Here is a 115,343-nt window from a genome sequence, read left to right on the forward strand (position 1 = left end):
CCCGCGCCCTGGGCCCCGCGCTCCCGGCCCCGGCGCCCCGTCCCCGCGCACCCCGCAGCCGGGCCGGCGTCGGCAGAACTCCGTGTGAGCCTCCTCCGCCCTTGCGGTACCCTGACCGCATGCGTGCCGTACGCCTTCTGCTTAGCCGGCCGCGCTGATCAGTCCCGGCCCTCGTCCGACACCGACGTGATCGACAGGGCCGGAATCGGCGCGGCGTCCCCTCCTGTGCGAGGGGATTTTTCATTTGTGCTCGGCAGGGACGACCGATGGAGCTTTGAGGACGATGACCGAGACGACGACCGCCGCCGAGAGCGCGGCCCCCCATCGCTACACGGCAGCGCTGGCCGCCGACATCGAGACGCGCTGGCAGGACTTCTGGGAGAAGCAGGGCACGTACGAGGCGCCCAACCCCGGGACCGGCGATCTGGCGGGTGACCCCGCGATGACCGCCCGGCCCAAGAAATTCATCATGGACATGTTCCCGTACCCCTCGGGTGCGGGCCTGCACGTCGGCCACCCGCTCGGGTACATCGCCACCGACGTCTCCGCCCGCTTCCAGCGGATGACTGGGCACAACGTCCTGCACACCCTCGGCTTCGACGCCTTCGGCCTGCCCGCCGAGCAGTACGCGGTGCAGACCGGCACCCACCCGCGCACCTCGACCGAGGGCAACATCGTCCAGATGAAGGCGCAGCTGCGCCGCCTGGGCCTGGGCCACGACCAGCGCCGTTCGTTCGCGACGATCGACCCGGACTACTACAGGTGGACCCAGTGGATCTTCGTGCAGATCTTCAACTCCTGGTACGACACCGACGCGGCGAAGGCACGTCCGATCGAGGAGCTGGTCGCGCAGTTCGCGTCGGGTGAGCGCGAGACACCGGAGGGCTTCGGGCGCTGGGAGGACCTGAACAGCGTGCAGCGCGCCGAGGTGCTGGGGGAGTACCGGCTGGCGTACGCCTCTGACGCGCCGGTCAACTGGTGCCCCGGTCTGGGCACCGTGCTGGCCAACGAGGAGGTCACGGCGGAGGGCCGTTCCGAGCGCGGCAACTACCCCGTCTTCAAGGCCGAGCTGCGCCAGTGGAACATGCGCATCACCGCCTACGCCGACCGGCTGCTGTCGGATCTGGACGGTCTGGACTGGCCCGAGGCGATCAAGCTGCAGCAGCGCAACTGGATCGGACGGAGCGAGGGCGCCCGCATCGACTTCCCGCTGGGCGACGGGAACATCGAGGTCTTCACCACCCGCCAGGACACCCTGTTCGGCGCGACGTACATGGTGCTGGCCCCGGAGCACCCGATGGTCGACGACGTCGTTCCGGTCCAGTGGCCGGAGGGCACCCACGAGGTGTGGACGGGCGGTCACGCCGACCCCGCCACGGCGGTCGCCGAGTACCGAGCGCAGGCAGCGGCGAAGTCGGACGTCGAGCGGCAGGCCGAGGCCAAGGACAAGACGGGTGTCTTCACCGGCGCGTACGCCACGAACCCCGTGACCGGCGAGCAGGTGCCCGTCTTCATCGCCGACTACGTGCTGATGGGCTACGGCACCGGCGCCATCATGGCCGTCCCCGCCCACGACCACCGCGACTTCGCCTTCGCCCGCGCCTTCGAGCTGCCCGTGCGGTGCGTCGTGGAGCCGTCGGACGGACGGGGCACGGACACGGCGCAGTGGGACGACGCCTTCGTCTCCTACGACGCGAAGATCGTCAACTCCGCGGCCGGGACCGTCTCCCTGGACGGACTGGACGTGACCGCGGCCAAGGCGAGGATCACCGAGTGGCTGAGGGAGCGGGGGTCCGGCGCCGGCACCGTCAACTACCGGCTGCGCGACTGGCTGTTCAGCCGTCAGCGCTACTGGGGTGAACCGTTCCCGATCGTCTACGACGAGGAAGGCGTCGCGCACGCGCTGCCCGAGTCGATGCTGCCGCTGCAACTGCCCGAGGTGGACGACTACTCGCCGCGCACCTTCGATTCCGACGACGCGGACACCGTCCCGGAGACTCCCCTGTCGCGGAACGAGGAGTGGGTGAACGTCACCCTGGACCTGGGCGACGGCAAGGGCCCCCGGCGCTTCCGCAGGGAGACCAACACCATGCCCAACTGGGCGGGTTCGTGCTGGTACGAGCTGCGCTACCTGGACCCGCACAACAGCCGTGCCCTGGTCGACCCGGAGGTCGAGCGCTACTGGATGGGGCCGCGTGAGGGCATCCCGCACGGCGGTGTCGACCTGTACGTCGGCGGCGCCGAACACGCCGTCCTGCACCTGCTGTACGCGCGTTTCTGGTCCAAGGTGCTCTTCGACCTGGGGCACGTCTCCTCTGCCGAGCCGTTCCACAAGCTGTACAACCAGGGCATGATCCAGGCGTACGTCTACCGTGACAGCCGCGGCATCGCCGTGCCGGCCGAAGAGGTCGAGGAGGTCGACGGTGCGTACTTCCACCAGGGCGAGCGCGTCAGCCGGCTGCTGGGCAAGATGGGCAAGTCCCTGAAGAACGCCGTCACTCCGGACGAGATCTGCGCGGAGTACGGCGCGGACACGCTGCGACTGTACGAGATGGCGATGGGGCCGCTGGACGTCTCCCGCCCCTGGGACACCCGTGCGGTCGTCGGCCAGTACAGGCTGCTGCAGCGGCTGTGGCGCAACGTCGTGGACGAGGCGACAGGCGAGGTCACCGTCGTCGACGCGGCTCCGGACGAGGACACGCTGCGCACCCTGCACAAGGCCGTGGACGGGGTCGGCCAGGACATGGCCGCGCTGCGCTTCAACACCGCCATCGCGAAGCTCACCGAGCTGAACAACCACGTCACCAAGCTGCGCGAGGTGCCGCGTTCGGTCGCCGAGACCATGCTGCTGCTGATCGCCCCGCTGGCGCCGCACGTCGCCGAGGAGCTGTGGCGGAAGCTGGGGCACGAAGAGACCGTCGTGTACCAGGACTTCCCGGTCGCCGACCCGGCGTACCTGGTGGATGAGACGGTGACCTGCGTGGTGCAGGTGAAGGGCAAGGTCAAGGCGCGGCTGGAGGTCTCGCCGTCGATCTCGGAGGCCGACCTGGAGGCGCAGGCGCTGGCCGAACCGGCGATCGTCGGGGCGCTGGGCGGCGCGGGCATCCGGAAGGTGATCGTCAGGGCGCCGAAGCTGGTCAACGTCGTTCCTGCTTAGGCTGAGTCCGGGGCGTCCGGGGCGTCCGGGGCGTCCGGGCCGCCCTTGACGTCCGGGGCGGGGTGCGCGGCGGCGGCCCGGGCCCGTCCCCTACGGGGTCCCTGTGGGGGACGGTCCGGGTTCCCGAGGAACGCGGCCCCGGCCCTGTCCGTTTAGGCTGGAGGGAGAAACAAGCGGCCCGGGGTGGACGGACGAGGGAGCGTGCTCGTGGAATTCGTCATCGGCGTACTGGCACTGCTCTTCGTGCTGTTCGTGACGTTCGGTGTCATCGCCGCGGTGCGCGTCACGCGGGCGGTCCAGCGCGGAGTCGAACGGACGGGCAGCCAGGTGCGGCGCACCGTCGAGGACACCGCCCTGCGGGCGAAGAGCGCACAGCCCGGCCCGGTGGGGGAGCTGGCCCGCAAACGGCTGGAGCTGCGCGCGTCCATCGACGGCACGCGCCGCGCTCTGGAGTCGGACGTGACACAGGACCCGTCCCTGCAGGAAGCGGTCGGGCTGCTCGACCGCCTGCACGAGCACGCGCGGCATCTCGACGGCGAACTGCGCCTGCTGATGGAGCGGGAGCCCGACAAGGCCCGCACCGCAGCCCGTCTGCCCGAGGTGCGTGAGCGTGTCGCACGTATCAAGCAGTCGGCGGATTCGCTCCGCTTCGCCGCGCAGGACCGTGCCAGCCGGCACGACGCGGACGGGCTCGACGCGCTGCGCGAACAGATCGAGATCGAATCGGGTGCGCTGCGCCACTGGCAGAGCCCGGAAGAGCTGGACCCGCCCCGTGAGGAACAGGCGGGCCTGGAACAGGCCCGTGCGGAACAGCCACGCGTCGAGCCTCCCCGTGCGGAACAGGCCCACGCCGAGCCTCCCCGTGCCGAACATCCCCGTGCCGAACATCCCCGTGGCGAACATCCCCGTCTGGACAAGGGCCGTCCGCAGAGCGCTCCCTGAGACGGCGGTAGCCTCCCTTCATGTCCCGCACCACGTCCCGTCATGTCGCGATCGTCACGGATTCCACCGCCTACCTCCCGCAGGGGGCGCTGGTACGGCACAGCATCGACGTGGTGCCGCTGACCGTGGTGCTCGGTGACCGGGCGTTCGAGGAGGGCACCGAGATCTCGGCGCCCTCGCTCGCCGAGGCCCTGCGCGAGCGCCGGGCCGTGACCACCTCACGGCCGAGCCCGGCGGTCTTCGCGGAGACCTACCGCGCGGCTGCCGAGGCCGGCGCGGAGGGCATCGTCTCGCTGCATCTGTCCGGTGAGATCTCGGGTACGTGCGACGCGGCGCAGCTCGCCGCTCGTGACGCTCCCGTGCCGGTGCGGGTGGTGGACACCGGTCTCGTCGCCATGGCCCTGGGGTTCTGCGCCCTGGAGGCGGCCGGGACGGCGGCGGGCGGCGCCTCACTCGACGAGGTCGTGGCAGCCGCGGAGAAGCGTGCCGAGGGAATCTCCGCCCACTTCTACGTCGACACGCTCGACTATCTGCGCCGGGGCGGGCGCATCGGCGCCGCGCAGGCGCTGTTCGGCTCGGCTCTCGCGGTCAAGCCGCTGCTGGAGCTCGTGGACGGCCGTATCGCGATGCTGGAGAAGGTACGGACGGCGTCCAGGGCGATCGCACGGCTGGAGGAGATCGTGGTGGAGCGGGCAGGCAGTGCGTGCGTCGACATCGCGGTGCACCACCTCGCGGCGCAGGAACGTGCGGACCAGCTCGCGCAGCGGCTCCGGGAGCGGGTGCCGGAGCTGGGTGAGCTGCATGTGAGCGAGGTCGGTGCGGTCATCGGCGCCCACACGGGGCCGGGGCTGCTCGGCGCCGTGGTGTCACTGAGGTGAGTGAGCCGGTCATCCACAACCGGCGGGTTCTCCCCGGGAATTGACCAAGATCAACTGATGTGCGCGGTGCTGGCTACCTTCGGTCGGCATGAGCACTCGTTCCCGTCTTCGCCGGCGTCCCCGTCCTACGGGCCCGCCTCGCGGGCCCCGGTCCCGTGCGTGTCCCGCTCCTCCCGGCCGCGGTCGTCTCCCGTGCCGCCGCCGTACTGTCCGCCCCGCACGTCCCGGGGCGGCCGGGTCCGCTTCCGGCCCCGGTTCCGGCTCCCCCGAGGCGGCGGGGACGACGGAGGGGCCGGGGCAGCGTGCCGCGGCGCTGCTCGGGGATGCCGCTCGGTCCTCGCCCGGCGAAGTCCGCCCGTCGGCGGACGAGTCGGGGCCCGCGCCGCCACCGGCGACGACGACGCCGGTGGCGGCACCGGCGCCCGTACGGCGCGGACCGCCGGTGCCTCCCGGTGGGAGTGCCGAGCCGCTGCCCGTACGGCGCGGACCTCGGTCGGTGCCGTGCGAGTCCGGGAGCGCGGCGGCGCAGCAGGATTCCGGGGCGGCCGGACCGGAAGCGGCGCGCGAGGTGCTGCCACGCGCCGAAGCGCTGGCCAGCGCGCGCAGCGCCGTACGGCACAGCCGTGCCCGGCGTGCGGCGCGGACACCGGAGAACGACGACACCGTTCCCCTGACCGCCGGGCTGCCCCCGGTCGCCGCCCGCCCGCGCGGGGCACGGACGGACGCGCCGGCCACTCGCCCCGGGGACGACGGCAGCGGTGGCGGACAGGCACGCGAGCGCCCTCCCGCACCCGGACCGCCGGGCGAGCGCCGGGGGTTCGTGCGCCCAGTTCGTGACCTGCGGGAACGGCTCCCGCTGTGGCTGCGGTTGCGGTGCGGTGTGGAGCCGCGGACGCTGCTCGCGCTGGCGGTCGTCCTCCTGGCCGCCGTCGCTTTCGCCGTGCACCACTTCTGGACGGGGCGCCCGGAAGCCGTACGGGCACCGGAGCCGCGGAGCGCACCGGCCCTCCCGGAGGCGGACGGAGCGGGGGAGGGAGACGCGGCGGACGGCCGGAGGACGGGCGGCGCGACGGGCGGGGCGGGCAAGCGGCTGGTCGTGGACGTCTCGGGGAAGGTCCGCAAGCCCGGCATCTACCGGCTGCCGAGCGGCGCGCGGGTCGCCGACGCACTCGAGTCGGCGGGCGGAGTGCGTCCCGGCACGGACGTCAGCGGCCTCAACCGGGCACGGCGTCTCATCGACGGTGAGCAGATCGTCGCGGGCGGCGCACCGGCAGCGGGCGGTGCGGGAAAGGGGGCCGCCGCCGGTCCGGCGCCCGGCGCCGGTGCGGGACCGGCGGGAGGCACCGTCAGCCTGAACTCCGCCACGGCCCAACAGTTGGAGACGCTGCCGGGAGTGGGCCCCGTCCTGGCCCAGCGCATCGTGGACCACCGGCAGAAGAGCGGCGGGTTCAGCTCCGTCGACCAGCTCCAGGACGTCAGCGGTATCGGGGAACGCCGCTTCGCCGACATCAAGCCGAAGGTGACACCGTGAGCCCGGGGCGGAACGCCGCGAGCGGACGTTCCGCCGTGCACGTCGCCGCTCCCGGTGCGTTCGGCGCCGCGAATCCCCGGCAGGAGCAGCCCGCCGACCTGCGGCTGGTCCCGCCCGCTCTCGCCGCCTGGGGAGCGGCGGCGCTGGCGTTGGGCCTGCCGGGGGCGGTGGCGGCGGCGGGCGTCGCGGCGTGCACCGCGGCGGCCGGGGTGCTGTTCGCGGTGGCACGCCGTGGAGCGCGGCGCGGGCGGGGCGGGCCTGCGTCCTTCTTGCCCGTCACCGCTGCGCTGTCGCTGCTGTGCGCGGCAGCGGGCGGAGGCGTCGCCGCCCTGCACGCCGCGGATCTGCGCCGTGGGCCGCTGCCCCGCCTCGCAGCCCAACACGCTTCGGTGACGGCCGACTTGACCGTCACCGGTGACCCCCGCCGGATGCGGCCCCGTGTGCACGGTGCCCGGCAGGCAGCGGACGCCCTGCTCTTCCGGGCCGAGGCAACCCACGTCACCGCACGGGGCTCCCCGCCGGGCGAGGTCCGGGCGGGGGAACCACCCGCCCGACACGCCGTGCGCACGCCGGTGCTCGTCATCGTCCACGGGCCGGAGGGACGCGGCGCGCGGGAATGGCTGCGTCTGCTGCCCTCGACCGGTCTGCGCGCCGACGCCAGGCTGATGACCCCCACCCGTACCGGTCACGGACAGGACATCGCCGCCGTCGTGCGCGTACAGGGCGACGGCCCGCCCCCGGTCATCCGCTCGCCGTCGGCAGCGCAGCGCACGGCGGGCAGCCTGCGCGCCGGGCTGCGCGAGGCGACCGGCGGACTCGGCGGGGACGCCCGGGGGCTGCTGCCAGGGCTGGTGGTGGGCGACACCTCCCGCATGCCGCCGGGCCTCGAAGCGGCGTTCCGCAGCACGGACATGACGCATCTGCTCGCGGTCAGCGGCGCCAACCTGACGATCATGCTGGCGGTGCTCATCGGGCCGCCCGGCACCGCCCACCTCGCGGAGCGCCGGGGCCTGGCCCCGCGCCTGGGCATCCCGTTGCGCGGCACGGCGGTGCTCGGAGCCCTGCTCACGCTGGCCTTCGTCATCGTCTGCCGTCCTGAGCCGAGCGTCATACGGGCGGCGGCCTGCGGACTGATCACGCTCCTCGCCCTCGTGACCGGCCGGCGGCGCTCCCTCCTGCCCGCCCTGGCGGCCGCTGTCCTGCTGCTCGTCCTCATCGACCCCTGGCTCGCGCTCGACTTCGGCTTCCTGCTGTCCGTGCTCGCCACGGGAGCGCTGCTCACCATCGCGCCCCGCTGGAGTGCGGCGCTGCGGGGCAGGGGGATGCACGGACACCTCGCCGAAGCTCTCGCGGCGGCGGCCGCGGCCCAGGCCGTGTGCGCTCCCGTGGTGGTGGTGCTCGCCGCGCACGTCAGCCTGGTGGCCGTCCCCTGCAACCTGCTGGCGGAGTTCGCCGTGGCTCCCGCCACCGTGCTGGGGTTCGCTGCCCTGGCGACGGCACCGTTCGCGATGCCGCTCGCCAAGGCCGTTGCCTGGCTGGCCGGTTGGCCCGCCGAGGGCATCGCCGCGCTGGCGCGCGGGGGAGCGGCGCTGCCCGGCGCGGAGATCGAGTGGCCCGGAAGCTGGAGCGGAGCGTTCCTGCTCGCCTTCGTCATCGCCGTCGCCGTGCTCCTCGGCACCCGGCTCCGGCTGCTCCGGCGCCCGTGGCTGTGCGCGGTGTGCGTGGCGCTGTTGCTGCTGGCGGTGATCCGTCCGGTGCCGCTGGTCCGGCCGCTGACCGGATGGCCGCCTCCCGGCTGGCGTCTGGTGGTGTGCGACGTGGGGCAGGGCGACGCGCTCGCGCTCGCCACGGGGAGGGACGGCTCCGCCGTGGTCGTGGACGCGGGGCCGGACCCGGCCGCCGTCGACGACTGTCTGCGCACTCTGGGGGTCACCTCCGTTCCCCTCGTCCTGCTGACCCACTTCCACGCCGACCATGTCGCCGGGCTGCCGGGGGTGTTGAAGGGACGCGGTGTCGGGGCGATCCAGGCCACGCCGCACCAACATCCGAGGGGGCAGGCGGCGTTCGTGCGCCGTACCGCGAGGGAGGCAGGTGTTCCCGTGACCGGAGCCGCTGCCGGGGAGAGGGGAAGCGTGGGCGGTCTGTCCTGGGAGGCCCTGTGGCCGCCCGCCGAGTCCGCCGAGCCTGCTGGTGCGGCTGGTGCGGCTGGTGCGGCTGGGGCAGCCGGGCGGGGCGAGGACGCCAACGACGCGAGCGTCACCCTGTTCGTCCGCGTGGCCGGCATGACCCTGCTGCTGCCGGGCGATCTCGAACCCGACGCTCAGCGGGGGTTGTTGACGAACCATCCGGCGCTGCCCTCCGTCGATGTGCTCAAGGTCGCGCATCACGGGTCGGCGTACCAGTACGCGCCCCTGCTGGAACGGCTGCGCCCGCGCGTCGCCCTGATCTCCGCGGGAGCCGACAATCCGTACGGGCACCCCGCGCCCCGTACTCTCGGAGCGCTCCGCGCGGCCGGTGCTCTTGTCCGGCGCACCGACCTCCATGGAGCACTGGCGGTGACCGGCACGGGGAGAGAAGGCTCCGCCACGGCAGGGGGCGGGCCGGCAGTGGCCACGGAGCGTGAGCCCGCCGACCGGCAGCCGGCGCAGCGATCGGTGCCGTCACGGGCGGTGCGGGAGCCCCGGCGCCCGAAGTACTCGAGAGTGCCTTCGCCGGCCGCCGGTGAGGACGGCATCGCCGAGGCGGGCGGAGCCGTGGTGCCGTGTCGGGCCGGCGAGAAGAGGGGAGGTGAGGGCCGGTCGGGGTGCCGGTTCCGACAGTTCCTCCCCGTCAGGCTCACCCCGCCTCTCTCCGCGTCACTCCCCCCGCGTCACGCCCCCAGCATCACCCCTCGTTCCCCCGTCTCAGTCCCACTCCAGCCAGCCCTCGTACTCGTCCGCGAGCTCGTCCAGCAGCCGCCGGTCGTAGCGTCCCTGCGGGGCTTCCAGGACGACGAGCCACTGGGCGTCCTCGGCGTCGTCCTCTCCCGCCAGCGCCTCACGCACCAGTTGCGGCTCCTCGTGCGGCCCCTCGAAGCGGCTCTTAAGCTCCTCGGCGACCTCCTCGGCCGCGTCGCGGTCGGGCAGTACCAGGATGTGTCGTACGTCCGTCACACAGGCATTCTGCGCCAGGCGGATGTGTCGGTGGGCCATGGGATGCTGTTCGGCGATGGCTGGTACGCGCAAGAAGACGACGGACGATCCGCTGGCCCCTTTCACGCTCGCCGTGGGCCAGGAAGAGCTGCTGCTCGACCGCGCGGTGCGGGATGTGGTGGCGGCGGCGCGAGCGGCCGACCCGGACACCGACGTGCGCGAACTGGCCGCCGCCGACCTCCAGCCGGGCACGCTGGACGAGTTGACCAGCCCGTCCCTCTTCGCCGAACGCAAGGTCGTCGCGGTGCGGAACGCGCAGGACCTCTCGGCAGAGACCGTCAAGGACGTGAAGGCGTATCTGGGTTCCCCCGCCGAGGAGATCACGCTGGTGCTGCTGCACGCGGGCGGCGCCAAGGGCAAGGGCCTGCTGGACGCGGCCCGCAAGGCGGGCGCCCGTGAGATCGCGTGCGCGAAGCTGACCAGGCCGGCGGACCGACTCGCCTTTGTGCGGGGCGAGTTCCGCGGCCTCGGCCGCTCCGCGACCCCGGAGGCGGCCCAGGCCCTCGTCGACTCCGTCGGCAGCGACCTGCGTGAGCTGTCCTCCGCCTGCTCGCAACTTGCCGCCGATGTCGAGGGGACGATCGACGACGCCGTCGTCGCGCGCTACTACACGGGCCGCGCCGAGGCCTCCAGCTTCGCCGTGGCCGACCGCGCGGTCGAGGGCCGGGCGGCGGATGCCCTGGAGACGCTGCGCTGGGCCATGGGGACGGGAGTCGCGCCGGTCCTGGTCACCAGCGCCCTCGCGCAGGGCGTACGAGGCATCGGCAAGCTCGCCTCGGCGCCCCGCGGCATGCGCCCCGGTGACCTCGCACGTGAACTGGGCATGCCGCCCTGGAAGATCGACCGGGTGCGGCAGCAGATGCGCGGATGGTCCGCCGAGGGTGTCTCCACGGCTCTGCGTGCGGTGGCAGCCGCGGACGAGGCAGTCAAGGGCGGCGGTGACGATCCGGAGTACGCGCTGGAACAGGCCGTGATCGCGGTGGCGAAGGCGGCACGCTCCCGCTGAGCCGGCCGCCGCCCTGCGAGCGCCCCGCGCCGCACCCCGGGACCTGTGCGCCGGTCTGCGGCCCCGCGCCGCACCCCGGGCCTGTGGGCCGGTCTGCCCCGCCCGCCGGGGCGCCCGCGAGGGCCCGGGTACGGGCGTCCGGCAGGTCCCGCTCGTGCGTCCACGCACACGAGTCCAGCGCACGCCCCTGACCGCAGGTCCCCACACCTGCGCCCCTGAGTCTGTGGCCCTGCGCCTGTGGCCCCTGCCCTGCACCCTGCGCGTACGCACAGACGTCTCCGCGCGTACGTCCCCCGCGTGTGCCTCCCGCGCGCACGTCCCCCGCGCGCACGTCCCCCGCGCATGCGAAAACCCCGCAGTGCCCGGGAAGAGCAGTGCGGGGCTCCGGCTTTCAGCGACCGCGGAGCGGTCGGACGCGCCGCACCCGCGTGGCGAACGCAGGCCGCGTGCGGCGCGGAATCACGTGTGAGACATCACGCTGTGGAGCAGCCGGCACGGAACGGAGTGAGAGGGCCCGTCGGACCCGCACCGGCGAGGGAGGGCGTCAGCCCTTGAGGGTGCTGAACCGCTGCGCGAGCGCGGACTTCTTGTTCGCCGCGTTGTTCTTGTGCAGCACACCCTTGCTGACGGCCTTGTCGAGCTTGCGGCTGGCGACGCGCTGGGCCTCGGCGGCCTTGTCGCTGTCACCGGCGGCGATGGCCTCGTGAGTACGGCGGATCGCCGTCTTGAGCTCGGACTTGACCGCCTTGTTGCGCTGACGCGCCTTCTCGTTGGTCTTGATCCGCTTGATCTGGGACTTGATGTTCGCCACGAAGAAGAGCCTTTACGGGTTCGGTGATGGTGTCTTCATGCCGTCGTGAGCTTCTGCCGAGCGCACGAGGCACAGTGGGCCAGGCTATCAGCAGGCCCTGTGGCCTCCCAATCGGCCCGCACCCCCCGCGCATGGGACGATGGGGCGACGAACCGCATGAGTGTTTCCCGCCGAGACCCGACAGACCCGACAGGACCCTGCGTGCCCGCGACCCCTTCGAACGTGCCGGAGCCGAGCCGTACCGACCCGGCGCTGATCCGCAACTTCTGCATCATCGCGCACATCGACCACGGCAAGTCGACGCTCGCCGACCGGATGCTCCAGCTCACCGGCATCGTCGAGGACCGGCAGATGCGTGCCCAGTACCTCGACCGCATGGACATCGAGCGGGAGCGCGGCATCACGATCAAGTCCCAGGCCGTGCGCATGCCCTGGGCGCCCACGGGCGCCCAGGAGGCCCCGCACATCCTGAACATGATCGACACCCCGGGGCACGTGGACTTCACCTATGAGGTCTCGCGCTCCCTGGCCGCCTGCGAGGGGTGCGTCCTGCTGGTGGACGCGGCACAGGGCATCGAGGCGCAGACCCTCGCCAACCTCTACCTGGCGATGGAGCACGACCTCACGATCATCCCGGTGCTCAACAAGATCGACCTGCCGGCGGCGCAGCCCGAGAAGTTCGCCGCGGAGCTGGCCCATCTCATCGGCTGCGAGCCCGAGGACGTGCTGAAGGTCTCCGCGAAGACCGGCGAGGGCGTCGAGGAGTTGCTGGACGAGGTCGTCAAGCAGGTTCCGGGGCCCGTCGGCGACGCGCAGGCGCCGGCCCGAGCGATGATCTTCGACTCGGTCTACGACGCGTACCGGGGTGTCGTCACCTACATCAAGGTCGTCGACGGCAGCCTCAGCAGGCGTGAGCGCATCAGGATGATGTCGACGGGCGCGACCCACGAGCTGCTGGAGATCGGCACCAACTCACCGGAGATGACCGCTTCGGACGGTCTCGGCGTCGGCGAGGTCGGTTATCTGATCACCGGTGTGAAGGATGTGCGCCAGTCCCGGGTCGGCGACACCGTCACCCGCTTCAGCAAGGGCGCCGAGCAGGCGCTGGCCGGTTACAAGGACCCGAAGCCCATGGTCTTCTCCGGTCTGTATCCCCTGGACGGCTCCGACTACCCCGAGCTGCGTGACGCCCTGGACAAGCTGCAGCTCAACGACGCGGCGCTGACCTACGAGCCGGAGAACTCCGTCGCGCTCGGCTTCGGCTTCCGCGTGGGCTTCCTCGGGCTGCTGCACCTGGAGGTCGTACGGGCCCGTCTGGAGCGAGAGTTCGGCCTCGAGTTGATCGCCACCGCTCCGAACGTCGTCTACCGCGTCGAGATGGAGGACGGGAACGAGCACGTCGTCACCAATCCGAGCGAGTTCCCGACCGGGAAGATCGACAAGGTGCACGAGCCGGTCGTACGGGCGACGCTGATCGCCCCCAGCGAGTTCATCGGCGCGATCATGGAGCTGTGCCAGTCGCGGCGCGGTGGTCTGCAGGGCATGGACTACCTCTCGGAGGACCGCGTCGAGCTGCGCTACACGCTTCCTCTCGCGGAGATCGTCTTCGACTTCTTCGACGCGCTGAAGTCCCGCACCCGCGGCTATGCCTCCCTGGACTACGAGCCCACGGGTGAGCAGAGCGCCGATCTGGTGAAGGTCGACATCCTGCTCCAGGGCGACCAGGTGGACGCCTTCTCCGCGATCGTGCACAAGGAGAAGGCGTACGCCTACGGCTCCCGCATGGCCAACAAGCTCCGTGAGCTCATCCCGCGCCAGCAGTTCGAGGTGCCCATCCAGGCGGCCGTCGGCGCCCGGATCATCGCACGTGAGACCGTGCGGGCCATCCGCAAGGACGTCCTCGCGAAGTGCTACGGCGGTGACATCTCCCGCAAGCGGAAGCTGCTGGAGAAGCAGAAGGAGGGCAAGAAGCGGATGAAGGTCGTCGGCAGGGTCGAGGTGCCGCAGGAGGCGTTCATCGCGGCACTGTCCACCGACGGCGGCGGTACCGGCGAGGGCGCCAAGACCAAGAAGTGACGAGGAAGCAGGGCGCCGGGGCGAAGAACCCGCTCCCGGCGCGCTCCTCCGGCAGGCAGCGGAGCAGCCGGTGAGGGCATGATGAGGGGCAGGCGAGCATCAGGGGCGGGCCGTGTGCGCGGTCTGCCCCTGATGGTTTCCGAGGAGCCTGTGACGATCGAGCGGTGGTCGGGGCATTGCGGACGGAGACCCCCTTACGTAAGGCCGCCACGGCATCTAGGCTGGCGCTGCCCCCCTAGTTACTCGTGAGTCAACAAGCACTCACCACGTAAGTCACCAAGCAAAGTGCTGGCCAGCGGAGGATGTCGTGAGCGACACACAACCCCTGATCGAGAACCGGCCGCCCTCCGTGGCGACGCTCTTCCTGGAACGGGTCGAGGCCACCCCCGACGCGGAGGCCTATCGCTATCCGGTCCCCTCCGCCGCGGGCGAAGGGCCCGACGAGTGGCGCGGCTACACCTGGGGCGAGGCGGCGCAGCGTGTCTTCGGGATCGCCGCCGGACTGATGTCGCTCGGCGTGGCCCCCGAGGAGCGGGTGGCCATCGCCTCCAACACCCGCGTCGACTGGATCCTGGCCGACCTCGGCATCCTGTGCGCCGGCGCCGCGACGACCACCGTCTACCCGAGCACGAATGTCGGGGAGACCGCCTTCATCCTCGCCGACTCCGAGAGCCGGGTACTGATCGCCGAGGATCTGGAACAGCTGGAGAAGGTGCGGGAGAACCGCGCCGAGCTGCCCCGCCTCAAGCACGTCGTGCTCATCGACACCGGCGACACGGCCGAAGGGGGAACGCCCTCCGGTACCGGCCCCGACGCGGGGGACCCCGAGGGCTGGGTCCTCAGCCTCGCCGAGCTGACCCGGCGGGGCGCCGAGTACCTGGAATCCCACCCCGACTGCATCAAGGACATGGTGCGGGGACTGCGCTCCGACCAGCTGGCCACGCTCATCTACACGTCCGGGACCACCGGCAAGCCCAAGGGTGTCCGCCTTCCGCACGACTGCTGGTCCTACATGGCCAAGGCCATCGCCCAGTCAGGACTGGTCACCCGTGAGGACGTGCAGTATCTGTGGCTGCCGCTGGCCCACGTCTTCGGCAAGGTACTCACGGCGGCGCAGATCGAGGTCGGTCATGTGACCGCCGTCGACGGCCGCATCGACAAGATCATCGAGAATCTGCCGGTCGTGCAGCCGACGTACATGGCCGCCGTGCCGCGGATATTCGAGAAGGTCTACAACGGTGTGGCGGCCAAGGCCAAGGCGGGCGGCGGGGCCAAGTACAAGATCTTCCAGTGGGCGGCCGGTGTCGCCCGCGAGTACGCCAAGGTCACCCAGGAGAACTTCCGCCGCACCGGCAACGCCACCGCGCCGGCCGGTCTCAAGGCCAAGCACGCGGTGGCAGACCGGCTCGTCTACGCCAAGCTCCGCGAGGCATTCGGCGGCCGGCTGCGCGCCTGCGTCTCCGGGTCCGCCGCGCTCGCCCCCGACATCGGCTACTTCTTCTCCGGCGCGGGCATCCACATCCTGGAGGGCTACGGGCTGACGGAGTCCTCCGCCGCCAGCTTCGTCAACCCCGGCGAGGCGTACCGCACGGGCACTGTCGGCAAGCCGCTGGCCGGCACCGAGGTGCGCATCGCCGAGGACGGCGAGATCCTGCTGCGCGGCCCGGGCATCATGCAGGGCTACCACGGGCTGCCCGACAAGACGGCCGAAGTCCTGGAGGAGGACGGCTGGTTCCACACCGGCGACATCGGCGAACTGTCGGAGGACGGCTACTTGCGGATCACCGACCGCAAGAAGGACCTGATCAAGACCTCCGGCGGCAAGTACATCGCGCCCGCCGAGGTCGAGGGACAGTTCAAGGCGCTGTGTCCCTACGTCTCCAACATCCTGGTGCACGGCGCCGACCGCAACTTCTGCACCGCCCTCATCGCCCTGGACGAGCTGAGCCTCACCGCGTGGGCGCAGGAGCAGGAGTCGCTCAAGGACAAGCCGTACAAGGAGGTCATCACCAGCGACGAGGTGCGCCGGATGGTCGAGGAGTACGTGACGGAGCTGAACGGCACGCTCCAGCGCTGGCAGACGATCAAGAAGTTCCGTGTGCTGCCGCGCGACCTGGACATCGAGCACGGCGAGCTGACGCCGAGCCTCAAGCTCAAGCGGCCCGTCGTGGAGCGCGAGTTCGGGCACCTGATCGAGGAGATGTACGCGGGCTCGCGCGAGGCGTGAACCCGCAGGGTGTGCCGGGTGAGCCGGGCGGCCGCTGAGGACCGGGCCGCCCGGCGCACCTGTTCAGCTTCGGCGCCGCCCGGGGCAGCACACCCCGTTCCGCAGTTCGCGCAGCGGTTCGGTCAGCTGGGCGATGTGCCGGGCGAGTTCGCGGACGTCCGGGCCCGGAAAGGGGGCTGAGAGCCTCTACGGGCTCCGTCCACACGGTCTGGCCGCAGCACGCAGAAGGACGCTCGTCAACCGGGCGAGGGGCGACGGCTCCCGTGCGTATCCGGAACCGCCCGGCGGCGCAGTCCCCGTGGTGCGGGGCACGGTCCGCACCGGGCAGCGGGTCCGGCCCCGGGTATCGCATCCCGAAGCCCGTCCAGTGTTCGGGACACTTCACCATTCATCGTTTGCGCCTCTTCGGTTTCGTCACTCGACGCATATGAATCCAGCCAGTCTGTCACCCTTGCGATAACCGTGCGGGGTTTGGCGGGAGAACTGTCGGGACGCGGCGCTGTGGGGACGATGCCGATGCGGTGGGGGGAAACGGACGGGACGGAGACAGGGGTGCGGCAGGACGGCCCTGCGGCTCCCGCCCCGGAAGGCGGACTCGTCACCGGCCCCCCACCCGGTTCCGCACGCGGTCCCGTCCCCGATGCCGCCCCCGGTCCCGATGCCGTCCCGGTACGAGCATGCCTGCCCGGTGACGCCCAGGCTCCCGCGGCGGCGCGCAGGCTCGTCCGCGACGCCCTGTGCGACTGGGGAACGCCCCTCGCCACGGTGGACGACGCGGTGCTGCTCTCCAGCGAACTGGTGACCAACGCGGTCGTACACGCCGGTACGGCCGTCCAGTTCGGCTGCCGGCGTGAAGGCGGCACCTTGGTGGTGGAAGTCGCCGACCACCACCCCACGCGCGCCGTGGAGACCCATGGCGGTGGAGAGGGCGCCGGCCCCGGGGCGTACGAGCGGGACGTCCCCGGCGGTCATCAGGGGCACGGCCTGCGCCTGGTCGCGGCGCTGGCGGAGGAGTGGGGGGTCAGCTACCGGCGGGACGGCAAGACGGTCTGGTTCCGGCTGCCCTGGGAGCCCGGCCGGCTGCCCGGGGGCCCGTCCGGCCACCCGGACCCGGAGGCGGCGGAGGCGCCGGAGACTGCGGAGGCGGCGGAGACGGCACAGGGGGCGGAGAGGACGGAGCACGGGAGCGTACGCGCGCAGGTCCCCCCGCCGGCCGGGCGGCAGGGGGACCTGAACCTGACGGGACGGCTCGCTCCCGGCGCACAGCGCGTCGTGACCGGTGTGCGGGGCGGACCCGACTGGATCAACCACGGAGTCCTCTCCTTCCTCGCCGAGGCGTCCGATCTGCTCGCCGGCCAGACCGACGAGGACCAAGTCGCCTCTCTCGCCGGACAGCTCCTCGTACCCCGCTTCGCCGACTGGTGCGCCGTGTGGCTCACCGACACCGACACGGGCGCTCCGCCGCGGCTGGCCCGTGTGTGGCACTCCCACGAGGACCGCATGGACGCACTCCGCGCCGAGCTGCTGAAGTCGCCTCCCTCGCTGTCCAGGCGCAGGCACAGCGGCAACGCCGTGCCCCGTGCCTGGCCCGGGCAGCCGTCGGCGTACGGCCCGGGAGGTGCAGCGGCGGGCTGCCGGCTGGTCGTCGGTGGACGCACGGTGGGCACACTGATCGTCGGACGGGCGGGGCTGCTGCGGATACCCGACGAAGTCCTCCGCGTCGTCGAGGACTTCGCCCGAAGGGTCGCGGTCGCCGTGCTCTCCGCGCGCCGCTACACCCGCCAGGCGACCATCAGCAGGGTGCTCCAGCGGGGGCTGCTGCCGTCCGGCGAGGTCGTCATCCCGGGAGTGGAGACCTCCGTCGTCTACGAGCCGGCGGGCGAAGGCTCCTGGGCCGGGGGCGACTTCTACGACTTCTACGAAGTGGGTGACGGGCGCTGGCGGTTCGCACTGGGAGACGTGTGCGGCAACGGTCCGGAGGCCGCCGTCGTCACCGGCCTGGCCCGCCCCGTGCTGCGGCTGCTGGCACGCGAGGGCTACGGCGTCCCCGAGGTGATGAACCGGCTCAACCGCGAGGTGGGCGAGCAGAATCGCTTCCTCTCCCTGGTCTACGGCGAGTTGACGCCCCGCGCGGCCGCCGAGGGCGCCGGCACGGAGTGCACGATGGTCTGCGCCGGTCATCCGCTCCCGCTGGTACGCGGGGTGTCGGGGGAGGTACGGGCGGCGGCGGAGCCGCAACTGCTGCTCGGCGTCGTCGAGGAGGTGGAGTACGAGAGCCAGAGCGTCGTCGTGGAGCCCGGTGAGACCCTGCTCTGCGTCACCGACGGCGTGACGGAACGGCGCCGCGGACCGCGCCAGTTCGACGACGACGAGGGCCTCGCGGCCGTGCTGGCGCAGTGCGGAGGGCTGGACGCCGCCGGCACCGCGGAACACCTGCGGCGTGCCGTGCACGCTTTCGGGGACGGTGCGCCCGTGGACGACCTGGCGATGCTGGTGCTGCGGGCGCGCGGGGCAGCCTGACGGGCGGACGGGCGGATGGCCTGACGCACTGACGCTCTGATGCACTGACGGCCTCACGCACTGACCACCCGGCAGGCGGGCGGCTTGACGGGGCGGGCGACCTGACGGGGTGGACGGCTCCGCGGGCACGCGCCCGGCGCCGTCGCCCGCCCTTCCGTCCCACGCCCGCCCCCGTGTGTCCGCCCCGCGACCTCCGGTCAGTCGACGAGATCGCGTACGACCGCGTCGGCCAGCAGCCGCCCGCGCAGCGTGAGCACGGCTCGCCCCCGCTCGTACGGTCCGGGCTCCAGCAGCCCTTCGTGCAGCGCCCGGCGGGCCGCCGACGCCCCCGCGGGGGCGAGCAGTTCGAGCGGGCAGCCCGCCGCGAGCCGCAGTTCGAGCATGATCCGCTCGATCCGCCGGTCCTCGGTGCCGAGCAGTTCGCGGCCGGCGCCGGGGGAGCGCCCTTCGGCCAGCGCCTGCGCGTACGCGGCCGGGTGCTTCACGTTCCACCAGCGGACACCGCCGACATGGCTGTGTGCGCCGGGCCCGGCACCCCACCAGTCCGCGCCGGTCCAGTACAGCTCGTTGTGCCGGCAGCGGGCGGCGGGGTTGCCCGCGGTGGCCCAGTTGGAGACCTCGTACCAGTCCATGCCGGCGGCGCGGAGCGTCTCCTCCGCGAGCAGATAGCGGTCGGCGTGCACGTCGTCGTCCGTCATCGGGACCTCGCCGCGGCGGATGCGGTGCGCGAGCCGGGTGCCCTCCTCGACGATCAGGGCGTAGGCGGAGACGTGGTCCGGGTGCGCGGACAGCGCGGCGTCCAGGGTGGCGCGCCAGTCGTCCTCGCTCTCGCCTGGCGTGCCGTAGATCAGGTCGAGATTGACGTGGGCGAAGCCGGCGGCGCGTGCTTCGGCCACGCATGCCTCGGGCCGTCCGGGCGTATGGGCGCGGTCCAGGACGTTCAGCACGTGCTGCCGCGCGCTCTGCATGCCGAACGAGATCCGGTCGAAGCCCGCTTCGCGCAACTGCGCGAGGGAGCGGGGGGAGACGGACTCCGGGTTCGCCTCCGTGGTCACCTCGGCGTCCGGTTCCAGCCCGAACTCGTCACGGACGGCGCCCAGCGCCCGGGCGAGGTCCCCGGGCGGCAGCAGTGTCGGAGTGCCTCCGCCGACGAACACGGTCGAGACCCGGCGGGGGTCGTCGCCCAGGACCTTGCGCGCGAGCCGGATCTCGTCGGCGAGCGTGGCCGCGTAGTTCTCCCGCGAGGCCAGGACGCCGCCGGAACCGCGCAGCTCGGAGGCGGTGTAGGTGTTGAAGTCGCAGTAGCCGCAGCGGGTCGCGCAGTACGGCACGTGCAGATAGAAGCCGAGCGGACGGGACTCGCGGCCGGTGAGGGCGGACGCCGGGAGGGCGCCGCTCTCGGGTACGGGCTCGCCGTCGGGCAGTGCGGAGGGCATGCCCTCCATTGTCCGCGACGGTGCTGTGCGGTCCGCGACGGCGGCCTGAACCCGGCCTGCTCTCCCCGGCCGGAGACCGGCGGAGCACGCGGCCGCCGGTGCGCCCCGCGCGCGCGTCGCGTGGCGCATCTCACAGCAGTTGGTCAGGAGAACCCGATGTTCAGGAGAACCCGACGGTCACGTGGTCGATGAGCTGTTCCACCCTCCCCAGCAGCGCCGGTTCGAGGTCGCGGTAGTCGCGTACGCGGCCGAGAATGCGCTGCCAGGCCGCACCCGTGTTGTCGGGCCAGCCCAGCGCCCGGCAGACGCCTCTCTTCCAGTCCTGCCCGTGCGGCACCCGGGGCCAGGCGTCGATGCCGACGGAGGAGGGCTTCACCGCCTCCCAGATGTCGATGTAGGGATGACCGACCACCAGCACGTCCTCGCCGGTCACCTCCGCCGCGATACGGGACTCCTTCGAGCCGGGGACCAGATGGTCGACCAGCACACCCAGCCGTGCCTCCGGAACCGGGCCGAAGTCCCTCACGAGGGCCGGGAGATCGTCGATGCCCTCCAGGTACTCGACCACGACCCCCTCGATGCGCAGGTCGTCGCCCCAGACCTTCTCCACCAGCTCAGCGTCGTGCCGCCCCTCGACATAGATCCGTCCCGCGCGGGCCACGCGGGCGCGTGAGCCGGGGACGGCGAGCGAACCGGAGGCGGTGCGCCGCTGGGCCGCCGCACCGGCCGCGGGAGGGGAGCCGGCGGCGGCGCCCGGCAGCGGACGTACCAGCGTGACGGTCTTCCCCTCCAGCAGGAAGCCGCGCGGCTCCATCGGGAAGACCCGGTACTTGCCGAACCTGTCCTCGAGCGTGACGGTCGGGCCCCCGGCGGTCTTCTCCGTACGGATGACCGCACCGCAGAACCCGGTGGTGATCTCCTCCACCACCAGTTCGGGATCGGCCGGCACCTCGGGCACGGACCGCTGTGGCTTCTTCCACGGCGGCGTCAGGTCGGAGTCGTAGGAGCGGCTGTGCATGACCGCATTCTTCACGATCCCGCGAAGCGGCGCGCGAGGACGTCCCGTTGGGCGCGTACGAACCGTGCGTCCACGGCGGCGCCGTGCCCGGGCACGTACACGGCGTCCTCGCCGCCCAGCGACAGCAGCCGGTCCAGCGCGGCGGGCCAGCGCGAGGGGCAGGCGTCGGGGCCGGCCTGCGGCTGACCGGACTCCTCCACCAGGTCTCCGCAGAAGACCACGTCCGGGCCGCCGTCCGCACCTCGTACGAGTGCCGCGAGGTCGTGCGCGCTGTGGGCGGGGCCCAGGTTCACCAGCAGCACCCGCCGCCCGCCGGCCGTCAGCGTGAGCGAGTCCGCGACCGTGTGCCGGGGGGACGCGGATGCGGAGGCCGACGCGGTGGCCGACTCGTCGGCCACCCCGGGCGGCAGGCCGTGGAGCACGGCGTCCCGGCGCAACTCCTCCCGGGCGCCGGTGAGATCCATGCCCGCCGGTCCGTACACCTCCCCCGCCGTGACGGCGGCGGTGAAGGCGGCCGTGCCCAGTACGTGGTCGAAGTGCGGGTGGGTGAGCACCACTTGCGTCACCGCGAGGCCCGACAGACGGCGGATCTCCGCGCCGATCCAGGCGCCCTCGCCGAGGCTGGAGCCCGTGTCGACGACCAGCGCACCCCTCGTGCCCAGTACGGCGCCGGCCGTCGCGTCCCAGTGCGGCAGCCTGTGCCGCACCACGCCGGGGGAGAGGTGTTCCCAGGCCCCGGGGCGGCCACCGTCCGCCGTGTGCGCGCTGCCGGCCTCGTGCCTGTCCGTCTCTTCCCTGTGACCGGCCATGCCGCGACGGTACCGGTCCGCCCACGGGGCTGCCGCGTACCGAGAGTCGGGCAGCCCTTGCCCCCGTTGCGGCAACCGGCCGTACACTGGCCCAGGGGTTCTGGCACTCCGTGGAAGAGAGTGCCAGGGACACCGGAGAAGCCGGGCCAGAGGTCCCGGTGGCCCCGGGGCGCAAGCCGGGCAGAACCGGACGGGAGGTGTGCACGTTGCTCAGTGAACGCAGACTCGAAGTGCTGCGCGCCATCGTCCAGGACTACGTCGGCACGGAGGAGCCCGTGGGCTCCAAGGCGCTCACCGAGCGGCACCATCTCCAGGTCTCCCCGGCGACCGTGCGCAACGACATGGCGGTGCTGGAGGACGAGGGGTACATCGCCCAGCCGCACACCAGCGCCGGACGCATCCCCACGGACAAGGGCTACCGCCTCTTCGTGGACAAACTGGCCGGCGTCAAGCCGCTGTCGTCCCCCGAGCGCCGCGCCATCCAGAACTTCCTGGAGGGCGCCGTCGACCTCGACGACGTGGTCGGGCGCACCGTGCGGCTGCTGGCGCAGCTGACGCGGCAGGCCGCCGTCGTGCAGTACCCGTCGCTGACCCGGTCGACGGTGCGGCACGTGGAGCTGCTGTCGCTGGCTCCGGCGCGGCTGATGCTGGTGCTGATCACGGACACCGGCCGGGTCGAGCAGCGGCTGATCGACTGCCCCGAGCCGATCGGGGAGGCTTCCCTGGCGGATCTGCGGGCCCGGCTGAACAGCCGGGTGGTGGGGCAGCGCTTCACCGAGGTCCCGTCCCTCGTGCAGGACCTGCCGGACGCGTTCGACGCGGACGACCGCGGCACAGTCTCCACGGTGCTGGCGACGCTGCTGGAGACGCTGGTCGAGGAGACGGAGGAGCGGCTGATCATCGGCGGCACCTCCAACCTCACCCGCTTCGGGCAGGACTTCCCGCTGAGCATCCGGCCCGTGCTGGAGGCCCTGGAGGAGCAGGTCGTGCTGCTGAAGCTGCTCGGGGAAGCCAAGGACCCGGGCATGACGGTACGAATCGGGCATGAGAACGCCCATGAGGGGCTGAGTTCCACCTCGGTCGTGTCGGTCGGCTACGGTTCGGGCGACGAAGCAGTTGCCAAACTCGGCGTGGTCGGACCGACCCGCATGGACTACCCCGGAACGATGGGAGCGGTACGCGCAGTGGCACGGTACGTCGGACAGATCCTCGCGGAGTCGTAAGTGGCGACGGACTACTACGCGGTCCTCGGCGTGCAGCGCGACGCCTCGCAGGACGACATCAAGAAGGCCTTCCGCAGACTGGCGCGCGAGCTGCACCCGGACGTCAATCCGGACCCCAAGACCCAGGAGCGGTTCAAGGAGATCAACACCGCCTACGAGATCCTCTCGGACCCGCAGAAGAAGCAGGTCTACGATCTCGGCGGCGACCCGACGGGCGGCGCGGGCGGCGGAGGCGGCGGCTTCGGCGGAGCGGGCTTCGGCAACTTCTCCGACATCATGGACGCCTTCTTCGGCACCGCTTCGCAGCGCGGACCGAGGTCCCGTACGCGTCGCGGCCAGGACGCCATGATCCGGCTCGACATCGACCTGGACGAGTCCGCCTTCGGCACCACCAAGGACATCCAGGTCGACACGGCGGTGGTGTGCAACACCTGCAGCGGTGAGGGAGCGGCGCCCGGTACCTCACCGCAGACGTGCGACATGTGCCGCGGCCGGGGAGAGGTCTCGCAGGTGACGCGGTCCTTCCTGGGCCAGGTCATGACGTCACGCCCGTGCCCGCAGTGCCAGGGCTTCGGCACGGTCGTGCCCACGCCCTGCCCGGAGTGCGCCGGCGACGGGCGCGTCCGCTCGCGCCGCAGCCTGACGGTGAAAATCCCCGCCGGTGTCGACAACGGCACCCGCATCCAGCTCGCGGGCGAGGGCGAGGTCGGCCCGGGCGGTGGCCCGGCGGGCGACCTGTACGTCGAGATCCACGAGAGCGCCCACCACGTCTTCCAGCGCCGTGGCGACGATCTGCACTGCACGGTGACCATCCCGATGACGGCGGCGGCCCTGGGCACGCAGGTGCCGCTGGAGACGCTGGACGGCATGGAGGAGGTCGACATCAGACCGGGCACGCAGTCCGGGCAGTCGATCCCGCTGCACGACCGCGGCGTCACGCATCTGCGTGGCGGCGGCCGCGGTCAGCTGATCGTCCATGTCGAGGTGATGACACCGAGCGCTCTGGAGCCGGAGCAGGAGGAGTTGCTGCGGCGGCTGGCGGAAATGCGCGGTGAGGAGAGGCCGACGGGTCAGTTCCAGCCCGGACAGCAGGGGCTGTTCTCCCGGCTGAAGGACGCCTTCAACGGCCGCTGAGGGAACCGGTTCCGGGCTGGGCACCTCCGATGACCGGAATCATGACGAGGAGTGTCCGCGCCCCGCGGACCTGCCCGCCTCCGGGTGGGACGGGCTCCACGGGGCGTGTCACCGCGTGACAGGATGAGTTCATGTCCGCCGCGTTGACCACTCTCTCCGAGCTCACGGAGTACCCGATAGTGCAGGCACCCATGGCGGGTGGCGTCTCCTGCCCGGAGCTGGCCGGTGTCGTCAGCGAGGCGGGAGGTCTGGGTTTCCTCGCGGCCGGCTACAAGACCCCCGAAGCGATGTACGAGGACATCAAGCAGCTGAGGGGCCTGACCAAACGCGCCTTCGGCGTCAACCTGTTCATGCCGCAGCCCGAGAACGCCGACTCGGGTGCACTGGCGCGCTACCGCGCGCAGCTCGCGGGCGAGGCGACCTGGTACGAGACGCAGCTGGGCGAGACGGACCACGCCACCGACGACGCGTACGAGGCGAAGCTCGCCATACTCTTCGACGACCCGGTGCCCGTCGTCTCCTTCACCTTCGGCTGCCCCACGCGCTTCGTCCTGGACCGGTTCAGGAAGCGCCGTACGTACACCGTCGTCACCGTCACCTCGGCCGCCGAGGCGCAGGTCGCGGAGTGGTCCGGCGCGGACGCCGTGTGTGTGCAGGGCATCGAGGCGGGCGGCCATCAGAGCACGCACCGCGACGACCCGCAGGCGGACGGCACCGGCGGCGGCCTGGGTCTGCTCTCCCTGGTGACCCAGGTCAAGGAGGTCGTCGGGCTGCCCGTGATCGCCGCGGGCGGTGTGATGCGCGGCAAGCAGATCGCGGCGCTCCTCGCCGCCGGGGCGAGCGCGGCGCAGATGGGTACCGCGTTCCTGGTGTGCCCCGAGTCGGGGGCGAACCTCGCACACAAGCAGGCCATGACCAACCCCCTCTTCAACCGCACCGAGTTGACCCGTGCCTTCTCCGGCCGTCCCGCCCGCGCCCTGGTCAACCGCTTCCTGCGGGAGCACGGACGGTACGCGCCCGCCGCCTACCCCCATGTCCACCACCTCACGGCGGAGCTGCGCAAAGCGGCGGCCAAGGCGCACGACCCGCAGGGCATGGCGCTCTACGCGGGGCAGGGCCACCGCCTCGCACGTGACCTTCCCGCCGCCTCGCTGATGGAGGTGCTGGTGACGGAGCTGGCAATGGCCCACGAGAGCATGGTCAAACGCGGAGTCAGCGGCGGCGGCGCATGACGGCTCCGGTCTTCCTCGCCGGACGCGGCCAGCTGGAGGAGTCCGCCCGGCACCCCGGGGGGACCGTGGTCCTCGAGGGCCCCGAGGGGCGGCACGCGGTGTCCGTACGGCGGCTTCGCCCCGGCGAGCACGTCGTGCTCACCGACGGCGAGGGCACCGGAGCGGCCGGCGTCGTGGAGTCGGTCTCGGGCAAGGACCGGCTGGAGGTGACCGTCACCTCCCTGCGCACCGAGGCGGAGCCGCAGCCGGGCATCACCGTCGTGCAGGCGCTGCCGAAGGGCGACCGCGGCGAACTGGCCGTGGAGACCATGACCGAGACCGGCGCCGACGTGATCGTGCCGTGGGCCGCTTCCCGCTGTGTGACGCAGTGGAAGGGTGAGCGCGGGCAGAAGTCCCTCGCCAGATGGCGTTCCACGGCACGTGAGGCGGGCAAGCAGGCGCGGCGCATGCGTTTCCCGGAGGTCGCTCCGCTCGCCACGACCGCGGAGGTGGCCCAGATCCTGAGGGGCGCTGCGCTGGGCGTCGTCCTGCACGAGGAGGCGAGTGTCCCGCTCGCCGTGGCCGAACTGCCCGCCGACGGCCGCATCGTGCTGGTCGTGGGCCCCGAGGGCGGGGTGAGCCCGCAGGAGTTGGCGGCCTTCACGGAGGCGGGTGCCCGTACGTGCAGGCTGGGGCCGAGCGTGCTGCGTACGTCGACGGCGGGTACTGCGGCGACGGCGCTGCTGCTGGGCCGTACCGGCCGCTGGTCCTGACAGGGGCACGGACAGGCGCACGGACAGAGGCAGAGGCAGAGGCCGGGGCGGGGGCAGGGCCCCCGCCGTCGGGGGCTGTCCGGTCAGTGCGGCTGTTCCTGCCAACGGTCGATGTGCAGGACTTTCTCCAGGGGCTTCCGCCTGGCCGCGCGGAAGGTGGTGCCGACCGTGTGGGCGGTGGGGATCAGCGCGCCCTGGTAGACCTGTTCCGGCAGTCCGAGCACCTCGGCGGCCTCGCGCTCGTGAGCCAGGTGGAGCGTCGTCCAGGCAGTGCCCAGCCCGCGCGTACGGGCGGCGAGCATGTAGCTCCAGGCCGCGGGAAGCAGCGAGCCCCACAGCCCTGCCTGGTTGCCCGGGGGCAGGGTGGAGTGCGGGAGCTGGAGGCAGGGGATGACCAGCACGGGAACCCTGCCCATGTTCTCGCCGAGATACCGCACGCTGTCGTGGACGCGCTGCTGCACCCGCGAGTGCTCCGGGTCCTGCGCGAAGAGCTTGCCCGCGGCCGACGAGGACTCCAGATACGCCGTGCACGCCCGGTTGTAGATCTCGCCGATGGCCGCTCGCCGGTCCGGGTCGGTGACGACCACGAACTGCCAGCGCTGCGCGTTGGAACCGCTCGGCGCCTGGAGCGCGATCTCCAGGCACTCCCGCACCGTCTCCAGGGCCACGGGCCGGTCCAGGTCGAGCCGCCGCCGTACGGACCGGGTGGTGCTCAGCACGTCCACGGCGGACATGTCTTCGGCGGAGGAGCTGGGGTGGAATTCCACGAGGTGCACTCTCTCTGTCTCTGTGGGGGGTGGGGGCGGGAGAGGGGGCCCGCCTGTGTGTGCACCTTCCCCGGCCCGGCGCCGTCAGTCGGGCGAAGTGGTGGGCAGGGTCGGCGGGGAGCGGGGAGCACCCGGTGTGCGCTGGCCCGTGCGCGCGCCCGGTGGCGGTCCGCACGGGTGAGGCGGCGGCGAGCACAGGTAGCATCCCTGCATGGCTGGAGAACCGCAGGCGGACTGCCTGTTCTGCAAGATCGTCGCGGGTGACGTCCCCGCGACCGTCGTCCGGGAGTCCGAGACGAGCGTGGCGTTCCGCGACATCAACCCCCAGGCGCCCACGCACGTCCTGGTCATCCCCAAGGCGCACTATCCCGACGCCGCCGCGCTCGCAGAGGCCGAGCCGCAGCTCGCCGCCGAAGTGCTGGTCCAGGCGCAGCGGGTCGCCGAGGAGGAGAACATCGTCCCTTCGGAGACCGGACCGGGCACCGGCTACCGCATCGTCTTCAACACCGGGGCGGGCGCGGGCCAGACGGTCTTCCACGCGCACGCCCACGTGCTGGGCGGCCGCGGCCTCAACTGGCCGCCCGGCTGAGTCCCCGCGTACCCGATGTCCGTACGTGAACTGGTCGTGCTGGGCACCGCCAGCCAGGTGCCGACGCGGCACCGCAACCACAACGGGTACGTGCTGCTCTGGGACGGCCACGGCATCCTCTTCGACCCCGGCGAGGGCACCCAGCGTCAGATGCTGCGTGCCGGGGTCTCCGCACACGACCTGACGCGGATCTGCGTGACGCACTTCCACGGCGATCACTCGCTCGGACTCGCCGGAGTCATCCAGCGCATCAACCTGGACCGCGTGCCGCATCCCGTCACCGCGCACTATCCCGCGGGCGGACAGCGCTACTTCGACCGGCTCCGGTATGCCACGGCCTACCGGGAGACGGTGCGGCTGCGGGAGCAACCCGTGCGTGCGCCCGGTGAGTTGCCCGCGCCCGAGCCCGTCGGCGGCGCCTACGGTCACGCCCCGCCGTTCACGCTCTCCGCGCAGCGGCTGTCCCATCCCGTCGAGACGTACGGCTACCGCCTGACCGAGTCCGACTCGCGCCGCATGCTGCCGGAACAGCTCGCAGCCCGGGGCGTGCGCGGTCCCGACATCGCCCGTCTCCAGCGCGAGGGCGAACTGCGCGGCGTACGCCTGGAGGAGGTCAGCGAGCCCCGGCGCGGGCAGTGTTTCGCCTTCGTCATGGACACCAGGATGTGCGAGGGGGTGGACGTCCTCGCGCGGGACTGCGACCTGCTGGTCATCGAGGCGACGTTCCTGGACGAGGACGCCGCACTCGCCGAGGAGTACGGCCATCTCACGGCCGGTCAGGCGGCTGCGGTGGCGGCGCGTGCGGGAGTGCGCAGCCTGGTCCTCACCCACTTCTCGCAGCGCTGCACCGACGCGTCACTCTTCGCACGGCAGGCCCGGCAGGCGGGTTTCCAGGGGGAGTTGACTGTCGCGGAGGACCTGGCGCGCGTGCCGGTCCCCGGACGGCGGGCCTGAGGCCGGACAGGACCTACGCAGGCGGCCCCGCCGCGTCAAGTGGCTTGCGGAGCTTCGACAACAACGCGGCCGCTCCCACGGTTAGTACGTACCTTTACGCACGGGGATCTCAACCGGTCCGTACTTTCCCAGAACTGGAGCGACCCATGACCCGGAAGCGGAAACTCAGCCTGAAGAGCAAGGTCGTCGCGGGTGTCGGAGCCGCTGCCCTGACAGCCGGAATCGTCGCGACGACGGTGGGCACGAGCCAGGCGTCCGAGTCCTGCGCCGGTCTCGACAAGGCTCTGCAGAACAACCAGAACTTCATCGCCGACCAGCGGGCGAACCCCGACGCCCAGTCTGAGGCCCGCATCGCCAACCGGCAGGCCGTCGTCGACCTGATCCAGCAGCGAAGGGCGGCAGCCGGCTGCGTCGACGGCCAGTAGGTCCACGGCCGCTGTGAATCCCCGCTGAGCCTCGGCCGCCCAGGTGGCGCGCCGAGTGAGAACGGCCGGTACCACCTGCCCGGGTACCGGCCGTTCCGCACGGGCGTTGCACCCCCGGCTACGGCTACGGCGACGGCGACGGCGACGGCGGCGTCCGCGAGCGGGCCGGCCCGGGCGTCTTCCGCCGCGGACGCCGCCGTGCCCCGCCCGCGCTCCGGGCCGTACGTCACACCGCCGCGCCGTCCTCCATGAGCTCCAGGAAGCGGCGCATACCGACGTTGCCGCCGGAGATGATCACACCCACGCGCCGGGGAACCGGATCGACGCGGCCCGCCAGCAACGCCGCCAGCCCGGTCGCGCCGCTCGGCTCGACCACGATCTTCAGCCGCTCGAACGCGAGCCGCATCGCCGCACGGATCTCCTCGTCGCTGACCAACTCCACGCCCGCCAGCAGCCGCTGGTTCACCGAGAACGTCGTCTCGCCCGGTGTCACCGCGCCCTGGCCGTCCGCGATGGTGCGCGGCACGGCGTCCAGCGTGACGCGGTGGCCCGCGGCCAGCGAACGCCGCGTGTCGTCCCCTGCCTCCGGCTCCACGCCGACGACGCGGATCCCGGGATGCAGCGCCGTCGCCGCCGTCGAGGAGCCGGCCGCGAGGCCGCCTCCGCCCACGGGAACGAGCAGCGTGTCCAACTGCCCCGTCTCCTCCAGCAGTTCCAGGGCGGCGGTGCCCTGGCCGGCCATGATGTGCGGATGCTCGTAGGGGGGCACGATCGCCAGCCCCCGCTCCTCAGCCACCTTCTCGCCGATGGCGACGCGGTCCTCGCTCCAGCGGTCGTAGGTGATGATCTCCGCTCCGTAGTCGGCGGTGGCGTCCAGCTTGGAGCGCGGACTGTCCTCGGGCATCACGATGACCGCCCTGGTGGCCAGCTCACGGGCCGCCAGCGCGACGGCCTGCGCGTGGTTGCCGGAGGAGTAGGCCGCGACGCCGCGGGCGCGGCGCCCGGGTGAGAGCTGCACGATCGCGTTGTAGGCGCCGCGGAACTTGAAGGCTCCCACCCGCTGGAAGTTCTCACACTTCAGATAGGTCTCCGCACCCACCAGCCGGTCCAGCGTCCGGGAGCGGAGCACCGGAGTCCGGTGCGCCACCCCCTTCAGACGTCCGGCGGCCTCACGGATGTCCTCCAGCGTGACGGGGCCGTGGTCCGGGCGGCTGCTGCTCATGGGCGCTGTGCTCCTCTTCCGGGTCGGGAGGGGACCGTACGGGCCCCCGGGTGTCCGCGGCCCCATCCTCACCCCGCCCGCCCCGCCACCGAAACGCCTTTACCCGCGGCCGGCCCGCTCCCGCACATGCGACGGGGACCCCGCCGGACGGCGACACCCGTCCGCCTGGTCGACGGCTGACCTTCCGAGCGGCACAGTTGAGGCTCAGGAGACGAGCCGGCGTCACGACGAGGTGGCGGCGGACGGACATCGGAGGACCTGGATGGCACAGCAGGTGCGTGGCGTCATCGCGCCGGGCAAGGACGAACCGGTCCGCGTGGAGACCGTGGTGGTCCCCGACCCCGGCCCCGGCGAGGCGGTGGTGAAGGTGCAGGCGTGCGGCGTCTGCCACACGGATCTCCACTACAAGCAGGGCGGAATCAACGACGAGTTCCCCTTCCTCCTCGGCCATGAGGCCGCCGGGGTGGTCGAGTCCGTCGGCCCCGGCACCTCCGGGGTGGCGCCCGGGGACTTCGTGGTCCTCAACTGGCGTGCGGTGTGCGGCCAGTGCCGCGCCTGCAGCCGCGGGCGTCCCTGGTACTGCTTCGACACGCACAACGCGCGGCAGCAGATGACCCTCGCCGAGGACGGCCGCGCGCTCTCCCCGGCGCTGGGCATCGGTGCCTTCGCCGAGAAGACCCTGGTTGCCGCCGGCCAGTGCACCAAGGTCGACCCGGGTGTCTCACCCGCGGTGGCGGGGCTGCTGGGGTGCGGTGTGATGGCCGGCATCGGCGCCGCCGTCAACACCGGGGCGGTCACGCGCGGTGACTCCGTCGCGGTCATCGGCTGCGGCGGGGTCGGGGACGCCGCCGTGGCCGGCGCCCGCCTCGCCGGAGCCTCCCGCGTCATCGCCGTCGACATCGACGCCCGGAAGCTGACGACGGCCCGGTCCATGGGCGCGACGCACACGGTCGACTCCACCGGTACCGATCCCGTCGAAGCCATCAGGGAGCTGACGGGCGGCTTCGGCGCGGACGTCGTCATCGACGCGGTGGGCCGCCCGGAGACCTACGAACAGGCCTTCTACGCACGGGACCTGGCCGGCACCGTCGTCCTGGTCGGCGTCCCCACCCCCGAGATGCGCCTGGACCTGCCGCTGCTGGACGTCTTCGGGCGCGGCGGATCACTGAAGTCGTCCTGGTACGGGGACTGTCTGCCCTCACGCGACTTCCCGATGCTGATCGACCTCCACCAGCAGGGGCGGCTGGATCTGGAGAAGTTCGTGACGGAACGGATCGCCCTGGACGAGGTGGAGGAGGCGTTCGCACGCATGGAAGGCGGGGACGTGCTGCGTTCCGTGGTGGAGCTGTGAACCGCCGGGCGGGCCGGGCCGGTTGACCGGAGTACGCCGCGCCCGGCCCGCCCGGCGACGTGTTCCGCTCCGCGCCCGCGCGCTACGGCTCGATCAGCCCCGCCCTGATGGCGTACCGGGTCAACTCCAGCCGGTCGCGCAGTCCGAGCTTCTGCAGCAGATTCGCCCGGTGCCGTTCGACCGTCTTGACGCTGATGAACAGCAGGTCGGCGATCTCCCTGGAGGTGTGGCCCTCGGCGACGAGCTTGAGGATCTCCTCCTCGCGGTCGGTGACGGCCCGGTCGGGAAGCCCGTCCCCGTCCCGCACCCGGTCGAGGTAGTTGCGGATCAGCGCGGTCACCGCTCCGGGGTAGAGGAACGGCTCGTCCCGCATCGCGGCGCGGCAGGCCTCGACCAGGTCGCGGTCGGCGACGGACTTGAGGACGTACCCGGCCGCACCGGCCTTGAGCGCCTCGAAGAAGTACTGCTCGTTGTCGTACATGGTCAGGATCAGGATGCGCATTCCCGGCTGCTGCCGGGCGAGTTCGCGGGCCGCCTGCAGTCCCGTCAGCCGGGGCATCGCGATGTCGAGGATGGCCAGGTCCGGGGCCTGGGAGCCGGCCATCTCCAGTGCCTCGGCGCCGTCCCCGGCCTCGGCGACGACAGTCAGGTCGGGCTCCCCGTCCAGGATGAGCCGCACGCCGCGGCGTACGAGCGCGTGATCGTCCGCGAGCAGGATGCGGGTCCGTCCCTCTGCGTCCGGCATGGTCACCCGCCCACGTTCCTCGAGGGCTGGAGGGGCGCCCCGGTGTGCCCGTCCTTCCCCTCGGAGGTGTCCGGTACGGGCACATCGAGGCGCACTTCGGTCCCCACACCTCCGGGGCCGGGACCGAGGGAGAGTTCCGCGCCGACGAGCAGGGCCCGTTCGCGCATGCCCCGGATGCCGGCGCCCTCGGGTGCGCCCCGCAGGCCGCGGCCGTCGTCGCGCACGCGCAGCTCCATCCCGGTGGGGCTGCGGCGCAGACTCAGTTCGACGTGCCGGGCGCCGGCGTGGCGGACGGTGTTGGTCAGGCCCTCCTGGGCGACGCGGTAGAGCACCAGTTCCCTTTCCTCGTCCAGTGCGGGCAGTTCCTTCTCCAGCTGCCGGCGTGCCGTCAGCCGGCTGTGGGCGGGAATCTCGGTCGTCAGCGACTTCAGGGCGCTGACCAGGCCGAGCTCCTCCAGTACTCCCGGGCGGAGCCTGCGGGCGATGCGGCGGATCTCGTCCAGGCTGCCACGGGTGATCTCCTGTACCTGGAGCAGCTCCTCCTGCACGGACGGGGAGGCGTGGTCCGCGACGCGCTTCATCTCCAGCAGCACGGCGGTCAGGGTCTGGCCGATCTCGTCGTGCAGCTCCTGGGCGATTCGGCGGCGTTCGGCCTCCTGCGCGGACAGAGCACGGGCACTGGTCGCGGCCCGCTCAGCCTCCAGCCGGTCGAGCATCGTGTTGAACGTCCTGATCAGGTCGGCTATCTCACCGTGCCCGGCCACCGCGGGGCGCCGGCCGGGCCGCAGCAGGTCGGTGGTGGTCATGGCCCGTGTCAGGCGCTGCAGCGGGGTGAGGCTGAGCCTGAGCAGGGCAGCGTTGGCCACCAGCATCACGGCCAGACCGATGCTCAGGACGAGCGCCTCGGTCAGCAGTACGGGCGTGGAGACCGTCACCGGGCCCAGCAGCAGCAGCGCGGTGGCGAAGATGAGGACCGCCGCGTTCAGCAGGAAGATCCGCCAGAACAGGGACACGGTGCAACGCCCTCCTCAGCGCCGACGCACAGCCGGGCGTACGGTCCGGCCCGCGGTGCCCCGTGCCTCCTCCGCCGGGTCACCGGGTCAACCGGCGGCGCTCCCGTCCCGCGCCGACCACGTGCCGTACTGCCAGCTTGCCGGTGCGCGGTGCGCACCGTCCATCGGGAACGGCACCCATTTCCGGAGGTGTCCCGGTGGTGTCTGCACGTCCCGCGCCTCCCGAAATGGGTGTCAGACCCGATGGTTCGCGAGGGGCCGCCAGAGGATCATGGAAGCCGGGTCGGTGGAGGCCAGGCTGATGGAAGCCGGGCCCACAAGCATCGCCCCCTCCGAACGGCTGTCGCGTGCAGAGGCGTCGCCCGGCCCGGAGCCGCCCGTACACCTGAACAGGAGTCGCGTCGATGCCCGTCACCTCACGGTCGCACCCGGGTGTCCGCTCGGGCGTCCGCGTCCCGGGCGCCACGGAGCGGTTCCGCCGGGTCACCTCAGCGCCCGCCCGTGTGTCACCGGTGCCGGCTCTCGGCGCCCCCGGCGTGCACGCCTTATTCGTGGCCCGCACCTCAAACGCCTGGTCCGTCGAGGTCACGCCGGGAGGCGTCAGCACCCCGGCGGGCCTTCGCGCCCGGCGGTTCCGCTTCGCACCTGTATGACCCGTTGTCCAGAAGAGAGCGAGGAGGTGCGGATGACACCGGATCACCGCGCAGCGCACGCATACCCGCACGCATACCCGCGTCCAGACCCGCAGGGACAGCTCAGAGGTACGGACCCCGGCCCGGCAAGGAGGGCGGAAGAGTGGCCCATCCGGAGGACGACCCGGCGCCCGGCCGGGAGAAGCGGACCGGGCACGGCGACCCGCGGCCGGAGACGGCCACCGGGCCCGCACTGCCCGCCTCGTTCCGGCACCTTGCCCGTGACAGTGCCCCGCCGTCCGGCACGTCCGCTCGCCGCTCCAGTCATCGCGTACCGGCCTGGCTGTTCGTGGGCGCCGCGACCGGGACACTGGCCGCGGGGATCTTCACCGGGCAGGGACTGCTCGTCGCCCTGGGCCTGGTACTCGCCGGTGTCGCCGGCCACCTGTTCACTCCGGAGTTCGCACAGAAGTGGGAGCAGGGGCCGCCACGACGGTGAGGCCGTGGCGGGGCGCGGCTGTGCCCCGGCGGCCGCGGACGCCGGGACGCGCCGGGAGGCGCAGCGGTGACCCTGCAGGAGCTGTATCTGATGCTGCTCGTCGGAGGGCTGGTACTGCTCGCCGGCGTCGCGGCCGCCCGGACCGCCAACCGCCTCGGCCTGCCCAGTCTGCTGCTCTTCCTCGCCGTCGGCGTCATCATCGGCGAGGACGCGATCGGGCTGGAGTTCGACGACGCCCAGCTCGCCCAGGCCCTCGGTACGGCTGCCCTGGCCGTCATCCTCGTCGAGGGCGGACTGACCACCCGATGGGACGACGTCAAACGTCTGCTCGCCCCCGCCGGAGTGCTCGCCACCGTCGGCGTGGCCGTCTCGGTGGCAGTCACCGCCGCCGGTGCCCATCTGCTGTTCGGGCTGGAGTGGCATCTGGCGCTGCTCCTCGGAGCGATCATCTCCTCCACCGACGCGGCCGCCACGTTCGCCGTGCTGCGCAGACTGCCGCTGCCGCAGAAGGTCACCGGGCTGCTGGAGGCCGAATCCGGCTTCAACGACGCCCCCACGATCATCCTCGTGCTGGTCTTCAGCACCTCCGCCGAAGGGCTGCCCGGCCCGGTCTCCATCGCCGGCAGCGTCCTCTACCAACTGGCGGTCGGCGCCGCCGTCGGAGTGGTCGTCGGCCGTGCGGGCGCTGCCGCCCTGCGGCACATCGCCCTGCCCGCCACCGGCCTGTACCCGCTGACCACGGTCGGCTTCGGCATCGTCGCGTTCGCCGCCGCCGGCGCCGCGAACGCGAGCGGCATCATCGCCGCCTACCTCTCCGCGCTCGTGCTCGGCAACTCCAAGCTGCCGCACGGTGCGGCGACCCGCTCCTTCGCCGAGGGCGCGGGCTGGCTCGCCCAGATCGGGCTTTTCGTCATGCTCGGGCTGCTGGTCAACCCCAGTGAACTGCCCTCAGCCGCCTTCACCGCCCTCGGTGTGGGGCTGGTGCTGCTGCTGGCCGCGCGGCCCGTCTCGGTGCTGCTGTGCCTGCTGCCGTTCCGGATGCCGCTGCGTGAGCAGGCCTTCATCTCCTGGGCCGGGCTGCGCGGCGCGGTGCCCATCGTCCTGGCGACGTTCCCGATCGTCTCCGGCGTGGAGGGGGCCCGGAGCCTGCTGAACATCGTGTTCGTCCTGGTGGTGATCTTCACGCTCGTACAGGGCCCAGCACTGCCACTCGCCGCCCGGCTGCTCGGGCTGATCCGGCCGGCGGCGCTGCGTGAGGTGCAGGTGGAGTCCGCTCCGCTGGACGTGCTCGACGCCGACCTGCTCACCGCCTCCGTCCCCCGCGGCTCCCGGCTCAAGGGCGTCGCCGTCTTCGAACTCCGCCTGCCGCCGCCCGCCGTCGTGACGCTCGTCGTGCGTGAGGGCTCCAGCTTCGTTCCCCGCCAGGACACGGTGCTGCACGAAGGCGACGAACTGCTCCTGATCACCACGCCCTCCACACGGGACACGACCGAACGGCGGCTGCGCGCGGTCAGCAGGCGCGGACGGCTCGCCCGCTGGCTGGGTGAGGGGGGTTACGCGGAGCCGGCCGAGGAGCGCTCCCCCTCCCGGCGTTGACCTGCGTCTCCTGTCTCCCGCCGGCGCTCCGGGGGCGCCGGAGACGTACGGCGGGGGCCTGAATGCCGGACCTGGCCGTGGCATCACTTTGCCCACCCATTACCCTGGTGCGGTGATTGCCCATCGCAAGGACCGCCGCCGACGCCGGTCCTGCTGCTGACGTGACGGGGGGCCCGGGGTGAGTTCACGCATCCACAGGGGACCGCCCTCGGCGTTCCAAGCGCCCTCCCGCACTCCGCACCTCCGTGGCCGTACGCGCGGACGTCACCGTCCCAGGCAGCGCGGCCGTCACAGACGACACCGGCAACCCGGGCGGCCGGGGCGGTCGGACGACCCGATGTGCGCCTCCCGCCGCCCCCTCACCGAAGCTGACTCTCGCCTCGCCGCCGAAGCCGCCGCGCTCGCCGGCATCCGAGAAGGCGTGGTCGCCGATGCCGAACCGATCACCGGAGGACGGACGCCGTGCACAGCACCACCACCATGCTCATCGAACTGGGGGCGATCATCCTCGCCCTCGGAGTCCTCGGACGTCTCGCGGGCCGGGTGGGCTTCTCGCCCATTCCCCTCTACCTGCTCGCGGGACTGGCCTTCGGGCAGGGTGGCCTCCTCCCGCTGAACGCCAGCGAGGAGTTCGTCGCCACCGGCGCGGAGATCGGCGTCATCCTGCTGCTGCTTCTGCTCGGCCTGGAGTACAGCGCCTCGGAACTGGTGACCAACCTCAAGACCCAATACCCCTCCGGGCTCGTCGACTTCGTTCTCAACGCGCTGCCCGGCGCGGGCGCCGCGCTCATCCTCGGCTGGGGCCCCGTCGCCGCCGTCGTCCTCGCCGGCGTCACCTGGATCTCGTCATCGGGGGTCATCGCCAAGGTCGTGGGCGACCTCGGACGTCTCGGCAACCGGGAGACACCCGTCGTCCTCGGCGTGCTGGTGATCGAGGACCTGGCCATGGCGGTCTATCTGCCGATCCTCACGGCCCTGCTCGCGGGTGTGAGCCTGGCAGGCGGAACGGTGACACTGCTGATCTCCCTGGGAACCGTGGGAGCGGTGCTCTACGTCGCGCTGCGGCACGGCCGTCTGATCAGCCGCGTCGTCTCCTCCGACAACGCCGAGATGCTGCTGCTGGTCGTGCTCGGACTCACGCTCCTCGTCGCCGGCATAGCGCAGAAGCTCCAGGTCTCCGCAGCCGTCGGTGCCTTCCTCGTCGGTATCGCCCTTTCGGACGAGGTCGCCGAGGGCGCCCACAACCTGCTCACCCCACTGCGCGACCTGTTCGCGGCCGTCTTCTTCGTCTTCTTCGGCCTGCACACCCAGCCCGCCGAGATCCCGCCGGTGCTCGTGCCCGCGCTGATCCTCGCCGTCATCACCACGCTCACGAAGGTCGCGACCGGCTGGTACGCCGCGCGCCGTGCGGGCATCAGGGCCGCCGGCCGCTGGCGGGCCGGGGGGACGCTCGTCGCCCGCGGCGAGTTCTCCATCGTCATCGCGGGTCTCGCCGCGGGGGCCGATCCGCGCATCGGGCCGCTGGCCACCGCGTACGTCCTCATCCTCGTCATCGTCGGACCGCTCACCGCGCGCTGGGCCGAACCGGTCGCACGCCGCCTCGGCCTCTCCTCCGGTTCGCGCGAACGGACGGCCGCGGCGGGCGCGCCGGGTGCGGCGGGAACCTCCGCGGGGGGCGGCGAACCGCGCGGTGCGGGGGAGAAGGGCGGCAGGGCCGCCTCCGGCGTGGAGGAGGGCGCGGACGCCGCCTCCGGCACGGACGAGGTCTCCGGCCGGGAGGACACCGCTACGGAAGAGACCGCCGGCAGAGAAGAGACCGCCGGCGGCACGGAGGAGGCCGGCGAGTCCGCGGACTCCGCGGCGACGGACGGCGACGACACGGCCGAAGGAGCGGGCACCGCGCGAACGTACCGGTGACGCCGCCCTCCGGCCGCCGCAGTACCCCGCCGCCCTCACCGCCACCGGTGAGGGCGGTTTCATGTGCCGGGGCCGCGGGCCCCGCTGCACGGGCACTTGACCACCGACAGGCCTACTTCATAGCGTCCATGGCATCCCCGTACATGGACTTCGTCCATGTACGGGAACAGTCGCTGCGCGAGAGAGCACAACACCCCGACAGGAGCCGCCGGATGAACGCCGACCTGACCATCGCCGAGGTACGGCTCACACCGGTCCTCGTCTCCGACCCGCCGCTGCTCAACACCCAGGGTGTGCACCAGCCCTACACCGCACGGCTCATCGTCGAGATCGTCACGGCAGGGGGCGTCACCGGCCTCGGCGAGACCTACGGCGACGGCAAGTACCTGGAGCTGGCCGCCCCCATGGCCTCCGCGCTGCGCGGACGTCCGGTCAGCGACCTGAACGGACTGTTCACCCTCGCGGACACCGTCCAGGTCGACTCCGCCCGCGTCGAGGACTCCGTCGACGTCGGCGGCCTGCGCGGTGTGCAGACCGCCGACAAGCTCCGGCTCTCGGTCGTTTCCGCCTTCGAGGTCGCCTGCCTCGACGCCCTCGGCAAGGTGCAGGGCCTGCCCGTGCACGCGCTGCTCGGCCACAAGGTGCGCGACCGCGTCGAGTACAGCGCCTACCTCTTCTACCGCTGGGCCGAACACCCCGGCGGCGCCGGCGAAGGCGACGACTGGGACGAGGCGACCGACCCCGCCGGCATCGTGGCGCAGGCACGGCGCTTCGCCGGCGACTACGGCTTCCGCTCCTTCAAGCTCAAGGGCGGCGTGTACGAACCCGACCGGGAGATCGCCGCCGTACGGGCCCTCGCGGAGGCGTTCCCCGGCGCACCCCTGCGGCTCGACCCCAACGGTGCCTGGTCCGTACCCACTTCGCTCCGGGTCGCGGAGGAGTTGGGGGAGGTCCTGGAATACCTGGAGGACCCCACCAGCGGCACCCCCGGCATGGCCCACGTCGCCCGGGAGGCCGGAGTGCCCCTGGCCACCAACATGTGCGTGACGACCTTCCCGGAGATTCCCGAAGCCTTCACCACCGGCGCCGTCCAGATCGTGCTGAGCGACCACCACTACTGGGGCGGCCTGCGCCGCACCCGCGAACTGGCCGCCGTGTGCCGCACGTTCGGTGTGGGCGTCTCCATGCACTCCAACACCCACCTGGGCATCAGCCTCGCCGCCATGACCCATGTCGCGGCGACCGTCCCGAACCTGGAGCACGCCTGCGACAGCCACTACCCCTGGCAGGGCGAGGACGTCCTCACCCGCAGGCTTGCCTTCCACGAGGGCTGCGTCGAGGTGAGCGACGCCCCGGGCCTCGGCGTCGAACTCGACAGCGAGCGGCTCGCCGCCCTGCACGAGCGCTGGCTGGAGGACGACGGCACCATGCGCGACCGCGACGACGCCGCGGCCATGCGCAAGGCCGACCCCGGCTGGACCACCCCCGCCGTGCCGCGCTGGTGACGTTCCGGCCCCGCCGCACCGGCCCCGCCGCACCGTCCACGACACCGGCCACGACACCGCCCCGCCGGTGCGCGGAGTTGGCCGGATGCCGTTGTCACGCGGTACACCGGACACACCAGTCGGAACGGCACGGTGTCGAAGGAGTCACGGGTGAGCACGGGCGAGGGGAGTACACGGGAGGGGCCACACGGTCCGGGCGCCACCGGCGCCCACACGGACCGCGCCCGCGGCACGCCGCCCGGGCGCCCCTTCGACCCGCTCGCCGCGCTCCGCGCCCCCGGCGACCCGGCCTGCGACGTCTACCTGGCCGGCACCGTCTTCCTCGACATCATCTTCACCGGCCTCGACTCCGCGCCCGTGCGGGGCACCGAGTCCTGGGCGCGCGGCATGGGCTCCAGCCCCGGCGGGGCGGCCAACATGGCCACCGCCCTGGCCCGGCTGGGTCTGCGCACCTCGCTCGCCGCCGCGTTCGGCGACGACATGTACGGCGACTACTGCCGCGAAGCCCTGGAGAAGGGCGAGGGCATCGACCTCACCCTCTCGCGCACCGTCCCCGGCTGGCATTCGCCGGTGACCGTCTCCATGGCGTACGAGGGCGAACGCACCATGATCTCCCACGGCCACGAGGCGCCGGCCCGTGAGTCCGCCAGCGCCTGGGACCCGGAGGCCCCGGAGTGCCCGCCGCCCTCCCGCGCGTGCGTGACCTCCCTCGTCCCCGGCGAACCCCAGGAGTGGATCGCCACCGCGGCGGGCAGGGGCAGCCGCGTCTTCGCCGACGTCGGCTGGGACGGGACCGGGCGCTGGGACCTGGCGGCCCTGCCCGGCCTGGAGCACTGCGAGGCGTTCCTGCCCAACGCGGAGGAGGCGATGCGCTACACACGCACCGACTGCCCCCGCGCCGCGGCCCACGCGCTCGGCGACCGGGTTCCCGTCGCGGTCGTCACGCTCGGGGCGGAGGGCTCCTACGCCGTCGACTCCCGTACCGGTGAGACCGCGCACGTCCCCGCCGTACCCGTCGAGGCCCTGGACACGACCGGCGCGGGCGACGTCTTCGTCGCCGGCTACGTCGTCGGCGCCCTCGCGGGGTGGCGGCTCGGGGACCGGCTGGCGTTCGCGGGGCTGACGGCCGCGCTGTCGGTGCAGGAGTTCGGGGGCTCGCTCTCGGCCCCCGGCTGGTCCGAGATCGCGGACTGGTGGCGCACGGCGCGGCCGGGGTACGCCGCGGCGGGCGACGTCTCCGGTACCGGGCCCGTCCCGGGGCGCGGCTCCGGCTCCGGCTCCGGATGCGCCTCGGTACCCGGCTCCGCCTTCGCCTTCCTGGACCCGGTACTCGCGGGCTGCGGCCGCCCCTGGCCGCTGCGCCGTGCGCTTCCCACGATCGGCTTCGGCCGCGAGCGGCCCACCGTGTAGGCGCGAGGTCGCGGAAGGGGTGACCGGTCGCGGTACGGGTACGGGGGCGGGCCCGCGCACAGCGGTAAAGCGCTCTGCCATGTCAGCGGGGCGTCGTATTCTTGGAATCCCAGCGCCAGCCGACAAAGAGAGGGATGAGGAAGGCCCACCGGGTCACCCATGACGCAGACAACGACGAATCAGGCGGGGTCCCCGCAGGCGACTGCCCGCTTCACCGTTCCGGCCAAGCACCCGATGGTGACCGTGCTGGGTTCCGGTGACTCCCTGCTGCGCGTGATCGAGCAGGCGTTCCCCGCCGCCGACATCCACGTGCGCGGCAACGAGATCAGCGCCTCCGGCGAGCCCGCCGAGGTGGATCTGATCCAGCGGCTCTTCGACGAGATGATGCTGGTCCTGCGCACCGGACAGCCAATGACGGAGGACGCGGTCGAGCGTTCGATCTCCATGCTCCGCGACCAGCAGAACGGCCGCGGCTCGGCGAGTGAGACCCCCGCCGAGGTGCTCACCCAGAACATCCTCTCCAACCGCGGCCGCACGATCCGCCCCAAGACGCTCAACCAGAAGCGCTACGTCGACGCGATCGACAAGCACACCGTCGTCTTCGGCATCGGCCCGGCGGGCACCGGGAAGACCTATCTGGCGATGGCCAAGGCCGTGCAGGCCCTGCAGGCCAAGCAGGTCAACCGGATCATCCTCACCAGGCCCGCCGTCGAGGCGGGGGAGCGGCTGGGCTTCCTGCCCGGCACGCTCTACGAGAAGATCGACCCGTATCTGCGTCCGCTCTACGACGCCCTGCACGACATGCTCGACCCGGACTCCATCCCCCGCCTGATGGCCGCCGGGACGATCGAGGTCGCGCCGCTGGCGTACATGAGGGGCCGGGCGCAGCCGGTCTTCAGCAACGTGCTGACCCCTGACGGTTGGCGGCCCATCGGTGATCTTCAGGTCGGTGACCTCGTCATCGGATCGAATGGCGAGCCGACACCGGTGCTCGGCGTCTATCGGCAAGGTGAGAGGGACATCTATCGCGTCACTGCCCAGGACGGGGCCTGGACGCTGTGCTGCGGTGAGCACCTCTGGACGGTCCGCACCGCTTCCGACCGCCGTCGCGACCGGCCCTGGAAGGTTCTCGAGACCAAGGAGATGATCGGCAGGCTCCGTGCCGCGCATGCCCGCCGGTACGAACTGCCGCTGCTCACCGCCCCGGCGGCCTTCCCCGAGCGTCGAGTGCCGATGGACCCCTACGCCATGGGGCTGCTGCTCGGCGACGGATGCCTCACCGGCTCCACCTCACCGTCGTTCTCCACTGCCGACCCCGAGCTCGCCCGGGCCCTGGAAGCAGCGCTGCCGGCTGTCGCGGTGCGCCACAAGAGCGGGCCGGACTACGTTCTGAACGGGATCAAGAAGCCCGGGGACACCGTCACTCTGGAAAACCCGGTCACGCATGTGATGCGGGAGTTGGACCTGCAGGGCAGCCGTTCGAACACGAAGCTCGTGCCGGACGTCTACCTGTACAACTCCGCTGAGGTCCGGCTCGCTCTGCTCCAGGGGCTGCTCGACTCCGACGGCGGCCCGGTCGGCCAGTCCGACCGCACCTGCCGTGTTCAGTACACGACCACGTCGATGCTGCTTCGTGACGATGTCGTCTCTCTCGTCCAGTCGCTCGGCGGAGTGGCTCACACCCGGCGCAGGGCTGCCGACGACGCTCACATCGTGGACATCCGGCTCCCGGAGGGCATCGAACCCTTCCGCCTCGCCCGCAAGCGGGAGCAGTACCATGCCGCAGGCGGCGGGGGACGTCCGATGCGCTTCATCGACAGCATCGAGCCTGCGGGCCGCGAGGAAACGGTGTGCATCCAGGTGGCGGCGGAGGACTCGCTCTACGTCACCCAGGATTATCTGCTGACGCACAACACCCTCAATGACGCCTTCATCATTCTCGACGAGGCGCAGAACACCAATCCCGAGCAGATGAAGATGTTCCTCACCCGGCTCGGTTTCGAATCCAAGATAGTCATCACCGGTGACGTCACCCAGGTCGACCTCCCGGGCGGCACCAGGAGCGGGCTGCGGCAGGTGCGGGAGATCCTGGACGGTGTCGAGGACGTGCACTTCTCCGTGCTCGACAGCTCCGACGTGGTGCGGCACAAGCTCGTGGGCCGCATCGTCGACGCCTACGCGCGCTACGACACACAGACGGAGTCCGGCGGGGAGCACGGCGCCGGACCCGGCAGACCCGGTGACCGCCACGGCCACGGAAAGCGCTGAGAACCCCACCACCATGACGATCGACGTCAACAACGAATCAGGGCGCGCGGCCGATGAGCAGTCGCTCCTCGACATCGCCCGCTACGCCCTCGCCCGTATGCGTATCCACCCGCTCTCCGAGCTCTCGGTGATCCTCATCGACGCAGGGGCCATGGAGCAGCTCCATCTGCAGTGGATGGATCTGTCCGGCCCCACCGACGTGATGTCCTTCCCGATGGACGAGCTGCGCCCGCCCGTACGGGACGAGGAGGAGCCGCCGCAGGGGCTGCTCGGCGACATCGTGCTCTGTCCCGAGGTCGCCGAGCGGCAGGGCGCCGAGGCTCCCACACAGCATTCGACGGACGAGGAGTTGCAGTTGCTCACCGTGCACGGCGTGCTGCACCTGCTGGGCTACGACCACGAGGAGCCGGCGGAGAAGGCCGAGATGTTCGGTCTGCAGTCCGCGATCGTGGACGGCTGGCGCAGTGAGCAGGGCCTGACCGGTCCGTCCCCGGCCCCCACCACCGCGTCGTGACCGCCCAGCTGATCGGGGCGGCGGTCCTGCTGGTCGTCGTGGCCTGGCTCGCAGCCTGCGCGGAGGCCGGTCTGGCCCGTACGACGAGCTACCGCGCGGAGGAGGCCGTGCGGCAGGGCCGCCGTGGTGCGGAGCGGCTGGCCGCCGTGGCGGCCGATCCGACGCGTTATCTGAACCTGGCGCTGCTGCTGCGTGTCGCCTGCGAGGTCGCCTCCGGCGTGCTCGTCACCTATGCCGCTCTGCGGGCCTTCGACGAGACGTGGCAGTCGCTGACGGTGGCGATGGGTGTGATGGTGCTGGTCAGCTATGTCGCGATCGGTGTCTCGCCGCGGACCATCGGCCGGCAGCATCCGCTGAACACCGCGACCGCCGCCTCGTACGTGCTGGTCCCGCTCGTTCGCATCCTGGGCCCCGTGCCGCAGCTGCTGATCCTCCTGGGCAACGCGCTCACGCCCGGGAAGGGCTTCCGCAAGGGACCGTTCGCGAGCGAGGCGGAGCTGCGGGCGATGGTCGACCTCGCCGAGCAGGAGTCACTGATCGAGGCCGAGGAGCGGAAGATGGTGCACTCCGTCTTCCAGCTCGGCGACACGATCGTGCGCGAGGTGATGGTGCCGCGTACGGATCTGATCACCATCGAGCGGTTCAAGACGATACGGCAGGCCCTCACGCTGGCCCTGCGCTCGGGATTCTCCCGTATCCCCGTGGTAGGGGAGAGCGAGGACGACATCGTGGGCGTCGTCTACCTCAAGGACCTGGCGCGCAAGGTGCACATCAGCCGGGAGGCCGAGACGGAGCTGGTCTCCACGGCGATGCGCCCGGCGGCGTTCGTTCCCGACACCAAGAACGCGGGCGATCTGCTGCGGGAGATGCAGCAGGACCGCATCCACGTCGCTGTCGCCGTCGACGAGTACGGCGGAACGGCCGGGATCGTGACCATCGAGGACATCCTGGAGGAGATCGTCGGTGAGATCACCGACGAGTACGACCGTGAGCTGCCGCCCGTGGAGGACCTGGGTGAGGGCCGCTACCGGGTGACCGCGAGGCTCGACATCGGCGACCTGGGCGAGCTGTACGACCTCATCGGCCTGGACGACGAGGACGTGGAGACGGTCGGCGGCCTGCTGGCGAAGTCGCTCGGGAAGGTGCCGATCGCGGGCGCGACGGCGACGGTCGACGTCACCGAGGACCGTTCCGACCCGGAGCTGACGGCCCTGCGGCTGACGGCGGAGGCGCCCGCCGGGCGGCGGAACAGGATCGTCACGGTGCTGGTGGAACCTGTCCGGGCGGCGCGGGACGCCGACGACATGTCCTCGGACGAGCGTGCCAACGCCTGACCGGGGGCGGGAGCCGCGGGCCGACCCGGGGCAGGCGGTCCACGCTGTCCGGCGGCGCCCTGCCTGGGGGGCGCCGAACCGGCCTCGGGCGCTCGGCGCCTGAGCGCGCGTCCTATGCTCTTTCGCATGAGCGACCAGAGTGATCAGCCACTGGACCCCGAGGACGGCAAGCTCCTCACGCTGGCGCGCAGCGCCCGCGCCCGCAACTCCGTTCCCGAGGGTGCTGCCGTGCGGGACGAGACGGGGCGTACCTACGTGGCGGGCTCGGTCGCTCTGCCCTCGCTCCGGCTGAGCGCGCTGCAGACCGCCGTGGCGATGGCGGTGGCCTCCGGTGCGTCGTCACTGGAGGCGGCGGCGGTCGTCACGGAGGCGGAGCTGATCCCCGCGGCCGATCTCTCCGCGGTGCACGACCTGTCGGGTGCGGCGACGACGGTGATGCTGGCCGGGCCCGACGGGAAGCTGCGGGCGACGGTCGCGGCGGGCTGAGGGCCGCCGGCGGGCTACGCGCCCCGAGCCGCCCGTCGCCGGTACGCCCGTGGAGCCGCCGTACGGCCGGTCGGGGGCACTCATCCGATCGGGGACAATGGGCGCCATGGATGCGCCTTCCCCTGCCTCTCCCGCCGACGGTGCCGCTGAGGCACCGCACCGCTCCGGTTTCGCGTGCTTCGTGGGCCGTCCCAACGCGGGCAAGTCGACCCTGACCAACGCGCTGGTGGGTACGAAGGTCGCGATCACCTCCAACCGGCCGCAGACCACGCGGCACACGGTGCGGGGCATCGTGCACCGGCCCGAGGCGCAGCTCGTACTCGTCGACACCCCGGGGCTGCACAAGCCGCGCACCCTGCTGGGGGAGAGACTCAACGACGTCGTCCGCACGACATGGGCCGAGGTCGACGTCATCGGCTTCTGCCTGCCCGCGGACCAGAAGATCGGTCCCGGTGACCGGTTCATCGCGAGTGAGCTGGCCGGGCTGAGGAAGCGGACGCCGAAGGTCGCCGTGGTCACCAAGTCGGATCTGGTGGACTCCGAGAGGCTGGCCGCGCAGCTCATCGCCGTGGACCAGCTCGGCAAGGAGGCGGGCGTCGAGTGGGCGGAGATCGTGCCGGTCTCCGCCGTCGCGGACCGGCAGGTCCCGCTGCTGGCCGACCTGCTGGTTCCGCTCGTCCCCGAAGGGCCGCCGCTGTATCCCGACGGTGATCTCACGGACGAACCGGAGCAGGTCATGGTCGCCGAACTCATCCGGGAGGCCGCGCTGGAGGGCGTACGGGACGAACTGCCGCACTCGATCGCCGTGGTGGTCGAGGAGATGCTGCCCCGGCAGGACCGCCCGGCCGACCGGCCGCTGCTGGACATCCACGCCAACATCTTCCTGGAGCGCCCCAGTCAGAAGGGCATCGTGATCGGCCCGAAGGGCAAGCGGCTCAAGGAGGTCGGTACGACCTCGCGGGGGCACATCGAGGCGCTGCTGGGCACGCCGGTCTATCTGGACCTGCATGTGAAGGTCGCCAAGGACTGGCAGCGCGACCCCAAGCAGCTTCGGCGGCTGGGTTTCTAGTGCCGGGAGGGGCACCGGTGCCGCGACGGGGGCAGCGACGGGTCGGGCCCCGCCGGGAGAGGCACACAGGGGCACCAGGAGCACCCGCGGCGGTCCGTCACCGGCCGGAGCCTTCCGAGAGCACAGTCTTGACCAGCGCCGACTGCGCCTCCGTCAGGCGCGGGTCGGCGAAGTGGCCCGTGGCCCCGTCGACTTCGATCTCGTAGGCGAAGCCGTCCGGCACGCCCAGGGGCCTCTCGCTCGTGCCCTCGGCCAGCGCGGTGCGGGCGAGAGCGGTCAACTCGGCGGCGTCGGGCCGCCCGTCGGTCTCCAGAGCGGCCCGGCGGGCCAGGCCCGCGAAGCCGCCTGTGCGGGTGACGGTGATACGCATAGGGTCATCTTCCCGCCGTGGTGGCCGTTTCGCGCGGTCCCGGGCCGGGCCGAGTCGTCGGGTGCCCGAATTCGACCCGGCCCGGGGCCACTTCCGGCTCGGCTCCGGCGCCGGTTCCCGTCCGGTCCCGGATTCCTGTCCGGTCCCGGTTCCGGACCCGCCGGTTCGGCGCACGCGGCGTCCGCCGCCGAGCCGCCGAGCCGCCGAGCCGCTACGCCGCGTCGGCTCCGGCGCCGCGCAGGGAGACGCCCACCGCGGACCACGACTTGCGCACCGCCTCCAGCTCGGCGCTGCCGTCCCCGTACCGGGAAGCGGCCGCCGCGACCGTGGCGTCGGCGAACGCCTCGAAGCCGGCGTCCGGAGCGAGACCGCCCGCGGTGAGAGTGTCGTACCAGACCTGCCCCGCGCGCTCCCAGGCGTTGCCGCCCAGCTCCGTGGCGAGCTGGTAGAAGGCGTGGTTGGGGATGCCGGAGTTGATGTGCACGCCGCCGTTGTCGGAGCCGGTGTGCACGTAGTCGTCCATCGTCGCCGGCTGGGGGTCCTTGCCGAGGACGTCGTCGTCGTAGGCCGTGCCGGGCGCCTTCATCGAGCGCAGCGCCTTGCCCTCGACCTCGTCGGTGAAGAGGCCGTCGCCGATGAGCCAGTCGGCCCGTTCGGCGGTGTGGCCGAGACCGTACTGCTTGATGAGGGAGCCGAAGACGTCCGAGACGGACTCGTTGAGCGCACCCGACTGCCCGAAGTACTCGAGATTCGCGGTGTACTGGGTGACGCCGTGGGTCAGCTCGTGGCCGATGACGTCGACGGGCAGCGTGAAGTCGCGGAAGACCTCGCCGTCCCCGTCGCCGAAGACCATGCGCTCGCCGTCCCAGAAGGCGTTGCCGTACTTCTCGCCGTAGTGGACGGTCGCATCGAGGGGCAGGCCCGCGTCGTCGACGGAGTGGCGGGAGTAGACGCCGAGGAAGAGGTCGAAGGTGGCGCCCAGACCCGCGTAGGCACGGTTGACGCTGGCGTCGTCCGTGGGCTCCTCGCCCTCGGACCGCACCGCGGTGCCCGGCAGTTCCTCCTTGTTGCCGGCGTCGCTGATCGTGCGCCGCGGCTTCTTCTCGGCGTCGTCGCCTATGCGGGGGACGGCCGCGCCCGCGGTCATACGGACGGTGGTGATGCGGCGGCGGGTGCGCTGAAGCGCGTCGCGCTCCAGGGTGCGCCGGGCCGGCCCGTACAGGGCGGGGTTGCCGGAGCGGGAGAGGTGGTCGAGGAGATGGGGCGGGATGATCGTGCAGAAGACGGGGTGCCGGGAGGGTCTGAACACGGACCGTGCCGATGAGGTGCGCGCTGAGTGTGCGTCCATACCACATAACGTGGCACAGGGTCATTGCCATGTCACTCCCCGCTGCCATGATTCGCACGAAGAGGTACAGAAGTGCCCAACTCCCTTGCCCTCACGGGAGCCTCGTCCGTGCACGGGGAGTGAGGAGGTGCCGGGGCGGAATGATGCGCCGTCCCGCATGGTGATACGGGGTCCGGTATCCGGTGCGTCTCCGTTAGGCTGTCGCCATCATGCTTTTCGGGCTGCTTCTTCTTAGCTGCCGCGGCGAGGGTCTGTAGGAATCAGGCCGGCCCCCTCCCCGCGGAGACCGGTGCTGCCGCCGTCGGCCCCCGAAGCCCACTACGCGGAGCCCCTCCGCGATCAGGAGCCCAAGCATCATGACTTCCTCCGCCTCCTTCGGCCGTCCCACGCCCGTGACCGCGGCGACCGTACGGCAGAAGCCCTCAGGGATGCCGGTGCACAAGTACCGCCCGTACGAGGCCGTCGACATCCCCGACCGCACCTGGCCGGACAACCGCATCACCCAGGCCCCGCGCTGGCTCTCCACCGACCTGCGCGACGGCAACCAGGCCCTGATCGACCCCATGTCGCCCGCGCGCAAACGCGCCATGTTCGACCTGCTGGTGTCGATGGGCTACAAGGAGATCGAGGTCGGCTTCCCCGCCTCCGGCCAGACCGACTTCGACTTCGTGCGCTCCGTCATCGAGGAGGGCGCGGTCCCCGAGGACGTGACGATCTCCGTCCTCACCCAGGCCCGCGAGGAGCTGATCGAGCGCACCGTGGAGTCGCTGCGCGGCGCGCACCGCGCGACCGTCCACCTCTACAACGCCACCGCACCCGTCTTCCGCGAGGTCGTCTTCCGCGGCACGCGTGAGCAGGTCAGGCAGATCGCCGTGGACGGCACCCGTCTGGTGACAAAGTACGCGGAGAAGCTGCTCGACGACCGTACGTCCTTCGGGTACCAGTACAGCCCGGAGATCTTCACCGACACCGAGCTGGACTTCGCGCTGGAGGTCTGCGAAAGCGTCATGGACGTCTGGCAGCCGGAGGACGGCCGCGAGATCATCCTCAACCTGCCCGCGACCGTGGAGCGTTCCACGCCCTCCACGCACGCCGACCGCTTCGAGTGGATGTCCCGTAACCTGTCCCGCCGCGAGCACGTGTGCCTGTCCGTGCACCCGCACAACGACCGCGGCACCGCCGTCGCCGCCGCCGAGCTGGCGATCATGGCGGGCGCGGACCGTATCGAGGGCTGCCTGTTCGGTCAGGGCGAGCGCACCGGCAACGTGGATCTGGTCACCCTGGGCATGAACCTCTTCAGCCAGGGCGTCGACCCGCAGATCGACTTCTCGCAGATCGACGAGGTCAAGCGCACCGCCGAGTACTGCAACCAGATGGACGTGCACTCCCGCCACCCCTACGTCGGCGACCTCGTCTACACCTCCTTCTCCGGCTCCCACCAGGACGCCATCAAGAAGGGCTTCGAGGCGATGGAGGTCCGCGCGCAGCAGCACGGCACGGGCGTGGACGAGATGGAGTGGGCGGTCCCGTACCTGCCCATCGACCCCAAGGACGTGGGGCGTTCGTACGAGGCGGTCATCCGCGTCAACTCCCAGTCCGGCAAGGGCGGCATCGCCTACGTCCTCAAGGGCGAGCACCACCTGGACCTGCCGCGGCGGATGCAGGTCGAGTTCTCGAAGATCATCCAGGAGAAGACCGACAGTGACGGCGGCGAGGTCACCCCCGCCGCGATCTGGGAGATCTTCCAGCACGAGTACCTGCCCACCCCCGACACACCCTGGGGCCGCATCGCGCTGCGCTCCGGGCAGTCCACGACCACGGTCGAGGGGCAGGACGCGGTCACCGTCGAGGCGACCGTCGACGGCGAGGACGTGGTCCTGGAAGGCACCGGCAACGGCCCGCTGGCGGCCTTCTTCTCCGCCCTCCAGGCCGTCGGCGTCGACGTGCGGCTCCTGGACTACGTCGAGCACACGATGAGCGAGGGCGCGGGCGCTCAGGCCGCCGCGTACATCGAGTGCGCGATCGGGGACAAGGTGCTGTGGGGCGTCGGGATCGACGCCAACATCGTCCGCGCCTCGATCAAGGCCGTCGTATCGGCGGTCAACCGGGCTTCCCGCGGCTGAGCGGGCCGCCGGCAGAATCCGTCATCGGCCGTCCTGCCCCTCCGCCTCCGGCGCGGCGGGGCAGGACGGCCGTGGTGCGCGGGGGCCCGCGCGGCGGTCTGTCCGCAGCCGTACAGGGACCACCCACCCCCGGCAACGCTCAGGGAAGGTCCAGCTCCGCCCACACCGTCTTTCCGGGAGCGGGGCCGGGTCGGCGATCAGAGACGCCCCAGCGCGCCGCCAGGGCCGCGACGAGGACCAGCCCGCGCCCCGATTCGCTCTCCGCGTCCGGTGGTTCGGGCACCGACGGGACACGCGCCCCCGTACGGGCGTCGCACACCTCGATGCGCAGAACGCCCCGCGTGTGGGCGGGTGCCGCTATCAGGCCGAGCGCGAACTCCCGTCCGGGAACGCGCCCGTGGGAGACGGCGTTGCCCGCCAGTTCGGCCACGATCAGTGAGGCGGTACGGGAGATGTCGCCGTCGTAGGGGAAGTCCCACTCGTCGAGCTGCGCCGCCGCGAGCTGCCGGGCCAGGCGCGCACCGCGCGGCGTCGGCGCGAAGAGGCGGCGGAATTCACGCGTACCGAGCGGCGATCCGCCGCAGCGGTGCCGGAAGAGGAGATGGCTGGAGGGGATGCGGATGTCGGGGTCCATGCACGGTCCAACTCCCCGACCAGCACGCCGGGCTCTGTGCACGCCGCGTACGCACGGGGACGTACCGGCAGGCGCGAAGGGCGCGGACCGGTGCGGCGGCCGGGGTCCGGCCCGGCGGCGGGTGCCGGGCCGGGCGGTGCGCCGTGTACGCGTTCCTGTCGCATCTGTACGAGCTGTGACCCGTAACCCTCACAGCAACCCTACGGGTTGGCATGACGTGGACGGGACGGAGCGAGGGGTGGTCACGTGGGTCAGCAGGACGATTCGGGGTCGGGGACGCTCAAGTACTTCGGAAGCCAGCTGAAGTTGCTCAGGTGCCGGGCAAGGCTCTCGCGCGGCGGCCTTGGCGAGCGCATCGGGTACTCCGAGTCGACGGTCGCATCCGTCGAGCAGGGACGCCGCATGCCGCAGCGGGACTTCATCGAGCGCGCGGACGAAGCGCTGGGCGCCGACGGACTGCTGCGGATCGGCGCGGAGCATCTGATGCGGGAGCGCTATCCCAGCTGGTTCCATGACTTCGCCGTGCTGGAGCCGGACGTGCTGAGCCTGAACTCGTACGAGAACCATGTCGTGCCGGGCCTCCTTCAGACCGCGGAGTACGCGGGAGCCGTCATGGCGGGGCGCTGTCCGCCCCCGGAGGACGAGGAGATCGAGCAGCGCATCGCAGCCCGGCTCGACCGGCAGGCACTGGTGACGCGCACTCCGCGTGCGGTATTGAGCTTCGTCGTCGAAGAAGCGGTGCTGCGGCGTCCCATCGGTGGCGCGGACGTGATGCGGGGGCAGCTTCAGCACATGCTCCACTGTTCCGCGATGCGTCACGTCTCCCTGCAGGTGATGCTGACCCGGCAGGAGCGGCACGCAGGGTTGCAGGGCCCGATGGTGCTCCTGGAAACTGCGGAAAGCCGTAACTTGGCCTACATCGAGGGCCAGCGCGGAAGTTTCCTGATCTCGGAGCCCAGCGAGGTCGGTGTGCTGACCCAGCGGTACGGCATCATCCGGGCGCAGGCTCTGAGCCCTGAGGAGTCACGGCGACTCATCGACGATGTGGCAGGAGAGCTATGAGCACCGTGGACGGCGCATCCGGTCACTCCGGACTGCTGTGGTTCAAGAGCAGTTACAGCGGCGACGACGGCGGCAACTGCGTCGAGGTGGCGACCGTGGATGCTGCCGTGCTCGTACGGGACTCGAAGGACGGCGAGGGTGTGCCGCTCGCTTTCCCGGCGGAGGCCTGGGTCGGCTTCGTCGCTCTCGCCGGGCAGCTCTGACCGGACGCCTGAGCGTGCTTCGGGCAGGGCGTGCCCGCCCGGTCCTGGAGCGTACGGAAGCGGGGTGCTGACGCCGGCTCCTCCTTGTGGTTAACATCACGTTCACCGGCAGCGTGGCCGATTCGTGACGGAGGTAGGCGTGAGCGGCGTGAGGCACTCCCGTGACCAGCGAGGAAGCTGGTGGACGGGCGGTCGTGGGAGGGGCCCGGCGGGTGTACGCACCAGCTGGCGCACCGTCGGCGACGGGGACTTCTTCTGTCCCGGATGCGGCGGCGACCGCAGCTACCGCCGCCGTGAGGGCCGCCGCCGCCTGGTGCTGCTCGGCGTGCCGCTGCTCTCCCGCGGAGCGGTGGAGCCCGTCCTGGAATGCGCCGCCTGCCGCGAACACTTCGGCACGCAGGTGCTCGACCACCCCACCACGTACCGGCTCGCGTCCATGCTGCGCGACGCCGTGCACGCCATTGCCCTGACCCTCCTCGCCGCGGGCGGCAGCGAGAGCCCGACGGCCCGCCGGACCGCCGTCCACACCGTCCGCGGGGCGGGCTTCCCGGAGTGCACCGAGGACCAACTGCTGACGCTGATGGCCGCGCTGAGCGCCGGCAGCGTCTCCGCCGAGATCGAACTGCACGAGACGCTGGCCCCGCTCGCGCCCCATCTGGCCTCCGCGGGCCGGGAGAGCCTTCTCCTGCACGGCGCGCGTATCGCCCTGGCGGACGGCGCGTACCGGCCGGCCGAGCGGGACGCGCTGGCCGCGGTGGGCCGTTCGCTGCGGATCGACGAGGAGGACGTCGACCGGCTGCTGGCGGAGGCCCGTACGCCCTCCTGAGCGCGGGCCCGCCGCCGTGTGGGCGACAATGTCCGCATGACCCTGTTCCGCGACGACGGCATAGTGCTGCGCACCCAGAAGCTGGGTGAGGCGGACCGGATCATCACTGTGCTCACGCGCGGGCACGGACGGGTGCGGGCGGTCGCCCGGGGGGTGCGCCGGACGAAGTCGAAGTTCGGGGCCCGGCTGGAGCCGTTCAGCCACGTCGACGTGCAGTTCTTCTCACGGGGCAGCGAACTGGTCGGCCGGGGGCTGCCGTTGTGCACCCAGACGGAGACCATCGCGCCGTACGGCCGGGGCATCGTCAGCGACTACGCCCGCTACACCGCCGGTACGGCCATGCTGGAGACCGCCGAGCGCTTCACCGACCACGAGGGCGAGCCCAACGTGCAGCAGTATCTGCTGCTGGTGGGCGCGCTGCGCACCCTGGCCGCCGGTGAGCACACGCCCGGTCTGGTGCTCGACGCCTTCCTGCTGCGGTCGCTCGCCATGGGCGGGTACGCGCCCAGCTTCGAGGACTGCGCCAAGTGCGGCCTGCACGGCCCCAACAGGTTCTTCTCCGTCGCCTCCGGCGGCGTGGTGTGCGGCGAGTGCCGGGTCCCCGGCAGCGTCGTACCCTCGCCGGAGGCGCTGCGGCTGCTGGGGGCGCTGCTCACCGCGGACTGGGAGACGGCGGACGCGGCCGAGGCGCGGCACGCGCGCGAAGGCACCGGCCTGGTGTCGGCCTATCTGCACTGGCACATGGAGCGGGGCCTGCGCTCGCTGCGCTACGTCGACCGCACTCCCGGGGCGGAGCGGTCCTGACCGGCGTCGACGTCCACCGGTCGGCTACGCTCGCACTGCCCCACGCATCCTGATACACCCCGAACCACCCTGGTCCACCCCGAACCGCATCCCGATCCGAGCGATCCCGTCCCCTGGAGCTGAACGCCCATGGCACGCCGCGGAATGCTGCAACGGCAGCATCGCGAGTACGTCACCCCCGAGCCGCACCCCTCCGGTGAGCGCCCGCCCAAGATCCCGGCAGAGCTGGTGCCCGGCCATGTGGCCTGCGTGATGGACGGCAACGGCCGGTGGGCCAAGCAGCGCGGGCTGCCGCGCACGGAGGGCCACAAGGTCGGCGAGGGCGTCGTCCTGGACGTGCTCAAGGGCTGCCTGGAGATCGGCGTCAAGAACCTGTCCCTGTACGCCTTCTCGACGGAGAACTGGAAGCGGTCACCCGAAGAGGTGCGCTTCCTGATGAACTTCAACCGTGACGTCATCCGCCGCCGCCGCGACGAGATGGACGAACTGGGCATCCGCATCCGCTGGGTGGGCCGGATGCCGAAGCTGTGGAAGTCCGTGGTGCGCGAGCTGCAGGTCGCGCAGGAACAGACCGTGGACAACGACGCGATGACGCTCTACTTCTGCGTCAACTACGGCGGCCGTGCGGAGATCGCGGACGCCGCGCAGGCCATCGCCCAGGACGTACGGGCCGGGAAGCTCGATCCCTCGAAGGTGAACGAGAAGACGCTCGCGCGGTACCTCTACTACCCCGACATGCCCGACGTGGACCTCTTCCTGCGGCCCTCGGGCGAGCAGCGCACGTCCAACTACCTGATCTGGCAGAGCGCTTACGCGGAGATGGTCTACCAGGACGTCCTCTGGCCGGACTTCGACCGCCGTGACCTGTGGCGGGCCTGCCTGGAGTACGCCCGCCGCGACCGCCGCTTCGGCGGCGCGCAGCCGCTGGACGGCGGAACGAAGGGCGGGGGAGCCCCGGAAGGCGAGTCGTCGTAGTGTCGCGTCATGTCAACCACGCCTGACGGCACTTCTCCTGACGCTGACGCCGATGGCCCTCCTCCCCCCGGGGACCGGAGGCTCCTCGGGTCCAGGCGCGGCGCGCGCCGGACGCTCATCGTGCTGATATCCCTGGCCGTGGTGGCCGGCAGCGGCGTCGTCGGCCGGGTGTTGTGGGGGCAATACGAGGACCACCGGGACCGGGAGGCGAGCCGCGCGAAAATCGATCGGGCCTGTGCGCGACTGGTCGACCCCGACGCGGTGCTCGCCCTGCGCGGGGGAGCCGTGAGGGTCAAGCCCGACAGTGACGGGGCCACCAGAATCGGGACCCCGGGTGACCGAAGCTTCCACGATGGCAAACCGACCGGCTCCTGCCGGATCTACCGGGTCGGGGAGCCCGGCACCACGTACGCGCACTTCGAGCTGCTTGTCGCCCGGGAGCCGGGCAGCGACTACGCGAACATAGTCGGTTCCGAAGAGGGGCCATTCGAACGACACGGCTGGGACGGGCCGTCGAGGGACATGACCCGCCGTGCGCCCGAGCCGCTGCCCCAGCCCCTGGCGGACGGCAGGTCAGGCTACTTCACCGACGACAGCGTCGTGGTGCGCGCCCGGTGCAAGGGCAACTCCGAGGACGAGACTTCCCTGTTCGTGCGGGCGACGGCCCCGGACGGCGAGGACGTGGAACGTGTGACGGAATCCGACCGCCTGGCCCTTGCAGACATGGCGACCCGCGCCACGAGGAAGGCCGCGCACAAGCTCGGATGCCGTACTCGTGTCGCCGCGCCGCCCCACCGGCTCCCGGAACCCCCGGCAAAGCTGGGTGAGCCGGAGAAGGCAGCGGGCGCCTGTGCCTGGTACGCGCGGCTGGTACGCGAGTCCGGCCGCGGCGAACTCCCCGACCGGGCGCTGGGTGCCCAAGCGGGGAGCGCGGCCTGGCAGGAGAGCTGCCTGCTCGGAGTGAGCCCCTCCCTCACCACCACCCTGTGGAACCGGCACGAGAAACTCATGGGGGACACCAACCTCGGTACTGCCCTGAGTACTTCGCCGTGGTGGATGCAGTTCGAGAGCTACTTCAGGGACGCCGCCAGGGACGTCGTCTCCGACGGCCTTGGGCGCAAACAGGTCACCCTGCGTCCCGGCACCGCGGGAAGCATCAACGGTCTGTGGTGGGCCTCCTCCACCTGCCGGGGCGAACCCGCCGTGCACGTCATGACCTCGAGTTACCCGTACGAGCGGGTCGTGGCCCAGCGGGCGCGGGAAGCGCTGCGCGCGTACGTGTCCGACGTGGCCGAGCGCCGCGACTGCACCGACGTGAAGCTGCCTCCGGCGTCGGCGTTCCAGGACCGCTAGGTCTTCAGTCCACGGCGGCCGGGGAGACGGAGCGGTGCGTGCCGCTCACTTCTTCCCGGCGGCGCACTCCCCGCACGTACCGAAGATCTCGACGGTGTGGCCGACGTTCACGAATCCGTGTTCCTCGGCGACCGACTCCGCCCACTTCTCCACCGCCGGGCCCTCGACCTCGACGGCCTTGCCGCAGCGCCTGCACACCAGATGGTGATGGTGGTCGTCGCTGTGGCAGCGGCGGTAGACCGACTCGCCCTCGTCGGTGCGCAGCACGTCGACCTCACCCGCGTCGGCGAGGGACTGCAGCGTGCGGTAGACGGTGGTCAGACCGACGGAGTCCCCACGGTGCTTGAGCATGTCGTGCAGTTCCTGCGCGCTCCGGAACTCCTCGACCTCGGCCAGGGCCGCCGAGACGGCCGCACGCTGCCGTGTCGACCGGCCGCGAACAGGGGGACCTGCGGTGGGCACGCGCTCTCCTTCGTTCGTCTGGTCGCTCTGCGGACCTGCTCGGTCATTGTGCCAGGAGTCGGGGCACCGTCCCTACGCCCTGGACGCTCCGCCGGTGACGCCCTCGGACTCCGGACCGGTCCCGGTCCCGGCCTCGGCGCCCGTGTCCGCGTCGGCCGCGGTACCGGCCCGGCCGGCCCCGCGGCGCGCGAGGGGCGCGCCCAGTGCCGTCACCACGGCGAACAGCGCGATCGCCAGCACCACGATGCTCGCGCCCGGCGGAACGTCCGCGTAGTACGAGGTCGCGGTGCCGGAGAGCGTAACGGAGACCCCGAACAGCACGGACAGCCCGAGTGTGGTGGCGAAGCCCCGGGTGACCTGCTGCGCGGCGGCCACCGGAATCACCATCAGCGCGCTCACCAGCAGCAGTCCCACCACCCGCATCGCCACCGTGACGGTCACGGCCGCGGTGAGGGCCAGCAGCAGATTGAGCATCCGTACGGGCAGGCCGGTGACCCGGGCGAACTCCTCGTCCTGGCACACGGCGAAGAGCTGCCGCCGCAGCCCCAGCGAGGCGGCCAGGACGAAGGCCGACAGGCAGACGATGGCGACCACGTCGGAGTCGGAGACCGTGGTGATGGAGCCGAAGAGGTAGGTGGTGAGCGAGGCGTTGGAGCCGTTCGGCGCCAAGTTGATGATCATGACGCCGCCCGCCATGCCGCCGTAGAAGAGCATCGCGAGGGCGAGGTCGCCGCGTGCCTTCCCGTACCAGCGGATCAGCTCCATCGCGATCGCGCCGAGCGAGGCGACGAGCACCGCCGTCCACACCGGGCTGGTGTTGAGCAGGAAGCCGAGGGCGACGCCGGTGAGCGCGACATGGCCGATGCCGTCGCCCATGATCGCCTGACGGCGCTGGACGAGGTAGATGCCCACGGCCGGTGCCGCGATGCCCACCAGCAGCGCGGCGAGCAGCGCACGCTGCATGAAGGGGTAGTCGAGCAGCTCGGTCATACGTGCGTCCCCGGGTTCACTTCGCTCACGGACAGTCCGGACCCGATCGCCGAGGCGTCCGCCTGAGGACCGGGAGTGTCGTGCGGATGGCAGGCCAGGTCGTGCAGCGCCTCGGGGTCGGTGACGCGCTCGACCAGGCCGTCGCGCAGCACCACGGCGCGGTCGATCAGCGGGGCGAACGGGCCCAGCTCGTGCAGGACGACCAGGACCGACGTCCCGTCGCCGACCTGCTCGCGCAGCGCGGAGGCCAGGACCTCCTGGCTGGGCAGGTCCACCCCGGCCAGCGGCTCGTCCATGAGCAGCAGTTCGGGGTCGCCGGCCAGCGCGCGGGCGATGAGCACCCGCTGGTGCTGGCCGCCGGAGAGGGCGTTCACGGAGTCCCCCGCGCGGTGCGACAGACCGACCAGCTCCATCGCACGGCCGACTGCCCGCCGGTCGGAGCGGCCGAGCGGACGCAGCCCCCTGCGGGCGAGCCGTCCCGAGGAGACCACTTCCCGCACGGTGGCGGGGACACCGGCCGCCGCGGTGGAGCGCTGCGGTACGTAGCCCAGGCGGCGCCAGTCGCGGAAGCGGGCGAAGGGGGTGCCGAAGAGTTCCAGCTCTCCGCCGGTGAGCGGAACCTGCCCGATGACGGCGCGGACGGCCGTGGACTTGCCGGAGCCGTTGGCGCCCAGCAGGGCGACGACCTCGCCGCGGCCCAGTGTCAGGTCGACGCCGCGCAGGACGGCGCGTGCGCCCAGCGAGGCGGTGGCGGCGCGGAGGGACAACACGGTCTCCGGTGCGGCGGCCATGGGCGGGGCCTTCCTGTGTGGTCGGTGCCCGGCGGTCGCCTGTACGGGTGAGGGCCGGGGAGCTGCGGGTTCGGGGGCTGCCACGGAGCCGGGGAGGACACCGGGCCGGTGTCCTCAGACCGCGCCGAGGGCGGTCTGCAGCGAGGTCAGGTTCTGGCGCATGACCGAGAAGTAGTCGTCGCGCTTCGGGTTCTGCACGCTCTCCAGGGGGCTGAGCACACCGGTCTTGAGATTCAGGTCGCCCGCGAGGGTCTTGGCGGTCTTGTCGCTGGCGCTCGCCTCGAAGAAGACGGTGTCGACGTCGTCCTCCTTCGCGATCTTGTGCAGTTCCTTCATGCGGGCGCCGCTCGGCTCGGACTCGGGGTCGACGCCGGAGACGGCGGCCTCATGGAGGCCGTAGCGGTCGGCGAGGTAGCCGAAGGCGGCGTGGGTGGTGATGAAGGTGTCGGTCTTCTTGTTCTTCAGACCCTTCTCGAAGTCCGCGTCGAGGGCGTCGAGGCGTTCGACCAGGGTGGCGGCGTTCTTCTTGTAGACCTTCGCATGGGCCGGGTCGGCCTTGGCGAGCTGCTCGCCGACGCCTTCCGCCACTTCGGCGTAGCGCACCGGGTCGAGCCAGACGTGCGGGTCGTCGCCCTGGCCGCCCGCGGAGTGGTCGTGCCCGTGGTCGTGACCGCCTTCTTCGTGCCCGGTCTCCCCGTGCCCGCCTTCCCCGTGTTCCTCGGCGTGGTCCTCCTCGCCGTGGACGTCTTCTCCGTGCTTCTTGAGAGAGGTGTACGACGAGGCCTCGGCCACGTGCTCGGGCTCGGCCTGCTGGATGCCCTCGTCCACCGCGGGCTGCAGGCCCTTGAGGTAGACGACGAGGTCGGCCTCGCTGAGGCGGCCGGTCTGCTGGGGGCTCAGCTCCAGGTCGTGCGGCTCTCCGCCGGGCTTGGTCAGCGACTCGACCTCGACGTGCTCGCCGCCTATCTGCCCGGCGAGATATTCCATGGGGTAGAACGAGGCGACGACGTTCACCTTGCCGTTCTCCTCGTCGCCGGAGCCGCCCCCGCAGGCGGTGAGCGTGACCCCGCCGAGGCCGAGGGCCGTGGCGGCTGAGACGGTGCGTATGAATCGTCGGGAAGCGTTCATGACACTCATTTTCAGCCTTCTTGGAAACGATTGTCAAATGATGTGTCCGCCGACGGCCGATCCGGCACCGATGCCGCACCGATTTGATCCCGCCCCCTCCTGGATCGGTAACCTGAAGTATTCCGTCCGCCGTTGATGAAGAGAGCACTGTGGCCGCCGACAAGATCGACACCATCGTCAGCCTGAGCAAGCGCCGTGGCTTCGTGTACCCGTGCAGCGAGATCTACGGCGGCCAGCGCGCCGCCTGGGACTACGGGCCGCTCGGCGTGGAACTCAAGGAGAACATCAAGCGCCAGTGGTGGCGCGCCATGGTCACCTCGCGCGACGACGTCGTCGGGATCGACTCCTCGGTGATCCTGGCCCCCCAGGTGTGGGAGGCGTCGGGGCACGTCGCCACCTTCACCGACCCGCTGACCGAGTGCACTTCCTGCCACAAACGCTTCCGCGCGGACCACCTGGAGGAGGCCTACGAGGCCAAGCACGGGCGGCTGCCGGCCCAGGGCCTCGCCGACGTCAACTGCCCGCACTGCGGCAACAAGGGCGCCTTCACCGAGCCCAAGCAGTTCTCCGGGCTGCTCTCCACCCACCTCGGCCCCACCCAGGACGCGGGCTCCGTCGCGTACCTGAGGCCCGAGACCGCGCAGGGCATCTTCACCAACTTCGCCGCCGTGCAGCAGACCTCGCGCAAGAAGCCGCCGTTCGGCATCGCGCAGACCGGCAAGTCGTTCCGTAACGAGATCACGCCCGGCAACTTCATCTTCCGCACCCGTGAGTTCGAGCAGATGGAGATGGAATTCTTCGTCAAGCCGGGCGAGGACGAGAAGTGGCACGAGTACTGGATGGAGCAGCGCTGGTCCTGGTACACGGGCCTCGGCATCCGCGAGGAGAACATCCGCTGGTACGAGCACCCCAAGGAGAAGCTCTCCCACTACTCGAAGCGCACCGCCGACATCGAGTACCGCTTCAACTTCGGCGGCAACGAATTCTCCGAGCTCGAAGGCGTCGCCAACCGCACCGACTTCGACCTGGGCGCCCACTCCAAGGCCTCCGGCCACGACCTGTCGTACTTCGACCAGGAGGCGGGCGAGCGCTGGATTCCCTACGTCATCGAGCCGGCGGCCGGCGTCAACAGGGCGATGCTCGCCTTCATGCTGGACGCCTACATCGAGGACGAGGCGCCCAACGCCAAGGGCAAGCTGGAGAAGCGCACCGTGATGCGCCTCGACCCGCGGCTGTCACCCGTCAAGGTCGCGGTGCTCCCCCTCTCCCGTAACGAGAAGCTGTCGCCGAAGGCGCGGGGGCTGGCGGAGACGCTGCGCAAGCACTGGAACATCGAGTTCGACGACGCCGGCGCCATCGGCCGCCGCTACCGCCGGCAGGACGAGATCGGCACGCCCTTCTGCATCACCGTCGACTTCGACACCCTGGACGACAACGCCGTCACGGTGCGCGAACGCGACACGATGAAGCAGGACCGCGTCTCCCTCGACCAGATCGAGGGCTACCTCGCGGGGCGGCTGCTCGGCTGCTGAGCGAGCAGAAGTGAAGCAGGGGTGAAGTGCCCGGCCGGTCCGCAGAACTTCGCGGACGTGTCGGGCACTTCGCGTCGCTCGCCCCCCGCCGACGGGCGGTCAGCCGTCGTCCGGTTTCCCGTCAGCACGCTCGGCCGGTGCCCCGAAGCCGACCGTCTCCAGCTCGCAGTCGAACGGTGCCGGAATGTGCAGCGTCTTGCCGAACGGCACGGTCGTACGGGACGTGTAGCCCTTCTCGGACGGCGCCCAGAAGACGGTGGCCGACTCCTCCCGCATGTCCAGCAGCAGATAGACCGGCACGCCTTGCTTGCCGTAGACGGGAGCCTTTTCCTCCCAGTCGGCGTCACGCCTCGAGTCGGAGGTCAGCTCCGCCGCCAGGGAGAGCGCTTCGCCGTCGACGTAGCGCCCTCGGCCATGGAAGGCGCGTTCGTCCGCCGCGTACACGTCGGGCCCGTAGCCTCGTTCCTGTTCGGGGAAGGAGAACAGGAAGGGCGCGACGTCGACGACGTGTCCCGCTGGGGCGTGCGGCTCCAGTTGTGCCCGGACGGACCGCATGATGGGCAGGTAGAACCTCTGCGACCACGGTGACACGACGATGCTCCCCCTGATGATCTCAGCCCGGTAGCCGTCGGGCACCTCCATGGTCAGAAGAGTCCGGCACAGCTCCTGGAACCGGGCCGGGCCGTCGGGGGTCTCTATGGGCGTCGGTCGCTCAAGCATCACCGTCATGATGCGCCTTTCCTGGTGAGTGATCCAGTCGTCACCCAACGTAGCGGCACGGTCCGACAACCGGCACCGGAGACCTCCGTGCCGGGGCCCGACCGCTTCTGCCGCTTTCAGCGCGCTTCACCGGAGCAGCGCGGTCAGCCTGTCGGCCTGCCGGTCGGCGGTGGCGGGCGGATTGCGGCGGCCCCCGGCCTCGTCGAACCGGAGCAGGAACAGCCAGACCAACGCGAGCAGGCACCGGCACTTCTCCAGTTGCGCGGACTCCGCTGCCGTCAGGGCAAAGTGCCCCAGGAAGGACGCCACGTCGAGCGGTTCCTCCACCCAGCAGCCCACATGCTCGGTGATCTCCGCCAGTTCGAACACGCGGTCGCTGCGACCGGAGTCCTCGAAATCGACGATCCGGACTCGGCGGCCGTCCCAGAGGAAGTTGGCGAGATTGCCGTCCCCCGCTCCGAAGACGGCTGGAACTTCCTGCTCCCCGGATTCCCCGGGCTCCTCCAGTCCGGCGCTCTCGAGCCACTCCATTCCCGCCGCCATGGCACGCCCACAGCGCCGCCGGGCAGTGCCCGGGAGTTCGGGGCCCAGGAGCGAAGCGAGCCGAGCAGATCCCGTCGTCCGCCGGGCCTCGGTGGAACGGGGGCCAGGTCACCGGTGGGGACGGCGGCGTGGAGTTGGCGCACCGCGTCTGCCAGAGCAGCGGTCTGCTCGCCGTCCGGCACGCGTCCGCGCAGCGGCTCACCGGGCAGCCGCGACATCACGATCACCGGTTCCGGGGCCGTGAGATCTGCATGGTGGGGAGCGGGTGCCAGCCCCGGGGCGTGCCTCTCGAGCAGGCGCAGCGCCCGCCACTCACGCTCGCCTCCGCCTTGGTCCGCGCCGAGGAAACGCTTGGTCACGCTGTGCGGACCCAGCTCCACCCCGTGCGTGCTCCACCGGTCCGCGCCCATGGCACGATCCTGTCAGTGCCGCGGACGGTCCCGGCCGACCGGTGCCTGTCGGGCCGGAACCGGGGATGCGGGACAATGGGGGCGGCCCAGGCGCTGTGCGCGCCGGCCCGCCGCCCCGAAACGCCCGTGCCTCCCGGAGGACACCCCCGCCATGACGTCGCCGCTTCACATCGGTCCCCACGCCGTCCAGCCCCCCGTGGTGCTGGCGCCGATGGCGGGGATCACGAACGCGCCGTTCCGGACGCTGTGCCGCGAATTCAGCGGCGGCAAGGGGCTGTTCGTCAGCGAGATGATCACCACGAGGGCGCTGGTCGAGCGGAACGAGAAGACCATGCAGCTCGTGCGCTTCGACGGCAGCGAGCGGCCGCGCTCGATCCAGCTCTACGGTGTGGACCCCGTCACCGTCGGCAAGGCGGTCCGCATGATCGCCGACGAGGACCTGGCGGACCACATCGACCTCAACTTCGGCTGCCCCGTGCCCAAAGTCACCCGCAAGGGCGGCGGTTCGGCGCTCCCGTACAAGCGGCCGCTGCTGCGCGCCATCCTGCACGAGGCCGTGGGCAACTCCGGCTCTCTCCCGGTCACGATGAAGATGCGCAAGGGGATCGACGACGACCACCTGACGTATCTGGACGCCGGCCGTATCGCCGTCGACGAGGGCGTCACCTCCATCGCCCTGCACGGGCGTACGGCGGCGCAGCACTACGGCGGCACCGCCGACTGGGACGCGATCGCGCGCCTGAAGGAGGCGGTGCCGGAGATCCCGGTACTGGGCAACGGCGACATCTGGTCCGCCGGCGACGCGCTGCGGATGGTGCGCGAGACGGGCTGCGACGGCGTGGTCGTGGGGCGTGGCTGCCTCGGGCGGCCGTGGCTGTTCGCCGACCTCGTCGCGGCGTTCGAGGGGGCGGGCCCGCAGGAGTACGCGCGGCCCGGCCTGCGTGAGGTCTCCCGGGTGATGCTGCGGCACGCGGCGCTGCTGGGGGAGTGGCTCGGTGACGAGGCCCGCGGCGTGATCGATTTCCGCAAGCACGTCGCCTGGTACACCAAGGGCTTCTCGGTCGGGTCGCAGGCGCGGCAGCGGCTGGCTGTCGCCTCCTCGCTGGAGGAGATGGCCGAACTGCTCGAAGGGCTCGACCTGGACCAGCCGTGGCCGCAGGGCGCGGACGGTCCCCGCGGCCGCACGCACGGGCGCAACAAGGTGGTGCTGCCCGACGGCTGGCTGAAGGACCCCAACGACTGCGCCGGCGGCGTCGACGCGGACGCGGAGTCGGACACCTCCGGCGGCTGAGGAACTTCTGCCCGGAACGGCAGCACGCCGAGCACGGGGCTGGGATACTTCCCGCTCGTGAAGGCCATCGTCTATGAGGAGTTCGGGCAGCTTCCCGTGCTCCGTACCGTTCCGGACCCGTCCCCCGCTCCCGGCGGTGTCGTCATCGAGGTGGCGGCCACCGGGCTGTGCCGCAGTGACTGGCACGCGTGGCGGGGACACGACCCGGACGTGCGGCTGCCGCACGTCGGCGGACACGAGTTCGCCGGGACGGTGGTGGGCACGGGGCCCCAGGTGCGGCTGCCGTGGACGGGGCAGCGGGTGACCGTGCCGTTCGTCTGCGGCTGCGGCACCTGCGCGCAGTGCGCGACGGGCAACCAGCAGGTGTGTGAACGGCAGCGGCAGCCCGGTTTCAGCCACTGGGGCTCCTTCGCCCAGTACGTGACGATCGACCACGCCGACGGCAATCTGGTTCCGCTCCCGGAGTCACTGGACTCCCCGGCAGCGGCGGCGCTGGGATGCCGTTTCGGCACCGCGTTCCGCGCGGTCGTCCGGCAGGGCGGTGTCACCGCCGGCGACTGGGTGGCGGTGCACGGCTGCGGCGGCGCCGGTCTGTCGGCGGTCATGGTGGCGGTGGCCGTGGGTGCGCGCGTCGTGGCGGTCGACGTCTCGGCCGCCGCCCTGGACCTCGCCCGCGAGCTGGGCGCCGCGGCCACGGTGGACGCCTCCACGGTGGACGACGCCGGGGCCGCGGTCGCCGAACTCACCGGCGGCGGCGCCCACCTGTCGCTGGACTGCCTCGGCGATCCCCGCACGTGCGCGGCGTCCGTACGGAGCCTGCGCCGCAGGGGGCGTCATGTGCAGGTCGGGCTGCTGCCCGCCTCACAGGCCGCGGCGGCGGTCCCGATGGACCTCGTCGTCGCCCACGAGCTGGAGATCGTCGGCAGCCACGGTGTCCAGGCCCACGAGTACCCGGCCATGCTGGGGATGGTGGAGTCGGGTGCGCTCCGTCCGGAGCTGCTGCTGCGGCGCACGATCGGGCTGGAGGAGGCGCCCAAGGCGCTGATGGAGATGGACATCCCGGTGCCCGGCTCTCCCGGCGTGACGGTCGTCAGCCCCGCCGTCGTCTGACCCCTCTCCCGTCAGGCATGCGGCATGCCCTGGGCCGTCGTGCGTGTGGGCCCTCCGGCCACCCCCGAGAGGTGCGCGGGTCCGCCCGCCCGTCACCGTTCCCTGCCGCGAGGGCGAAGGGGGCGGGGAGAGGGAGGACGGACCCGGTGGGAACCGCTCAGGCCGGGGTCACACGGCGCCTTCCAGCGCCGTCAGCAGAGCGAGCGGCGTTGCGGCGGACCATGCCTGCGGTGAGCAGGCGTGCGGATAGGGCACCGGGTCCGGGTGGTCGCCGCGTGAGTAGCCGGCGAGCACCTCTGGGAGCCGGTAGCCCTGACGTGCGGCGGCGTCGACCATGCCGTGCGCGAGCTTGCGGGTCTGCGCGGACAGCCCGTGGCGGGCGAGGCCCAGGGCGATGAGGGCGTTGTCGTGCGGCCAGATGCTGCCGCAGTGGTAGGAGAGCGGGTGGTACGGGGCCTGGCCCTCCGCCAGTGTGCGCACGCCCCAGCCCGAGAAGAAGTCCGGCTCCAGCAGCCGCCGGCCGACGGCACGTCCCCTGTCGTCGTCGAGGATGCCGGACCACAGCAGATGACCCGCGTTGGAGGCGAGGGCGTCCGCGCGGGTGCCCGCACTGTCGAGGGCGATCAGCGGGAAGTCGTGCTCCGTCATCCAGAAGTCGGCGTTGAACCGTTCCCGCAGCAGCTGGGCGGCCTTCGTCAGACGCTCCGCGTACGCCTCGTCCTGCCAGACGGTACGGGCGAGTGCGGCGGTACGGCACAGCGCGTCGTAGGCGTACCCCTGCACTTCCGCGACCATGACCGCGCCAGTGGGGCGTGTGCCGTCGGAGGTGCATACGGAGCCCGGCGAGTCCTTCCAGTTCTGGTTGGCCAGGCCGCGTTCGTGGGCGTGGTAGGCGAGATAGCCGTGGGTGTCGAGACCCCCGTGTTCGAACATCCAGTCGACGGCTGCGCGTGCCTGTGGCTCCAGACGGCGGGCGAGGGGAACACCGTCCGAGTCGTCCGCGGGCACCCGCTCGTTGTACGCGCCGAGGAGGATCAGGAAGAGGGGTGTGGCGTCGACCGAGCCGTAGTAGCGTCCGTAGGGCACCTGCTCGAAGTGGGCGAGTTCGCCGTGCCGCACCTCGTGCACGATCTTGCCGGGCTGGGCGAGGCGTTCGTCCTCGTGCTCCCGCGCCTGGGTCGCGGCCAGCGCGAGCAGCGTCGCCTCGGCAAGCCGGGGCCGGTGCGGCAGCGTGAACAGCGAGGTCAGGAGGGAGTCGCGGCCGAAGAGGGTCAGGAACCAGGGGACGCCCGCGCCGGGTATGAGCAGCGACTCCCCGTCCGGACCCGGCGCCGTGACGCGCAGCCCGGCGAGGTCGGTGAGCCCCTGCTCGCAGGCGCGGGCCAGTTGGGGCCAGTCGGTGAGCGAGGCGGGCACGGGCTCCGCCGAGGTGAAGTCGGTCGTACCCGCCCTCAGCCGTGCCAGGACGGCGGTGGGGTCGGCGAGTCCGCCCTCCTCCTCCCGTCCGCCGGTGCCGCCGTCCCCGCCGTCCCCGCCGTGCGGGTGTGCCGTCACCCGCAGCCGCAACTCGGCCGTGCCGTGCGGCGGGAGGCTCAGCAGCCAGCTCAGCTGCCGCGCGGAACTGCCCGTCTCCTCGACGGTCTCCGGTGGCGGCTCGGCCGTGACAGCCGTGCGGGAGTGCCACTCGCCGCGGCGGTAGCCGAAGTCGACGCCGTCCGCGCGTGCCCTGCGCGTACGCACGGCGTGCGGCTTGTCGTAGAAGCGGTGGTCCGAGCGCAGCTCGAACTGGTCGGCGAAGTCGGCGTCGACGGTGAGTGACAGCCGTGCCGTGGTCGCTTCGCCCAGATTGCTGGTGAGGCGGATACGTTCGCTCAGCACGCCGCTCTCGACGGCCTGTTCGCGGAAGACGGTGTAGGCGGGTGGCTCCTCGCGGGTTCCGTGCGGAGTGAGTACGGCGGTGCCGGTGCTGTCCGTCGCGGGCACCAGTACGGCCGGGGCGGAGCCGTCGACGGTGAGCTGCCAGCGGCTCAGGTGGCGGGCGTCCCGTACGAACAGGCCCTCGGGCACGTTGCCTTCGGACTGCACACTCGGCAGGGCCCATCCGGGTGTGCCGGTGACATCGCCGGAGGGGCCCAGTACGGCGAACGTGCCGTCGTGGACCAGCAGTCGGTGCTCGGTCGCATTCACAGGGTCAGGGTCCTTCCTCGGACTCGGACGTGCGCTGTGGTCCGTGCGTTGAGGTGAACTCGGTCGGCCGGGCCTCCGGTTCGCGCTCGGACCCGTACTCGGGCGGGTGGAGCAGATCGAGGGCGAGGGCGGCGGTCCAGCTGAAGTCAGACGTTCCCCGTCCGCTTCCCGTGTACGGGTCGAGATACTCCGCGAATCGGGACGAGGCGGCCGCGGCGAGCACGTCGGCCCGCAGGGAGTCGGCCCCCTCCTGCTCCCCGCACCGCCGAAGCCCGCGCTCCAGCAGCCAGTTGACGTTGAACCAGGCCGGCCCGCGCCAGTACCGGTACGGGTCGAAGGCGGGCCCGAGCAGGTCGTAGCTGGGCACCAGCCGTACCCGTGTGCCCAGCCCGTAGTGCTCACCGCGGACCGTGCGCAGCAGGGAGTCGGTGACACGGCGGGGCAGCCCGGGGACGATCAGGGGCAGCAGCCCGGCGACGCTGCGTACGTCCACCAGTTCGCCGCCCGCGTCCGCATCCGCTTCCCACTCCGCTGTGCCTTCTGCTTCCCTCCCCGCTGTGCCTTCCGCCTCTCCGTCCCGCTCGCGCCGGCCGCCGCGGCGCCCTGCGCGCAGGTCCCGGCACAGGAACTGACCGGCCTCCGGCGACCACAGGCGCCGTACGAGCGCGTCCGTCATCGCGGCTGCCCTCTCGCGGTGCGGGCCCGCGTCGCCGCCGAGTTCGTCCACGACCGCGGCCAGCGCGTGCTCGGAGGCCGCGAGCAGCGCGTTGAATCCCGGGTCCTCGACGGCGAAGGGGTGCGGCGCGTCCGCGTCCCGGTAGCCGTGCTCGCGGTAGTCGGCGGCCAGGCGTACGTAACGCCCGTAGTCCAGGTCGGTGGGCCGGTCGGCGGCGGCTCCGTGCGTGAGGTCCGCGCGGCGGAAGGAGCCTGCGGCGGCGGGCTCGATCCGTGCCAACGGGCCGTCCCAGCAGGGGCTGTTGTCCATCCCCGGCTCCCAGGGGTGCACGACCGCGGCGAGACCGCCCCCGCCCAGGTCGCGGCTGTCCGCGAGATAGCGGTGCCACGCCCTCAGCCGCGGCAGGACGCGGGTGAGGAATCCGCGCCGCCGGGAGAGGGCCGGGTCGGCACAGTGCACCAGCCACGCGGCGAGCGCGTGCACGGGAGGCTGGACGATCCCGGACGTCTCCACCTCGCGCGGGGCCCCGGCCGCGGTGCCGCGGGTGGAGGAGCGCCAGAAGTCCGGGCCGGGGAAGTACGCGTCGAGCGGCACGTGCGGACTGAAGACGATGTGCGGGACGCGTCCGTCGCCCCACTGCGCCGACAGCAGTGTCTCCAGCTCCCGTTGGGCGCGGACCGCGGAGAGATGGCGCAGCCCGATGGCGATGAACGCCGAGTCCCAGCTCCACTGGTGCGGATAGAGGCCGCGGGAGGGCACCGTCGAGGCGCCCGTCCAGTTGCCGAGCAGGACGCGGCGCGCGTCGGCACGCAGCCGGAGGCGCCCGGAGTGGTCCAACCGTTCTGCGTGCGGCGGGAGTCCGCCTCCTGCGGCGGGGGCCGCCGCCTGCTCCGGCGCCGGGGCAGGCACAGGAGCGGGCGGGGCGGGGCTCACGCCGCCGCCCGGGCGAGGAAGGAGGGCACGGACCGCAGTGCCCCGGCGGTGTCGTCACCGGTCAGCCTGCATTCGAGGGCCAGCGGTCCGGTGTAGCCGGCGCTGTCGAGGGCGCCGAGCCAGGCGGGCCAGTCCAGGTGCCCGGCACCGGGCTGGAAGCGGTTGGAGTCGCTGACCTGAGCGTGCCCGATGTACGGGGCCGCGGCGAGTATCGCCGCCGGCGGGTCCGCCTCCTCGATGTTCATGTGGTAGCTGTCGATGCCGATGCGCACGGAGTCTAGGCCGGTCTCACGGATCAACCAGGCTGCCTGGCTCAGCCTGTTGACCATGTGGTCCTCGTACCGGTTGAGCGGTTCGAGGTAGAGGGTGACGCCCTCGCGGCGGGCGTGTTCACCCAGTTCCGTCAGGCCGGTGAGCAGCACCTCGCGGTCCTCCTCCTCGCTGCGCGGCGGCTCGAAGGGAGGCAGCCGCCGGGAGAACATGCCGTACGAGGCGGGGGTCTGGGCGCCCGTGCCGCCCAGTTCGGCGATGACCGAGAGCTGCGACTTCATCTGCGCGAGGGCGTCGCGCCGCAACTCCTCGTCGAAGGCGCCGAAGAAGTGCTGCATGTCGACGCACACAGTCGGCATGACGACTCCGTCCGCCCGTGCTCTGCGCAGCTCCGGCAGCCGGTCGCGGAAGCGGAAGTCGCCCTTTCCGCGCAGCTCGACGGCGTCGTAGCCCGCGGCCTGCGCGAACTCCCACTTCTCCTGAAGGGTCTGCCCCGGCAGCAGTTGCTCCTGGCAGGCGGTCGTGAACATTCCTGGTGCCTTTCGCGTGGTGCGCGCTGGTGCGGTGTGCGGTGTGCGGTGTGCGGTGTGCGGTGTGCGGTGATGCGGAGCCGGTGCGCCGAGGGGGCCGGTGCGCCGTCGCCGGTACCTGCCGGCGGGTGTGTGCCGTGGGCCGTTCTCCTGCCGGTTCAGAACTCGAGGACGACCTGGAGCGCGTCCGCGGGCCGTCCGTCCAGCAGTTCGTACGCCCCGGCCGCCTCCTCAACCGGAACGACGTGGGAGACCAGGGGCTCCACCTCCACCTTCCCCTCGGCGACCAGCCGCAGGAAGGTCTGCTGCAGCCTCTCCACGCTCCACCGTCCGGCGAGCTGCTGCGGCACCCCGCCGATCTGGGAGCAGACCAACTGGGCCCTGTTGTGGTGGAATTCGTCGCCGAGCCGCAGTCCTGTGCCGTCCCCCTGGTAGAAGCCGGAGGCGACGACGCGGCCGCCGACGGCCACCGAGCGCAGGGCCTCGTGCAGCGCCGGATGGGCGCCGCTGATCTCGATGGCGGTGTCCGCGCCGCGTCCGCCGGTGAACTCCCGCACGCGCTCGGCGACATCGTCCTCCCGCGCGTCGAGGGTGAGTTCGGCGCCGTACCTGCGTGCGACGGGCAGACGTACGGGCAGGGCGTCGACGGCGGTCACGCGGGCACCGTTGAGCTGGGCGAGACGCGTGGTCAGCAGACCGATGACGCCCTGGCCGAAGACGGCGACGTCCTCACCGAGGTGGATGTCGGCGGCGAGTACGGCGTTGAGCGCGATGGCCCCGACGCGGGCGAACGACCCCGCCAGCGGCTCGACTCCGGCGGGAAGCGTGTGCCCCTCCAGCCGCTCGGCCGGGACGATGCCCTCGCTGCGGTGCCCCCAGATCCCCCACACCACGTCGCCGGCGGCCGGAGTGCCGGGACGTCCGGTCAACTCCGGTGAGACCTCCGTGACTTCGCCGACCTCCGAGTAGCCCCAGCCGGTGACCGGATAGGTGATGCCCGCGGCGCCCTCACGGAAGAGGCGCGCCTCGGAGTCCCAGGTGCGGGTCAGATAGGGGTTCGTGCCCCGGTACGCGGTGAGTTCGGTACCGGCCGATATGCCCGAGTACCGGGTGCGTACCCGCAGATGGCCGGCGGGCAGCGCGGCACTGGCGTGCTCGGCCACCTCGACCTCTCGCGGCCCGGTGAACTGGACGACTCGCTCCACAACGCACTCCGAACGGCTCGGCTCCGACAAGGGCTTCCGTAGTTTCGCCGAAGATACATGAGGGTTACGTCTTGTTAAAAGACAAAAGTGGTGCTGGGATGCATGCCTGATAAGCGGAAGTCGGTGTGAGGACGAGGCATGCGGATGTGGACGCGGCGGTCGATCGCGAGGCGCACGACCGCGGCCGCCCTGGCCGGAACGCTGGGCGCCGCGCTGCTGGCGGGCTGCTCGGCGGACGCGCGGACGGGGCCGGCCAAGGCGGACGGCAAGATCACGGTCTGGACGCTGGAGAACCTTCCGGCCCGGATGGCGGCGGAGCGGAAGATGGTCGCCCGATTCGAGGAGAAGAGCGGCGTCGAGGTGGAACTGGTCGGCGTGGACGAGGGCCAGCTCCCGCAGCTGATCATGTCCGCCGCCGCGGCGGGCAGGCTGCCCGACGTCATCGGCTCGCTGCCGATGGGCCAGGCATGGCAGATGTACGGGAACGGGCTGCTCAACACCGCCGAACCGCGCAGGATCGTCGAGGACCTCGGCCCCGGCACCTTCAACGCCAACGCGCTGAAGCTGACTTCGGACGGCGGCACCCGGCTCACCGTCCCCTCCGACGCGTGGCTGCAGCTCCTCGTATACCGCAAGGACCTGCTGAAGAAGGCCGGACTGAGCGCCCCCGAGAGCTACTCCACGATGACGGAGGCAGCGAAGAAGCTCGACCGCGGCCGCATGGACGGCATCTCGCTGGCGACCGACCCCGGTGACGCCTTCACACAGCAGAGCTTCGAGAACCTCGCGCTGGCCAACGACTGCGAACTCGTCGAAGGGGGCGAGGTGACGCTGGACTCGCCCGCCTGCCGCCGCACGTTCGCCACCTACGACTCCCTCGCCCGCGGGCACGGCGCCAGCGGAACCCAGACTGTCGACACCACCCGCGCCACCTATTTCGCGGGCAGGTCGCCGATGATCGTGTGGTCCTCCTTCCTGCTCGACGAGTTGTCCGGGCAGCGCGCCGACGCCGTCCCGAGCTGCCCCGAATGCAAGAAGAACCGGGCTTTCCTCGCGGAGAACAGCGGCATCACCACAGCGCTGAAGGGGCCGGACGGCAGCAAACCGGTCCAGTTCGGCGAGATCACCTCCTGGGCGATGACGAAGACCGCCGAGACGAAGGCGGCCGGCACCTTCATCACACACATGCTCAGCGACGGTTACGAGGACTGGTTCGGGATGGCGCCCGAGGGCAAGATCCCCGTCCGCGAGGGCACCGCGGACGACCCGGAGAAGTACACCGACGCCTGGCGCTCCAGCCGGCTCGGGGTCGAGGCAACCGTGCGCAAACCGCTCAACTCCATCTACCCCGACGAGTTGCTCAACCGGCTCACCGACGGCGTCAGCGCGATGCGCCGCTGGGGCATCACCCAGGGCGAGGGCGCTCTCGTCGGCGCCACCAACGGCGAACTACCCGTCCCCAAGGCGGTGTCCGCCATGACCAGCGGCCAGACCTCGCCCCAGGAGGCCGCCCGGGAGGCGGACGAGGAGGTCGCAGCTCTGCGCCGGTCCCTGGAGTGAACGGACGCCGTGGCGGGCCCTGTCCGGCTCACGCGGCACACACCCGTGCAGAACCGCGCGCTCCCTGCGCAGCACGCACCGTCCGCAGACCCGCGCCCGTACACATCGTCCGCAGCCCCGCGCCCGTACACCCACGCCCCCGCACCCGAGGTCCGCATACCCGAGGTCCGCACACACGAGGTACGCACACCATGACCGACCCCACCACCACGGCACCCGACGGTGCCTCCCCGCCGGGCGACGGCACCGGAGCCGGCCGAGCGCCCGGCCGCCCCGGCCGCCGCTTCCCGGGCCCGACGCCTGGCCCGCGCGGCCCGCGCCGCCCTCTCACCGCCGCGGGCCGGGAGAACCGCGCCGGTATCGCGTTCGTCACGCCCACCGTGGTGGTCGTGGGCGTCGTGGTCGTACTGCCCATCCTGTGGACGGTCCTGCTCGCCTTCCAGAAGGCCCGGCTCGTCGACATCCAGGGCATGAGCCTGCTGGGCAACTGGTCGCTGGAGAACTTCCAGGACGTCTTCGGCTCGCCCGGCTTCTGGAGCAGCCTGTGGACCACGCTGCTCTACACGGCGGGGTCAACCGCCGGTTCCATCCTGCTCGGCCTCATCGCGGCGCTCGCGCTGCGCAAGCCCTTCCGCGGCCGTGGTCTGGTGCGCGGCTCGATGCTGCTGCCCTACGTGGCGCCCGTCGTGGCCGTCGCGTTCGTCTGGGAGATCGCGCTCAGCCCGCAGTTCGGCATCATCAACGAGTGGGGCGCCGGGCTGCTGGGCTGGGACGAACCGGTCGCCTTCCTCTCCACCCGCTCCATGGAAGTCTCCCTGCTGGGATGGGAGTTCGAGCTGCCGCTGGCGCTGCTGACCGTCATCGCCTTCGAGACCTGGCGCTACTTCCCCTTCGCCTTCCTCTTCCTGCTGGCCCGTCTCCAAGCGGTGCCCGACGGGCTGGAGGAGGCGGCGAAGGTGGACGGCGCCGCGCCGTCGCAGCGTTTCCGGCACGTGCTGCTGCCGCAGCTGATGCCGGTCATCGCGCTGCTGTGCGTGCTGCGCTTCATCATGACGTTCAACAAGTTCGACGACATCTACCTTCTGACCGGCGGCGGTTCGGGCACCGACGTGGTCGCGGTACGGGTCTACGACTTCCTCACCGCGCGCTTCGACGTGGGTGCCGCCGCAGCCCAGGCGCTCGTTCTGGCCGTGGTCCTCATGGCCCTGCTGGGCCTGTACTTCACGTTCTTCGGCAAGAGGGTCCAGGAGGAGGCTTCATGAGCCGCGCACAAGTCCCCATGAGCCGGGCGCGGTTCGAGGAGCGGCTCTTCGGAGTGCTGCGCTGGGTGGTGATCGCCTTCCTGGCCGTGATCACGCTGGCGCCCTTCTACTACATGCTGCTGCTGTCGGTGAAACCCATCGACGCCCTCCTCCTCGACCCCGGGCGGCTGTGGGTGACCGGGAAGGAGTTCACCCTGAGCACGTACGAGGAGGTGCTCAAGCCGACCTCGGAGGGCGGCCAGGGCTTCCTGCACATGCTCTCCAACTCCGCGATGGCCTCGGTCGGCGCCGTGGTGCTCACCATGCTCGCCGCGATCCCCGGCTCCTACGCCGTCAGCCGGCTGCGGTTCTTCGGAGGACGCCACCTGAGCGCGCTCTTCCTCGCCGTGTACCTCTTCCCGGCGACGCTGCTGGCCGTGCCGCTGTTCGTGATGTTCGCCAGGATGGGGCTCCAGGGCAGCCTCGTCGGGCTCGCGATCGTCTACATCGCGCAGACCGTGCCGGTCTCGATCTACATGATGAAGAACTACTTCGCCACCATCCCCCTCAGCATCGAGGAGGCGGCGGCCCTGGACGGCTGCACACGGCTCCAGACGGTGCGCAAGGTCGTACTGCCCCTCGCGGCACCGTCGTTGATGGCGACCGGGCTCTACATCTTCATGATCGCCTGGAACGAGTTCCTCTTCGCGCTGCTCTTCCTCGCCGCGACTCCCGAGAACTGGACCGTCTCCCTCGGCCTCCAGCAACTCGCCAACGGCATCGAGGTGTCCAAGACCGTGCTGATGGCAGGATCGGTCGTGCTGACCATCCCGGTGGTCGTCCTCTTCCTCGCCGCGGAAAGGCTGTTGACCGAGGGCCTGACCAGCGGCGCGGACAAGAGCTGAGGAGCCGATGAGCGGGAACCAGGCGAGCGCGGGCCATCTGCTCCGGCTCATCCGTGACGGACGGGCCACCACGCGCGGCGCCCTCCAACGGGCGACAGGTCTCTCCAGGTCCACGGTCGGGCACCGGCTCGACCAGCTCTTCGCGGCGGGCTGGGTACGGGAGGGCGACCCGGAGCACGCCGAGGGCTCCACCGGCGGACGGCCCTCCACCCGGCTGGAGTTCGACGCCGGACACGCCGTCGTGCTCGCCGCGGACCTGGGAACCCGGCACGCGAGCGCCGCGGTGCTGGACCTGGCCGGCACGGTACTGGCCGAACGCTCCGGCGAGATGCTGATCGCCGACGGGCCCGACGACGTCCTCGGGCATCTCGCACGCTGGTTCGCGCACCTGCTGGAGGAGACCGGCACTTCGCACGAGCAGGTCTGCGGCATCGGCCTGTCCGTGCCCGGCCCCGTCGACTTCGCCTCCGGCCTGGTCGTCCAGCCGCCGATCATGCCGGGCTGGGACGGCTACCCGATACGCCGGCGGCTCCAGGAGGCGTGGGCGGGGCAGTTCGGCGACGGCGCCGGCCGCGTGCCCGTACTCGTCGACAACGACGCCAACCTGATGGCGTACGCCGAGCAGCGCGCGTCGCACCAGGACTGCGCGGCCTTCCTGCTGGTGAAGGTCTCCACCGGCATCGGTGCGGGCGTCGTCGTGGACGGCAGCATCTACCGCGGCATCGACGGCGGCGCCGGCGACATCGGCCACATCCGGCTGCACGACTGTGCCGACGCGCTGTGCATGTGCGGCTCCTACGGCTGCCTCGCCGCCGTCGCCAGCGGCCGAGCCCTGGCCGGGCAGCTCGCGGACGCGGGCATCCGGCCCTCCTCGGTCTCCGGCGTACGCGAACACCTGGCCGCCGGGCAGCCGGACGCGGTGCGGCTCGCGCGGGAGGCGGGACGCCGCGTGGGGGAGGTGCTGGTCACCGTCGTCACCCTGCTCAACCCGGGCGTGCTGATGATCGCCGGAGACCTCGCGGGCACGCCCTTCGTGACAGGTGTGCGGGAGCTGCTGTACCAGCGCGCCATGCCCCGTACGACCGCTCACCTGAGCGTCGTCACCTCCCGGCTGGGGGAGCGGGCGGGCCTCGCCGGAGCCGCCGCCATGGTCGTGGAGGACCTCTACGCCCCGGACCGGGCCGACGCCCGGCTCGCCGCACAATCGGGTTGACCGCGCCGCGCCTGCTCGACGACGGCCTCCACCGACGTACTCCCGGAACGAAGGACGCCATGAACGAGCCCCGCAACAGCGCCCCGATACGGGTCGGCCTCGTCGGTGCCGGGCCCTGGGCCCGCACGATGCACGCCCCGATGCTGGCCGCCGGTCCCGAGACGGAACTGGTCTCCGTGTGGGCCCGCAGACCCGAGGCGGCGGCAGAGCTCACCGCGCAGTACGGCGGCCGTCCCGCCGCCTCCTTCGACGAACTCCTCGGCCGGTGCGAGGCGGTGGCCTTCGCCGTCCCACCGGCCGTGCAGGCCGACCTCGCGGTGCGGGCGGCCCGCGCCGGACGGGCGCTGCTGCTGGAGAAGCCCCTCGGACCCGACCTGGCCTCGGCCCGTGCCGTCGCGGATGCGGTGGCCGGCAGCGGCGTCGTCTCGCAGCTGGTACTGAGCAAGCGCTACCACCCGCAGACGCGCGAATTCCTCACGCGTGCACGGCAGCTGAAGGTCTCCGGAGCCCGTTCCTGCTATCTGCACGGCGTCTTCCTGGGCGGTGAACAGGCCACCGCTTGGCGCCTGGAGCACGGCGCGCTGCTCGACCTGGGCCCCCATCTGCTCGATCTGCTCGACATGGCGGTCGGCCCCGTCGCGTCCGTGCGGGCGGCGGGTGACCCGCGCCGCTGGGTCGAGCTGACCTGCGAGCACGAGAACGGGGCGGTCAGCCAGGCGTCGCTGTCGGGCACGGTACGGCTGCCGGGCTCCCGTACCCGGGTGGAGCTGTACGGCGAGGAAGGCGAACTGGTCTACGACACCGCCGGGTTCGACTTCGACGAGTGCTGGCCCGAGCTGCGCCGCCAGTTCGCGGCGGCGGTGCGCGCCGGCCGGTCCTCGCAGCTCGACGCTCAGCGCGGCCTGCGGCTTCAGGAGCTGCTGGAGCAGGCCGCGACCCGGGCGCCCTGACCGCACTGCCCCCGCCTGGGTGCCGGGAGCGGATTGCCCGTACGGGGGGGGCGTCCTCCTCGTACGGGTGTGGGTTCCGACCCCCGTATGAGGAGGGAGATCCGAGTCCGCATCGTGAGATCCGACGTCCCTCGTGCGCGTGATCCTCGCCACCTTGATCAGAGGTGTGCTCAAATGAGCGCTCACTTGTGCGATCCACATCTCCAAGGAGCAGCGCTGAACTTTACCGGTCCTAGATTCATCTCCCGAAGAGCGCGGTCACTCCGCGTGTGCGGGACGGGAGTCGCCGTAGCTCGTCGGAGCGGTCGGTTCGACTTATGGAGTTGATCTTCGCGACCGGATGAGACGGCCGTCACCTTCGATCCTCGGCGGACGGGTGGTTACCGCCCTTTGGCGCATGGCTGGACGTACCTCCGTGCCTTCGATCTGGGTACGCTCCCCGCCGTCAGGGCAGCCGTCCACGAGGGGTCGAGTCCCGTGCCGGATCATGAAGCAGCAAAGAAGTTCGTCTACGACTTCACTGAGGGCAACAAGGATCTCAAGGACCTCCTCGGTGGGAAGGGGGCCAACCTCGCCGAGATGACCAACCTCGGCCTCCCGGTCCCGCCCGGGTTCACCATCACCACCGAGGCGTGCAAGGAGTACCTCGAGCGTGGTGAGGAGCCCGTCGCGCTCCGCGAACAGGTCGGCGCCCATCTCGACGCCCTGGAGCGGAAGATGGGCAAGAAGCTCGGCCAGGCCGACGACCCGCTCCTCGTCTCCGTCCGCTCGGGCGCGAAGTTCTCGATGCCGGGGATGATGGACACCGTCCTCAACATCGGACTCTCCGACGAGTCCGTGCACGGACTGGCCGTTCAGTCCGGTGACGAGCGCTTCGCGTGGGACTCCTACCGCCGCCTCATCCAGATGTTCGGCGACACGGTCCTGGGCATGGACGGCGAGGTCTTCTCCGAGGCCATCGAGCAGGCCAAGAGCCTCAAGGGCGTCACCAGCGACATCGACCTGGACACCGCCGACATGAAAGCGCTGGCCGAGAAGTTCAAGGGCCTGGTGCACAAGGAGACCGGCCGGGACTTCCCCCAGGAGCCGCGCGAGCAGATGGACCTCGCGGTCACCGCGGTCTTCGACTCCTGGAACGGCGACCGCGCCAGGCTCTACCGCCGCCAGGAGCGCATCCCGCACGACCTCGGCACGGCCGTCAACATCTGCTCCATGGTCTTCGGCAACCTCGGCCCCGACTCCGGCACCGGCGTCGCCTTCACCCGCGACCCCGCCACCGGCCAGCAGGGCGTCTACGGCGACTATCTGCAGAACGCGCAGGGCGAGGACGTCGTCGCGGGCATCCGCAACACCGTGCAGCTCGCCGAGCTTGAGCGGCTCGACAAGCCGTCCTACGACCAGCTGATGCAGATCATGGAGACCCTGGAGACGCACTACAGGGACCTGTGCGACATCGAGTTCACCATCGAGCGCGGCAAGCTGTGGATGCTGCAGACCCGGGTCGGCAAGCGTACGGCCGCCGCCGCGTTCCGCATCGCCACCCAGCTCGTCGACCAGGGCCTCATCGACGAGGCCGAGGCGCTTCAGCGCGTCAACGGCAACCAGCTCGCACAGCTGATGTTCCCCCGCTTCGACAGCAACGGCGGCGTGAGCGGCGCCGACCAGATCGGCTGGGGCATCGCGGCCTCGCCGGGCGCGGCCGTCGGCAAGGCCGTCTTCGACTCCTACACCGCCATCAAGTGGTCCCGCTCCGGCGAGAAGGTCATCCTCATCCGCCGTGAGACCAACCCCGACGACCTCGACGGCATGCTCGCCGCCGAAGGCATCCTCACCTCGCGCGGCGGCAAGACCTCCCACGCCGCCGTCGTCGCCCGCGGCATGGGCAAGACCTGCGTCTGCGGCGCGGAGGAGCTGGAGGTCGACACCAAACGCCGCTGCCTGAAGACCTCCGGGGGACTGGTGATCGAGGAGGGCGACGTCGTCTCGATCGACGGCTCCACCGGAAAGGTGTACGCGGGCGAGGTGCCCGTCGTGCCGTCCCCGGTCGTCGAGTACTTCGAGGGCCGCATGCACGCGGGTGCCGACGACGCCGACGAACTGGTCCAGGCGGTGCACCGGATCATGGCCTACGCGGACCGGGTGCGGCGGCTGCGGGTACGGGCCAACGCCGACAACGCCGAAGACGCCTCCCGCGCGCGGCGGTTCGGGGCGCAGGGCATCGGGCTGTGCCGGACCGAGCACATGTTCCTCGGCGAGCGGCGCAGCCTGGTCGAGCGGCTGATCCTCGCCGACACGGAGGAGGAGCGCGACGAGGCGCTGGAGTCCCTGCTGCCGCTGCAGAAGGGCGACTTCGTCGAGCTGCTGGAGTCGATGGACGGGCTGCCGGTCACCGTCCGCCTGCTGGACCCGCCGCTGCACGAGTTCCTGCCCGACATCACCGAACTCTCCGTACGGGTGGCCCTGGCGGAGTCCCGCAAGGACCACAACGAGAACGACCTGCGGCTGCTGCAGGCCGTGCACCGGCTGCACGAGCAGAACCCGATGCTGGGACTGCGCGGCGTACGGCTGGGGCTGGTCGTGCCCGGACTGTTCACGATGCAGGTGCGGGCCATCGCCGAGGCGGCGGCCGAACGCAAGGCCGGCGGCGGCGACCCCCGGGCGGAGATCATGATTCCGCTGGTGGGCACCGTGCAGGAGCTGGAGATCGTCCGTGAGGAGGCCGAGGCCGTCATCACCGAGGTCGAGCAGGGCAACGGGGTGGAGCTCAACCTGACACTCGGCACGATGATCGAACTGCCGCGCGCGGCGCTGACGGCCGGCCAGATCGCCGAGTCCGCCGACTTCTTCTCCTTCGGCACCAACGACCTCACCCAGACCGTGTGGGCCTTCAGCCGGGACGACGTGGAAGCCAGCTTCTTCACGGCCTACCTGGAGAAGGGGATCTTCGGGGTCTCCCCCTTCGAGACCATCGACAAGGACGGCGTCGGCGCGCTCGTACGGCTCGCCGTGGAGGCGGGCCGCGCCACCCGCCCGGACCTCAAGCTCGGAGTGTGCGGCGAACACGGCGGCGACCCCGAGTCGGTGCACTTCTTCCACGAGGTGGGGCTCGACTACGTCTCCTGCTCACCGTTCCGCATCCCGGTCGCACGGCTGGAGGCGGGACGGGCGGCGGCCGAGTCCTGAGCCCGGATACCAGGCCCGTCACGGGCCTTCCCTTCCCGGACCGTCCCGCGCCCGTCCACCCTCACCGGCGGCGGGACGGAACCCGGGAAACCCGAGGGGGCGGCACCTTGTGCGGAGGTGCCGCCCCCCGTTTTGTGACCTGCGACTACCCACTCCGATATGCCTCTGACCTGCGAAAACGCACATCACTACGGGGTAGCGTAACGAGATGGACCGCGGGTGGGCATTGCGGCACCGGCCGGGCCGGACGTGACCCCTGGCCCGTCCTCCGCAAGACCGGCAAGAAGCGCCGCCTCAACCGTCACGACCTCGGCGACCAGCACTGACAGCGAAGCCCCCGCCCATCCGGGCTTCGTGCTGTGCGTGGGGTCACTCCGTGTCTTTCGGGTGACTCGGCGAGGCATACACGACGATCACCGTGCGGGCCGCGTCGTCGATCAGTACCGCACCCGGCCGCCAGCCGTTACCTCATACTCCCACTGGTCCAGCAGCTTGCCCTTCCACTCCCGCTGCTTCAGTTTGCCCCGAAGGGAATGCTGCCGGCCCCAGTCAGCGTGCGACCGGGGGTCGGTGCGCAGAGCATCCAGACAACGGTGCGCGTTCGCCAACGCGGCACGACACAGTTCCTCCCACCCGATTGCGGCCTCGGTGGTGCCGTGGATGACGTTCCAGCCGTTCAACGGTGGAGCGCTCACCCGGTCGCCCTTCTTCGGGCTCACTCGTGAAGCTCCACCGGGCCCAGGTCGAGACCTGTCAGCGGCAGTGCGGCGCCCTTGGCCTGGTCGGGGTCGGCCTTGATGCGGGCCGTCGCCCGCCACGACACGATCGCTCGGTGTACCGCCTCTGTGGCGTCTAGCTCAGCAGCGTCGGAAAGCGCCTGGAACAGTTCGACAGCGAACTCGCGGACCTCCTCGTCATCCAGGTGCCGCACCCACGGGAACAGGTCGGGCATCCCCAGGAGCAGGCTCTTGAACCCGCTGTCCCGCTTCATCAACGCAAGGAACAGGCGGGACGCGATGCTCAGGTTCTCGTCGTGGCGCTCGGTGGCCTCTGCAGTAGTCAGCATGAAGTCGGCGCCGTCGCGGTGGGTGACTCGGACACGTCCGAGAGTGGCGGCCTTCTCGGCGACGCCCTTCGGGTTGCGGGAGAGGTCGGTGAAGGTAACCGACTCAGCAGGCGCAGTACTCATACTCAGAGTGTACTCAGAATGTGCTCTGATATCCAGCGGGCGGCCAGTAGGACCCGTCCCCTGCCACCATCACCCCATGCCCACCCCCGACCCGCTCCCCGGCACGGCGCCCGACGAGCCGCCGCCCATCCGCTGCCGCGCATGCCGCCAACCCCTCCACGACCGCGCCAGCCGCTACTGGGGCCTCGGCCCCGACTGCCGCAGGCGGCTCGCGGTACGGGAAGCGCCAGTGCCACGCGGATGGGACATCCAACAAGACACGCTGCCAGGTGCGTGACGGACGGGGCAGCTCCGCCCCCTCCGTGCCTCAGCCCTGCTCCTGTGGCTCCGCCCTACAGCTCCGCCCCGATCCGTTCGGCGGTCTGCCGCAGCAGCGGCGCCAGTTCGGCGGCCCGGGCGCGGTCGAGGCGCATGCTCGGGGCTGAGACCGTCACCGCCGCCACGCAGGTTCCGAACCGGTCGCGGACGGGGACACCGACACCGCGCACGCCGGTCACGCTCTCGTCGAGGTTGAGCGCGTAGCCGCGTGCGCGTGAGGCGTCCAGGTCCGCGGCGAGGGCGTCCAGGTCGGGAAGGGTGGCCGCGGTCAGCCGCGCCAGCCCCCGCCGGTATCGCGTACGGGCGGCGTCCGGGGACAGCTCGGACAGCAGGGCCTTGCCCCCGGCCGTCGCGTAGGCGGGCACGCGGTCGCCGGTGCGGGTGGCCACACGCAGTGGGTGCGGTCCCTCGACGCCGTCGGCGAAGCGCGAGTCGGGACCGTCGAGGACGAGGAGGTTGCTCGTCTCGCCGGCTGCGTCGCGTAGATGGGCCAGGTGACTGTGGGCGACCTGCACGAGGGCGGGTTCGTCGACCGCGCCGCGGGCCAGCCCGAGAAGCACCGGCCCCATCCGGTAGCGCCTGCCGCCGGGTTCCTGCTCGACGAAACCGTGGCCGCGCAGGGTCGTCAGCAGCCGGTGCGCGGTGGAGCGTGCCACTCCCAGGTGGTCGCTGATGTCGGTGACGCGGGCGCACTGGTGTCCGCGCAGATAGACCAGCGTGCGCAGGGCGTTGTCCACGGAGCTGGCGGCGTAGGCGTCGCCCCGGCCGGGAGAGTCGTTCGACATAGCAGAAAACATACTCCAGCCTGTTCCGCCCATCACTCCGTGACTCTAGCTTGACGGGCGGCCCGGGGTCGGGACGCAGCAAGACCGGGCCTCCGCACCGCGTCAACCGCTTACGGAGAACCCATGAAGGCTGTACCGGGAGATTCCTCGACGGTCGGGCAGAGTACGGACGCCGCGCGGGAGCGCCGCGGCTGGCGCTCCTGGCACACCCTGTGGGTGCTGCTGCTCCTGGGCTGGACGGTGAGCGCGGCCGACAGAGCCGTCACCGGCCCCGTCGTGACCTGGATGATCGACAACGGGGTGGGTTTCCTCGCCGATGCGGAGAATCCGCACGCGCTCGGCGGGCTCGTCGGAGGTCTCTTCTTCGCCGGCTACATGCTCACCCAGTTCCCCGGCGGCTACCTCGGGGACCGGTACGGGCACCGCACCCTCATCGTCGTCAGCCTGCTGTGGGCGGGTGTGGCTACCATGCTCACCGGCTTCGTCGGCGGGCTCCTCGCGTTCATCGTCGTACGCGTGGTCACCGGCCTCGGTGAGGGCGCCTTCTACTCCAACGACCGCACACTGATCACCGCGACGACACCCGAGCGTGACCGCAGCCTGGCCATGGGCGTGGTCATCACGGGCCTCTCCCTGGGCATCACCGCCGCGATCCTCCTCACCCCCGAACTCGTCGAGTTGGGCAAGCTCTTCCTCGAGGACGTCGAAGCGTGGCGGATGGTCTTCTGGGTGCTGGGGCTGGCGACGCTCGTGGTGGCCCTCGTCGTCGCGTGGTGGTTCCGGGCCCATCTCACCCTCGGACGGCTGGGCCGGGCGACCCTGCACCTGAGCGCGTACGCCGGCGTCTCGCTGGCGCTGGTCATGGGCGTCTACTGGCTGGGAACGAGCGCCGGTCTCTCCGAGCTGTGGGTCGCGCTGCTCGAAGTCGCCCTCGCCGTGGGCCTGGTGCTCTTCGCGCTGGCCCGCAAGGGCACAGAGATCGGTCCGGTGCTCAAGAACAGGGACCTCTTCCTGCTCTACATCTGCAACATCGCCATCCTGTGGAACCTGTGGTTCTTCAGCTTCTGGTCGGTCTCCATCGTCGCGGGCGCGGCGAACTCCTCCTTCATGAGCGCCGCGCTGACCGCCGGCTTCAACGCCGGTGCCGGCATCCTCGGCTTCCCCGCCGGCGGCTGGCTCTCCGACCACGGGCTGCGCAGGGGGTGGGGGCGCAAGCCGATGATGCTGACGTTCACGGGCATCCAGGCGGTGCTGACGGTCGCGTTCGCCTGGTACCTCAGCGCCGCGGACAAACCGTCGTTGTGGGTCATGGGCGTGCTGCTGTTCACCGCGAGCCTGTTCTTCAACGCGCTCCAGCCCGTCGGCCACGCGCTGACCGCCGAACTCGCCCCCGCGCACCTGCGGGGCTCCGCCTTCGGACTGGAGAACCTCATCGGTGAGACGGGCGCCGTCCTCTCCCCGGCGATCAGCGGTGTGCTGCGCGACAGCACCGGAAGCTGGGCGGCGGCCGTGTGGATGGACGCGGCCATCGTCGTCGCGGGCTTCTGCGTCCTCACCCAGGTCAGGTACCGCCCGCCCGCCGACGCCTGACCCGTACGGACAGACCGCACACCGGTGCCACGGGGGCACCGGGACGGGACGAGGAACCAGGAGCTGCCCCTTCATGCCCACCGTCCGTGACGCGGCGCTCGACGTGCTGCGCCGACACGAGCTGACCACCGTGTTCGCCAACCCCGGTTCGACGGAGGTGCCGTTCCTCGCCGGGCTCCCCGACGACATCCGCTTCGTACTCGCACTGCACGAAGGGTCCGTCGTCGGGGCCGCCACCGGCTGGGCCGTCGCCCGCGACGCACCCGCGCTCGTGCTGCTGCACACCACCGCGGGTCTGGGCAACGCCGTGAGCGCCCTCGCCACCGCCCGCGTCAACCGTGCGCCGCTGGTCGTGCTCGTCGGACAGCAGGACCGGCGTCACCTCGTCCAGGAACCCTTCCTCGCGGGACGCCTGGAACAGCTCGCCGGCGACTACCCCGTACGGACGGAGACCCCTCCGCGCGCACAGGACGTACCCGGCGCGATCGCCCGTGCCGCACACGCCGCCCGTACGCTCCGCGGCCCCGCCCTCGTCGTCGTGCCGATGGACGACTGGGCGCAGTCCGCCGAGGACCTGCCCCATCCCGCACCCGAACGTCTGCGCCTGCCGCGGGCCGCCGACACCGCGCACGTACGGGAGGTGGCGGACCTGCTGGCCTCCGCCACCGCACCCGCGCTGGTGGTCGGCGCGGGAGCGGACCACCCCGGCACGTGGGAGGCGCTGACCGCACTCGCCGAACGGCTCGACTGCCCGGTGTGGCAGGAGTCCTTCGGCGCCCGCGCCGGCTTCCCGCAGGACCACCCGTGCTTCGCCGGGCACCTGCCCGCCGACCGTACGCGGCTGAGAGCCGCCCTCGCCGCGAACGACCTCGTCCTGAGCGTCGGCGCTCCCGTCTTCCGCCAGTACCCCTACGAGGACGGCCCGCTCGTGAGGCCCGGCACCCGGCTGGCCGTCATCACCGACGACCCCGCCGAGGCCCACCGGGCGCCCGCCGGGCTGGCCGTGGTGGCCGCGCTGCCGGCGTTCTGCGCGGAGCTGGCCGAAGCGGTGGCCGGGCCGGACTCGCACGCGACGGCGGCGCGGCGCCGCGCCCCGCGCATGGAACGTCCCGCCGGGCCACCGCCGCCGGGGGAGTCCCGGCCGCTGCGCGCGGCGCATGTGCTGGCGGCTCTCGCCCCCCGCCTTCCCGCGGAGACGGTGCTGGTGGAGGAGACCCCCTCCAGCCGTCCCGACCTGCATGCCCTGATCCCCGCCCGGCGCCCGCTGGGGTTCCTCAGCGCGGCGATGGGCGCGCTCGGGTTCGCGCTGCCCGCCGCTGTCGGCGTGCGGATGGCGGCGCCGGAGCGGCCGGTGATCGCCGTCGTGGGCGACGGATCGGCGCTCTATCAGATCCAGGCACTGTGGACCGCCGTGCACTACCGCGTGGGCGTGCTCTTCGTCGTCCTCGCCAACGGGCGCTACGCGATCATGGACAGGCTGGCGGACAGACACGGGAGCAGCGCGCCCTGGCCCGCCTTCGAGGAGGTCAGCGTGAGCGGCATGGCCCGTGCGACGGGCTGCCCCGCGCGTCGCGTGAGCGGATACGGCGGACTGCTGGCGGAGCTGGACACGCTGCTGCCCGCACTCGCGGAGCGCGAGGGGCCGCTGGTGCTGGAGGTCGCGGTGGAGCCCGACGAGAACTTTCAGCCGTGACCGCTGAGAGACGGCCACGGCTGCGGGACTTCTGTGACTGCGGGACCGCAGTGACAGCCACGACTGCCACAGCCCCGCGGTCAGCGGTGACGGCAGTGCTGTGACGCGGCGGGGAAGACGCAGGGGGTGGCACCCCGCAGTCGAGGTGCCACCCCTTGAGTGAGCCGTCGGCTCAGCTTCTGTTCAGTCCGGCCTCAGAGGCCGACCCCGTTCTGGCGCAGGTAGCCGACCGGGTCGATGTCGGAACCGTAGGCAGGTCCGGTGCGCACCTCGAAGTGCAGGTGCGGGCCGGTGCTGTTGCCGGTCGAGCCGGAGGTGCCGATCTGGTCGCCCACCGAGACCTGCTGGCCGGGGCGCACGGACGTCGCGGAGAGGTGACCGTACTGGCTGTACCTGCCGTCGTCGTGCTTGAGGACGACCTGGATGCCGTAGCTGCCGCCCCAGCCGGACTGCACGACGGTGCCGGAGGTCACGGCCTTCACCGCGGTGCCGGATGGCGCGGAGAAGTCGACGCCGGTGTGCTTGCCGCTCGACCAGCTGCTGCCGGACGCGCCGTACGGAGTGCTCGTACCGCTGCCGACGGGAGCGGCGTAGTCGCCGGAGGAGTCGGACGAACCGGAGGAGGCGGTGCTGGACTTCTCAGCGGTGCCGGACTTCTCCGCGGCGTCGTCCGAGCGGGACTTGCCGCCCGAGGGTTCGGCCTTGGCCTTGCCTTCGCCGAGGGTGAGCTTCTGACCGGGCAGGATCAGGTCCGGGTCGCTGCCGACGGTCTCGCGGTTGGTGTCGTACAGCTTCTTCCAGCCGCCCTCCACGCCCTCCGCGTCGGCGATCCGGAAGAGGGTGTCACCGCGGGCCACGGTGTGGAAGCGGTCGCCCTGCGGCTTGGCCTTCTTCTTCTCCTCGGCCTTCGGGGCGGGCTCCTTCTGCTCCGCCTCCTGCTTCGAGCCGTCCGAGCCGTCCTGGCTGTCGGGGGCGATGTCGGGCGAGCCGCTGTCCCGGGTGAGACCGGCCTTCGGGCCGCACATGGGCCACGCCTTCGGGCCCTGGCCCTCCAGGACCTTCTCGGCGACGGCGATCTGCTGGTCCTTGGTGGCCAGATCGGCGCGCTCGGCGTACTTCCCGCCTCCGAAGGACGTCCAGGTGCTCTGCGTGAACTGCAGACCACCGTAGAAACCGTTGCCGGTGTTGATGGACCAGTTCCCCGTGGATTCGCACTGCGCGACCTTGTCCCAGGTGCTGACCGGGGCGGCGTGCGCAGTGCCCGATGCGACGAGGGGAAGGGCCATACCGGCTCCGCCCGCCGTGAGGGCTATCGACGTGCGCGAGACTCCGCGAGCGAGGCGGCGATTGGGCTGACGACGGTGACGACCGCGTCCGGACATAGGGCAGTTCCTCTCCTACGCCTGCGAGGTGAGCTGTCGGATTCGGGCTGGAGTTGCCCGGCCTACGCGAACACGAGGGGTGTATTCGCGTACGGCTTCACCCCGAGCCGTGCGTGTGACGTATCGCACGGCACTTACCTGGTTCCCCCGCTCCTGCCGCCTCGGTGTGCGTGAGTTCCCCCTGTCCGGGCGGCAGGATTCGGCGTCCCCGGCAGCGGACCACCGCACGGGAGACGCGGTGGAGTTCGCACGTTAAGCAGAAGGAATTCCTCACCACAAGAAAACCGGCACATCTCCCGGAAGGCAAAGATCGCCCAATACGGCGGGTAACGGTGATAGCGCTGCCGGATTTCCTTGCTGAGCAGGGGAATTGAGGCCGTTCCATGTGTGCTGCATTCATTCGTGTGACGCTGCTCACGGATTGTCTGTGTCGGGAATCACGTGCTGTCACGTGCTTTCCCCGGACCGGACGGTTTCTCTCCGTCCGCCGCGTCCTCACCGGCGGTGCCGGCCGCTCCGGACCGGTCGACGCGGTGGTAGAGCCGCTCCGGGCGGCCCGTCGTGCCGTAGCGGAGCGTGACCCGGGCCGTGCCGAGGGAGACGAAGTGCTCCAGGTACCGGCGGGCGCTCACTCGCGAGAGCCCGCTGCGCTCGGCGCACTGCGACGCCGAGAGGCCGGAACCGTCCCCACCGGCGTCCAGAGTGCCGCGCACCAGCTCCGCCGTCTGCTCCGTGAGGCCCTTGGGGAGTCCGGTCCGCTGCCTGTACGGCCCGGCGCTGTGCCCGTACGGGGCGGGGCGCCCGTCCGCGGCACGGCCGGAAGCGGCCCCGCCGGCCGGGTGCGGCGCACCGGCACCACCGTCCGGCGCTTCGCCCGCCGGGTCGCCGGACGGACTGCCTGTGCCGGCGAACAGCCGGTCCACATCGTCCTGTCCGGCCGTCTTGAGCGCCGACAGTGCCGCCCTGCGCTCCGCATACCGCCGAAGCCGCTCCTGGAGCAGCTGTCCCTCGAAGGGCTTGATGAGGTACTGCACGGCGCCGCCGCGCTGAGCGCCCCGTACGGTCTCCGCGTCCCGTGCGGCCGTGACGACCAGGACGTCCGGGCCCTCCTCAGGAGCCGCGCCGCCGCGCAGCTCGCGCAGCACCTCCAGGCCCGGGACGTCGGGCAGATACATGTCCAGCAGCACCAGTTCGGGGGCCAGTTCGCGCACCGCCGCCAGTGCCTCGGTGCCGCTGTGGACCGCCGCGGCGACGGTGAAGCCGGGGACCTGCTCGACGAGGGTGCTGTGCAGCCGGGCCACCATGAAGTCGTCGTCGACGACGAGTACGCGGATCAGCGTCTGACTCCTCTCCCCGCGGGGCGGCGGACGGCCTCCGGCGCGTTCCCGCAGGACACTATGGCCGAACCGGCGGCGCACACCAAGGCACGCACCAAGGGGGGACACCGAGGCGCACACCACCGGCCCGTAACCCGCTCCGTCCGTCCGCGGCCGCGGGGTTCGTGCGCGAGCGGCCGGCCGTACTGTCACAGCCCCCGGTACGCCACGCCCGTCAGCCGTTTCGAGGCCGCCCACAGCTGGCCCGCCGCGATGTCGTTACGGGCCCACGACGCCCGCCAGGAAGGCCCTGGCCCGCCGCGCAGCCCGAGGATGCGCGGCCCGAAGAAGGAGTCACTGTGCACGTACGGCGCGGTGGCCGCGTACAGGGTCGGCGCGGCGCCCTGGTCGGGGGAGGAGCCCAGCGCCGTGCCGGCCAGCCGGGCCGCCCTCTCCCGTGCCGGGTCGCCCGCCAGCCGCGGCCCCCTGACGTGCAGGTCCGTCCGGGTGTAGCCGGGGTGGGCGGCGGTGACCGTCAGGTCGAGCCCCTTGCGGTCCGCGCGGTGGGACAGTTCGCGCACGAAGAGCAGATTGGCCGTCTTCGAGGCGGCGTAGGCCAGCATCGGACGGTAGCGGCGTTCGCTGTTGAGGTCGTTGATGTCGATGTTGGACAGTACGTGCGCCATGCTGGCCACCGTCACCACGCGTGCGCCCGGCGCGGCGAGCAGCTGTTCCAGCAGTAATCCCGTCAGCGCGAAGTGCCCGAGGTGGTTGACGCCGAACTGGGTCTCGAAGCCGTCGGCGGTGCGTGCGTACGGCACCGCCATCACGCCCGCGTTGTTGATGAGCAACTCCAGGCGGTCACACGGGAGCGCCTTCGCGAAACTCTGTACGGAGGAGAGGTCGGCCAGGTCCAGCAGGCGCAGTTCGGCCTGCGCCTCGGGCACCTCGGAGCGCAGCCGATCCATGGCCGCCGAGCCTCGCTCCTCGCTGCGGCAGGCGAGCACCACGCGGGCGCCGCGCCGGGCCAGTTCGCGCGCCGTGACGTATCCGATCCCGCTGCCGGCTCCGGTCACGACTGCCGTTCGCCCGCTCTGGTCGGGGATGCTGCGCGCTGTCCAGCTCATACGGGTCAGCGTATGGCCGGCGGCCCGTCAGCGCGAGGGAGGGTGGCGGGGGACGACGGGGAGCTTCGGTGAGAGTGCGGGCGCGCTCACCAGTGCCCGGTGGGGCCCGGCAGGCAGTCGTGGTGGACCAGGAGGGCCGCGGTGACCGCGTCGGGGCATTCCGTGTTGGCCAGGTGCATGCCGCCCGCGACCTCGACCAGCGCCGCTCCGGGCACGTTGTCGGCGATCTCCCGCGCGTGCAGGGGCGGGGTGGCCGGGTCCTGGCGTCCGGCGACGGCCAGGGTGGGAACCCGCACCTCGGCCAGCCGTTCCCGCAGGTCGAAGGAGGCGACGGCGTCGCAGCAGGCCGCGTAGCCGGCGGCGTCCGTGCAGCGCAGGTCCTCGACGAGCGCGGCCCCGTGCGGGGTCCCTTCGAAACCCGGTGCGAACCACACGCCCGGACGGGAGGCGATCATGGATTCGGTGCCGTGCGTGCGTACGGCCGCCGCCCGCTCGCGCCAGACCGACGCGTCGCCGAAGCGGGCGGAGGAGCACACCAGGGAGAGCTCCGTGAGCCGTTCGGGATGGTGCACGGCCAGATGCAGACCGACCGCGCCGCCCAGGGAGATCCCCGCGTAGGCGAACCGCTCCCAGCCCTGCGCGTCGGCCGCCCGGAGCACGAGCGCGGCCAGGTCGGCGACGGTGGCGGTGCCGTCCGTGGGGATCAGACCGCTGGAGGAGCCGGCCATCGGCTCGGCGGGCGAGGCACCGTGCCCCGGCAGATCCCAGCGCAGCACGTGGTGGGTGCGGATGAGCGCGGCGAGTTGGGGCTCCCACACCGCGAGCGAGGTTCCCAGGGACGGCCCGAGGATCATGGGTCTGCCGTCGGCCGGGCCGTCCAGGCGGTGGTAGGGGAGGGGAAGCGGGAGCGGCGCGGTGCCGGTGGTACTGGATGCGATCACGGTGAAGTCTCCGGGGCTGCGTGAGCCTGCGGCTCTGGCGCCCGTCTGTCGTGTTCCGTCTCTGGGCGGGCGGGGGTGGTCTCTCACTGCTTCGCTCGGTCCGGTGCTCCGTCCGGTGCTCGGTCCGGTGCTCCGGCGGCGTCCGCCGGCCGTACGGACGGCGGCGTGGCCCCCGGCGAGCGGCGCAGCGCGCGGTCGGTGAGGACGGGCGCCGACCCGGTGTAGTGGGTGGGGTCGGTCAGGTCGCGCAGCCGGTCCCGGGAGAGCACGTCGCGCAGGGTGGGCTCCTCCTCCAGCAGCGCCTCGTCGAGGGTGATGCCCTCGTCCACCGCCTTCTGCGAGGCCGCGTCGAGCAGCTTGCGTGCACGTGCACGTCCCAGGAGCGGTCCGAGCGCGACGGTGAAGCGCTCACTGACGATGAGACCCTCGGTCAGGGCGAGGTGTTCGTGCATGCGGTAGGGGAAGACCTGGAGCCCTTCGGCGAGTTCGGCGGCGGCGTACGCCGATCCGCCGGTGAGTCGCAGCAATTCACGTACGGGCTGCCACTCCGCGTGCCAGGCACCGGCGGGACGTTCGTCCTCGGCGGCCAGTGACGCCAGCAGGGTCGAGGCCAGCGCCGGTGCCTGCCGCGCCGTGGCGGCGATGAGAGTGGCCCGCACCGGGTTGGTCTTGTGCGGCATCGCCGAGGAACTGCCGCCGCCGCCCTCGCCGACCTCCGAGACCTCGCTGCGTGAGAGCACCAGCACGTCAGCCGCGAACTTGCCCAGCGCGCCGCAGGCGAACCCGCAGGCCGAACCCAGGTCGGCGACCGGCGTGCGCAGACTGTGCCAGGGCAGCGCGGGTTCGGCCAGGGCGAGTTCGCGTGCGTAGGCGGCCAGCAGCCGCAGGCCCACGTCGGTGCCGCAGGCGTCGTTGCGCAGGACCGGGCCGTCCTGGGCCCCGCCCTCCGTTCCGCGCCTGGTCCCGCTCTCCGTCCCGCTCTCCGCGCCGGACTCGGTGTCGGCCTCCGCGTGCGCCGCGAACGCCGCCAAGGTGCCGGCGGCACCGCCCAGTTGCACGGGCAGGGCGTCCCGGACGGCCGAGAGCCGGCCGTGGGCGTCCAGCACCAGGCTGCGCCAGCCCGCGACCTTGAGTCCGAAGGTCGTCGGCACGGCGTGCTGCGTGAGCGTCCGTCCGGGCAGGGGCGTGTCCCGGTGTTCGGCGGCGACGAGGGCCAGCGCACGGGCCGTACGGTCCAGGTCGGGCAGCACGGCGTCCAGTGTGCGGGCCGCGACCAGCATCAGTGCCGTGTCCAGGATGTCCTGGCTGGTGGCGCCCCTGTGCACGTACGGACCGGCGTCCGGGCCGACCGCGTCGGTGAGGTCGGCCACCAGCGGGATCACGGGATTGCCGCCCGAGCGTGCCCGTACGGCCAGGCCGCGGAGGTCGAAACGGCCGGCGCGGGCGGCTGCCGTGACCGCCGAGGCGGCCTCCGCCGGTGCCAGACCGAGGCTCGCCTGTGCTCTGGTCAGCGCCGCCTCGGCGTCGAGCATGGCCTGGAGCACCGCGCTGTCGCCCGTACCCGACTCCGCCCCGGAGCCCGCGCGTGCGGGTGTCAGCAGGCCGACGTCCTCCGGGGCCGGGCCGCCGTGGGGGCCGGGGGTCGGGCCGGGGCCCGTGGCGGCGGCAGGGCCGGGGTCCGCGTCACTGGAAGTCAAGGAAGACCGTCTCCTTCTCGCCCTGCAGTCTGATGTCGAAACGGTACGAGCCCGCGCCGCGTTCCGCCGTCGCCACCAGCCTCTCCCGCTGTTCGGCGTCGAGCGAGGCGAGAAGAGGGTCGGTGCCGTGAGCTTCCGCGTCCTGTGGAAAGTACACGCGTGTGAAGAGATGGTGCAGCAGTCCGCGGGCGAAGACGCACAGACTGATGTACGGCGCGTGCCCGGGGCGGGCGCCCGGCAGGAGCGTACGGACGCTCCAGTGCCCGTCCGCGTCGGTGGCCACGCGGCCGAAACCGGTGAAGTCCACGCCGTTGCGTCCGAGGTGGCCGCCGTCGACAGGGTCGCGCCGCATGGAACCGGGCGCACCGGCCAGGCCGCCGTCCCCGTCCGCCTGCCACACCTCGATCAGGGCGTCCGGGACCGGGTCTCCCGCACCGTCGTGGACGTACCCGTGCACGGTGACGGCGTCGCCGCGGCCGGCCGGGGCGATCTCGCCGCCGCCGGGGAAGGGCAGGGCGTACCCGTAGAACGGGCCCACCGTGTGGGACGGGGTCGGCTGCAGGTCGCTCATCGGCGGCTCTCCTCGGTCCAGGTGGCGGACGGTCCGTCGAGCACGATGTCCCACCTGTAGCCCAGGGACCACTCGGACCGGGACAGACCGTGGTCGTAGTCGGCCACCAGCGCCTGCCGCGCCGCCTCGTCGGTGACCGACTGCAGGATCGGGTCGTGCGCGAAGAGCGGGTCGCCCGGGAAGTACATCTGCGTCACGAGGCGCTGGGTGAACGCGGTGCCGAACAGCGAGAAGTGGATGTGGGCCGGGCGCCACGCGTTCTCGTGGTTGCGCCACGGGTAGGCGCCGGGCTTGACCGTGGTGAAGCTGTAGCTGCCGTCGTCGCCGGTCAGCGTGCGGCCGACGCCCGTGAAGTGGGGGTCGAGCGGTGCCGGGTGCTGGTCGCGCAGATGTGCGTAGCGTCCCGCCGCGTTGGCCTGCCACAGCTCGATGAGCTGGCCGCGTACGGGGCGTCCCGCGCGGTCGGTCAGCCGCCCGGAGACCGTGATGCGCTCGCCCAGCGGCTCACCGGCGTGCTGGCGGGTGAGGTCGGCGTCGGTGTCGGTGACGTCCGTGGTGCCGAAGACCGGTGTGTGCAGTTCGACGGTCTCCGGGTCGGGCCGCACGGGGACGAGGGGCTGCTCGGGGTGGCGCAGCACGCTGCTGCGGTAGGGCGGGTAGTCGCGCGAGGGGTGGTGGGCCGGGGGTGCTCCGGCGGCGCGGGACTTCTCGTACGCGTCGCGCAGTGCGGCGACTTCCCGGTCGATGTCGTGCTGGGTGAGAGGCATGGATGTGGCTCCTGTCGGCCCTGGAGAACGGACGCGGCGCGGGCACAATGCTCAGTGTGCTGAGTAATTGGGCGAAGTGGTTTTGACGCTGCCACTCCCGGTCAGGTGCGTCAAGACCATGGGAAAGCTCCGGAGGCTCTCGACACTCAGTGCCTCGCAACGCAAGAATCAGTCAGTACACCCACTGATTCCCACTGATCCCCGCTGGACGGGCAGCCGTGAGGGAGAGCGCATGGCCGCGGTCGATCTGAGCACGCACCCGGGGCACCTGGCCCGGCGGCTCCAGCAGGCGCACTCGCTGCTGTGGGTGGCGATGGTCTCGGAGGAGACCACGTCTCCGCAGTTCGCCGTGCTCAACGCGCTGGAGGAGAAGCCCGGCATGGACCAGCGCACCCTCAGCGAGACCGTCCACCTCGACCGCTCCACGATCGGGGACCTCGTCGCGCGGCTGGCCGGGCGGGAACTGGTCGAGCGGGTGCGCGACCCGGTGGACGGGCGGCGCAACGTACTGAGGCTGACCCGGGAGGGCAGACGGGTGCACAGGAAGCTCGTCACCCGTACCGCACGGATGAACCGCGTGTTCCTCGCGCCGCTCGACGGTGCCGAGCAGGAGACGCTGCTGCGCCTGATCGCGCGCGTCGCCGGAGCGGCGGAGGAGCTGCGCGGCTGAGCGGCTCCCGCGTGCCGGGCGGCACGGAGGCTGCTCAGCGCGGCTCGGCGCGGCTCGGCGCGGATTGCCGTGTCCGGCAGTCGAAGACCGGGACGCTGACGGCCGGGTCGTCCAGACAGCGCCCCGTCTCCAGGTCGAAGCGCTGCTTCAGCAGCGGCGACGCCACGAAGGGCGCGCCGTCCGAGGTGCCGAGCAGGCCGCGGGAGAGCACGTAGGCGCCCGTGAAGGGATCGCGGTTGCCGATCACGTACGTACGTCCGGCGCGGCCGGTGAAGACGGCGGCCTGCGTGCCGTCGGGCAGCAGCGCCGCGACACCCCGGCCGGGGGTGAGGTCCTCCAGTCGGCACACCGCGAACCAGCTCTCGCCCTGGCGCACTTCGACCAGCCCGGCGGCGGCGCCGGGAGGATGCGGACCGGCGGCGGAGGAGACGGTGGTGGCTGTCATCGGGATGCGGTCCCTTCGAGCGTGCGTTCGTCGGAGTGCCCGGCGGCCTGTCCGGCGGCCTGTTCGGCGGGGCGTACGGGGATGTCGGGGCCGGAGAGGAGTGTCAGGTCCGGCTTGATCTGCTCGCGCTCCTCGACGAACCGCACGGACGGATCGGGAACGCCCGGTGCGTTGACGAAGGACACGAAGCGGGCCAGCTTCTCCGGATCGGCCAGCGTCGCGGACCACTCGTCCCTGTAGTGCGCGACGTGGTCGGCCATCAGGGCCTCCAGCTCGTCGCACAGGCCGAGCGAGTCGTGCACGACGACGTCCCTGACGTGACCGAGGCCGCCCTCGATCCGCTCCAGCCACGCGGAGGTGCGCTCCAGCCGGTCCGCGGTGCGGATGTAGAACATCAGGAACCGGTCGGTGAGCCGCACCAGTCCGGCGTCGCTCAGGTCCTGCGCCAGCAGGTCGGCGTGGCGTGGAGTGGCCCCGCCGTTGCCGCCGACGTACAGGTTCCAGCCGGCCGAGGTGGCGATGATGCCGAAGTCCTTGCTCATGGCCTCGGCGCACTCGCGGGCACATCCCGAGACGGCCGACTTCAGCTTGTGCGGAGAGCGCAGTCCGCGGTAGCGCAGCTCGAGATCGATGGCCATACGGACGCTGTCCTGCACGCCGTAGCGGCACCAGGTGCTGCCCACACAGGACTTGACCGTGCGCAGCGCCTTGCCGTACGCGTGGCCCGACTCGAAGCCCGCCTCGACCAGCCGCGCCCAGATGCCCGGGAGCTGGTCGACCCGCGCTCCGAACATGTCGATGCGCTGACCGCCGGTGATCTTCGTATAGAGGCCGAAGTCGCGGGCGACCTCACCGATGACGATCAGCTTCTCGGGTGTGATCTCGCCGCCGGGGACGCGCGGGACGACCGAGTAGGAGCCGTTGCGCTGGAGATTGGCGAGGAAGTGGTCGTTGGTGTCCTGCAGCGCCGCCTGTTCGCCGTCCGGGCCCCCGAGGATGTGACCGTCCGCGCCGATGGACGGTGCCAGGGAGGCGATGACGGAGGCCACGGTGGGCTTGCAGACCTCGCACCCGTCGCTGCGCCGCGCCTCCTCGCGGCCGTGCGAGTCGAGCAGTTCGGCGAAGGTGGTGATCCTGAGGGTGCGCACGATCTCGTACAGCTCGGAACGCGTGTAGGCGAAACAGCCGCACAGACCCTTGTCGACGGTGACGCCGTTCGCCTCCAGCTCGGCGTCGACGAGCTGGCCGATCACCTTCACGCAGCTTCCGCATCCCGTGCCCGCACTGGTGCACTTCTTCACCGACGGGACGTCCGTGCAGCCGTGTTCGCCGACGGCCGCACGGATTGTGCCCTTGTCGACGTGGTGACAGTTGCAGACGACGGCGTCGTCCGGCAGTGCCGCCGGCCCGAGCGCCGCCGGGGCTCCCGTGCCGGCGGGGAGCACCAGCGACTCGGGCGGTACGGGTGGCACCGATCCGGTGAGCGCGCGCAGGGTGCCGTACGCCTCGGCGTCGCCGACCAGGACACCGCCGAGCAGCGATCCGTCCGGGGAGACGACCAGCTTCTTGTACACGCCCGCGCGGGAGTCCGCGTAGACCACGTCCATGCTGCCCTCGGCGGTGCCGTGCGCGTCGCCGAAGGAGGCCACGTCGACGCCGAGGAGCTTGAGCTTGGTCGAGGTGTCGGCGCCGGTGAACGTGCGCGCCCCGCCCGCTGTGCCGTCCCCTGTCCCGTCCGCCGCCCCGCGCGTCGCGGCCCCGGCCCGCTCACGGGCCAGCCGCCCCGTGATCGCGTCGGCGGCGCTCTCCGCCATGTCGTACCCGGGCGCGACCAGCCCGTAGACGATCCCGTCCGCCGCCCGGGCGCACTCGCCGATCGCGTAGACGTCCGCGTCGCCGGTGCGGCAGAACTCGTCGACGACGATTCCGCCGCGCGCTCCCACTTCGAGGCCGCTGTCCCGTCCGAGCTGGTCGCGGGGGCGTACGCCCGCGGAGAAGACGACCAGACCGGTGGAGATCCGCGAACCGTCCGAGAGCGTCATCGCCGTCACGGCACCGCTGCCGTCCGCGGCGATCCGTTCACCCGCGACACCGGTGTGCACGGTCAGATCCATCTCCTCCAGGGTGCGGCGCAGCGCCGCACCACCGCCCGCGTCGACCTGGAGCGCCATCAGCCGCTCGCTGAACTCGACGATGTGCGTCTCCAGCCCGAGCCCGCGCAGCGCACCGGCCGCCTCCAGGCCCAGCAGCCCTCCGCCGACGACCACTCCGCCGCGCGCCGATGACTTCGCGTACTCCTCGATCGCCAGCAGGTCGTCGATGGTGCGGTAGACGAAGCAGCCGGTGCTGTCGCTGCCGGGAACGGGCGGCACGAAGGGATAGGAGCCGGTCGCCAGGACGAGGACGTCGTAGCCGACCGTGAGCCCGGAGCGTGAGGTGACCCGGCGCCGCTCCCGGTCCAGGGCCGTGGCCGGGTCCCCCAGGTGCATCTCGATGCCGTGTTCTTCCAGGAACCGCTCGTCGGTGAGGGAGAGTTCGCCGGGCGTCGTCCCGGAGAAGTACGAGGTGAGCCGGACGCGGTCGTAGGCGGGACGCGGCTCCTCGCACAGCACGACCACCCGTGCGCGCCCGGTCGTCCCTCGCGCGGCCAGGGCTTCGAGGAAGCGCTGGCCGACCATCCCGTGACCGACCAGCACAATCGTCGGCGTCGTCATCTAGGAACCCCCATCGTGGGTGAGCAGGTGGAGCAGCGGCTCGGAGGGCAGCAGTTCGTCGCCCTCCCAGGTGCGGGCGAGCGTCCCGACGGAGCGGAGGTCTCCCAGCAGGATGCCGCCGACAAGCCGGTCGTCGCGGACGACGACCTTCCGGTAGATGCCGCGGGTGGCGTCCGTGAGGTGGACGACGTCGTCGTCCTCACGGGGCGTCGGCTCGCCGAACGCGGCAAGGTCGAGGGACGGTTGCGGACTCTGCGCGCTCGGCGGGTTCTGGGGGTTCTGGGGGCCGGTGCCGGTGCCGGTGCCGGTTGCGGTGCCCGTTCCGTGCGCTGCGCTCCGCGCGTCCCGCGCCGCGAGAGTCAGCCGGGTCAGCGCACGGGTGCCCCGGTAGCGCGGGGCGTCCGCGGCGGAGGACGCACCGGAGGAGTCCGAAGTGCCCTCCGTCGCGCGGGCGGTGAGGACACGGGCCAGCGTGTCGGCCTGTTCCTGCGCGGGGCCCGCGAGTCCGTAGAGAACCCCGTCGTGCTCCGCGCAGTCACCGATCGCGCGGATGCGCGGGTCGCTCGTACACAGCCGGTCGTCGACGACGACACCCCGCGCCACGTCCAGACCCGCGGCGCGGGCGAGTCCCGTACGGGGGCGCACGCCGCAGGCGAGAACGACGAGATCGGCCTCCAGGGGGTAGCCGTCGGCGAGTTCGACGGCCCGCACGTCGCGCGCGTCGCGGAAGGAGCTGCCGGCGGTGGGGCCGGTGCGCGCCGGCCGGTGGCCTCCCGGCCGTGTACGAAGGCCGCGCGCCCGGCACTCCGTGTGGACCTCGACCCCGGTCTCTTCCAGGTGCCGCCGCAGCACTGCGGCGGCACCCGCGTCGAGCTGCCGCTCCATGAGGCGTTCGCCCTGGTGGGCCAGCACGACCTGGGCGCCGCGCAGGGCGAGAGCCCGCGCCGCGGAGACCCCCAGCAGGCCGCCGCCGATCACCACCGCGCGTACGCCGCCCCGCACGTGGTCGCGCAGGGCGAGCGCGTCGTCCATGGTGCGGAACGCCCGCACGCCCTCCGGCAGATCGCCGCCGTCCCCCTCGAACAGGCCGCGCAGCGGCGGCAGTACGGGGTTGGCGCCGGTGGCCAGCACGAGGGTGTCGTAGCCGAGTCTGCTGCCGTCGTCGCAGATGACGCGGCGCTCCTCGCGGTCGACACGGACGGCACGCACCCCCCGCATCCAGCGGGCCCGGCTCATGGGGAGCGTGATGACGCCGGGGGGATACCGCCCGGTGAGGACGTCGGCCAGCAGCACCCTGTTGTACGCGGCGTGCGGCTCCTCTCCGACGACGGTGACGTCGGCGTCCGCACCGGCGGCGTCGAGCTGCCGGGCGAGACGGGCGGCGGACATGCCGCCGCCGATCACCACCACACGCTGTCGCAAGGTCATGGAACGAGCCTGCGTCCGGCCTGTTACCCGTCGGCATCACATCCGTTTCCCCGGCGCAACGCTGCCCTCAGCTCCCCGCAGGCGGCGTTGTGAGGGGAGGGCACGGGCGTGAGCGGTCCGGCGTCCGGAGCGGCAGAATGGGGGCATGTACCGGGAGCGCCCCTCGTGGCTGGACGGTGCGGTGGTGTGGTCGCAAGGCGGCGCCCCCGCCGGCGAGGCACGCGTCCTGCCCGACGGCTGCATGGACCTGCTCCTGTGGGACGGCGCTCTGCTCGTCGCCGGCCCCGACACCCGGGCGCATCTCTTCTCGCGGCAGGCCGGCGCCCGTATGACCGGACTTCGCTTCCCGCCCGGCATGGCTCCGCTGGTACTCGGCGTACCGGCGCACGAACTGCGCGATGCGCGTGTGCCGCTCGACGCGGTGTGGCCGGAGCGCCTCGTGCGGCTGCTGTCCGAACGGCTCGCCGCGGCCGAGGAGCCGGGCGGGGCCCTGGAGTCCGTCGCCGCCGCGAGACTGCGCGAACGTCCGGTGCGGACGGGAGGGCAGGGGTCCTTCGCGCTGCCGGCTGCCTCGACCGCCGCGGAACTGCTCGCACTGGGAAGGACGGTGGCCGATGTCGCCCGGACCCTCGCGATGGGCGAACGGCAGCTGCACCGGCACTGCAAGGACGCCTTCGGGTACGGGCCCAAGACCCTGGCGCGTGTGCTGCGGATGCAGCGGGCGCTGCGGCTGGCGAGGCAGGACACGCCGCTCGCGCAGGTGGCCGCCGAAGCCGGGTACGCCGACCAGGCCCATCTCTCGCGGGAGGTACGGGCGCTGGCCGGCGTGCCGGTCACGGAGCTGCTGCCGGGCACCGCCGCCCGTACGGGCAGGTCCGGCGCCGGCAGGTCCGGTACGGGCAGGTCCGGCGCGAGCAGGTCCGGTACGGGCAGGTCCGGCGCGGGCCGGGCCCGTTCAGGCGGTGCCGATACACCCGCGACCGGTACGGACGGGGGCGGCACCACGGCAGTAAGCGCCGGCAGCCGTCAGGGAAGGCGGGCGAAGAGGTCCACCGAGTTGCCGTCCGGGTCGTCGACCACCGCGTACCGCTGACCCCAGAAGGCGTCCCACGGCGCGTTGCGCCCCTCGTACCCGGCGCCCGTCAGATCGGCGTAGAGCCGGTCGACCTCGCCGGGGGAGTCGCAGAGGAAGGCGAGCCCGATCCGGCCGGCGCCCCGCGGGCCCGCGTCCCATCCGGGCTCGAACGAACGGATGGTCTCCTCGGTGTCCCAGGCGATGCGCAGCCCGCCCGGCAGGGCGGCCTCCACATGGGGCTCGTTCTCGGCCCCGGTGGGGACGTCCAGGCCGAGGCGGCGGTAGAAGGCGAGAGCGGCGGCCATGTCGGCGGTGACGAGACCGATGAGGTCGAAGCGTGGAGTCATGTCCGCACGTTAGGCGGAGCGGCGCGCGAGGGTCTTGAACGAATCGGACGTGCCGCAATGGTCACGCACACCACAGGTTCGGCCCCACGGGTGGTCCCCGCGTCCAGGTTGCTTGCGGTTGTGCAACGCCCGCAGCCGGAAGGCAGGCGGACTCTTCCCATCCGGCCCGCCGCTCGCCAGGATCTGCCGGACGATCCGCCGGTCCACGGGATGCGAGACCCCGCGCACGTGCGACGACCGGCGGCCCCATGCACGAGCGAGGTGGACATGGCCAGCAATGCCGAGACCGGGACCGGACCCGAACCGGACACCGGTGCACGTGAACACGAGACGCTGCTCGCACGGATCGCGCTGCGCTTCACCGCCTTCACCGAGAGATGGCTCCCGGACGCCTTCGGGTTCGTCCTCGTCGGCACGTTCCTGATCTTCGCGCTGGGGCTGTCGACCGGGGAGCGCCCGACGGCCCTCGTGGACGCCTGGGGCGAGGGCGTCTGGTCGCTGATCGAGTTCACCCTGCAGATGGCGATGATCATCATCGGCGGGTACGCGGTCGCGGTCTCCGCTCCCGTCGCAAGGCTGATCACCCGCCTGGCACGAATACCCAGGTCGCCGCGCTCCGCCATCACCTTCACCGCCGCGGTGGCGATGATCAGCTCCTACCTCAACTGGGCGTTCAGCCTGATCTTCACGGCCATCCTCGCCAGGGAGATCGCCCGAGTCGTGCGCGGCACCGACTACCGTGCGCTGGGCGCCATGTCCTTCCTCGGGCTCGGCACGGTCTGGGCGCAGGGGCTGTCGGGGTCGGCCGCGCTCCAGGTGGCCAGCACGGTCTCCAGCCCGAAGCCCGTGCAGGACGTCATCGCCGAGGGCCGGGACGGGGAGAGGGTCATTCCGCTCACCGACACGATCTTCACCTGGCAGAGCCTCACGGCCACCGCGGGCGTCTTCCTGGTCGCCATCGCGATGGCGTGGTACCTCGCGCCGTCCCCCTCGCGCGCGAAGACGGCCGAGGACCTGGGCATCGAACTGCGGCCCCTGACCGAGGAGAGCGACGGCGGAGGCGCCCGGCGCTCACGTCCCGGCGACTGGCTGGAGAGCAGCCCGGTCTTCACCGTCCTGATCGGCCTGCTGGGACTGTGGTACCTGGTACGGCACTTCGCCGCCGCCGAGGGCAATCCGGTCGCGGCGATCGACCTCAACACCGTCAACCTCATCCTGCTGCTGCTCGCTCTGTGCCTGCACTGGCGGCCGGCACGGATGGTCGACGCCGTCCGGCGCGGTGCCCCGGCGGCGTCCGGTGTGCTGCTCCAGTTCCCGTTCTACGGCGGGATCTTCGGCATGATCGCCTTCACCGGCCTGTCCAAGCAGATCGCCGGATGGATGGTCAGCATCTCCAACGAGGTGCTCTTCGCGCCGCTCGTGGCCGTCTACTCGGCGGTGCTGGGCATCTTCGTCCCCAGCGGCGGCAGCAAGTGGGTCATCGAAGCCCCGTACGTGATCGAGGCGGCGAACCAGCTGCACGTCAACCAGGGCTGGATGGTGGTCGTCTACGACCTCGGCGAGGCGTCCGCGAACTTCCTGCAGCCGTTCTGGATGCTGCCGACGCTGGCGATCCTCGGTCTGAAGGCCCGCGACATCATGGGGTACACGTTCGCGATGTTCCTGGCCTGCTTCCCGGCCGTCCTGGTACTGGTGACGGTCTTCGCCGGGACGCTGCCCTTCCCGTGACGTGCCGCGCCGCGGATGTCAGGGTGAGGCCATGGCCGAGAACGACAGCGGGAGTCCTGCCGCCGCGGATGCCGGGAGCGGGATCCTGACCGTACTGACCACGACCGACGCCGAGGAGAAGGCGCGTGAACTGGCGGCCGGCGCCGTACGCCGCCGTGTGGCCGCCTGTGCCCAGATCAGCGCCCCCGTCACCTCCGTCTACCGGTGGGACGGAGCCGTGCAGGACGACCCCGAGTGGCAGGTGCTGTTCAAGACCAGCACCGTCCGCTACGGCGCGCTGGAGGCGTACATCCGCGAGGCGCACGACTACGACGTGCCGGAGATCATCGCGACGCCCGTGGTGCGCGGCGGCGCCGACTACCTGGCGTGGGTGGAGGAGGAGACGCGCCCCGGGGACGACCGGCCCTCCCGCTGAGGCGGCCGGGGTCCCCGGTGTCGGGGCGCGCGGCGGGAGTGGCGGCTCAGCTCTGCTGCTCGACGGCCGAGGGGTCCATCCACATGACCTCCCAGTGGTGGCCGTCGAGATCGTAGAAGCCGCGCCCGTACATGAAGCCGTGGTCCTGAGGGTCGCCGGCGGCCTCCCCGCCCGCCGCGAGAGCGCGGTCGGCCAGATCGTCGACCTGCGCCCTGCTCTCGGCGCTCAGTGCGATGATCGCCTCGGTGGTGGTACGGGAGTCGGCGACATCCTTCTTCGTGAAGGTCCTGAAGTAGGGCTCCACGAGCAGCATCGCGAAGATGTCGTCGCTGATGACGAGGCACGCGGCGTTCTCGTCGCTGAACTGCGCGTCGAACGAGTAGCCGAGGCTGCTGAAGAACGCCCGGGACTGCTCCAGGTCCTGCACGGGGAGGTTGACGAAGATCTTCGTTGACATGGCCGGCACCTTCCGACGGTCGCACCCGGTACTTCCGGAGCGTGATCCCTACGGGCATGGAGACCACGGCGGCGGCGGCAACTCATCGCTGCCGCGTCAGATCCCCACGGATCCACGTGCTACCGCACGGCACCGCACGGCCGCCCGTCCCCGCACCGCGCGGCGGACGCCGCGCGGTGCGGGGAGGCGGCCCGGAGAGTCCCTACGACGGACGCAGCACCAGCGTCACGAACCCCAGCGTCCCCCGGTAGCCGTGCAGCCAGCCGTCGCGGTGCTCGACGGCGGCCTCGCCGGCCGCGGCGCTGTCGGGGTGACGGGGATTCTCCAGCGCCCAGCGGGAGAGCGAACCCGTCCACGACCACTCGTAGTCGTCCCACTCGCCGGGCGTGCTGACGTGGCCGTACACGGGTGTCCAGCCCTCCGCCGTGACGCGGTCGACGGTCTCGGTGAGGGAGCAGAAGTCCTCGGGTGAGGCGTCCAGGGCGGCCAGTGCCGCGCTGGACGGCCCGGTCTCCCAGAAGCCGTCGCCGACCATCACCCGGCCGCCTTCGGCCAGATGCTCCCGCGCGGCACGGAGCGCGGGCAGCAGACCGCCGAAGACGTGTGCGGCGCCGACGTTGAGCACCAGATCGAAGGTGTGCGGTGCGGTGAACCGCGCGGCGTCCTGTTCGTGCAGGGTCAGCCGCTCCTCCACACCCGCTGCCCGTGCCGCCTTCCGCGCCACGTCGAGTGCGGTGCCGGACAGGTCGACGCCTTCGGCGTGTGCGCAGGGACGTTTCGTCAGAGCACGGACCAGCCATTCGCCACTGCCGCAGCCCAGGTCGAGCATCCGCCGCTCACCGCCGGGAAGCGCTCTGCCCAGCAGTCTGCGCACACTGATGTCGCTGAGTGGGGCGGCCACCGGATGTTCGCGGTGCGCGATGCTGCTGAGCAGTTGACGGTCCATGTCGGCAGTCTGTCGGGACGCACGCCCGCCGTCCTGCGAATTCCCGTACCGGAGAGCTGTGCGGCCCTGTGCGTCCCTGTGTGTCCCTGTGCGTCCCTACGGTGTCGGCCCCGCCAGCTCGACCCGTACCGCGCACACCTTGAACTCCGGCATGCGCGAGGTCGGGTCGAGGGCGGGATTGGTGAGGGTGTTCGCCCGGCCCTCGCCGTGCCAGTGGAAGGGCATGAAGACCGTGTCCGGCCGTATGCCTGAGGTCACACGTGCCGGTGCCACGGCACGCCCGCGCCGGGAGACGACCGTGAGCCGGTCACCCTCCTTCGCGCCCAGCCGGCCGGCGAGGCGAGGATGGAGCTCGACGAACGGGCCGGGCGCGGCGGCGTTGAGGGAGTCGACCCGTCGCGTCTGCGCGCCCGACTGGTACTGGGCCAGCACCCGTCCCGTCGTCAGACGCAGCGGATACTCCTCGTCCGGTTCCTCGGCCGACGGACGGTGCATGGCGGGTACGAAGCGGGCGCGGCCGTCGGGCGTGGCGAAACGGTCGAGGAAGAGCCGCGGGGTTCCCGGGTGGCGTTCGCCTTCGAGGACGTCCGGGCAGGGCCAGAAGAGGCCGTCCTCGTCGGCGATGCGCGAGTACGTCATGCCCGAGTAGTCGGCCGGTGCCCCTGCCGTGACCCGGCACAACTCCTCGAAGACCTCCTCCGGTTCGCTGGGGAAGCCCTTCTCCCGGCCGAGCCGCGCCGCGAGTCCGTTGAGCACGCCGAGGTCGCTGCGCACGCCCCCGGGAGGGTCGAGCGCCTTGCTGCGCAGCAGGACCCGGCCCTCGAGGTTGGTGACGGTTCCCGTCTCCTCGGCCCACTGTGTCACCGGAAGAACGACGTCGGCGAGCTGTGCCGACTCCGAGAGGACCACGTCGCACACGGCGAGGAAGTCCAGTGAACGCAGCCGCTGTTCGACGTGGGCGGCGCGCGGTGCCGAGACGACGGGGTTGGAGCCCATCAGCAGCAGGGAGCGCACGTCCTGACCGAGCGCGTCCAGCAGTTCGTACGCGCTGCGTCCGGGACCGGGCAGGCTGTCCGGGTCGACACCCCACACCTGCGCCACGTGTGCGCGTGCCGCCGGGTCGTCCAGCTTGCGGTAGCCGGGCAACTGGTCGGCCTTCTGGCCGTGTTCACGTCCGCCCTGGCCGTTGCCCTGGCCGGTCAGACAGCCGTACCCGGACAGCGGCCGCCCCGCGCGTCCCGTCGCCAGGCACAGGTTGATCCAGGCGCTGACCGTGTCGGTGCCCTTGGACTGCTGCTCCGGGCCGCGTGCGGTGAGCACTATGGAGTCGGCGGGGTCGCAGAAGAGCCGTACCGCCTCGCGCATCTCGGGCACGGAGATCCCCGTGATCCGCTCCACCAGCTCCGGCCAGTGCGCCATCGCCGCGCTGCGGACCTCCGGCCAGCCGCTGGTCCGGGTCTCGATGAACTCCTCGTCCAGTCTGCTCTCCGCGACGACGAGATGCAGCATGCCCAGCGCGAGCGCCAGGTCGGTGCCCGGCCGGGGGGCCAGATGCAGGTCGGCCTGTTCGGCGGTGCGGGTGCGCCGGGGGTCGATGACGATCAGGGTGCCGCCGTTCTCCCGCAGTTCCTTCAGGTAGCGCAGCGCGGGCGGCATCGTCTCGGCCAGGTTCGAGCCGACGAGGACGAGACAGCCCGTACGGGCGACGTCCTCCAGCGGGAAGGGCAGGCCGCGGTCGACGCCGAAGGCCCGCGTCCCGGCGGCGGCGGCCGAGGACATGCAGAAGCGGCCGTTGTAGTCGATCTGGGAGGTGCCCAGCACCACCCTGGCGAACTTGCCGAGGGCGTAGGCCTTCTCGTTCGTCAGTCCGCCGCCGCCGAAGACGCCCACCGCGTCCGGGCCGTGCGTGTGGCGCGTACGCTCCAGGGCGCGGGCCGTCACTTCCAGCGCCTCCTCCCAGCCGGCGGGCTCCAGTTCGCCCGACGCGCGGCGAACGAGCGGCTCGGTGAGGCGGGCGTTCGGAGCGAGCACCGCGGGCGCCGTACGGCCCTTGCTGCACAGCGCCCCCTTGTTCACGGGGAAGGCGTTGCGACCGGTCACCTCCAGGCGCCGTACGCCCTGCGCCATGGCGTCCCCGCTGTCTCCGTCCTCCGCGCCCTTCGTGCTGTCCGTGCCGTTCCGCGCGGTACCGGAGCGCAGAGTCATGCCGCACTGCAGGGCGCAGTACGGACAGTGGGTGTCGGTTCCGGACACGGTGGCTTCGGGGTTCGCCTGCATGCGCACAGCATGCATCACGTCTGTTACGGGCGGCCCTTGGGCGGGTTACACCGCAGGCAAGGGGGCCTCAGCGCCGCACATTCCGGGCAGTGAGGTACCGACCGGTGTGAGACGCGCGCAATGCGGCGTGACACCGGCGCAACCGGGTGGCAACCGGCACGCGCCAGACTCGCCGCATGACGTCACGCTCACAGGACCCCGGCCCCGGCCCGCACGAGGGCCTCGACAGCACGGCGCGACTCATGACCCTCTTCGCCGCGCAGCTCCACGACGGGCTCCGCACCGTTCGCCCGCCGGCGGGACGCCCACCGGCCCGGCTGCCTGCCCAGGCCGCCGCCGCGCCCGCGGGGCCGGTGCTCGTCGCGGTCGCCCACGGCTCCCGCGACCCGCGGGCCCTGCGTACCGTCACGGCGCTGCTCGCCGCCGTACGTGCCTCGCGCCCCGGACTCCGCGTCGAACTGGGCCACATCGAACTGAGCGAACCGGCCCTGCCCGACACCCTCGCCGCCCTCCCCGCCGGCCGTGAGGCCGTGATCGTCCCGCTGCTGTTCGGGCGCGGGCACCACGTGAAGCACGACATCCCGCAGGCCCTGGCCGCGGCACCGCACCTGCGGGCGTCCGTCGCCGCGCCGCTGGCACCGCATCCGCTGCTGGCCGGTGCTCTGCACGCCCGTCTGCTGGAGGCGGGATGGCCGCCCTCCTCAGTTCCCGGTGAGCGGGACGCCGTTGTCCTGGCCGCCGCCGGGTCACGCGATCCCGCTCCGGTCGCCGCGGCCGAGAGCACCGCGGCCCGACTGCGTGAACGGCTCGGCGGCGGTGTGCCGGTGCTGCCCGCGTACGCCTCCGCCGCACGCCCGTCGGTCGCCGAAGCCGTGAGCCGGCTGCGCGCCGACGGGCACGGCCGCATCGCCGTGGCCTCCTGCTTCACCGCGCCCGGCCACTTCGCGTCCCTCTGCGCGGCCGAGGCGCCGTGGATCGTGTCCGCGCCGCTCGGAGCGCACCCCCTGCTGGCGCAGCTCGTGCTGCACCGCTTCGACGAGGCACGCGCGGCGGCGGACCGTACGGGCGGCAACGTGAGCGTTCCTCTCGTGGGTGCGTAGTGCCGCGGCCGGCGCGGATCGCCCGTCGGGTGCGGATCGCCCGTCGGAAAGCGGCGGCCTGTGCGTGCGATCGCAAGGCGTCCCGAGGTCGCTGCGGCAAAGACGACGGGGCCTTCGGCCGACGCCGCGTGGAAGCACCGTCCCCGAAGGCAGTGGAGCGGGCCGGGCGCCGAGAGGGGACAGACCCTGCCGGGAGGGGCGCTGGCCGACCCCACGCGTCCCCGTGCGGCTACGGTCGGCGTATGCACGGCACGCACGGCTCAGAGGCCGCCGGCGAGGGCCCCGCCCCCTACGGCCTGTCCGACATCGAACGCTGGGCGCCCGAACCCGACAAGCGGCCGGGCCGCACCGCGTTCCAGCGTGACCGTGCGCGCGTACTGCACTCCGCGGCGCTGCGCCGCCTCGCGGGCAAGACGCAGGTGGTCGCGCCCGGCACCAGCGCGCAGGCGTGGGACGCCAGCCCGCGCACCCGCCTCACGCACTCCCTGGAGTGCGCCCAGGTGGGCAGGGAGTTGGGCGCCGCGCTGGGCTGCGACCCCGATCTGGTGGAGGCGGCCTGCCTCGCCCACGACCTGGGTCACCCGCCGTTCGGACACAACGGCGAACGCGTGCTCAACGAGATCGCCGCGGCCTGCGGGGGCTTCGAGGGCAACGCGCAGTCGCTGCGGCTGCTCTCCCGGCTGGAGCCCAAGCGCTTCCTGGACCCAGCCCCGGGAGCGCAGGACGGGAGCGGCGGGAGCGGCACGGCCGGCCCGGTCTCCGTGGGTCTCAACCTCACGCGGGCCTCGCTGGACGCGGCCACCAAGTACCCCTGGACGCCCGGGGGTCACCCCACCGACCCGGCCTCGCGCAAGTTCGGCGTCTACGAGGACGACCTGCCGGTCTTCACCTGGTTCCGGCGCGGCGCGCCCGAGGGCCGCAGATGCTTCGAGGCGCAGGTCATGGACTGGGCCGACGACGTCGCCTACTCCGTGCACGACGTGGAGGACGGACTGCACGCCGGGCACCTCGACCCCAACATGCTGCTCGCCGAACCCGAACGGCGCGACATCTTCGACGTCACCGTCTCCCGCTACGCGCCCGGCGCCGGCCACGCCGAACTGGCCGCCGCGCTCGACCGGTTGCTGGAGCAGGAGTGGTGGCCGCACTCCTACGACGGCTCGGCCGTCGCCCAGGCCCGGCTCAAGGACGCCACCAGCCAGCTGATCGGCCGGTTCTGCCTCGCGGCCGAGGGCGCGACACGCGTCGCCCACGGCTCCGGCCGGCTCGCGCGCTACACGGCCGAACTGGTCGTCCCCCGCGGGACGCGGCTGGAGTGCGCGGTGCTCAAGGCGGTCGCGGACCGCTACGTGATGCAGCGCGACGACCTGGAGCGCCTGCGGGCCGACCAGCGCGTCGTCCTCGGCGAACTCGCCCAGGAACTGACCGCCCGAGCCCCCGACGGGCTCGACCCGCAGTTCCGTGCCCTCTTCGCGCTGGCGGACGGCGAGACGGCACGGCTGCGCGTCGTCGTCGACCAGATCGCCGCCCTCACCGACGTCTCCGCCCGCTCGCTGCACAGACGCCTCACCCGCGGCCGGTAGCCGCCAGTCGGCAGCGGCGGGCCGCTCCCGGGCGTTCGGGAACGGCAACCCGGGAGCACACCCCCCTGCCCGGTGGACCTCTTCCCGCTGTCCCCGTGATGCGGGACGCTCACTCTGGACGTTTTTCTGACGGGGGTCAGTGAGGAGGAGTCAAGTGGTCGACGCACACCGGACGTTCGTCATCGTCGGCGGAGGGCTGGCCGGTTCGAAAGCAGCCGAGGCACTGCGTGCGGAGGGCTTCACCGGGCGGGTCATCCTGATCGGCGACGAGCGCGACCACCCCTACGAGCGGCCCCCGCTCTCCAAGGGATACCTCACCGGTGCGGACGAACGCGACAGCGTCTTCGTCCACGAGCCCGCCTGGTACGCGGGTGCCGACATCGAACTCCACCTCGGCCAGACAGTCGTCGGGCTCGACCGGTCCGACAAGAGCGTGCGCCTGGGCGACGGGACGCGCGTGCACTACGACACGCTGCTGCTCGCCACCGGCGCCGAACCGCGCCGGCTGGACGTCCCCGGCACAGGCCACGCCGGTGTGCACCATCTGCGCAGGCTCGCACACGCCGACCGGCTGCGCGGACGGCTGAAGGCGCTCGGACGGGAGAACGGCCACCTCGTCGTCGCCGGAGCGGGCTGGATCGGACTCGAAGTCGCCGCTGCCGCGCGCTCGTACGGTGCCGAGGTGACCGTCGTCGAACCGGAGCCCACCCCGCTGCACGGCGTCCTGGGCCCGGAGATGGGCATGCTCTTCGCCGACCTGCACCAGGAGCACGGTGTGCGCTTCCACTTCGGGGCGCGCATCGCCGAGATCGTGGGACAGGACGGGATGGTGCAGAGCGTGCGCACGGACGACGGCGACGAACATCCGGCGCACGACGTGCTCTCCGCCGTGGGAGCGGCACCGCGTACCGCGCTCGCCGAGTCGGCCGGGCTGGAGCTGGACGGCGGGCCGGGCGGAGGGATCGCCGTCGACGCCTCACTGCGCACCTGCGACCCCGACATCTACGCGGCCGGCGACGTCGCCTCGGTGCGGTACCCCACGCTGGACACGCCGCTGCGCGTCGAGCACTGGGCGAACGCCCTCAACAGCGGCCCGGCGGCGGCACGGGCGATGCTCGGAGGAGACGTCACCTACGACCGTGTGCCCTACTTCTTCTCCGACCAGTACGACGTGGGCCTGGAGTACTCGGGCTACGCGCCCCCCGGGACGTACGACCAGGTGGTGTGCCGCGGGGACGTCGCCAAGCGCGAGTTCGTCGCCTTCTGGCTGAGCGAGGGCCATGTACGGGCCGGACTGAACGTGAACGTCTGGGACGTGACCGGCACGGTCCAGGAGCTCATCCGCTCCGGGACGCCCGTCGACCCGGAAGCCCTGGCCGACCCCGCCGTGCCGCTGGCCGGGCTGAGCGGGGAAGAGGCCGGCCGGACGGGGTGAACCCCCGCCACGGGGCGCGGCCCCGGCACCCCGCCCGAGGCGGAGAGGTGTCGGCGGGCCGCCGTACACTGCCGGTGTGGCGGGCAGGATCAACGACGAGGACGTGAAGGCGGTTCGGGACGCTGTCCCGATCGACGCCGTGGTATCCGAGTTCCTCCAGCTGCGGCCCGCCGGCGGGGGCAACCTCAAGGGCCTGTGCCCCTTCCACGACGAGAAGTCGCCCTCCTTCCACGTCAGTCCCGGCAAGGGCCTCTACCACTGCTTCGGCTGCCAGGAAGGCGGGGACACCCTCGACTTCGTGATGAAGGTCGACCACCTCTCCTTCTCCGAGGCAGTCGAACGGCTCGCGGGCCAGGCCGGCATCACCCTGCGCTACGAGGAGGGCGGATACGGCCGCGCCAGCCAGCAGGGTGAGCGCACCCGCCTGGTCGAGGCGCACAAGGTGGCCGCGCAGTTCTACGCCGAGCAGCTCCAGGGGGCCGAGGCCGAGATCGGCCGCCGCTTCCTCGGCGCGCGCGGCTTCGACCAGCCGGCCGCCGAGCACTTCGCCGTCGGATACTCCCCGGCCGGCTGGGACCATCTGGTGCGCTTCCTGCGCGGGAGGGGCTTCTCGGACAAGGAGCTGATCCTCTCCGGACTCGCCCAGGAGGCCCGCAACGGACGTCCCATCGACCGGTTCCGCGGCAGGCTGATGTGGCCCATCCGGGACATCGCCGGCGACGTCGTCGGTTTCGGCGCCCGCAAGCTGCGCGACGACGACAACGGCCCGAAGTACCTCAACACCCCGGAGACGCCGATCTACCACAAGTCCCAGGTGCTCTACGGCATCGACCTCGCCAAGAAGGACATCGCCAAGGGCAACCGCGCCGTGGTCGTCGAGGGCTACACGGACGTGATGGCGTGTCATCTGGCCGGGGTGACGACCGCGGTCGCCACCAGCGGCACGTCCTTCGGCGAGGGGCACATCAAGATCCTTCGGCGGCTGCTGATGGACAACTCCCACTCGGAGGTCATCTTCACCTTCGACGGCGACGCGGCCGGGCAGAAGGCCGCGCTGCGCGCCTTCGAGGACGACCAGAAGTTCGCCGCCCGCACGTCGATCGCGATCACGCCGGAGGGCATGGACCCCTGCGAACTGCGGCTCGCCGAGGGCGACGAGGCCGTGGCGAAGGTCGTGGAGAGCCGCTCACCGCTCTTCGAGTTCGCGATCCGCTCCATCGTCGACCAGCACAACCTCGATACGGCCGAGGGGCGTTCGGCCGCGCTGGAGCAGGCCGCGCCCGTCGTCGCGCAGATCAAGGACCCCTCGATCCAGCACGAGTACGCGGTGCGGCTCGCAGGGCTGCTCGGCATCCTCGACACACAGTTCGTCGTGCGCCGCCTGGGCCAGCTGGCACGCCGCCGCCATGCGGGAGCGCCCGCGCGCGGGCGCAGCGGCGCGGCTGCCGCCGAGAGCGCGTCCGCTCCCGCCGCGCCGCGCGGCGGCCCGGCACTCAACCTCCGCAGCCCGGCGCACCACGTGGAGAGGGAACTGCTCAAGCTCGCCCTGCAGCGCCCCGAGCTGGTCTCACCCGCCTTCGACGCCTACGGCACGGACGAATTCACCGCACCGCCCTACGCGTCCGTCCGGCACACGATCGACGCGGCCGGCGGCGTCAGCGGCGCCGACAGCGACTACGTGAGCCGGGTACGGGCCGCCGCCCCCGACGACACCGTACGGTCACTCGTGAACGAACTCGCCGTCGAGCCGCTGCGCAGCGCCCGCGGCCGTGAACCGGACGAGCTGTACGCCGGGATGCAGCTCGTCGCCGTGCGGCTTGCGGCGGTCAACGCCCGGATCGCCGATCTGGAGGGCACCGCCCGCCGTCTGGAGGCACAGCGGGACGAGGAGCGCTCGGTGTCCGTACGGCAGGAGATCTGGACGCTTCAGCAGTACGGACGGTCCCTGCGCGAGCGGGGCGCCTCCGCACTGTGAATTCCCCCGGCCCCTGTGGGCCCCGGCCGGACGGCCGTCGGGGCACGCGCGTGCCCCGTTCCGTTCCAGGTGGCGCCGCCCGCGGCTGAAGCGCCGGTTCCGGAACGGGTGGCCGGGCGTAGGCGTCCGGTCGCGTCGCAGCCCAAAAACTGGCCGCACGACCCTCGTGCGGCAGTGTGTCGTACCCCACACTGGTGTGCGGTGCCTGAGTCCTCGGAGCGGGGCGGCGCGTCGGCCGGGAGAGCCGGAAGTCCCCCGCGGAGCCGCACAGCATGTACGCCGCCCCCCCCCCGTACCGGCAGCGAGCACACTGGAGGTCGCCCCCGTGCAGACCCGGACCCTGACCAGCGCGGCCTCCGCCGCCCCGACGGCTGTCGATGCGACCGCCGTGCTCACTCACGCGGCTCCACCGACGTCCCCCGCGACGCCGGCCACCCGCCCCCTTCTGGCCGTACCGTCCGCTGCGCCCGCCACTGCGCCGCCCCCCGCGCCCGTCACGGGTCCGTCCGAACCCGACGTCCCCGCCAAGCCGGAATCCCCTGGAAGCGGCCCCTCCGCCGATCTCTTCCGGCAGTACCTGCGCGAGATCGGCCGCATCGCGCTGCTGTCCGCCGCCGAGGAGGTCGAACTCGCCCGCCGTGTCGAGGCGGGGCTCTTCGCCGAGGCGAAGCTGGCCGACCCCTCCACCGCGGACAGCGAACTCGCCCTCGAACTCGACCAGCTGGTCGTGATGGGCAGGATCGCCAAACGCCGCCTCATCGAGTCCAACCTCCGGCTGGTCGTCTCCGTCGCCAAGCGCTACGTCGGCCGCGGCCTGACGATGCTCGACCTCGTGCAGGAAGGCAACCTCGGACTGATCCGGGCGGTCGAGAAGTTCGACTACGCCCGCGGCTACAAGTTCTCCACGTACGCGACCTGGTGGATACGCCAGGCCATGTCCCGCGCCCTGGCCGACCAGGCCCGTACGATCCGCGTGCCCGTGCACGTCGTCGAACTGATCAACAGGGTCGTACGCGTCCAGCGCAGGCTGCTGCAGGAGCGGGGCAGCGAACCGACGCCCGAAGAGGTCGCCGCCCACCTCGACATCACCGAGGAACGGGTCGGCGAAGTGCTGCGCCTCGCGCAGGAGCCGGTCTCCCTGCAGGCGCCCGTCGGCGAGGAGGAGGACGTCCACCTGGGCGATCTGATCGAGGACGGCGACGCGCCCTCACCCGTCGAGTCGGCCGCCTTCCTGCTGCTGCGCGAGCACCTGGAGGCAGTCCTGTCCACCCTCGGCGAGCGCGAACGCAGGGTCGTCCAGCTCCGCTACGGCCTCGCCGACGGCCGTCCCCGCACTCTGGAGGAGATCGGTCAGCTCTTCGGCGTGACGCGCGAACGTATCCGGCAGATCGAGTCCAAGACCCTCGGCAAGCTCCGCGACCACGCCTTCGCCGACCAGCTGCGCGGCTACCTCGACTGACGGTGAGGATGTGACGCCCCCGCCTCAGTCCACCTCCGCGACGGCTTCCGCGAACTGAGCCCTGTACAGACGGGCGTAGGCACCGTCCTCGTCCAGTAGCGCGCTGTGCGTGCCCTGTTCGACGATCGACCCGTTCTCCATCACCAGGATCACGTCGGCGTCCCGGACGGTGGAGAGCCGGTGGGCGATCACGAAGCTCGTACGGCCGTGGGCGAGCCGTGCCATCGCCCGCTGGATGAGCACCTCGGTGCGGGTGTCCACGGAACTGGTCGCCTCGTCGAGCACGAGGATGGCTGGTTCGGACAGGAAGGCGCGGGCGATGGTGATCAGCTGTTTCTCGCCGGCGCTGACGCCGGTGCCCTCCTCGTCCAGGACGGTGTCGTAGCCGTCGGGAAGGGTGCGTATGAACCGGTCGGCGTGCGCGGCCGAGGCCGCCGCCTCGATCTGCTCCCGCCCGGCGCCCCGCGCGCCGTAGGCGATGTTCTCCGCGATGGTGCCGCCGAAGAGCCACGTGTCCTGGAGCACCATGCCGATGCGCGAGCGCAGTTCCTCGCGGTGCATCGCGGATATGTCCGTGCCGTCCAGCAGGATCCGGCCGCCGCACGTCTCGTAGAACCGCAGCAGCAGGTTGACCAGCGTGGTCTTGCCCGCGCCGGTGGGACCGACGATGGCGACCGTGCTGCCCGGTTCGACGGACAGCGACAGATCCTCGATGAGGGGACGGGCGGGGTCGTAGCGGAAGGAGACGCCCCGCAGCTCCACGCGCCCGTGCACCTCGGCGGGGCGTGCCGGATGTGCCGGTTCGGATGACTGCTCCTCCGCGTCGAGGATCTCGAAGACCCGCTCCGCGGACGCCACCCCGGACTGCACGAGGTTCGCCATGGAGGCGACCTGCGTGAGCGGCTGGCTGAACTGCCGTGAGTACTGCACGAACGCCTGGACGTCGCCGATCGACAGCGCGCCCGCGGCGACCCGCAGTCCGCCGACGACGGCCACCAGCACGTAGTTGAGGTTCGCGACGAACATCATGGCGGGCTGCATGATCCCGCTGACGAACTGCGCCCGGAAACCCGTCCGGAACAGTGACTGGTTGTGCGCGGCGAATGCCTCGGCCGACTCCTTCTGCCGTCCGAAGACCTTCACCAGCGTGTGGCCGGTGTACATCTCCTCGATGTGGGCGTTGAGCTTCCCCGTGGAGGCCCACTGCTCCACGAACTGAGGCTGCGCCCGCTTGCCCAGCCGGGTTGCCACCAGCACCGACAGCGGTACGGTCACCATCGCCACCATCGCCAGCAGCGGCGAGATCCAGAACATCATCACGGTCACCCCGGCCAGGGTCAGCAGGGAGTTGACGATCTGGCCCAGGGTCTGCTGCAGGGTCAGCGCGATGTTGTCCATGTCGTTGCTGACGCGGCTGAGGACCTCGCCGCGCGTCTGCCTGTCGAAGTACGACAGCGGCAGCCGTGAGAGCTTCGCCTCCACCTGCTCCCGCAGCCGGAAGACGGTGTGGTTGATGGCCCGTACGGACAGGCGTCCGCTGAAGAGCATCATCACACCCGCCAGGACGTACACGGCCAGTACGGCCAGCAGCACCTGACCGACAGCGCCGAAGTCGATGCTCTGGCCGGGGGTGAAGTCCGTCCCCGAGAGCATGTCGGCCACGCGGCCGTCGCCCTCGTCGCGCATACGCTCCAGCACCTGCTCCCGGGTCGCGCCCCGGGGCAGTCGCCCACCGATCCAGCCCGCGAAGATCAGGTCGGTGGCGTGGCCGAGCATCTTCGGCCCGAGCACACTCAGGCTCACGCTCAGCAGACCGAAGAGGACCATGCCCGACAGGGTGAGCCTCACCGGCCGGAACTGTCCCAGCAGACGCTTCGCCGACCCCTTGAAGTCCGCCGAGCGGCGGGGCGGTGTGCCGCCCGCCATGCGCGCGTGCACGCTCATACGGCCTCCCGCTCGGTGAGCTGGGAGAGCACGATCTCCCGGTAGGTGACGTTCTCCTCCATCAGTTCCTCGTGGCGGCCCGCGCCGACGAGGCGCCCCTCGTCGAGTACGAGAATCCGGTCCGCGTCGCGGATCGTCGCCACCCGCTGCGCGACGATCAGGACGGTCGCCTCAGCGGTGCGGCGGGCCAGCGCGGAGCGCA

The 115,343-nt window shown here is 71.8% G+C and carries 95 protein-coding genes, 2 pseudogenes and 1 riboswitch (1 of these 98 running past the window's edge); of the genes and pseudogenes, 55 read left to right on the forward strand and 42 right to left on the reverse strand.

Features of this window, described 5'->3' with window-relative positions; genetic code table 11:
* The first annotated feature begins 283 nt into the window (after positions 1-283).
* From leuS to H343_RS31600, 5 genes and pseudogenes are all read left to right on the forward strand, one after another.
* On the forward strand, positions 284-3,157 hold the full coding sequence (gene leuS / locus H343_RS0119485; protein WP_028432524.1) for a leucine--tRNA ligase: 2,874 nt from the start codon (positions 284-286) through the stop codon (positions 3,155-3,157).
* Between the two features lie 207 nt (positions 3,158-3,364).
* On the forward strand, positions 3,365-4,099 hold the full coding sequence (locus H343_RS31595; RefSeq protein ID WP_078505919.1) for a hypothetical protein: 735 nt from the start codon (positions 3,365-3,367) through the stop codon (positions 4,097-4,099).
* Positions 4,100-4,119: 20 nt separating this feature from the next.
* A complete protein-coding gene (locus H343_RS0119495) occupies positions 4,120-4,977 on the forward strand; it encodes a DegV family protein (RefSeq protein ID WP_028432525.1) in 858 nt (285 codons plus the stop codon).
* A gap of 496 nt (positions 4,978-5,473) precedes the next feature.
* Positions 5,474-6,508, forward strand: a complete 1,035-nt coding sequence (locus tag H343_RS34350; protein ID WP_486586965.1) for a ComEA family DNA-binding protein — start codon at positions 5,474-5,476, stop codon at positions 6,506-6,508.
* A pseudogene (locus H343_RS31600) lies at positions 6,505-9,105 on the forward strand (ComEC/Rec2 family competence protein); the annotation flags it as partial. The gene H343_RS34350 and the pseudogene H343_RS31600, both read left to right, overlap by 4 nt.
* 306 nt (positions 9,106-9,411) lie before the next feature.
* On the opposite strand, the gene H343_RS36040 reads toward H343_RS31600, so the two are convergent.
* The gene (locus H343_RS36040; RefSeq protein ID WP_078505922.1) at positions 9,412-9,660 is read right to left on the reverse strand and encodes a hypothetical protein; all 249 of its coding nucleotides are present in this window, start codon (positions 9,658-9,660) and stop codon (positions 9,412-9,414) included.
* 55 nt (positions 9,661-9,715) lie between these two features.
* On the opposite strand from H343_RS36040, the gene holA reads away from it, so the two are divergent.
* Complete coding sequence (gene holA / locus H343_RS0119515; protein WP_028432527.1) at positions 9,716-10,705, forward strand: DNA polymerase III subunit delta; 990 nt, start codon at positions 9,716-9,718, stop codon at positions 10,703-10,705.
* Between the two features lie 544 nt (positions 10,706-11,249).
* On the opposite strand, the gene rpsT is transcribed toward holA, so the two are convergent.
* The gene (rpsT, locus tag H343_RS0119520; protein ID WP_028432528.1) at positions 11,250-11,516 is read right to left on the reverse strand and encodes a 30S ribosomal protein S20; all 267 of its coding nucleotides are present in this window, start codon (positions 11,514-11,516) and stop codon (positions 11,250-11,252) included.
* A gap of 201 nt (positions 11,517-11,717) precedes the next feature.
* On the opposite strand from rpsT, the gene lepA reads away from it, so the two are divergent.
* The 3 genes from lepA (at position 11,718) to H343_RS31605 (ending at position 18,339) form a co-directional block, all read left to right on the forward strand.
* On the forward strand, positions 11,718-13,592 hold the full coding sequence (gene lepA / locus H343_RS0119525; RefSeq protein WP_028432529.1) for a translation elongation factor 4: 1,875 nt from the start codon (positions 11,718-11,720) through the stop codon (positions 13,590-13,592).
* A 307-nt stretch (positions 13,593-13,899) separates the two neighbouring features.
* Complete coding sequence (locus H343_RS0119530; protein WP_028432530.1) at positions 13,900-15,819, forward strand: long-chain fatty acid--CoA ligase; 1,920 nt, start codon at positions 13,900-13,902, stop codon at positions 15,817-15,819.
* Between the two features lie 552 nt (positions 15,820-16,371).
* On the forward strand, positions 16,372-18,339 hold the full coding sequence (locus tag H343_RS31605) for a SpoIIE family protein phosphatase (RefSeq protein ID WP_486586966.1): 1,968 nt from the start codon (positions 16,372-16,374) through the stop codon (positions 18,337-18,339).
* 197 nt (positions 18,340-18,536) lie between these two features.
* Here the strand turns inward: H343_RS31605 and hemW are convergent, their stop codons facing one another.
* The 3 genes from hemW to H343_RS31610 all read right to left on the reverse strand — a co-directional run bounded on the left by hemW (position 18,537) and on the right by H343_RS31610 (position 21,602).
* Positions 18,537-19,775 (reverse strand): radical SAM family heme chaperone HemW, encoded by a 1,239-nt coding sequence (gene hemW / locus H343_RS0119540; protein ID WP_028432531.1) that lies wholly within the window; start codon positions 19,773-19,775, stop codon positions 18,537-18,539.
* Between the two features lie 160 nt (positions 19,776-19,935).
* The gene (locus H343_RS0119545) at positions 19,936-20,793 is read right to left on the reverse strand and encodes a DUF3097 domain-containing protein (RefSeq protein WP_028432532.1); all 858 of its coding nucleotides are present in this window, start codon (positions 20,791-20,793) and stop codon (positions 19,936-19,938) included.
* A gap of 11 nt (positions 20,794-20,804) precedes the next feature.
* On the reverse strand, positions 20,805-21,602 hold the full coding sequence (locus tag H343_RS31610) for an MBL fold metallo-hydrolase (RefSeq protein WP_078505924.1): 798 nt from the start codon (positions 21,600-21,602) through the stop codon (positions 20,805-20,807).
* Between the two features lie 206 nt (positions 21,603-21,808).
* On the opposite strand from H343_RS31610, the gene hrcA reads away from it, so the two are divergent.
* From hrcA to H343_RS0119570, 4 genes are all read left to right on the forward strand, one after another.
* The gene (gene hrcA / locus H343_RS0119555; RefSeq protein ID WP_028432533.1) at positions 21,809-22,825 is read left to right on the forward strand and encodes a heat-inducible transcriptional repressor HrcA; all 1,017 of its coding nucleotides are present in this window, start codon (positions 21,809-21,811) and stop codon (positions 22,823-22,825) included.
* Positions 22,826-23,959 carry a molecular chaperone DnaJ gene (gene dnaJ / locus H343_RS0119560; protein WP_028432534.1) on the forward strand — a complete coding sequence of 378 codons (1,134 nt, stop codon included), beginning with the start codon at positions 22,826-22,828 and terminating at the stop codon, positions 23,957-23,959. It begins immediately after the preceding gene.
* A gap of 131 nt (positions 23,960-24,090) precedes the next feature.
* Positions 24,091-25,191, forward strand: coding sequence for a nitronate monooxygenase (locus H343_RS0119565; protein WP_028432535.1), 1,101 nt, complete (start codon positions 24,091-24,093; stop codon positions 25,189-25,191).
* A complete protein-coding gene (locus H343_RS0119570) occupies positions 25,188-25,943 on the forward strand; it encodes a 16S rRNA (uracil(1498)-N(3))-methyltransferase (RefSeq protein ID WP_028432536.1) in 756 nt (251 codons plus the stop codon). The genes H343_RS0119565 and H343_RS0119570 overlap by 4 nt, the downstream gene beginning before the upstream one ends.
* Before the next feature lie 83 nt (positions 25,944-26,026).
* Here the strand turns inward: H343_RS0119570 and H343_RS0119575 are convergent, their stop codons facing one another.
* Positions 26,027-26,710, reverse strand: a complete 684-nt coding sequence (locus tag H343_RS0119575; protein ID WP_486586967.1) for a nitroreductase family protein — start codon at positions 26,708-26,710, stop codon at positions 26,027-26,029.
* 211 nt (positions 26,711-26,921) lie between these two features.
* Here H343_RS0119575 and H343_RS0119580 point away from each other — a divergent pair, with 211 nt between their 5' ends.
* The 3 genes from H343_RS0119580 to H343_RS31615 all read left to right on the forward strand — a co-directional run bounded on the left by H343_RS0119580 (position 26,922) and on the right by H343_RS31615 (position 28,678).
* Positions 26,922-27,299 carry a histidine triad nucleotide-binding protein gene (locus H343_RS0119580; protein WP_028432538.1) on the forward strand — a complete coding sequence of 126 codons (378 nt, stop codon included), beginning with the start codon at positions 26,922-26,924 and terminating at the stop codon, positions 27,297-27,299.
* Positions 27,300-27,314: 15 nt separating this feature from the next.
* Complete coding sequence (locus tag H343_RS0119585; protein WP_028432539.1) at positions 27,315-28,253, forward strand: ribonuclease Z; 939 nt, start codon at positions 27,315-27,317, stop codon at positions 28,251-28,253.
* Between the two features lie 146 nt (positions 28,254-28,399).
* Complete coding sequence (locus H343_RS31615; RefSeq protein ID WP_051265559.1) at positions 28,400-28,678, forward strand: hypothetical protein; 279 nt, start codon at positions 28,400-28,402, stop codon at positions 28,676-28,678.
* A 226-nt stretch (positions 28,679-28,904) separates the two neighbouring features.
* Here the strand turns inward: H343_RS31615 and H343_RS0119595 are convergent, their stop codons facing one another.
* Positions 28,905-29,900 (reverse strand): pyridoxal-phosphate dependent enzyme, encoded by a 996-nt coding sequence (locus H343_RS0119595; RefSeq protein WP_028432540.1) that lies wholly within the window; start codon positions 29,898-29,900, stop codon positions 28,905-28,907.
* A 262-nt stretch (positions 29,901-30,162) separates the two neighbouring features.
* Between H343_RS0119595 and H343_RS0119600 the strand changes: the two genes are divergently transcribed.
* The gene (locus H343_RS0119600) at positions 30,163-31,251 is read left to right on the forward strand and encodes an S-(hydroxymethyl)mycothiol dehydrogenase (RefSeq protein WP_028432541.1); all 1,089 of its coding nucleotides are present in this window, start codon (positions 30,163-30,165) and stop codon (positions 31,249-31,251) included.
* Positions 31,252-31,333: 82 nt separating this feature from the next.
* Here the strand turns inward: H343_RS0119600 and H343_RS0119605 are convergent, their stop codons facing one another.
* Both H343_RS0119605 and H343_RS31620 read right to left on the reverse strand, forming a co-directional pair.
* Entirely contained in the window at positions 31,334-31,996 is a 663-nt protein-coding gene (locus tag H343_RS0119605; protein WP_037904429.1) for a response regulator transcription factor, read from the reverse strand.
* Positions 31,997-31,998: 2 nt separating this feature from the next.
* On the reverse strand, positions 31,999-33,009 hold the full coding sequence (locus H343_RS31620) for a sensor histidine kinase (protein WP_051265561.1): 1,011 nt from the start codon (positions 33,007-33,009) through the stop codon (positions 31,999-32,001).
* Positions 33,010-33,804: 795 nt separating this feature from the next.
* On the opposite strand from H343_RS31620, the gene H343_RS31625 reads away from it, so the two are divergent.
* The 10 genes from H343_RS31625 to era all read left to right on the forward strand — a co-directional run bounded on the left by H343_RS31625 (position 33,805) and on the right by era (position 46,239).
* Positions 33,805-34,140 (forward strand): hypothetical protein, encoded by a 336-nt coding sequence (locus tag H343_RS31625; RefSeq protein WP_037904400.1) that lies wholly within the window; start codon positions 33,805-33,807, stop codon positions 34,138-34,140.
* Positions 34,141-34,206: 66 nt separating this feature from the next.
* Positions 34,207-35,736, forward strand: coding sequence for a potassium/proton antiporter (locus H343_RS0119620; protein WP_028432543.1), 1,530 nt, complete (start codon positions 34,207-34,209; stop codon positions 35,734-35,736).
* A 462-nt stretch (positions 35,737-36,198) separates the two neighbouring features.
* A complete protein-coding gene (locus H343_RS31630) occupies positions 36,199-37,653 on the forward strand; it encodes a cation:proton antiporter domain-containing protein (RefSeq protein ID WP_078505925.1) in 1,455 nt (484 codons plus the stop codon).
* A 212-nt stretch (positions 37,654-37,865) separates the two neighbouring features.
* Positions 37,866-39,158: a glucarate dehydratase family protein gene (locus H343_RS0119635; RefSeq protein WP_028432544.1), complete on the forward strand. Its 1,293-nt coding sequence runs from the start codon at positions 37,866-37,868 to the stop codon at positions 39,156-39,158.
* Positions 39,159-39,308: 150 nt separating this feature from the next.
* A complete protein-coding gene (locus H343_RS31635) occupies positions 39,309-40,568 on the forward strand; it encodes a PfkB family carbohydrate kinase (RefSeq protein WP_037904402.1) in 1,260 nt (419 codons plus the stop codon).
* A 159-nt stretch (positions 40,569-40,727) separates the two neighbouring features.
* Positions 40,728-42,836 carry a PhoH family protein gene (locus H343_RS0119645; RefSeq protein ID WP_028432545.1) on the forward strand — a complete coding sequence of 703 codons (2,109 nt, stop codon included), beginning with the start codon at positions 40,728-40,730 and terminating at the stop codon, positions 42,834-42,836.
* Positions 42,837-42,849: 13 nt separating this feature from the next.
* Complete coding sequence (gene ybeY, locus H343_RS0119650; protein WP_028432546.1) at positions 42,850-43,350, forward strand: rRNA maturation RNase YbeY; 501 nt, start codon at positions 42,850-42,852, stop codon at positions 43,348-43,350.
* Positions 43,347-44,684, forward strand: a complete 1,338-nt coding sequence (locus tag H343_RS0119655; protein ID WP_028432547.1) for a hemolysin family protein — start codon at positions 43,347-43,349, stop codon at positions 44,682-44,684. The genes ybeY and H343_RS0119655 overlap by 4 nt, the downstream gene beginning before the upstream one ends.
* A gap of 114 nt (positions 44,685-44,798) precedes the next feature.
* Positions 44,799-45,170, forward strand: coding sequence for a cytidine deaminase (locus H343_RS0119660; protein ID WP_199778960.1), 372 nt, complete (start codon positions 44,799-44,801; stop codon positions 45,168-45,170).
* A gap of 97 nt (positions 45,171-45,267) precedes the next feature.
* Positions 45,268-46,239 carry a GTPase Era gene (era, locus tag H343_RS0119665; protein ID WP_051265564.1) on the forward strand — a complete coding sequence of 324 codons (972 nt, stop codon included), beginning with the start codon at positions 45,268-45,270 and terminating at the stop codon, positions 46,237-46,239.
* A 97-nt stretch (positions 46,240-46,336) separates the two neighbouring features.
* On the opposite strand, the gene H343_RS0119670 is transcribed toward era, so the two are convergent.
* Together H343_RS0119670 and H343_RS0119675 are read right to left on the reverse strand one after the other, a co-directional pair.
* Positions 46,337-46,609 (reverse strand): protealysin inhibitor emfourin, encoded by a 273-nt coding sequence (locus tag H343_RS0119670; RefSeq protein ID WP_028432550.1) that lies wholly within the window; start codon positions 46,607-46,609, stop codon positions 46,337-46,339.
* A 211-nt stretch (positions 46,610-46,820) separates the two neighbouring features.
* Positions 46,821-47,957, reverse strand: coding sequence for a M4 family metallopeptidase (locus H343_RS0119675; RefSeq protein ID WP_051265566.1), 1,137 nt, complete (start codon positions 47,955-47,957; stop codon positions 46,821-46,823).
* 356 nt (positions 47,958-48,313) lie between these two features.
* On the opposite strand from H343_RS0119675, the gene leuA reads away from it, so the two are divergent.
* Entirely contained in the window at positions 48,314-50,080 is a 1,767-nt protein-coding gene (gene leuA / locus H343_RS0119680) for a 2-isopropylmalate synthase (protein WP_028432552.1), read from the forward strand.
* Positions 50,081-50,219: 139 nt separating this feature from the next.
* On the opposite strand, the gene H343_RS31640 is transcribed toward leuA, so the two are convergent.
* The gene (locus tag H343_RS31640) at positions 50,220-50,714 is read right to left on the reverse strand and encodes an ATP-binding protein (RefSeq protein ID WP_106958889.1); all 495 of its coding nucleotides are present in this window, start codon (positions 50,712-50,714) and stop codon (positions 50,220-50,222) included.
* 246 nt (positions 50,715-50,960) lie between these two features.
* On the opposite strand from H343_RS31640, the gene H343_RS0119690 reads away from it, so the two are divergent.
* The 6 genes from H343_RS0119690 (at position 50,961) to H343_RS0119715 (ending at position 55,937) form a co-directional block, all read left to right on the forward strand.
* Positions 50,961-51,776, forward strand: a complete 816-nt coding sequence (locus H343_RS0119690; RefSeq protein ID WP_028432553.1) for a Scr1 family TA system antitoxin-like transcriptional regulator — start codon at positions 50,961-50,963, stop codon at positions 51,774-51,776.
* Positions 51,773-51,979: a DUF397 domain-containing protein gene (locus H343_RS0119695; protein ID WP_028432554.1), complete on the forward strand. Its 207-nt coding sequence runs from the start codon at positions 51,773-51,775 to the stop codon at positions 51,977-51,979. Before H343_RS0119690 ends, H343_RS0119695 begins: the two co-directional genes overlap by 4 nt.
* Positions 51,980-52,127: 148 nt before the next feature.
* A complete protein-coding gene (locus H343_RS31645) occupies positions 52,128-52,805 on the forward strand; it encodes a TerB family tellurite resistance protein (RefSeq protein WP_051265587.1) in 678 nt (225 codons plus the stop codon).
* Between the two features lie 36 nt (positions 52,806-52,841).
* The gene (recO, locus tag H343_RS0119705; protein ID WP_028432555.1) at positions 52,842-53,609 is read left to right on the forward strand and encodes a DNA repair protein RecO; all 768 of its coding nucleotides are present in this window, start codon (positions 52,842-52,844) and stop codon (positions 53,607-53,609) included.
* Between the two features lie 129 nt (positions 53,610-53,738).
* Complete coding sequence (locus H343_RS0119710) at positions 53,739-54,584, forward strand: isoprenyl transferase (protein WP_028432556.1); 846 nt, start codon at positions 53,739-53,741, stop codon at positions 54,582-54,584.
* A gap of 9 nt (positions 54,585-54,593) precedes the next feature.
* Positions 54,594-55,937: a hypothetical protein gene (locus H343_RS0119715; RefSeq protein ID WP_028432557.1), complete on the forward strand. Its 1,344-nt coding sequence runs from the start codon at positions 54,594-54,596 to the stop codon at positions 55,935-55,937.
* A gap of 45 nt (positions 55,938-55,982) precedes the next feature.
* Here H343_RS0119715 and H343_RS0119720 read toward each other — a convergent pair whose 3' ends face one another.
* The 4 genes from H343_RS0119720 to H343_RS0119735 form a co-directional block, all read right to left on the reverse strand.
* Positions 55,983-56,399 (reverse strand): Fur family transcriptional regulator, encoded by a 417-nt coding sequence (locus H343_RS0119720; protein WP_028432558.1) that lies wholly within the window; start codon positions 56,397-56,399, stop codon positions 55,983-55,985.
* 72 nt (positions 56,400-56,471) lie between these two features.
* Positions 56,472-57,389: a metal ABC transporter permease gene (locus H343_RS31650; protein ID WP_051265570.1), complete on the reverse strand. Its 918-nt coding sequence runs from the start codon at positions 57,387-57,389 to the stop codon at positions 56,472-56,474.
* Positions 57,386-58,180: a metal ABC transporter ATP-binding protein gene (locus H343_RS0119730; RefSeq protein WP_037904405.1), complete on the reverse strand. Its 795-nt coding sequence runs from the start codon at positions 58,178-58,180 to the stop codon at positions 57,386-57,388. The genes H343_RS31650 and H343_RS0119730 overlap by 4 nt, the downstream gene beginning before the upstream one ends.
* Positions 58,181-58,294: 114 nt before the next feature.
* The gene (locus H343_RS0119735) at positions 58,295-59,308 is read right to left on the reverse strand and encodes a metal ABC transporter substrate-binding protein (protein WP_037904407.1); all 1,014 of its coding nucleotides are present in this window, start codon (positions 59,306-59,308) and stop codon (positions 58,295-58,297) included.
* A 149-nt stretch (positions 59,309-59,457) separates the two neighbouring features.
* Here H343_RS0119735 and H343_RS0119740 point away from each other — a divergent pair, with 149 nt between their 5' ends.
* Positions 59,458-60,840 carry a glycine--tRNA ligase gene (locus H343_RS0119740; protein WP_028432561.1) on the forward strand — a complete coding sequence of 461 codons (1,383 nt, stop codon included), beginning with the start codon at positions 59,458-59,460 and terminating at the stop codon, positions 60,838-60,840.
* Positions 60,841-60,939: 99 nt separating this feature from the next.
* Here the strand turns inward: H343_RS0119740 and H343_RS0119745 are convergent, their stop codons facing one another.
* From H343_RS0119745 to H343_RS36045, 3 genes and pseudogenes are all read right to left on the reverse strand, one after another.
* Complete coding sequence (locus tag H343_RS0119745; protein ID WP_486586968.1) at positions 60,940-61,560, reverse strand: Uma2 family endonuclease; 621 nt, start codon at positions 61,558-61,560, stop codon at positions 60,940-60,942.
* Positions 61,561-61,686: 126 nt separating this feature from the next.
* Positions 61,687-62,091: an aminoglycoside phosphotransferase gene (locus tag H343_RS34950; protein WP_486586969.1), complete on the reverse strand. Its 405-nt coding sequence runs from the start codon at positions 62,089-62,091 to the stop codon at positions 61,687-61,689.
* A 98-nt stretch (positions 62,092-62,189) separates the two neighbouring features.
* Positions 62,190-62,513: pseudogene (locus H343_RS36045) on the reverse strand (phosphotransferase); the annotation flags it as partial.
* Positions 62,514-62,664: 151 nt separating this feature from the next.
* On the opposite strand from H343_RS36045, the gene dusB reads away from it, so the two are divergent.
* Complete coding sequence (dusB, locus tag H343_RS0119755) at positions 62,665-63,804, forward strand: tRNA dihydrouridine synthase DusB (protein WP_028432564.1); 1,140 nt, start codon at positions 62,665-62,667, stop codon at positions 63,802-63,804.
* A 57-nt stretch (positions 63,805-63,861) separates the two neighbouring features.
* Entirely contained in the window at positions 63,862-64,914 is a 1,053-nt protein-coding gene (locus tag H343_RS0119760; protein ID WP_028432565.1) for a zinc-dependent alcohol dehydrogenase family protein, read from the forward strand.
* A gap of 168 nt (positions 64,915-65,082) precedes the next feature.
* Here the strand turns inward: H343_RS0119760 and H343_RS0119765 are convergent, their stop codons facing one another.
* The 4 genes from H343_RS0119765 to H343_RS0119780 form a co-directional block, all read right to left on the reverse strand.
* Positions 65,083-67,101, reverse strand: a complete 2,019-nt coding sequence (locus H343_RS0119765) for a glycogen debranching N-terminal domain-containing protein (RefSeq protein WP_028432566.1) — start codon at positions 67,099-67,101, stop codon at positions 65,083-65,085.
* Positions 67,102-67,105: 4 nt separating this feature from the next.
* A complete protein-coding gene (locus H343_RS35615) occupies positions 67,106-68,614 on the reverse strand; it encodes an MGH1-like glycoside hydrolase domain-containing protein (RefSeq protein ID WP_486586970.1) in 1,509 nt (502 codons plus the stop codon).
* A gap of 92 nt (positions 68,615-68,706) precedes the next feature.
* Complete coding sequence (locus H343_RS0119775) at positions 68,707-69,510, reverse strand: sugar phosphate isomerase/epimerase family protein (RefSeq protein ID WP_028432567.1); 804 nt, start codon at positions 69,508-69,510, stop codon at positions 68,707-68,709.
* Between the two features lie 158 nt (positions 69,511-69,668).
* On the reverse strand, positions 69,669-70,715 hold the full coding sequence (locus tag H343_RS0119780; protein WP_028432568.1) for a zinc-dependent alcohol dehydrogenase: 1,047 nt from the start codon (positions 70,713-70,715) through the stop codon (positions 69,669-69,671).
* Between the two features lie 138 nt (positions 70,716-70,853).
* Between H343_RS0119780 and H343_RS0119785 the strand changes: the two genes are divergently transcribed.
* The 6 genes from H343_RS0119785 (at position 70,854) to ppdK (ending at position 79,767) form a co-directional block, all read left to right on the forward strand.
* Entirely contained in the window at positions 70,854-72,275 is a 1,422-nt protein-coding gene (locus tag H343_RS0119785) for an extracellular solute-binding protein (protein WP_028432569.1), read from the forward strand.
* A gap of 191 nt (positions 72,276-72,466) precedes the next feature.
* On the forward strand, positions 72,467-73,537 hold the full coding sequence (locus H343_RS31660) for a carbohydrate ABC transporter permease (protein ID WP_078505927.1): 1,071 nt from the start codon (positions 72,467-72,469) through the stop codon (positions 73,535-73,537).
* A 17-nt stretch (positions 73,538-73,554) separates the two neighbouring features.
* Positions 73,555-74,421, forward strand: a complete 867-nt coding sequence (locus H343_RS0119795; protein WP_028432570.1) for a carbohydrate ABC transporter permease — start codon at positions 73,555-73,557, stop codon at positions 74,419-74,421.
* 7 nt (positions 74,422-74,428) lie between these two features.
* On the forward strand, positions 74,429-75,634 hold the full coding sequence (locus tag H343_RS0119800) for an ROK family transcriptional regulator (RefSeq protein WP_028432571.1): 1,206 nt from the start codon (positions 74,429-74,431) through the stop codon (positions 75,632-75,634).
* A gap of 59 nt (positions 75,635-75,693) precedes the next feature.
* The gene (locus H343_RS0119805) at positions 75,694-76,584 is read left to right on the forward strand and encodes a Gfo/Idh/MocA family protein (RefSeq protein WP_028432572.1); all 891 of its coding nucleotides are present in this window, start codon (positions 75,694-75,696) and stop codon (positions 76,582-76,584) included.
* A 477-nt stretch (positions 76,585-77,061) separates the two neighbouring features.
* The gene (gene ppdK, locus H343_RS0119810) at positions 77,062-79,767 is read left to right on the forward strand and encodes a pyruvate, phosphate dikinase (RefSeq protein ID WP_028432573.1); all 2,706 of its coding nucleotides are present in this window, start codon (positions 77,062-77,064) and stop codon (positions 79,765-79,767) included.
* Between the two features lie 437 nt (positions 79,768-80,204).
* Here the strand turns inward: ppdK and H343_RS31665 are convergent, their stop codons facing one another.
* The gene (locus H343_RS31665) at positions 80,205-80,486 is read right to left on the reverse strand and encodes a hypothetical protein (protein WP_486586971.1); all 282 of its coding nucleotides are present in this window, start codon (positions 80,484-80,486) and stop codon (positions 80,205-80,207) included.
* Positions 80,483-80,956 (reverse strand): hypothetical protein, encoded by a 474-nt coding sequence (locus H343_RS0119820; protein ID WP_028432574.1) that lies wholly within the window; start codon positions 80,954-80,956, stop codon positions 80,483-80,485. Before H343_RS0119820 ends, H343_RS31665 begins: the two co-directional genes overlap by 4 nt.
* 76 nt (positions 80,957-81,032) lie before the next feature.
* Here H343_RS0119820 and H343_RS36050 point away from each other — a divergent pair, with 76 nt between their 5' ends.
* Positions 81,033-81,233, forward strand: coding sequence for a DUF6011 domain-containing protein (locus H343_RS36050; protein WP_078505928.1), 201 nt, complete (start codon positions 81,033-81,035; stop codon positions 81,231-81,233).
* A gap of 55 nt (positions 81,234-81,288) precedes the next feature.
* Here H343_RS36050 and H343_RS0119825 read toward each other — a convergent pair whose 3' ends face one another.
* Positions 81,289-82,059 (reverse strand): IclR family transcriptional regulator, encoded by a 771-nt coding sequence (locus H343_RS0119825; RefSeq protein WP_028432575.1) that lies wholly within the window; start codon positions 82,057-82,059, stop codon positions 81,289-81,291.
* Between the two features lie 123 nt (positions 82,060-82,182).
* Between H343_RS0119825 and H343_RS0119830 the strand changes: the two genes are divergently transcribed.
* Positions 82,183-83,649, forward strand: coding sequence for an MFS transporter (locus H343_RS0119830; protein ID WP_028432576.1), 1,467 nt, complete (start codon positions 82,183-82,185; stop codon positions 83,647-83,649).
* A gap of 73 nt (positions 83,650-83,722) precedes the next feature.
* A complete protein-coding gene (locus H343_RS0119835) occupies positions 83,723-85,342 on the forward strand; it encodes a thiamine pyrophosphate-dependent enzyme (RefSeq protein WP_028432577.1) in 1,620 nt (539 codons plus the stop codon).
* Positions 85,343-85,536: 194 nt separating this feature from the next.
* On the opposite strand, the gene H343_RS0119840 is transcribed toward H343_RS0119835, so the two are convergent.
* From H343_RS0119840 to pcaH, 7 genes are all read right to left on the reverse strand, one after another.
* On the reverse strand, positions 85,537-86,724 hold the full coding sequence (locus H343_RS0119840; protein ID WP_028432578.1) for a transglycosylase family protein: 1,188 nt from the start codon (positions 86,722-86,724) through the stop codon (positions 85,537-85,539).
* A 3-nt stretch (positions 86,725-86,727) separates the two neighbouring features.
* A riboswitch (cyclic di-AMP (ydaO/yuaA leader) is annotated at positions 86,728-86,901 on the reverse strand.
* Between the two features lie 260 nt (positions 86,902-87,161).
* On the reverse strand, positions 87,162-88,142 hold the full coding sequence (locus H343_RS31670) for a response regulator (RefSeq protein WP_486586972.1): 981 nt from the start codon (positions 88,140-88,142) through the stop codon (positions 87,162-87,164).
* Positions 88,143-88,249: 107 nt separating this feature from the next.
* A complete protein-coding gene (locus H343_RS0119850) occupies positions 88,250-89,167 on the reverse strand; it encodes an oxidoreductase (RefSeq protein WP_028432579.1) in 918 nt (305 codons plus the stop codon).
* A gap of 86 nt (positions 89,168-89,253) precedes the next feature.
* Positions 89,254-90,108 (reverse strand): alpha/beta fold hydrolase, encoded by an 855-nt coding sequence (locus H343_RS31675; protein ID WP_486586973.1) that lies wholly within the window; start codon positions 90,106-90,108, stop codon positions 89,254-89,256.
* An 83-nt stretch (positions 90,109-90,191) separates the two neighbouring features.
* On the reverse strand, positions 90,192-91,805 hold the full coding sequence (locus H343_RS31680) for a lyase family protein (RefSeq protein ID WP_078505929.1): 1,614 nt from the start codon (positions 91,803-91,805) through the stop codon (positions 90,192-90,194).
* Positions 91,792-92,376 carry a protocatechuate 3,4-dioxygenase subunit alpha gene (gene pcaG, locus H343_RS0119865; protein ID WP_028432580.1) on the reverse strand — a complete coding sequence of 195 codons (585 nt, stop codon included), beginning with the start codon at positions 92,374-92,376 and terminating at the stop codon, positions 91,792-91,794. Before pcaG ends, H343_RS31680 begins: the two co-directional genes overlap by 14 nt.
* Complete coding sequence (pcaH, locus tag H343_RS0119870; RefSeq protein WP_028432581.1) at positions 92,373-93,143, reverse strand: protocatechuate 3,4-dioxygenase subunit beta; 771 nt, start codon at positions 93,141-93,143, stop codon at positions 92,373-92,375. The genes pcaG and pcaH overlap by 4 nt, the downstream gene beginning before the upstream one ends.
* Positions 93,144-93,375: 232 nt before the next feature.
* Here pcaH and H343_RS0119875 point away from each other — a divergent pair, with 232 nt between their 5' ends.
* The gene (locus H343_RS0119875; RefSeq protein WP_028432582.1) at positions 93,376-93,813 is read left to right on the forward strand and encodes a MarR family transcriptional regulator; all 438 of its coding nucleotides are present in this window, start codon (positions 93,376-93,378) and stop codon (positions 93,811-93,813) included.
* A 34-nt stretch (positions 93,814-93,847) separates the two neighbouring features.
* Here the strand turns inward: H343_RS0119875 and nirD are convergent, their stop codons facing one another.
* From nirD to H343_RS0119890, 3 genes are read right to left on the reverse strand one after another with little or no spacing between them, the layout of a single operon-like run.
* Positions 93,848-94,258: a nitrite reductase small subunit NirD gene (nirD, locus tag H343_RS31685; RefSeq protein WP_051265572.1), complete on the reverse strand. Its 411-nt coding sequence runs from the start codon at positions 94,256-94,258 to the stop codon at positions 93,848-93,850.
* Positions 94,255-96,972, reverse strand: a complete 2,718-nt coding sequence (gene nirB, locus H343_RS0119885) for a nitrite reductase large subunit NirB (RefSeq protein WP_028432583.1) — start codon at positions 96,970-96,972, stop codon at positions 94,255-94,257. Before nirB ends, nirD begins: the two co-directional genes overlap by 4 nt.
* Entirely contained in the window at positions 96,973-98,400 is a 1,428-nt protein-coding gene (locus H343_RS0119890) for an FAD-dependent oxidoreductase (protein WP_028432584.1), read from the reverse strand.
* 145 nt (positions 98,401-98,545) lie between these two features.
* Here H343_RS0119890 and H343_RS31690 point away from each other — a divergent pair, with 145 nt between their 5' ends.
* Positions 98,546-99,493 carry a helix-turn-helix transcriptional regulator gene (locus H343_RS31690; RefSeq protein WP_078505930.1) on the forward strand — a complete coding sequence of 316 codons (948 nt, stop codon included), beginning with the start codon at positions 98,546-98,548 and terminating at the stop codon, positions 99,491-99,493.
* Here H343_RS31690 and H343_RS0119900 read toward each other — a convergent pair.
* Positions 99,427-99,822, reverse strand: a complete 396-nt coding sequence (locus tag H343_RS0119900; RefSeq protein ID WP_028432585.1) for a VOC family protein — start codon at positions 99,820-99,822, stop codon at positions 99,427-99,429. The genes H343_RS31690 and H343_RS0119900 overlap by 67 nt on opposite strands.
* Before the next feature lie 267 nt (positions 99,823-100,089).
* Between H343_RS0119900 and H343_RS0119905 the strand changes: the two genes are divergently transcribed.
* Both H343_RS0119905 and cutA read left to right on the forward strand, forming a co-directional pair.
* Positions 100,090-101,550: a TIGR00366 family protein gene (locus tag H343_RS0119905; RefSeq protein ID WP_028432586.1), complete on the forward strand. Its 1,461-nt coding sequence runs from the start codon at positions 100,090-100,092 to the stop codon at positions 101,548-101,550.
* 31 nt (positions 101,551-101,581) lie between these two features.
* A complete protein-coding gene (gene cutA / locus H343_RS0119910) occupies positions 101,582-101,965 on the forward strand; it encodes a divalent-cation tolerance protein CutA (protein WP_051265574.1) in 384 nt (127 codons plus the stop codon).
* Between the two features lie 46 nt (positions 101,966-102,011).
* Here cutA and H343_RS0119915 read toward each other — a convergent pair whose 3' ends face one another.
* The 3 genes from H343_RS0119915 to H343_RS0119925 all read right to left on the reverse strand — a co-directional run bounded on the left by H343_RS0119915 (position 102,012) and on the right by H343_RS0119925 (position 105,645).
* Positions 102,012-102,422 carry a VOC family protein gene (locus H343_RS0119915; RefSeq protein WP_028432588.1) on the reverse strand — a complete coding sequence of 137 codons (411 nt, stop codon included), beginning with the start codon at positions 102,420-102,422 and terminating at the stop codon, positions 102,012-102,014.
* Positions 102,423-102,624: 202 nt separating this feature from the next.
* The gene (locus H343_RS0119920; RefSeq protein ID WP_028432589.1) at positions 102,625-103,368 is read right to left on the reverse strand and encodes a class I SAM-dependent methyltransferase; all 744 of its coding nucleotides are present in this window, start codon (positions 103,366-103,368) and stop codon (positions 102,625-102,627) included.
* Positions 103,369-103,464: 96 nt separating this feature from the next.
* Entirely contained in the window at positions 103,465-105,645 is a 2,181-nt protein-coding gene (locus H343_RS0119925) for a molybdopterin oxidoreductase family protein (protein ID WP_037904456.1), read from the reverse strand.
* Between the two features lie 176 nt (positions 105,646-105,821).
* Here H343_RS0119925 and H343_RS31695 point away from each other — a divergent pair, with 176 nt between their 5' ends.
* The 5 genes from H343_RS31695 (at position 105,822) to H343_RS0119950 (ending at position 113,197) form a co-directional block, all read left to right on the forward strand.
* Positions 105,822-106,745 (forward strand): sirohydrochlorin chelatase, encoded by a 924-nt coding sequence (locus H343_RS31695; RefSeq protein WP_486586974.1) that lies wholly within the window; start codon positions 105,822-105,824, stop codon positions 106,743-106,745.
* A 242-nt stretch (positions 106,746-106,987) separates the two neighbouring features.
* Positions 106,988-108,328: a deoxyguanosinetriphosphate triphosphohydrolase gene (locus H343_RS0119935; protein ID WP_028432591.1), complete on the forward strand. Its 1,341-nt coding sequence runs from the start codon at positions 106,988-106,990 to the stop codon at positions 108,326-108,328.
* A gap of 154 nt (positions 108,329-108,482) precedes the next feature.
* Positions 108,483-109,763 carry an FAD-dependent oxidoreductase gene (locus H343_RS0119940; RefSeq protein WP_028432592.1) on the forward strand — a complete coding sequence of 427 codons (1,281 nt, stop codon included), beginning with the start codon at positions 108,483-108,485 and terminating at the stop codon, positions 109,761-109,763.
* 76 nt (positions 109,764-109,839) lie between these two features.
* On the forward strand, positions 109,840-111,738 hold the full coding sequence (dnaG, locus tag H343_RS0119945; protein ID WP_028432593.1) for a DNA primase: 1,899 nt from the start codon (positions 109,840-109,842) through the stop codon (positions 111,736-111,738).
* Positions 111,739-111,943: 205 nt separating this feature from the next.
* Positions 111,944-113,197: an RNA polymerase sigma factor gene (locus H343_RS0119950; RefSeq protein ID WP_486586978.1), complete on the forward strand. Its 1,254-nt coding sequence runs from the start codon at positions 111,944-111,946 to the stop codon at positions 113,195-113,197.
* A gap of 24 nt (positions 113,198-113,221) precedes the next feature.
* Here H343_RS0119950 and H343_RS0119955 read toward each other — a convergent pair whose 3' ends face one another.
* Together H343_RS0119955 and H343_RS0119960 are read right to left on the reverse strand one after the other, a co-directional pair.
* The gene (locus H343_RS0119955) at positions 113,222-115,141 is read right to left on the reverse strand and encodes an ABC transporter ATP-binding protein (RefSeq protein WP_037904410.1); all 1,920 of its coding nucleotides are present in this window, start codon (positions 115,139-115,141) and stop codon (positions 113,222-113,224) included.
* Positions 115,138-115,343, reverse strand: the 3' end of a protein-coding gene (locus H343_RS0119960) for an ABC transporter ATP-binding protein (protein ID WP_028432596.1). Its footprint extends 1,528 nt past the window's final position; only the last 206 of its 1,734 coding nucleotides appear in the window; the start codon falls outside the window, past its right edge — the gene reads right to left on this strand; the stop codon is at positions 115,138-115,140. Before H343_RS0119960 ends, H343_RS0119955 begins: the two co-directional genes overlap by 4 nt.

This window comes from Streptomyces sp. TAA204 (assembly GCF_000424965.1).

What these genes read in the sequence shown, in the direction of transcription:
- leuS (WP_028432524.1), top strand. Translation starts at nt 284, where the DNA reads ATGACCGAGACGACGACCGCCGCCGAGAGCGCGGCCCCCCATCGCTAC.
- H343_RS0119495 (WP_028432525.1), top strand. Translation starts at nt 4,120, where the DNA reads ATGTCCCGCACCACGTCCCGTCATGTCGCGATCGTCACGGATTCCACC.
- holA (WP_028432527.1), top strand. Translation starts at nt 9,716, where the DNA reads ATGGCTGGTACGCGCAAGAAGACGACGGACGATCCGCTGGCCCCTTTC.
- hemW (WP_028432531.1), bottom strand. Translation starts at nt 19,775, where the DNA reads ATGCCCTCCGCACTGCCCGACGGCGAGCCCGTACCCGAGAGCGGCGCC.
- H343_RS0119545 (WP_028432532.1), bottom strand. Translation starts at nt 20,793, where the DNA reads ATGCACAGCCGCTCCTACGACTCCGACCTGACGCCGCCGTGGAAGAAG.
- H343_RS31610 (WP_078505924.1), bottom strand. Translation starts at nt 21,602, where the DNA reads ATGGCCGGTCACAGGGAAGAGACGGACAGGCACGAGGCCGGCAGCGCG.
- H343_RS0119565 (WP_028432535.1), top strand. Translation starts at nt 24,091, where the DNA reads ATGTCCGCCGCGTTGACCACTCTCTCCGAGCTCACGGAGTACCCGATA.
- H343_RS0119570 (WP_028432536.1), top strand. Translation starts at nt 25,188, where the DNA reads ATGACGGCTCCGGTCTTCCTCGCCGGACGCGGCCAGCTGGAGGAGTCC.
- H343_RS0119580 (WP_028432538.1), top strand. Translation starts at nt 26,922, where the DNA reads ATGGCTGGAGAACCGCAGGCGGACTGCCTGTTCTGCAAGATCGTCGCG.
- H343_RS0119585 (WP_028432539.1), top strand. Translation starts at nt 27,315, where the DNA reads ATGTCCGTACGTGAACTGGTCGTGCTGGGCACCGCCAGCCAGGTGCCG.
- H343_RS31615 (WP_051265559.1), top strand. Translation starts at nt 28,400, where the DNA reads ATGACCCGGAAGCGGAAACTCAGCCTGAAGAGCAAGGTCGTCGCGGGT.
- H343_RS0119595 (WP_028432540.1), bottom strand. Translation starts at nt 29,900, where the DNA reads ATGAGCAGCAGCCGCCCGGACCACGGCCCCGTCACGCTGGAGGACATC.
- H343_RS0119600 (WP_028432541.1), top strand. Translation starts at nt 30,163, where the DNA reads ATGGCACAGCAGGTGCGTGGCGTCATCGCGCCGGGCAAGGACGAACCG.
- H343_RS0119605 (WP_037904429.1), bottom strand. Translation starts at nt 31,996, where the DNA reads ATGCCGGACGCAGAGGGACGGACCCGCATCCTGCTCGCGGACGATCAC.
- H343_RS0119635 (WP_028432544.1), top strand. Translation starts at nt 37,866, where the DNA reads ATGAACGCCGACCTGACCATCGCCGAGGTACGGCTCACACCGGTCCTC.
- H343_RS0119645 (WP_028432545.1), top strand. Translation starts at nt 40,728, where the DNA reads ATGACGCAGACAACGACGAATCAGGCGGGGTCCCCGCAGGCGACTGCC.
- ybeY (WP_028432546.1), top strand. Translation starts at nt 42,850, where the DNA reads ATGACGATCGACGTCAACAACGAATCAGGGCGCGCGGCCGATGAGCAG.
- H343_RS0119660 (WP_199778960.1), top strand. Translation starts at nt 44,799, where the DNA reads ATGCTCTTTCGCATGAGCGACCAGAGTGATCAGCCACTGGACCCCGAG.
- era (WP_051265564.1), top strand. Translation starts at nt 45,268, where the DNA reads ATGGGCGCCATGGATGCGCCTTCCCCTGCCTCTCCCGCCGACGGTGCC.
- H343_RS0119670 (WP_028432550.1), bottom strand. Translation starts at nt 46,609, where the DNA reads ATGCGTATCACCGTCACCCGCACAGGCGGCTTCGCGGGCCTGGCCCGC.
- H343_RS0119675 (WP_051265566.1), bottom strand. Translation starts at nt 47,957, where the DNA reads ATGGACGCACACTCAGCGCGCACCTCATCGGCACGGTCCGTGTTCAGA.
- leuA (WP_028432552.1), top strand. Translation starts at nt 48,314, where the DNA reads ATGACTTCCTCCGCCTCCTTCGGCCGTCCCACGCCCGTGACCGCGGCG.
- H343_RS31640 (WP_106958889.1), bottom strand. Translation starts at nt 50,714, where the DNA reads ATGGACCCCGACATCCGCATCCCCTCCAGCCATCTCCTCTTCCGGCAC.
- H343_RS0119695 (WP_028432554.1), top strand. Translation starts at nt 51,773, where the DNA reads ATGAGCACCGTGGACGGCGCATCCGGTCACTCCGGACTGCTGTGGTTC.
- recO (WP_028432555.1), top strand. Translation starts at nt 52,842, where the DNA reads ATGACCCTGTTCCGCGACGACGGCATAGTGCTGCGCACCCAGAAGCTG.
- H343_RS0119710 (WP_028432556.1), top strand. Translation starts at nt 53,739, where the DNA reads ATGGCACGCCGCGGAATGCTGCAACGGCAGCATCGCGAGTACGTCACC.
- H343_RS0119715 (WP_028432557.1), top strand. Translation starts at nt 54,594, where the DNA reads ATGTCAACCACGCCTGACGGCACTTCTCCTGACGCTGACGCCGATGGC.
- H343_RS31650 (WP_051265570.1), bottom strand. Translation starts at nt 57,389, where the DNA reads ATGACCGAGCTGCTCGACTACCCCTTCATGCAGCGTGCGCTGCTCGCC.
- H343_RS0119730 (WP_037904405.1), bottom strand. Translation starts at nt 58,180, where the DNA reads ATGGCCGCCGCACCGGAGACCGTGTTGTCCCTCCGCGCCGCCACCGCC.
- H343_RS0119735 (WP_037904407.1), bottom strand. Translation starts at nt 59,308, where the DNA reads ATGAACGCTTCCCGACGATTCATACGCACCGTCTCAGCCGCCACGGCC.
- H343_RS0119745 (WP_486586968.1), bottom strand. Translation starts at nt 61,560, where the DNA reads ATGCTTGAGCGACCGACGCCCATAGAGACCCCCGACGGCCCGGCCCGG.
- H343_RS34950 (WP_486586969.1), bottom strand. Translation starts at nt 62,091, where the DNA reads ATGGAGTGGCTCGAGAGCGCCGGACTGGAGGAGCCCGGGGAATCCGGG.
- dusB (WP_028432564.1), top strand. Translation starts at nt 62,665, where the DNA reads ATGACGTCGCCGCTTCACATCGGTCCCCACGCCGTCCAGCCCCCCGTG.
- H343_RS0119775 (WP_028432567.1), bottom strand. Translation starts at nt 69,510, where the DNA reads ATGTTCACGACCGCCTGCCAGGAGCAACTGCTGCCGGGGCAGACCCTT.
- H343_RS0119785 (WP_028432569.1), top strand. Translation starts at nt 70,854, where the DNA reads ATGCGGATGTGGACGCGGCGGTCGATCGCGAGGCGCACGACCGCGGCC.
- H343_RS31660 (WP_078505927.1), top strand. Translation starts at nt 72,467, where the DNA reads ATGACCGACCCCACCACCACGGCACCCGACGGTGCCTCCCCGCCGGGC.
- H343_RS0119795 (WP_028432570.1), top strand. Translation starts at nt 73,555, where the DNA reads ATGAGCCGGGCGCGGTTCGAGGAGCGGCTCTTCGGAGTGCTGCGCTGG.
- H343_RS0119800 (WP_028432571.1), top strand. Translation starts at nt 74,429, where the DNA reads ATGAGCGGGAACCAGGCGAGCGCGGGCCATCTGCTCCGGCTCATCCGT.
- H343_RS0119805 (WP_028432572.1), top strand. Translation starts at nt 75,694, where the DNA reads ATGAACGAGCCCCGCAACAGCGCCCCGATACGGGTCGGCCTCGTCGGT.
- H343_RS0119820 (WP_028432574.1), bottom strand. Translation starts at nt 80,956, where the DNA reads ATGAGTACTGCGCCTGCTGAGTCGGTTACCTTCACCGACCTCTCCCGC.
- H343_RS36050 (WP_078505928.1), top strand. Translation starts at nt 81,033, where the DNA reads ATGCCCACCCCCGACCCGCTCCCCGGCACGGCGCCCGACGAGCCGCCG.
- H343_RS0119825 (WP_028432575.1), bottom strand. Translation starts at nt 82,059, where the DNA reads ATGTCGAACGACTCTCCCGGCCGGGGCGACGCCTACGCCGCCAGCTCC.
- H343_RS0119830 (WP_028432576.1), top strand. Translation starts at nt 82,183, where the DNA reads ATGAAGGCTGTACCGGGAGATTCCTCGACGGTCGGGCAGAGTACGGAC.
- H343_RS0119835 (WP_028432577.1), top strand. Translation starts at nt 83,723, where the DNA reads ATGCCCACCGTCCGTGACGCGGCGCTCGACGTGCTGCGCCGACACGAG.
- H343_RS0119840 (WP_028432578.1), bottom strand. Translation starts at nt 86,724, where the DNA reads ATGTCCGGACGCGGTCGTCACCGTCGTCAGCCCAATCGCCGCCTCGCT.
- H343_RS0119850 (WP_028432579.1), bottom strand. Translation starts at nt 89,167, where the DNA reads ATGAGCTGGACAGCGCGCAGCATCCCCGACCAGAGCGGGCGAACGGCA.
- pcaG (WP_028432580.1), bottom strand. Translation starts at nt 92,376, where the DNA reads ATGAGCGACCTGCAGCCGACCCCGTCCCACACGGTGGGCCCGTTCTAC.
- pcaH (WP_028432581.1), bottom strand. Translation starts at nt 93,143, where the DNA reads ATGCCTCTCACCCAGCACGACATCGACCGGGAAGTCGCCGCACTGCGC.
- H343_RS0119875 (WP_028432582.1), top strand. Translation starts at nt 93,376, where the DNA reads ATGGCCGCGGTCGATCTGAGCACGCACCCGGGGCACCTGGCCCGGCGG.
- nirD (WP_051265572.1), bottom strand. Translation starts at nt 94,258, where the DNA reads ATGACAGCCACCACCGTCTCCTCCGCCGCCGGTCCGCATCCTCCCGGC.
- nirB (WP_028432583.1), bottom strand. Translation starts at nt 96,972, where the DNA reads ATGACGACGCCGACGATTGTGCTGGTCGGTCACGGGATGGTCGGCCAG.
- H343_RS0119890 (WP_028432584.1), bottom strand. Translation starts at nt 98,400, where the DNA reads ATGACCTTGCGACAGCGTGTGGTGGTGATCGGCGGCGGCATGTCCGCC.
- H343_RS31690 (WP_078505930.1), top strand. Translation starts at nt 98,546, where the DNA reads ATGTACCGGGAGCGCCCCTCGTGGCTGGACGGTGCGGTGGTGTGGTCG.
- H343_RS0119900 (WP_028432585.1), bottom strand. Translation starts at nt 99,822, where the DNA reads ATGACTCCACGCTTCGACCTCATCGGTCTCGTCACCGCCGACATGGCC.
- H343_RS0119905 (WP_028432586.1), top strand. Translation starts at nt 100,090, where the DNA reads ATGGCCAGCAATGCCGAGACCGGGACCGGACCCGAACCGGACACCGGT.
- cutA (WP_051265574.1), top strand. Translation starts at nt 101,582, where the DNA reads ATGGCCGAGAACGACAGCGGGAGTCCTGCCGCCGCGGATGCCGGGAGC.
- H343_RS0119915 (WP_028432588.1), bottom strand. Translation starts at nt 102,422, where the DNA reads ATGTCAACGAAGATCTTCGTCAACCTCCCCGTGCAGGACCTGGAGCAG.
- H343_RS0119920 (WP_028432589.1), bottom strand. Translation starts at nt 103,368, where the DNA reads ATGGACCGTCAACTGCTCAGCAGCATCGCGCACCGCGAACATCCGGTG.
- H343_RS0119925 (WP_037904456.1), bottom strand. Translation starts at nt 105,645, where the DNA reads ATGCAGGCGAACCCCGAAGCCACCGTGTCCGGAACCGACACCCACTGT.
- H343_RS31695 (WP_486586974.1), top strand. Translation starts at nt 105,822, where the DNA reads ATGACGTCACGCTCACAGGACCCCGGCCCCGGCCCGCACGAGGGCCTC.
- H343_RS0119935 (WP_028432591.1), top strand. Translation starts at nt 106,988, where the DNA reads ATGCACGGCACGCACGGCTCAGAGGCCGCCGGCGAGGGCCCCGCCCCC.
- H343_RS0119955 (WP_037904410.1), bottom strand. Translation starts at nt 115,141, where the DNA reads ATGAGCGTGCACGCGCGCATGGCGGGCGGCACACCGCCCCGCCGCTCG.